Here is a 100,734-nt window from a genome sequence, read left to right as displayed (position 1 = left end):
GTTCAAACTTTCACTCCTGATAAGACGGGTCGATGCGCGTGACACGACGGATCAGCGCGTCGAGCACGTTCTGGCCCGCGCCGTGTTCGGGCGAGAACTGCAAGGCGTCGCGCGTCGAGCGTTCGGTAATGGCGGGCGAGATCGGCAGCGTCTGACCGCGCATCGAATCGGTCACGACCTGCACCTCGCACGCGCGATTGAGCGTCCAGAGCAGCGCAAAAGCGTGCGCGAGGGTCACACCATGCGAAAGCAGCCCGTGGTTGCGCAGAATGAGCAGCCGCTTGTCGCCCATCGACTTCAGGATGCGCGATTTTTCTTCGGCGTGCACGGTGATGCCTTCGAAGTCGTGATACGCGACCATGTCGTGCAGCTGCGCCGAATAGAAGTTCGTATACGCGAGGCCGCCTTCCATGCACGCCACCGCGAGCCCTGCCGTAGTGTGCGTATGCATCACGCAATGCGCGTCTGCCACGTTTGCATGTATCGCGCTATGAACCACGAAGCCGGCCGGGTTGATCGGATACTCGCTCGGACTCAGGATATTGCCTTCGAGATCGATCTTGACGAGATTCGAGGCCTTGATTTCGTCATACGTGAGCCCGAACGGGTTGATGAGGAAATGCTTGTGCGGCCCGGGCACGCGCAGCGTAATGTGATTGAAGATCAGCTCGGTCCAACCCATGAGATGAAACACGCGATACACAGCGGCGAGTTGCACGCGCACCGCCCATTCCGTGGGGTCGCACCATTCGGGGCGCGTGCGCTGGATGTTTTCATTCATGAAAGTCTCCTCGTGGCGGGCTCTGATCTCGCCGATCCTACGCGCAAATAAATGCGTGTGCAAGCATCAAACTTTCCCTGAAATACCTGCAGAACAGCGCTTTCATCGATGCTATCCTGACGGCGTGGCCGCATTTCGCGGCCGGTGAAAACCAGGCGGGAAGATCCATGACGGGGAAGTACAACATCGCGGAGCTGTTCACCTACCGGCTCCATGTGCTCAAGAAGCAGACCGATCGCACGATGAGCGACGCGTTCGAGGCAGCGCTCTCCCTGTCGCTCACGGAGGCGCGGCTGCTGCTCAGCGTGGGCGCGTTCGGATCGTTGTCGGTGTCGGATCTCGGGCGCGTGTCGAATCTCGACCGCAGCCAGGCGAGCCGCGCCACCGACGTGCTCGAACGCAAGGGCCTGCTCGCCAAGACCTCGAACGAGGCGGACGGGCGCGGCGTGCTCGTGGCGCTCACGGCGCAGGGGCGCAGTACCTACCGGCGCGCCACGGCGATCTCGAAGGCGACGAACGACGCGATTCTCGCCACGCTGAGCGAGCGCGAGCGCGAAGTGCTGGCAAGCGTGCTGGCCAAGCTCATACAGAGCGGGGAAGCGGGCGAATGAAGCGCGCTCCGCGCGCGACGGGATGAACGCGGGATGAACGTGCGTTAGCCGCGCGCCGCAGGCTGGCGGAATTTCGCGGCCAGTTCGCTTGCGCTGCGTGCAAGCAACGACACGTCGCTGCCCACGGCGACGAACGTCGCGCCAGCTTCCAGATATTCGTTCGCAATGACCGGATCGGCCGCGAGCACGCCCGCGCCTTTGCCTTGCGCGCGCACAGTGCGAATGCCGTTGCAGATCGCCTCGCGCACCTGCGGCGAGCCTGGCTGGCCCAGCAGGCCCATCGAAGCGCTCAGGTCCGCGGGCCCGAAGAACACGCCGTCCACACCTCCTGCCTGCGCGATGGCTTCGAGCTGCGCGAGCGCGCTCGCCGTTTCCACCTGGACCAGCACGCACAGTTCTTCCGCTGCGTGATGCAGATAGTCCGCAGAGCCGTTCCAGCGCGAGGCACGCGCAAGCGCGCTGCCCACGCCGCGCACGCCGTGCGGCGGATAGCGCGTCGCGGCGACGGCGGCGCGTGCCTCCTCGGCGTTCTCGATCATCGGCACGAGCAGGGTTTGCGTGCCGATGTCGAGCAGTTGCTTGATGATGGCCGCGTCGTTGCGCACGGGCCGCACGATCGCGTGCGTGGGGTAGGGCGCGACGGCCTGCAGTTGCGCGAGCGTGCTGCGCAGATCATTGGGCGCGTGCTCGCCGTCGATCAGCAGCCAGTCGAAGCCCGTATTCGCAAGCAGTTCGGTTACGTACGAGTCGGCGAGTGCGGCCCACAGGCCGATTTGCGGGCGGCCTTGCGCGAGCGCGCGCTTGAACGGGTTGGCGGGTACGGCCATGATGACGGCATCCTGATCAGATGAAATGGAAACCGATGCCGCCCAGCGTGCCGTAATCGGCATGGAACGTATCGCCCGCGCGTGCCGGAATCGGCGCCGTGAACGAGCCGCTCAGGATCACATCGCCGGCTTCCAGGCGCTCGTCGTGGCGCGCGATCTTGTTGGCGAGCCAGGCAACGCCGGTTGCCGGATGGTCGAGCACCGCGGCGGCCAGGCCGCTTTCCTCCACGGCGCCGTTCCTGTAGAGCAGCGCGCCGACCCAGCGCAGGTCCACGTCGAGCGGCTTGACCGGGCGGCCGCCCAGCACGACGCCCGCGTTGGCGGCGAAGTCGGAAATCGTGTCGAACACCTTGCGTGGCGCTTTGGTTTCGCGGTCGAACTGCTCGATGCGCGCGTCGATGATCTCGATGGCCGGCGTCACATAGGCCGTTGCGTCGAGCACATCGAAGAGCTTGACGTCGGGCCCTTGCAGTGGCCGGTTCAGCACGAACGCCAATTCCACTTCCACACGCGGCGCGATGAAGCGGTCCGCGCGAATCTCGCTGCCTGCGGGGATGAACATGCTGTCGAGCAGCGGCGCGTAGTCGGGCTCGTCGATCTGCGACGCGCGCTGCATGGCGCGCGACGTCAGGCCGATTTTGCGGCCCTTGATCGTGTGGCCCGCGGCGAGCTTGAGTTTGACCCACTCGCGCTGGATCGCGTAGCCGTCGTCGATTGTCATCTCCGGATGCAACCGCGAAAAATGCCGCAGCTGCGTGCGCGTGCGTTCCGCTTCGTCGAGCCGTGCGGCCAGCTCGCAGATGGTTTGCTGATCTAGCATCATGAACTCGCGTTTTTGAGCCGGGCGTGCAGGTTGTTGTGCTTCCACGCGCCTTCCTCGCTGAACTCGACGATTTCGAGCGAGAGCGCGAGGCCGTGCGACGCGAAGGCTTGTTCGAAGTGCTGCTTGATCGCCTCGAAGAGCGCATCGCCCGTCGCCCGTCGCACGGCCTGGGAGCGGCCTGCGCCGATCTTCAGGCAGCCGTGCAGAAAGGCGTTCCCGGGGTTGCCGTCGGCAATGAAGTACTGCTCGCAGCGCAGCGCACGGGTGCGAATGCCGCCGCGTGGATACACGCGCGCGCCGTTCTCGTCGCGTTGTGCATCGAGCACGTGCGCGAGCGATTCGCATAGCTGACCCATGCTGCTCGCATCCGCGAGATTCGCGCTGTATTCGAGGGTGAGATGGGGCATGGCGTTCTCCCGTGTTTGAGCCGCTTAAGCCGGTAGCGGCATGACCGGCAGGATGGCGTTGATCTGCCCTGTGCCGGAGCTGCCGAAATACGGCGTGACGACTTCCGCCCGGCCTTCATAGCGGTCCCACCCGAGCGCGCCGAGCAGCATGGCCGTGTCGTGCATACCGCCTTCACCCCAGCACTTTTCGTTGTACATCGGCAGCATGTCGCAGAAGGTTTTCCAGTCGCCACGCTCCCACATCGCCACGACGTTGCGATCGGTCGCTTCGAGAAACGGGTCCCAGACCTTGTGCATGAAGGCTTCGGCCGTGCCGTTGTTGGCGAAGTGGTGGCTCAGCGACCCGCTCGCGAGTATCGCCACCGTGCCGTCGTAGCGCTCTTCGATCGCGCGGCGCACGGCCAGGCCAAAGCGCGCGCTGGTGGCGAGGTCGTGCCACATGCACCAGCCCGCCACCGAAACCGTGCGGAAATGTTCGTCGCCGTTCATGTAGCGCATGGGGACGAGCGTGCCGTATTCGAGGTCGAGCGTCGTTTCGCTATGGGCGCGCGTCTTGACGCCCATTTCGTTCGCGACATCGGCAATCAGATGGCCAAGCTGCGGATTGCCGGGGTACGCATACGGCATGTTCTTGATGAAATGCGGCAGCTCGTTGCTCGTGTAGACGCCTTCGAAGCGCGGCGCACAGTTGATGTGATACTCGCTGTTCACGAGCCAGTGCACATCGAACACGACGATCGTATCGACGCCCAGTTCGCGGCAGCGGCGGCCGATCTCGTGATGGCCGTCGATGGCCGCCTGGCGGCAGCCTTTGTGGGGGCCGTCCAGTTCGGAGAGGTACAGCGAAGGCACGTGCGTGACCTTGGCCGCCAGCGCGAGTTTGCCCATTACACGCCCCAGTGCGGAATGTGATGCGAGCCGAGCGAAACACACACGTTCTTCGGCTCGAGGAACACTTCGTAGCTCCATGTGCCGCCTTCGCGGCCGACGCCAGAAGCCTTCGTGCCGCCGAACGGCTGGCGCAGGTCGCGTACGTTCTGGCTATTCACGAAGCACATGCCCGCTTCGACGGCGGCGGCCACGCGCAGCGCGCGGCCGGTGTTCTCGGTCCACACATAGCTGGACAGACCATAGGCGATGTCGTTGGCAAGGCGGATCGCATGAGCTTCGTCGTCGAAGGGAATCAGGCACGCCACCGGGCCGAAAATTTCTTCCTGCGCAATGCGCATGCGGTTATCGACATCGACGAACACGGTCGGCATAACGAAGTTTCCGTTCTTCACCGCGTCGGGCAGCGCCGGCGCGTCGAGGCCGCCGCAAGCGAGCGTCGCGCCTTCCTTCGGTCCGAGCTCGATATAGCTGCGGACCTTCGCGAGATGGCCCTGGCTGATCATCGGGCCGAGGATGGTTGTCTCGTCGAGCGGATCGCCTACGCTGATGCGCTTCGCACGCTCGACGAAGCGCTCGGCGAACTTCGCGTAGATCGAACGCTGCACGAGAATGCGCGAGCCCGCCGTGCAGCGCTCGCCGTTGTTCGAGAAGATCATGAACACGGCGGCGTCGAGCGCGCGTTCGAAATCGGCGTCGTCGAAGATCACGAACGGGGATTTGCCGCCCAGCTCCATCGAGAACTTCTTGAGGCCCGCGGCCTGCACGATGCGGTTGCCCGTAGCCGTCGAGCCCGTGAACGAAACGGCGCGCACGTCGGGGTGCGCGACGAGCGGCTCGCCCGCTTCCTTGCCATAGCCGTGCACGACATTGAGCACGCCCGCCGAAATGCCTGCATCGAGCGCAAGCTGGCCGAGCATCGAGGCCGTGAGCGGCGATAGCTCGCTCATCTTCAGCACGGCGGTATTGCCGAACGCGAGGCAGGGCGCGACCTTCCACGTGGCGGTCATGAACGGCACGTTCCAGGGCGAGATGAGCGCGCACACGCCCACGGGATGAAACAGCGTGTAGTTCAGATGCGTGGACGTGGGGTAGGTGTGGCCGTCCACGGCGGTGCAGACTTCGGCGAAGTAGCTGAAGTTGTCGGCGGCGCGCGGCACGAGTTGCTTGCCGGTTTGCGAAATGGTCTGGCCGGTGTCCTTCGTTTCGGTCTGCGCGATTTCGGGCACGTTCTTCGCGATCAGCTCGCCGAGCTTGCGGATCGCCTTCGCGCGCTCCGCGGCGGGCGTTGCCGCCCAGGCGGGAAAGGCGTCTTTCGCGGCGCGCACCGCGAGATCGACTTCCTCTGCGCCGCCGCGCGCCACTTCCGCGAGCACGTCCTGGTTCGCGGGATTCACGGTTTCGAAGTAGTCGCGTCCGCTGTGTGCGCGGCCGTTGATCAGATGGTCGATTCGCATGTCTAACGTAGTCCGTGTTCGATTCGTTGGCGGATCAGCGCCCGTAGTCGACGTCGCTCGCGACGGTGTTGACGAGACGGCCCAGACCGTCGATCTCGCAGACGACTTCGTCGCCTGCATTCACGTTGACGACGCCTTCGGGCGTGCCGGTCAGAACGACGTCGCCGGGGGCGAGCGTCATGAAGCCGCTCAAATACTCGATGAGTTCCGCGACGCCGGTGACGAAATCGCGCGTGTTGCCGTTCTGCTTGAGTTCGCCGTTCACGTAAGTGCGCAGGCCGAGCGCGTTGACGTCGGCGACATCGGCGGCGTCGACGAACCAGGGGCCGAGCACGGTGCCGCCGTCGCGGTTTTTCACGCGCAGGTTCGGGCGGTAGTAGTTCTCCAGATAGTCGCGGATCGCGTAGTCGTTCGCGATCGTGTAGCCGGCGACGTACTGCATGGCGTCCTCGCGTTTCACGTGCTGCGCGGTGCGGCCGATCACGACGGCGAGCTCGCACTCGTAGTGCATGAACGTGACGTCGGCGGGGCGGCGCGTGGTGCCGCGATGGCCGATCACGCTGCCCGGCCCCTTGAGGAACACGAGCGGCTCTTCCTGCTTCGAGAACTGCAGTTCTTTGGCGTGCTCGGCGTAATTGAGCCCGAGTGCGAAGATCGTGCCGGGCTCGAACGGCGCGAGCCAGACGACTTCATGTTCCTCGCGCACGCGGCCGTCGGCGAGCCGCACGCGGTCTCCTTCGGGCGTGGCTTCGTGGATGGCGCCTGCATAGGCAACGCGTGCGCGCATCATGCTTGTGCTCCCAGCGCCACGTCTGCCGCGACGAATTCGATTTCGAGTGGCGCCCAGTCTCCAATGGAGATCGCTGCACGCGCACCGGCCTGAACCACGGGTGCGCCATGCGGCACGCCGAGCGTGATGACGTCGCCGGGGGCGAGCGTCATGAAGTCGGTGACGTCGGCGAGCAACTGGGCGACGCCGCGAACGTTCGTGGCCGTCGTTGCACGGAAGGCCGCGCCGCCTTCGACGTTCACCGCAATGGCAAGCTCATCCGGATCGGCCGCATGCCGGCGCGCGACCACGGCGGGGCCGATTACGCAGAAGTTGTCGCGTGCGCGAAACCGCACCGAGGGGCGATAGACGCTCGCATGCGGCACGCTCAGATCGGCCACGAGCGTATACCCCGCGATGTAATCGAACGCTTCATGTGCGGCGACGCGCGCGGCGGTGCGCCCGATCACGACGCCGAGCGATGCGCCCACCTGGACGCCCTCGCCGCCGGGCACGGCCACGCGCGCGCGGTGGCCTGCGAGCGTGTTGCGCGGCTTCAGGTAGAGAATGGGCGCGCGCGGCGGCGCCTTGTAAGGGGGCGCGTTCACGGCGTCGCCCAGCGCTTCGAGCGCGTGGCGGTCGTTGAGCAGCGTGCCGTAGACAGCGCCGCTCACAGGCGCCCGGCAACGCGCACCTGTGGCGAGCAGCCCGCGCACGGCAGCGGCGCTGACGTCGCGCGGCAAGGCCTCGCCTTCGACGTGCAGCAGATGATCGGCAACGGAAAACATGGCTTGGATTGGCTTCACGGAAACACTAATATGTGAGTGATAGTGCGCTTGCTATGATCCCTCGTCAATCGTCGATGAGAACTTTTCGGGTTTCTCCTGGGCCTGTTCGTCGAATTCTTCGTTTAGCTGAAACCGCCATGTCCGATACTTCGCGCCCGACCACTCGCGTTGCGCACCGCAACCTGCCCATGCTGCTGCTGCGCGCGCGCGAAAAGATGATGGAACGCTTTCGCCCGCTCATCACGTCGCACGGCCTCACCGAGCAGCAGTGGCGCGTGATCCGCGCGCTCAATGAAAGCGGACCGCTCGAGCCGCGGCAGATTTCCGACCTGTGCACGATCTCCAGCCCGAGCATGGCGGGCGTGCTCGCACGTATGGAGACGCTCGGCCTCGTGACGAAGGAGCGTTTCGCCGACGACCAGCGGCGCGTGCTCGTCTCGCTCACGAAGAAGAGCCATCAACTCGTGAAAGCGATTTCGAACGAATTGGAGGCGCGCTACAAGGCGCTGGAAGCGGAGGTGGGGCCGGAGGTGGTCGAGCGTGTGTATCGCGCGATCGACGATCTGCTCGCCGGCCTGGAGGCGTGAGCGCGGCGGGCGCTTTCGGGCGCGCCCGCCGGCAAAGGTGAGGCTTTTCGGGAGCGGTCTGCGCCGATCGTTCGGACCGCGTAGGAGGGCGTGGCGCGACTACGCGAGCGAAGCGAACGCCTCGTCGAGTTCGGCGGCGTTTTGTGGACGCACCACGCGCGCGACCTCCACACCGTCGCGCAGGAAAATGAGTGTGGGCCAGAGCTTCACGCGAAACGAGCGGCCGAGCGCGCGGCCCGGTCCGTCTTCCACTTTCAGGCGACGCACCTGCGGATTACGCTCGAACGCCGCGCCGATCAGCGGTTGCGCACCCTGACAATAGCCGCACCAGTCGGTGCCGAATTCGACGACGGCGGCCCCGCTGAGCGAGTCGATTTCCTTGCGGGCGGGCGCGTTCGTGGCGTAGCTCATCGTGTGATTCCTCGTATTGGCATCTGCAGACATCCACATACGATACTGCATCGCGCGGCAACGTTCAGGCTTCGCAATGGACGCCCCAAATGGACAGTCGCGCGAGAGGTGAGGCTTTTCGGGAGTGAGCAGGTTGCCAACCGGTCACGCACCTTGAACGGAGTGGCGCGAGCGCGTGGGACGTGCCGCCATGAGCAGAAGTACCTTGAAAACAAGGGTGAAATGCAAATCCGACGTGAGGTGCGGTGAGCGCGAACCGATCGGCAGACGCACTCGAAGCGGCGAGAATCCACGTTTCGAAGCGCAATGGTGAGCGTTTGCGGGAGAGGTCGTAACACGCCATCGGCGCTCGTGTGAAGCGAGGCGAGGCACCTGCCGATCCATCGTGCGAAATCCACATTAGCCCTGATTTCAAGGCGTTTTTTAGTCGCCGGGCGTGACGAAGCGACAAGCCGTCGCGCTCGCGGCTTCTGCGCGTGGGCGGCAAAGGTGAGAAGATTCGGGAGTGCGCTTTGCGTTGCTCCTCGCGCTGCCGGGCCTCGAATGGACGCCCGCACCCGATGGGTATATAACATTGAAACGTGCGTGATTCTTTTGACTACTGCTCACCAAGGGAGATCGAGTTCATCATGACGAGCGACGACAAGCAAAAGCAGGACGCTCAAAAGCCTGGCGCCGGTTCATCGCAACCGGATCTGGAGAGCCTGAACGCCGCCTTCAGCCACGTCGACGAAGGCGTGAAGTCCGGCAAGATCGCGGCGGGCGCGGCCAAGGGCCTCGTCTTCAGCCTCGTCGAAACGCTGGGCGCGCTGGTGGGCGACCCCGACCTGCCGCAACACGCGCGTTCGGGCTACGAAGGCTTGCTCGAAGCCGCGCGCGAACTGCGCGCCAAGCTGGAGCACTAATCGTTTTCAACGCGTGCGGCGGCTCTGCCGGGTCAGCAGTCGCACGCTCACGCAGCCAGCAGGGCGGCCGCGAGGCCGTCCGGTGCTGCGCCGATGCGTAGCTCCGGCGTGCCGTGCCAGTCCGCGCAACGCTGCAGCGCCCGGCGCAAGTCGGCCACCAGACGGCCGCTCGCGCGTACGCCGGGCTCCAGATGCAGCGATTTCACCTCGAACACCTGCTGCGCCCGATGCGCCTTTGCGTCGATGCGCCCGATCAGCCGTCCGCGATTCAAGATCGGTAGTGCGAAGTAACCGTATTTGCGCTTCGCGGCCGGCACATAGCATTCCATGGCGTAATCGAAATCGAATAGCGCGAGCGCTCGCTTGCGATCCCACACCACCGGATCGAAGGGCGAGAGCAGGGTCGTGACCGTGGAGGCGAGCTTGCCGCTCGCCGCTTCGCCGATGAGGGCCGCGTGCTCGCGATGCACGAACGCATCGTGTTTCCAGCCTTCTACGCGCACGGGCAGCAGCTCGCCCGCGTCGGCGAGTGCGTGGAGGGCATCGGCATACGGGCGGCGCGGCAGGCGGAAGTAGTCGGCGGCCCAGTCCGCGCGGATCACGCCGAGCGCGCGGCAGGAGCGCAGGAGCAGCGCGCGCTCCGCTTCGGCGCGTGGCGGCAGGTCGCGCGCATCGTTCCAGTGCGGCAGTACGCGCTCGGCCACGTCGTACACACGCTGGAAGTTGTGCCGCTGCGCCACCATCAGCGCGCCGGTTGCGAACAGTACTTCCAGATGCCGCTTCTCCGGCTTCCAGTCCCACCAGCCGCTGCCTTTGTCGCCCTCGGCGCGCGCGAAGTCGGCGGAACGCACGGCGCCCTCGGCGCGGATGCGCTCGAGCAGGGCGTCGATCTCGTCACGGTATTGGTCATGCCACTCGGCCGCGTATTTCCAGCCCATGCCGGAAGGGTCGAGCATGCGATGGCGCAGCAGCCCGTAGTCCTCGATCGGCAGGAAGCAGGCCTCGTGCGCCCAGTATTCGAACAGGCGCCCCTGCGCGAGATGCGCGTCGAGCCAGGCCGGCTCGAACGCGCCAATGCGGCTGAACAGCACGAAATAGGGACTGCGCGCGACCACGTGGATCGTGTCGATCTGCAGCTGCGCCATGCGGCGGATCGCATCGAGCACGTCTTCTTGCGTAGCCTTGCGGCGCGGCGGCGTGAGCAGCCCTTGCGCCGCGAGGTGCAGCGTGCGAGCCGCCGCGAGCGGCAGAACTAGCGAGGAACCGGCTTCGGCAACCGTTGGCGCTTCTGCAACCTCCACAGCGCGCTCACGCATGAACGCCCGCGACCACCGTCACCGGCCGCAGCGCAGCGAGCCGTTGATGGATCTGCGCGACCACAGCCGCGCCTTCGCCCACCGCCGCGGCCACGCGCTTGGTCGAGCCCGCTCGCGCGTCGCCGATCGCGTAGACGCCTTCCACCGAAGTCGCGAGGCTGCACGACTCGTTGTCGCCGGTCAGCACGAAGCCGTGCGGGTCGAGCTTCACGCCGCATGCGCGCAGCCAGCCGGTGTTCGGGTCCGCGCCCGTGAAGAGGAACAGATGGCGCGAATCGAAATGGTCGACGCCCTCCGGGCACGGCATCTTCAGGCGCACCGAGGCGAGGCCGCTCGTGTCTTCGTCCAGGCCGCCGATCTCGCTGTGCCCATGCACGTGCACGTTCGAGAGCGAAGCGATACGGTCGATCAGATAGCGCGACATCGTCGATTCGAAACCGGCCTTGCGGATCAGCACGTCGATCTGGCGCGCGTGCGTGGAGAGGTAGACGATCGCCTGGCCCGCGGAATTGCCGCCGCCCACGAGCACGATGTTCTCGTGCTTGCAAAGCTTCGCCTCGACCGGTGAGGCCCAGTAGTAAATGCCGCGCCCCGTATAGCGATCGATGCCCTCGATCGCGGGCTTGCGGTACACGGCGCCGCTCGCGATCACGACCGTATGCGCGCGCACATCGCCGCTGCAGGTTTCGAGCCGCCGCGGTTCTTCATCGCAGATCAGCTTGCGCACCGAGACCGGAATGGCCACGTGTGCGCCGAACTTCTGCGCCTGCACGAACGCGCGGCCGGCGAGCGCCTGGCCGGAGATACCGGTGGGAAAGCCCAGATAGTTTTCGATACGCGAGCTGGCGCCCGCCTGGCCGCCGGGCGCGCGCGAGTCGAGCACGATCACCGAAAGGCCTTCCGAAGCGGCGTAGACCGCCGTGGCGAGACCGGCCGGGCCCGCGCCCACCACGGCGACGTCGTAGACGCGCTCGCCGTCGAGCTCGGGCAGGATGCCGAGGCACGTGGCCAGTTCGGGCGCGCTGGGACGGCGCAGCACCGACCCGTCGGGGCAGATCACGAGCGGCAGGTCCTCGCAGCGCGCGGCGAAACGCTCGATTACGCCGCAAAGCATGCCTTCGTCGCGCTCGTCGAGCACGGAATACGGATGGCCGTTGCGCGAAAGGAAGCCTTGCAGCGAAACGAGCGTGGGATCGTCGTGCTTGCCGACGAGAATCGGGCCGCCCGCGCCCTTTTCGATCAGCGAGACGCGGCGCAGGATCAGCGCACGTACGATGCGCTCCCCGAGTTCGGCTTCCGCGACGATGGCCGCGCGCAGCCGCTCGGGCGGAATCAGGATCGCATCGACGGGTTCGAGCGCCATGCCGTCCACGAGCGCCGGGCCGCCCGAGAGCTGGCCCACTTCGGCGAGGAAATGCCCGCGCCCATGCTCGACGATGAGGCGCTCGCGGCCCAGCCCGTCGCGCTGGAAAACTTTGACCGAACCGGAGAGCAGCACGAACATGCCGGGGCCGGTTTCGCCCGTGCGAAAGAGCAGCTCCCCTGCCGACCAGTGGCGCTCTTCGCCGAAGCGCGCGAGGCGCGCGATTTCGTCGTCGGTGAGCTGGGGGAACATCTGATGGCGCCGCGTGGAGAGCGTCGAGAACGGCGCTTCGGCGGGTTGCGGCTGCGTGTCGGAGTGGCGGCTCGCGGAAGGAAGTTCCTCGGATTCGGGAACCTCGGCTTCGGTGATCGTGCCCATCTGGCGGTTCTCCTCGTGCGGGCGGCTCGGGAGCGGGCCGCCCGGATCAGACAGCTTTAGGCGTGATGTTGACCGGGACTTCGGTGTGGGCGTGCATCTGGAGGGACTCGAGCGTGCGGCCGGCGTCGCGCCACGCATCGAGACCGCCCAGCAGCGGCACCACATCGGTAAAGCCGGCCTCGGCTAGCTTCTTCGCCATCCAGGCCGCGGAAATTTCATTGGGGCACGAGCAGTAGATCACGAGCTTCTGGTCGTTGGGGTACTTGCCGACGATCTCGTCGAGCTTGCGCTCGTCGGCGAACAACGCGCCCGGAATGATGTACGGATCGAGCTTGCGCTTTTCTTCTGAACGAATGTCGAACACGACCGGCGGCGGCTTGGCGCCCATCGCGCGGTAAAGGTCTTCCACCGTGATGCGCGCGTTCGCGAGCTTTTTGATGAGCTGGCGGCGGCGCTGCCAGCGGTAGGTCGCGTAAAGCACCAGCAGCACGGCCACCACAACGAGGGCGAAGCGGCCAAGGCGGCTTGCGCCGCTCATCAGCATGTCGATCTGCGGCGCGAACATCACGCCGACGAGCAGGCCGGTGCCGGACCACAGCGCCGCGCCGATGCCGTCGAAGCCGACGAACTGGCGGTAGGGCACGCCCATCGCGCCGGCCATCGGCACGGACACGAGCGACAGCCCCGGCACGAACTTGGCGACGGCGAGCACGCGCACGCCCCAGCGGCCGAAAAAGCGCTCGGTTTTTTTCACGCAGGTGTCGCGCGAGAGCGAGAGCTTGCAGAGCGTCTTGAGCGTGTTGCCGCCGTAGAGGCGCCCGGCCATGAACCACACGCTGTCGCCAATCAGCATGGCGAAGATGGCGAGCCCGAGCACCGGTGCGACCTGCTGGCCGATCGAACCGGGATGCATGGCCGCCATCGCGCCGAACAACACGAGCGCGGGCATCGCGGGCACGGGCAGCCCAAGCGATCCGGCGAGCACATTGATGAACACCAGCGCAGGCCCGTATTGCGCGACGAGGTCATGTAGCATCGGCTTACTTCCGTTGCGCCGTCAGGCGAGGAACGGGAAAGATAGAAGGGTAACGTAAAGATTATGGACGTATTTCGAACGCGTGCAAGCGACCCCCTGCACGCGCGTGAGAATGCCTGCCGAGTAGGGCAGGCATATGAAAAAAGCGCCGGATTAAAAGAGAGAAACGCGAGGTGTTCGCGAGAGGCGCCCGATGAGTGGAAAGCGACAGTACGCGGCACACGAGACTGCGCGTGCCGCGTTCGTGTCGTCAGTTTCGGTGCGCTTAGCGCGTGTGTGATTCCCCGGGCAGCTCGGCGCCTTGTGCGCGAATGGCCGCGATCAGCTCGGCCGGCGTGATTTCGTAACGCACTTCGCGATGGATGCCCGGCTTGCGCTCGTCGACTTCGACCAGCAAGAGGCTTTTGCCGTCGGCCGCCGATTCGAGGCGCAGTGAACGCAGTTCGCGTCCGGTCGCGTCGTCATGCTCGGTGAGCAGGGTCATGTTTCCGGAAGACCCGGTCGTGCGCATTGATGTTGTCCTCGTGCGTTGGGTGGTCGAGCCATTGTACGGGGTCGGCTGCGCGGCGTGTTCATGCAAGTGAGCGCAGACACACACAGCGAGATCGCTGTGCCGCGACCCTGGCCAGCCAGTGTAACGCGACTCGCCGGCGCAACGCCCGTTTTTGCGCGCCCTGCAACGGGCCATGCGAAATGCGTTGCGCGTTGCACCGCTGTCATGGTTGCGAAGCAAAGCGATGCCAGGCGCCAGGCGTGCGCAACAGAAAAAACGGCCCACCCGGGCAGGCCGGGCGAGCCGTTGAAACGCCGTTGTTACTCGGATCAGCAAACCGGGGTACGGCTTGCTGACGGTTTTCATGGTGCCGCCCGCGCGCCGCACTGTCGAGATGGGACTAACGCCGATCTCTCAGACCAATAGACGGAGCCACCCGACTGCGTTTGCGGCGCGGCGTGCGAGCCGGTAGTTATGCTGCGATCTCCTCGGCTGCTTCGGCAAGATTGACGCTCTGGCGGCGCGCCGGGGTGCGGGCGGGCTTTGCGGGCTTTTCCGCTTCGGCGCCTGCCACGGTGAAGAGGCGCACGGCCTCGTCGAGCACGTCGGCCTGCTCGGCGAGCCGCTGCGCCGTGGCGGCGGCCTGCTCGACGAGCGCGGCGTTCTGCTGCGTGGCGCTGTCCAGATGCGCGACGGCCTGATTGACCTGGCGGATGCCTTCGGCCTGCTCGCCGCTGGCGTTCGCGACCTCGGTGATGATCGACGAGACGCGGCTCACGGCTTCGTCGATCGAGCGCATCTGCGCCGTCGTGTTGCCGACGAGACGCGTGCCCTCGGCGATCTCGTTGACGCTGGCGTCCACGACCTGCTTGATCTCCTTGGCCGATGCCGCGCAGCGCTGCGCGAGCATGCGCACCTCGCCCGCCACCACGGCGAACGAGCGGCCGGCCTCGCCCGCACGCGCGGCTTCGACAGCGGCGTTGAGCGCGAGGATGTTGGTCTGAAACGCGATGCCGTCGATCACGCCGGTGATGTCGCTGATCCGGCGCGATGCGTCGGTGATGCCCGTCATCGTGCGCTCCATCTGCGCGGCGATCGAGCCGCCCTCGGCGGCGGCGGACTGCGCGTCGCGTGCGAGATCGAGCGCGCGGGCGCTGGCTTCGGCGTTGGCCTGCACGGTGGTCGTGAGCTGATCCATCGTGGCCGCGGTTTCTTCGAGCGATGCCGCCTGCATTTCGGTGCGGCGCGAGAGATCGAGATTGCCGCTCGAGATTTCGTGCGCGGCGTCGAGCATGCCGTCGATCTGCGAGCGCACGTCGAACACGATCGCCGTGAGATTGGCCTGCAACTGGTTGAGCGCCTGGAGCACGTCGCCGAGATCGTCGTTCGTGGCGACCGCGAGCGTGGCCGTGAGGTCGCCCGCCGCCATGCGCGTGGAGGCCGTGGTCATCTGCGCGAGCGGTGCGCCGAGGTGGCGCGTGGTCAGACGCCAGGCGCCGAACGCACACAGGCAGGCCGCGCCGAATGCACCCCAGAACGGCAGCGGCGGCAGGCCCTGCCAGGCCGCGAAGCCGGCCGCGGCGAACACGGCGGGCACGGCGCCATAGCCGAAGGCGATACGCGTGGCGATGGGCACGCGCAGGACTGACTGCAATGCGCCCACGAGGCCTGTGCGCACCACCGAGCCGTGGCGCAGCCGCACGCCTTGCAGACGGCCCCCGCGCATTTGCGTGTAGAAGGCTTCTGCCGTGCGGATTTCCTCGCGCGTGGGCTTCACGCGCACGCTCAGATAACCGACCACCGTGCCTTGCTCGGAGACGGGCGTTACGTTCGCGCGCACCCAGTAGTGGTCGCCCGACTTGCGGCGGTTCTTGACGATCGCGGTCCAGGGACGGCCATCGCGCACGGTCTCCCACAAGTCGGCGAACGCTTCGGCCGGCATGTCGGGATGACGAATGATGTTATGTGCCTTGCCGATCAGCTCTTCTTTCGTGAAGCCGGACACCGCGACGAACGCAGGATTGCAGTACTGAATGCGGCCCTTGAGGTCGGTGGCCGAGACGAGCATCTGCGAAGCGGGATAGTCGAATTCCTGCTGCGTGACGGGTTGATTGTTGCGCATGAGATTCCTTCGATGGGGCCGCTTGAGACCCAACAACACAGCGAGGCATAACGGCATTTCCCTTACAAACTTTAGGGGTATGCACGCGTGAGGCAGGTCTGGTCCGATCCGCGCGCAGCGAGAAAATCCGTTGTGCTATCAATGGATTGGCGCGGATGTTGGGGGGTGTATGCACAGACTTTTCCCCGTTAACTGTGGACAAGTCCAGTGCCTCCAAAACGTGCAACTTCTCTGTCGCCTGGCGCATTGACGTTTGCGATCAGGGACTTAGGTTCGCTGTCCAGAAGTTGTGCACAGGGCTGCCAACAAAATCTGTGGAAAAGACGGGTGCGTTTCGAGGCGCTGCGAGACGGTGTTGCCGCGATTGGGACCGCCGTGGGTTAACCGAAGCGCATCAAGGACTTGATGCGGTCTTCCAACGGTTACGCACAGGGCTGCCAACAAAATGTGTGGACAAGTCATGGCGTGCGGAACGGTTCGTGTTGCCAACGAAACCGGCCTCGACGGCGCGCTCCGAACGACGCGCCTCACCGGCGACTTAACCTTGAGTTATGTCGTCGTAACCGATTTCAATTGCCGCCTCGCTGCAAGCATTGAATACTCGGGTGCGGCGCACGAAGCGCCGACGGACCATCCGGAGGAGACTAAATGAAAAAAGTTGCAACGCTCGCAGCAGTCGTCATGGGATGTACGTATCTCGGGCCGGCTCAGGCGCAGGACGCCACGAGCGCTACTCTGAAAAAAATCCGCGATACAGGCGTGATTGCCCTGGGCGTGCGGGAATCGTCAGTGCCGTTCTCCTACTACGACAGCGAGCAACACACGATCGGCTATGCGCAGGACATCGCGCTGAAGATCGTCGACGAGGTGAAAAAGGAGCTGAAGCTCGACAAGCTCACGGTCAAGGAAATTCCCATCACTTCGCAGAACCGCATTACGCTCGTGCAGAACGGCACGATCGATATCGAGTGCGGTTCGACCACGCACACGAAGGATCGCGACAACCAGGTCGCGTTCACGAACAGCTTCTTTCAGTACGGCGTGCGCCTGATTGCGAAAAAGGATTCCGGCATCAAGGATTTCCCCGATCTCGCAGGCAAGACGGTCGTGACCACGGCGGGCACGTCGGAGGACCGGCTGCTGCGCGAGATGAACAACGACAAGAAGATGGGCATGCAACTCATCGCCGCCAAGGACCACGCGGAGTCGTTTCTCAACGTGAAGACGGGGCGCGCGGTCGCGTTCGTGATGGACGAGCCGCTGTTGTACGGGGCGCGGGCCAAGGAGGCGGACCAGCAGGACTACGTGATCACCGGTACGCCGCCGCTCTCGGAGGTTTATGGCTGCATGGTGCGCAAGGACGATCCCGTCTTCAAGAAACTGGCCGATGGCGTGATCGCTCGCATGCAGACTTCGGGTGAAGCGCAGCGGCTGTACACGAAGTGGTTTACGCAGCCCGTGCCGCCCAAGGGGATGAACCTGAACTATCCGTTGTCCAACGAGAATCGGGCGCTGTTTGCGCATCCGAACGATCGCGCGCTCGACTGATCGCAGGTTTTCAATGCGGCGGCCGCAAGCGCGCGGCCGCCACGCATGGCCGCGTAGATGTGAAGGTTCGAAGTCCCGACGACTGCGCCGAGCTTTTCCAGCATGAAGAAAATCGATGTCGCCAGCGGTGTCGCTAAAAGCCAATTCCATTTGAAAGAAAATACAAAATATGGAATGATATCGATTCTCATTACCGTGGAACTCTCCCCAGCCCCAACCAGGTCTATGCGCTGCTCTTGAACCGCTGCGAAGGCGGCATGACGTCCGGCAGTCACGTGGATGGTGCAGTGCGTGTGCTGCCCAACGCCGTGAAAACTGCGCGCCGACGTTTCCTGCACGCTCTTTCTCTCGTCGCCGACGAATGCGACGGCGGCGAACCTGGCTTCACATTGCTGCTGCTGTTGATCGGTCTCGGCATGCAGGAACTGCTGGCGCGCCTGCCGTTTCTCACGCGCGCGCTCGAGTGGGCGGGAGTGGCCTTCCTGCTGTACGTTGCGACTCTGGAGTGAAACATGAGCTTTTCCGATACCGCCGAGATCGACGCGCCGGCAACGCCGCGCGCACGTCTCGACGCCGAACGGCGCGACGAGCGCGCGAAGCGCTCGCGCCGTGCGACCTTCATCAAGTGGTTGCGCAAGGTGCACGGCTGGGTGGGCCTGTGGGGCGCTGCGCTCGGCCTGCTGTTCGGCGCAACGGGATTCGTGCTCAACCATCGCGCCGAGCCGCTGCGCATTTCGCCGGGCGCGCCGCAAGTCTCGACGGTGCAGATTGCCGTGCCCGACCCCGCGCCCGAAACGCCGCGCGAGATGGTGAAATGGTTGCGCTCTCAACCGGATCTGAAACTGCCCGCGCGCATGGGCCGCGTGCAGAAGGAGCCCGAGCACAACGTGGCCTGGGGCGATCGCCAGGTCGTGCAGCCCGAGCACTGGCAGATCATGTTCACATCGCCCGGCGAGAGCGTGATGGTCGAGTACTGGCTGGGCAACGACAAGCTCACGCTCAAGCGCAACGACAACTCGCTCGTCTCGACGATCACGAATCTGCACAAGGGAACGGGGATGAGCGTCGGCTGGGTGCTGTTCATCGACAGCTTCGCCGGGGCGCTCATTCTGCTTTCGCTTACGGGCGTGCTGCTGTGGACGGAGTTCAACAAGCGCAAGACGGTGGGTGCCGTGCTGTTGTTCGGCTCGATTATCGTGGCGGTATGCGTGGGCCTGGCGTAAGCCTCGACGTGTGAACCCGGCAACGGGCGCGAACGTCGATGTTCGCGCCCCGTTCTTCTTTCAGTCTTTCACGCCGCGCTTGCGCAGCAAGTACGTGTCCATGATCCATCCGTTCGCTTCGCGCGCCTGGCCGCGAACACGGACAATCTCGTCTTTCACGTCTTCGAGCCGGCCCGCCATCAGGATCTCGTCCGGGGTGCCGACATAGGCGCCCCAGTAGATATCGAGTGCTTCGCCCGCGATCTGCGCGTACGCGTTCTGCGCGTCGAGCATGACCACCGCGCTGTCCACGTCCCGCGGAAAACCGCCCTCCGCGAGCCGCCTTCCCGTCGTGATGCTCACCGGCTTGCCGATGAAGTTGAGCGGCACGCGATGCTTCGCCGCGAGCGCCTGCACGCTGCTGATGCCGGGAATCACCTCGAAGTCGAACGCGAGCCGGCCATCCGCCAGGATCGAATCGAGAATGCGGATCGTGCTGTCGTAGAGCGACGGGTCGCCCCAGACGAGAAACGCGCCGCATTGGCCGTCGGTCAATTCCTCTTCGATCAGGCGCTCGAATACGCGCTGTTTGTCGCGGTTGAGCTCGTCCACCGCGGCCTTGTAATCGAGACCTTCGTCGCGGCGCCGCTCGGGGCTCGTGGCCTCCACGATGCGATAGTCGTGGTCCTTGATGAAGCGAGCGCAGATTTCCTTGCGCAGCGCGACGAGCTTGTCCTTGGCCGCGCCCTTGTCCATCACGAAGAACACGTCGGCTGCGTTGAGCGCTTCGATTGCCTGCACGGTCAGGTACTTCGGATCGCCCGCGCCGATGCCGATGATGAGGATCTTTTTCACGTTGCAGTTCCGGAATGGGAGTCGTCGGTGCGGCGCAATGATAGCGCGGGTTCGTCGCGGTGCCGCGCTCGCGGGAGGGCAATTTTCTTCAATACGCCGGCGGCGCGCGCGTCTACCCTCGACGCATGTTGATCGCCCATGAGCGTAGCGAGGAAAACCGTGAGCACTGCCTTGTCGATGGCCGCCTTCGCGCTGGCCACTTCCATCACCCCTGGACCCGTCAATATCGTTGCGCTGAGCGCGGGCGCGCGCTACGGGCTGCGCGCGAGCCTGCGCCACGTCACCGGCGCGACCGTGGGCTTCACGTTGCTGCTGCTGCTGATCGGTCTCGGCATGCAGGAGCTGCTGGCGCGCCTGCCGTTTCTCACGCGCGCGCTCGAATGGGCGGGCGTGGCTTTTCTACTGTACGTCGCCTACCGGCTCGCGACCGACGACGGCCGCATCGACTCTCCGAACGCGGCGCGCGGTCCCTCGCTGATGGTGGGCGCCACGATGCAATGGCTCAATCCCAAGGCGTGGCTCGCCTCGGTGGCGGGCATGGGCTTATATGCGGCTTCCGGCGAAAATGCGCTCGTCTGGCAGTTCGCCGCGATCTATTTCGTCGTGTGCTACGTGTCGATTGCGTGCTGGGCGTGGGCGGGTGCGTCTCTGCGCCAGGCTTTGCGCGAACCGTCGCGCGTGCGTTTCGTGAACCGCGCGATGGCGTTGTTGCTGGCGGGCAGTGCGGTTTGGCTCGTGCTTGCCTGAGCGCGCGGCGGCGACGTTAGCCGCGATACTGGCCCGGCGTTGCGGCAACGAACTGGCGGAACGCGCGCTGCAGGTGCGCCTGATCGGCGAAACCCGCTTGCGCCGCAACATCGGCAATGGCGTGCCCTTGACGCAGTTGCGCGCGGCTGAACTCGATACGCCGGTTCACGACATACGCGTGCGGCGTCATGCCGTATTGCTCGCGAAACGCGCGAATGAGGTACGAGGGCGAAAGATCGGCGGCGGCGCAGATTTCTTCGAGCTTGAGCGTGCGCGTGTAGTTGCCGTCGATGAATTCTGCTGCGCGCGCGAGGCGCTCGTTCGGTTCGCGTGCGCTGACCGGCGCCGGATTCAGGGACTGCTGGAGCCTCGAGAAATAGGCTACGACGGCGCATTCCTTGCGCAGTGCCGACTCATTCGTATCGACGAGCAGCTCGTAGAGCGCGTTGAGCCCGTCGAACAAATCGCGCTCCCAGCTCAAGGTCTGTTCGAACGGGCGAAAGGCCTCGTGCGCGCCGAAGCCCAGGTCGTGCTGCAGATTCGCGAGCCACGCCGTGTCGAGATAGAACATGCGGTAGGCCCAGGGCTCGTCGGCGGCCGGGTTACAGGCGTGCACGACTTCCGGGTTGATGACCACCACCGCGCCCGCGCTGATATGCGAGAGCGTGCTCCCGTTCAGGTAGGTGCTGCGCCCGCCCGTGACCGCGCCGATCGAGAACGTGCCGTGTGCGTGACGGCCGTAGCGGACCTTGCGGCCGTCGGCGATCGCGCGCACCTCGATGAACGGCAGGTCAGCGTCGCGCCAGAAGTAAGGTTGTGCGTCGGACGTCGTGGCTTGCGGCATGGGAGACCCCGGAGTGATGCTGCGCGCATCGAGCGACGCAGGTGGTCCATCTTAGCGCAACGCGAGCAGGCAGGCGGGACGTGATAGGCTAGTTCGAATCGCAGGGCTCATTCCCTTTCCATGCCAGGCGCTGCACATGAACGAAACGAAGCCGACGAAGCCAACGCATACAGCGATTCGCCCGCTGACCGAGCAGGACGCCGAGGCGTTTCACGCCATGCGTTTGTACGCGACCAGAAATAATCCCGCCGGCATCGTCCCGACCTATGAAGAGGAATCGAAGCGCACGCCCGAAGAAAGCCGCGCCCGGGTGCGTGCCACGGAGAACCAGGTCGTATTCGGCGCATTCGTGGACGACACGCTAGTCGGCATCACCGGCCTCATGCGCGAGCCGCGCCGCAAGCTGGCACACAAGGGGCTCATTTGGGGCGTCTTTGTCGATCCTGCATGGCGAGGCGCGGGCATTGCGAGGCAATTGATGGAGGGCGTCATCGCTCACGCTCGTGCGCTAGGCTTGCTCCAGGTGCAACTGGTGGTGAGCGTGCTGAACCCCCGCGCCCAGGCGTTCTACCGCTCGTGCGGCTTCGTGCGCTACGGAGTCGAGCCCCGCGGCCTGTACCTCGACGGCGAGTACGCCGACGACGAACTGATGGTGCTCTTTCTCGACGACCCGGCCGTTCCCGACTGAGCGCCGCGGCGCGGCCGGACAATGCGCAACGCAGAGCGAACGTCAAGTGTGGCGTAACGCACAGTGCGCTCGGGCGAATTATGCGTAGTCATCATTTCGTCATACCTGAACGTCGATAATCCACCGCGAATAATTGGCCGACGTGTCCCGAGCTGCGCAACCATAGCGCAGCCGGCGCGACGAAGGCCCGGGGATTTCGACATGACCATTCGTCACCGCATCACGCTACTCATCGTCCTGATGTTCGTCGCGCTGTCCGCCATCGGCGGCTACGCGGCCTTGCAGGCCCGCCGCAGCGCCACCGACGTCCGCCAGGTTACCCAGGGCGTCGTGCCGAGCGCTCTCGCTTCATCTGACCTCGTGTCGCTCGTGAAAGACGTGCAGCTCGCGACCATGACGCTCGTCTACGCACCCGACGCCACGGTCGCGTCGCTCGCGCAAAACGAACTCAAGGACAAGGAAGCCGCGTTGCGCGCCGCGCTCGACGTGCAGCGCAAGGCCGCCGCGAGCCACGCGCAGGAAGGCCTCGTTTCGCAGGCACAGGAAAGCCTCGCGAACTACTTCTCCGCGATCGACGACACCGCGAAGATGAAGGCGAGCGGCAAGAACGACCTCGCGCAGGCCTATCTCTTCGCGAACGTCGCGCAGTACCGCGACGAACTCGAAGGTATCGTGACGACGATGCGCGTGGAAAAGAACCGCCAGAAGGACGACGCAATCCGCACGCTCAACGGCACGCTCGACACCACGACGAGCGCGATCGCAGGCGTGACGGGCGGCGCGGTGCTGCTGCTCACGCTCATCGGCGCGCTGCTCTACCGCCAGATCACGCGGCCGCTTTCGCGCATGCAGGCCATGATGAGCGAGATCGCGTCCAGCCAGGACTTTACGCGCCGCGTGCCCGTGGGCCGCATGGACGAAATCGGTCATTCGATCGTCGCCTTCAACGGCATGATCGAGAAGATCCAGCAAAGCTCCGCGCAGCTCAAGCGCAAGACCGCCGACATTCAGGCGATGCTCCAGAACATGCAGCAGGGCATTCTCACGGTGGTCGAAGGCGCGACGATCCACAACGAATATTCGGCGTATCTAGAAGCAATCTTCGAAACGAACGAGATTGCGGGCCGCTCGCTGATGGACCTCGTGTTCTCGCACACGGATCTCGACGCCGACACCCTCGCGCAAATCGACGCCGCCGTGCACGCGTGCCTTGGCGAAGACGACGTGAACTTCGCCTTCAATCAGCATCTGCTCGTGAACGAAATCACGCGCACGCTGCCCGATGGCCGTGCGAAGGTGCTCGACCTGAGCTGGTCGGCCATCACCGACGAAAACGACGTGGTCGTGCGCCTCATGCTGTGCGTGCGCGACGTGACGGAGTTGCGCGAACTCGCGGCCGAAGCGGGCGAGCAGAAGCGCCGCCTCGAAATGATCGGCGAAATTCTCGCGGTGAGCGAAGAGAAGTTCCATCACTTCGTGGAAAGCTCGACGAGCTTCATTCACGAGAACGAGCACATCATTCGCCAGCACGACTGCGCGGACACGAGCGCGATTGCCGCGCTGTTCCGCAACATGCATACGATCAAGGGCAATGCGCGCACGTACAGCCTGCAGCATCTCACGGGCGTGGTGCACGAGGTCGAGCAGCGCTACGACGCGTTGCGCCGCGAGGACACGAGCCACGCCTGGGACCAGCAGGCGCTGATCGCCGATCTGGAGCGCGTGAAGACGGCGCTCGAGCACTATTCGAGCATCAACGAAGTGAGCCTCGGGCGCGGCCCGCGTGCGGCTGGCGCGCAAAACGGCGCGGCGAGCCTCACGGTCACGCGCGAAGCGATCGAAGAGACGCTGCGCATCGTCGATCGCACTGACGACAACGACCTGCCGGCCCTGCGTGCGATGCGCGCCGAACTGCGCGCTACGCTGCGCGCCATCGGCACCGAGCGCGTGGCCGATGCGCTCGCGGGCGTGACCGGCTCGCTGCCCCGCTCGCCCAGGAACTCGGCAAGGTGGAACCGGTGGTGCGGATCGCGGACAACGGCTATCGCCTGCGCAGCGAGGCCGCCGGCACGGTGAAGAACGTGTTCATGCACCTGCTGCGCAACTCGCTCGACCACGGCATTGAAATGCCGGCGCAGCGCCGCGCCATCGGCAAGGACGAGTCGGGTCACATCGACATCGACGTGAACGTGCACGACGGTGCGCTGCAACTGACGCTCGCCGACGACGGCCGCGGTCTTGCGCTCGCGCGCATTCGCGGCATTGCGGTGGAGCGCGGGTGGCTGCAGGCCTATGAAGCGGTGAGCGACGACGTGATCGCGGCGTTCATTTTCCGCCCCGGCTTTTCGACGGCGACGAGCGTGACCGAAGTCTCCGGCCGCGGCGTGGGCATGGACGCGGTGCGCGATTTCCTCGAACGCGAGGGTGGCGCCATCGAACTGCGTTTCACCGATGATCGCGCGGGCGCCGATTACCGGCATTTCCAGACCGTCGTGCGTTTGCCGCAGCAGTGGGCCGTAAAGATGGCGGATGCAACACAGGCAAAGCAAGAGGAAGCGCTGGCGGGCTAGCGCATGGCGGGGGTGGAAGTGGTCTTACCGTATTTGATCGAAGGTGCAGCGCTTATCGCGCTGGCGGCCGGCGCGGCTGCCCTGTGGGGCAAGCGTGCGCAAACGCACGCACGTGAGGCAGCGCGCGCGCAGGATGCCGCGCACGCAGCCGCGCTTGCACAGGCTCAAGCGCACCACACGGCGCAGCAGGAAGACGCTGCACGCGAACACGAGTCGCTGGCTGCGCAGATCGAGTCGCTGCGCGCGGAACTCGCGCAGCGCAGGTCCGTGGCCGACGCACTCGAAGCGGCGCTCGCCAGCGAGCGCGCACAGCGTGACGACGCCATGCAGCACGCGGCGCGCATCGCGAGCGAGGCTGCGCGCCTGAAGCTCATGTCGTCGACGTTCGAGCGCTGGCACGAGCAGATGATCTCGCTGATGGCGCAGAACAACGACATGCACAAGAAGAACCAGGAGCTGTCGTCGATCGTGAGCCATGTGCTCATCGTCTCGCTCAACGCTTCGATCGAAGCGGCGCGCGCGGGCGCGGCCGGCCGTGGCTTCTCGATCGTGGCGGGTGAAGTGCGCTCGCTCGCCACGCGTTCGCAGGAACTCTCGAAGAGCTACCGCGACAGCCTGAACCGCAACGACCTCATCACGGCCGCGACGTTCCAGGACATTCAGGCGGGCGGCAAGATGATCGCGGCGACGCTCGCGAGCGTGGAAGCGTCGACGCAGCAGCTGCATCACCAGCTCGAAGCGACGCGCGCCGGGGCGCACGCATGATCGGCACGCAAGCGAAAGACAGCATCGAGCGGATTTTTTTCGCGGCGGCGCGCATGCGTCTCGTGACCGACGCGCAGCACAGCTGTGAAATCGAGCCTCGTGCGGGCGACGCGCCCCAGGGCGAGCACCTGGTCGTGCTGACGATTTCGTCGATGCAGTTCCGCTTGCTGTTGCTGCTGCACTTCGAAGATGACGAGCGCACGCGGCGCTACTACGTGGGCGACGCCGCGCGTGCGCTCACCGAGTGCTTCATGGAGTTCGGCAATCTGTGCTGCGGGGCCATGAACCAGCGGCTGGTCGAGCATTTCCCCGACCTCGGCATGTCCACGCCCTATGCGCTCAGCAGTGGATGTCTGCCGTATCTGCGCGAACTGAAGCCGGATTACGTGCAGTCGTACGCGCTCACGATCGATCACGACGTCCGGCTTGGCGCCACGCTGTGCGTCTGCACGCAGGCGCCGCTCGATTTCGTGGCGAGCACCGCCGCAGTCGAAGTGCACGACAGCGCGGGCGAACTCGAGTTGTTTTGAAGGCAGAGAAAGGAAACATGAACACGAACAAGCCAGTCAGCAAGCTGTTGCTGCTGGAAAGCGATACGGCGCGCGCCGAGGCGATCGCGCAAACCGCAGCCGCACACGATTGCGTGTGCGTGTCGGTGCGACGCGATGCGCTCTCAGCGGCGCTGAAGACGCACTACGACCTGGGCGGCGTGCTGCTCGGCGAGGACTTCGGCGGCACGCTCGAAGCCGCGGCGGCGGTGGCCGTTGCGCTGGAAGCGGAACGCCCCGAACTGCCCGTCGTGCTGCGGCGCGCGGCAAACGGGCACGGGGATGCGTTGCCCGAGCCGTTGCGCCGCCTGCCGTGCGCGAGCTGGCACGAAAGCGATCCCGAAACGTTGATCGCGGCGCTCGAAGCGCACGTGTTCTCGCACGATTACCCGGACCCGCTCGTGGACGGCATCACCGACATGACGCTCGGGCGCCTGCGTGGCCTCTTTGCCGGACTCGAGGTGAACTGGGACACGCCGAGCATTGTGCGCGACCGCATCATCTTCGGCGAGGTGTTGACGCTGATTCCGATCGAGACCGCATGGTGCCGCGGCTGGCTTCTCATGCAGACCGAGGAGGCGCCGCTGATCGAACTCCTGCCGCCGCGCGCGGGCCGCGATGAAGCGAGCGACTTCCGCGACGTGAACGGCGTGCTCGCCGAACTCACGAATCTCGTGTGGGGTGCGTTCCGTAACCGTTATCTGGGTAACGCCCACGCAGCCGGCGAGGCGGGTTGGGGCCGCGCGCAGGTGCAGGTGCCGCTGCTCATCAATCATCGGCGACGCTATCTGTCGTTTGGCTCCGACAACCCGCAGCTGTGCATCAAGTACCGGCTCACGTGCCCGGATACGGGCCGCGAAGTGGTGATCGACCAGCGGTTCGTGTTCAGCCTCGGCTGGTCGCGCGAAAGGTTTGACGAGACGGCCGCTCAGGCCGCCGCCGCTGCCGTCGAAGAGCAGGCCAGCGGCGAACTCGAATTATTTTGATCAAATGCGCGCCCAACGCGGCGCAACAGAGAGGGACAGCATGGCAAAGATTCTGGTGGTGGACGATTCGAGCACGGTGCGCGACGAAGTGGCCGGCTTTCTGCGCAAGAACGGTCTGGACGTGGACACGGCCGTGGACGGCAAGGACGGCCTGGCGAAGCTGCGCTCGAACCCCGGCGTGAAGCTCGTGGTGAGCGACGTGAACATGCCGAACATGGACGGCCTCACGATGGTCGAGAAGATTCGCAGCGAACTCGCGAATACGGCCGTGAACGTGGTCATGCTGACCACGGAAAGCAGCCCGGCCATGAAGGAGCGCGGCAAGGCGGCCGGCGTGCGTGGCTGGATCGTGAAGCCTTTCAAGGGCGAAGCGGTGCTGGAAACGTTCCGCAAGCTCGCAAGCTAAGCGCCGCGCATGCAAAAAAGGCCCCGGCGCGATTGCCGGGGCCTTCGGATCAGACATCACGCCGCGATGGCGTGATCGATAGCCTTCGCCGGGGTCAGCAGCACCGGAATCGACTTCGAAGTCGGCGTGCCCGCGCCATCGGCGATGGACGAAAGCGGCACGAGCGGATTGGTCTCGGGATAGTACGCGCCGAGGCAGCCGCGTGGAATGTCGTACTCCACCAGCATGAAGTCCTCGACGTGGCGCTCGACGCCGTCGTCCCACACGCTCGTGATGTCTACGTGCTGGCCCGGCTCGAAGCCGAGCATCGTCATGTCTTCGCGGTTCGCGAACAGCACGCGGCGCAGGCCGTACACGCCGCGATAGCGGTCGTCGAGACCGTAGATCGTCGTGTTGTACTGATCGTGCGAGCGCGTGGTCATGAGCGTCATGAGGCGCGGACCGTGCTCGGCGCGCGCGCGATGAATGGGCGTATCGAGCGCGATGGCGTGCACGACGAACTGTGCCTTGGCGCTCGGCGTTTTCCACACGCGCTCGCGCGAGGCCACACCCAGGTGGAAGCCGCCCGGGTGCTTCAGGCGTTCGTTGTAGTTCTCGAAACCGTCGAACACTTTTTCGATGCCGTCGCGGATCTTCGCGTAGTCGGCGGCGAGGTCGAGCCAGTCCACCTTGTCGCTGCCGAGCGTGGCGTGCGCCATGCGCGCGACGATCGCGATTTCCGAAAGCAGGTTCGTCGAAGCGGGCCGGTTCATGCCGTAGGAGATGTGCACCATGCTCATCGAGTCCTCGACGCTCACGCCTTGCGGCACGCCGTTCTGCAGGTCGATCTCGGTGCGGCCGAGCGTGGGCAGAATGAGCGCGTCGCGGCCGTGAACGAGGTGGCTGCGGTTGAGCTTCGTCGTCACGTGCACCGTGAGCGCGCACGCGCGCATGGCTTCCCACGTGCGCGGCGTGTCGGGCGTGGCGATCGAGAAGTTGCCGCCCAGGCCGATGAACACCTTCACGTGGCCTTCGAGCATCGCGTGAATCGTTTCCACGACGTCGTAGCCGTGCTCGCGCGGCGGCTCGAAGTCGTAGGCCTTGCCGAGACGGTCGAGGAACGCCTGCGTGGGTTTTTCCTCGATGCCCACCGTGCGGTCGCCCTGCACGTTCGAATGGCCTCGCACGGGGCATAGGCCCGCGCCGCGGCGGCCGATATTGCCGCGCATCATCATGAGGTTCGAAAGCAACTGGATCGTCGCCACCGAATTCTTGTGCTGCGTGAGGCCCATGCCCCATGTCGAGATGACGGCTTTGCCCTTCACGTAGATGTCGGCGAGCTTGAGCACCTCGTCGATCGGCACGCCCGCTTCGGCGACGATCGTGTTCCACGATTCGGCGCGCAGATCGGCGGCGAATGCGTCGAAGCCCACGCAGTGTTCGGCGATGAAATCGACGTCGAGCACGCGCTCCGTGCCTTGCGCGAGCGCTTCGTCGTCGAGTTCGATCACGCGCTTGGCCACGCCCTTGATGAGCGCGAAGTCGCCGCCCACGCGCGGACGGATGAACACCGAGCTGATCTGCACGCCCTTGGGCGAGAGCATGTCGAGCGTGTGCTGCGGGCTCGCGAAACGCTCCAGCCCGCGCTCCTTCAGCGGATTGATCGAGACGATGGTCGCGCCGCGCTTCGCGCATTCGCGCAACTCGCCGAGCATGCGCGGATGGTTCGTTGCCGGGTTCTGGCCGAAGATGAGCAGGGTGTCGGCGTGCTCGAAGTCGTCGAGCGTGACCGTGCCCTTGCCGATGCCCACCGTGCCCGGCAGGCCGCGGCTCGTGGCCTCGTGGCACATGTTCGAGCAGTCGGGGAAATTGTTCGTGCCGTACATGCGCACGAAGAGCTGGTAGAGGAACGCGGCCTCGTTGCTCGCGCGGCCCGAGGTGTAGAACGCGGCGCGGTTCGGGTCGTCGAGCGCGTTGAGGTGCTTCGCGATCAGCTTGAACGCGTCCTCCCACTCGATCGGCACGTAGCGGTCCTGGAGCGCGTCGTAGACGAGCGGATCGGTCAGGCGGCCGTGCTGCTCCAGTTCGTAGTCCGACTGCGCCATCAGTTCGCTAACGGTGTGCTCCTGGAAAAACTGCGGCGTCACGCGCTTGCTGGTCGCCTCCGCCGCCACGGCCTTCACGCCGTTCTCACAGAATTCGAACGTGGAAGCGTGCTCGCGGTCGGGCCACGCGCAGCCGGGGCAGTCGAAGCCGTCGGGCTGGTTCTGCTTGAGCAGCGTGCGGTAATTGCCGCCCGTCACCTTCTCCTTGATCAGGTTGATGGCGACCTGCTTGAGCGCGCCCCAGCCGGCGGCGGGATGATGATACGGCTCGATGCGACCTTGCGGCTTCTTCATGATGCGGTTGGCTTTTCGTCTTCCAGGGCGGTCTGCCCGATGACTCAAGGCTACTGTGTTCCTGTGCTCCCGGAGATCACAGAAAAACCAAAAAACAAGGGGTACAGTTGCGGTGTTTTGTCATAGACTTGCCGGGATCGGCCTCGCGCGCGTGGCCTCCCCCTTTCGCTTGATCGAACGCAACCCGAACGTGACCCGCTACGAGCAACTCGCCGACGATATCGAAGCCGCCGTGCGCCGCGGCGTGTTCGGCCCCGGCGAGCGCATTCTCTCCGTGCGGCGCGCGAGCCAGCAGCACGGCGTGAGCATCAAGACGGTGCTGCGCGCCTATGCGCTGCTGGAAAGCCGCAGCGTGATCGAGTCGCGACCGCAATCGGGGTATTTCGTGCGCGCGCGGGTGGGGCCGCCGCAAGGGCGCGGCGCGGCGGCCGTACAGGGCGCGCAGGGCAAGGACGCCGTCTCGCCGGGCAAGCCGCGCCGCGTCAGCGCGCCGAGGCAGCCCGTGCCCGCCAACGTGGATGTGAGCCGGCTCGTGCTTTCCACGCTGCGCAGCATCGGCGCGCAGGACGCCGTACCGCTCGGCTCGCCGTACCCGGACCCGGCGCTGTTCCCCTGGCGGCGCATCAACCAGTACGCCAACGCCATTGCGCGCCGCCATGCGAGCTGGAACCTCATCGACGACCTGCCGCCCGGAAACCCCGAACTGATCCGCCAGATCGCGCGGCGCTATGCCGAAAACGGCGTGAGCGTCGATCCCGAGGAAATCGTCATCACCGTGGGCGCGACCGAGGCGATCAACCTGAGCCTGCAAGCCGTGGCCAGGCCGGGCGACACGGTGGCCGTCGAATCGCCCACCTACTACGCCATGCTGCACGCCATAGAGCGTCTGGGCATGCGCGCGATCGAAGTGAGCACGCAGTCGGATACCGGCATCGACCTCGACGCGCTGGAGCGCGTGCTGGCGCGCCAGAAGGTCGCGGCCTGCATGGTGATGCCGAACTTCCAGAATCCGCTCGGCTTTCGCATGCCCGACGCAAACAAGGCGCGGCTCGTGGCGCTTGCCGAGGCGCACGACTTGCCCGTGATCGAGAACGACGTCTATCAGGAGTTGTACTTCGGGCAGACGCGGCCTTCCACGCTCAAGCAGTTCGACATGCGCGGCCTCGTGCTGCATTGCGCCTCGTTTTCGAAGAGCCTTTCTGCCTCGTACCGCATCGGCTGGGCGCTGCCGGGGCGCTACCGCGCGCAGGTCGAAAAGCTCAAGTTCCTCAACACGCTCACGACACCCTCGGTTCCCCAGGTGGCGCTCGCCGACTACTTGCGCCACGATGGCTACGACCGGCATCTGCGCCGCGTGCGGCGTTTCTACCGGCAACAGGCGCGGCTCATGCGGGCGATGGTCGAGCGCTTCTTTCCGGCGGGCACGCGCACCTCGGAGCCGCAGGGCGGCTACGTGCTGTGGGTGGAACTGCCGCCGCGCGTCGATTCGATGCGGCTCTATCAGGCGGCGCTCGCGCAGGGCATCACCATCGGGCCAGGCTACATGTTCTCGATGCGCAACGAGTATCACCACTACATCCGGCTGAACTACAGCTACCCATGGAACGCGCAGACCGAAGCAGCGCTGAAGACGCTAGGCGAAATGGCCGCGAAGATGGCATGAGGAGGCAGACGATGAACGCAGATAAAGAACGCGAAGACGGCGACGCTGACGAGTTGGGCGTCGACCCGGTGCTGATTGCCGTGCTCGAGCAGTTGTGGCGCGCGGAATGCGAGAAGCACGAGCGGCAGGGGCGCGCATGGTCGCTCGCGAAACTCTCGAAGCAGGCCGGCGTGCCGATGAGCGGATTGCGCAGACAATTGACGGCGCTCGTAGACGGCGGCCTCGTGGTGACGACGCAGGCCGAAGATGGGAGCGGCACGGCGAGTTTGTCGGACGAGGGGCGGGCGTTTTGTGCGGAGGTGTTCGGCGAGGGCGACTGAAACGCATTAAGCTACGCCAACACCATTCCCCTCACGACCATGGATTACATCGACAGCCTGCGGATCTTCCGCTCCGTCGTCGAGGCGCGCAGCTTCACGCGCGCCGCGGACATGCACAGCCTCACCACGCCTGTCGTCTCGCGCGCCATCGCGCGCCTCGAAAAGCGCCTTGGCAGCCGGCTCTTTCATCGCAGCACGCGCGCGGTGTCGCTCACCGAGGCGGCCGAGCGCTTCTACGAAGGCTGCTGCCGCGTGCTCGACGATCTCGACGCGCTGGAGGCCGACGCCACCGTGCAAACGCGCGAAGCGAGCGGCGTGCTGCGCCTGGTCGCGCACACCACGGCCACGGTCAATCGCCTCGTGCCGCTCATCGCCAGCTTCAAGCGCGCGCATCCCAAGGTGACGCTCGACGTGATCCTCACCGAGCGCCCCGTCGATCTCATCGCGGACGGCTACGATCTCGGCCTCGTGCTGCCGTTCATGCTCAACAACGAATCGACCGTCACGCGCCTGCTCGAGCGCATTCCGCTCGCGCTCGTCACGACGCCCGCGTATCTCGCAGCGCGTGGCACGCCGAAGCATCCTGCCGACCTCGTCGGCCACGTGTTCGTGCCGATGCCGCCTTCCATGCGCAAGCCCGCGATCGCGTTTCGCGTGGGCGACGAGGAAGTCGTCGTGCCGTTGCACCACGAAATCGCCTCGAACAATCCCGAGTTCAACCGCGCGATGGTGCTGCAAGGCTTCGGCATCGGCATTCTCCCCACCGCGCTCGTCGGGGAGGAACTGGAGGCGGGCAAGCTCGTGACGGTACTCGACGACTTCCCGCTCGTCGACATGCAGATCGAGATTCGCCTCGCGTATACCACGCGCACGCTGCTGCCGGCGAAGGTGCGCGCGTTCATCGACCACGCCACGGCGTTTTTCGATGACGTGACGCACGACGCGGCCCTGGAGGCGAAGGCTAATTGAAAGCATGGCCGCGATTATTGTCGCCGCGGCCATAATGTGATGCCGTGCGTAAGGCTTGTTCGGGGCCTGATTGCCGCCTACTCTGTGCATATGCACATCTACCAGTCACCCGAGCACGACGATTGTTTTGCCGTACGCCAGGCCGCGCGGCATCTGTCGCAGCTTTACGAGCGGCACTTGAGCGCGGCAGGACTCACGCCCACGCAGTTCAGCATTCTCGGCGCGCTGGGCCGTGCGTCGAGTCTCACGATGGCGGAACTCGGGCGCTCGATGGTGATGGAGCGCACCACGCTCGTGCGCGCCTTGCGGCCGCTCCTGCGAGGCGCGCTCGTGGCCGATGCGCCGGACGGCGGCGAACGACGCCGCCGTCTCGCGCTCACGCAAGCGGGCCGCACGCGCCTCGAAGCGGCGCACGACCACTGGCGCGCGGCGCAGGACGAATTCGAGCGCCGTTTTGGCGCACGACGCGCCGCGTGGCTGCGGCGCGAGCTGTTTCGCATCACACGGGCGGTTTAACGTTTTCCGTTGGATTTGTGGGTTGCGTCGCGCTTGTTCCCATCGCGGCGTTTTTTTCATCTTTAGTAGTGTATATGCACAGGTAAACGTCATGTCGAGTCCTTCCACTTCCGTCGTGGTCGAGCCCACGCAAGCGAGAGCGCGTACGCGCATCTCGCGCATGCGTCTCGCGCTGGGCGCGGTCGCTCTCGTGCTGGCGGCTGCCGCCGGCTATTGGTTCTTTGTGCTGCGCTTCGTCGAGACCACCGACGACGCCTACGTCGGCGGCAATGTCACCGTGATGGCGCCGCGCGTGAGCGGCTTCGTCGCCGAGATTCCCGTGCAGGACAACCAGCGCGTGCACGCAGGCCAGGTGCTGCTGCGTCTCGATTCGCGCGACTATGACGCGAAGCTCGCCCAGGCCAACGCGGAGCTGGCGAGCGCGCGCGCCGCGGTCGACGAGTTGCAGGCGAGGCGCACGTTGCAGGAAGCGGTGATCAACCAGCACCAGGCCGAAGTGCGCGCCTCGAATGCGGAACTCACGCGCAGCGGTCAGGACCAGACGCGCTACCGCGAACTGGTGAAGGACGACGCGGTCTCGAACCAGCTGGTCGAGCGCGCGGATTCCGACTACGCGAAGGCCCAGGCGTCGGTTGCGCAAAGCGGCGCGGCGGTGCTGGCGGCGCAACGCCAGCTCGACGTGCTGGCCGCGCAAATTAACGACGCCCAGGCGCGTGTCGCAACGGCCGAGGCCAACCAGCGCCTCGCGCAACTGAACGTCGAATACACGACCTTGACCGCGCCCGTGGATGGCTACATCGGCAATCGCACGGCGCGGGTGGGCACGCTTGCCAACGTGGGCGCGCCGCTGCTTACGGTGGTGCCCGCCACCGGCCTGTGGGTGGACGCCAACTTCAAGGAAGACCAGTTGAAGAAGATGCACGCGGGCGACCGCGCCGACGTGACGCTCGACGCAGCCAGCGGCACGCTGCACGGCACCGTGGAGAGCCTCGCGCCCGCCACCGGTGCGACCTTCAGCGTGCTGCCGCCCGAGAACGCCACGGGCAACTTCACGAAGATCGTGCAGCGCGTGCCGGTGCGCATCCGCGTCGACGCGAATGCGCCGGCGGACCTGCAAGCCGCGCTGCGGCCCGGTCTTTCGGCGACCGTGAAAGTGCATCTCACGCAAGCGCATTGAAGGGGCCACGACGATGAACGCCACGACCAGCGCCGACCCGACACTCGCTCCGCATCTGCAGCCGATGGCGCAACGCGCCTTCGCGTTCGCGCTGATGTGCATCGGCTTCTTCATGGCCACGCTCGACATCCAGATCGTCGCTTCGTCGTTGCGCGACATCGGCGGCGGTCTTTCCGCGAGCCAGGACGAGCTGTCATGGGTGCAAACGGCTTATCTGATTGCCGAGATCATGGTGATCCCCATGTCGGGCTGGCTCTCGAAGGTGTTCTCCACGCGCTGGCTTTTCGTGGCCTCCGCGGTGGGCTTCACCATCACGAGCATGCTGTGCGGCCTCGCCTGGGACATCAACTCGATGATCGTGTTCCGCGGCCTGCAAGGCGCACTCGGCGCGGCGATGATCCCCACCGTGTTCACCACGGCCTTCGTGCTCTTTCCCGGCAAGCAGCGTCTCGTCGCCTCCACGACCATTGGCGCGCTCGCCTCGCTCGCGCCCACGCTCGGGCCCGTGATCGGCGGCTGGATCACCGATCAATGGTCGTGGCATTGGCTGTTCTATCTGAACCTCGTGCCGGGTATTGCGGTGGCTGCGCTCGTGCCGAAGTACGTGAACATCGACAAGCCCGATCTTTCGCTGCTCAAGCGGGGCGACTATCTCGGCATCGTGCTCATGTGCGGCTTTCTCGGCTGCCTCGAATACGTGCTCGAAGAAGGCCCGCGCAAGAACTGGTTCGGCGACGACGTGATCGTTGCCTGTACGTGGATATCCGCGATCTGCGGCTTTCTCTTCATCGTTCACGCGCTCACGGCGAAGGACCCCATCGTCGATCTGCGCGCGCTGCTCGTACGCAACTTCGGCATTGGCAGTCTGCTTTCGTTTGTCACGGGCATCGGCATTTTCGTGGCCGTTTATCTCACGCCGCTCTTTCTCGCGGAAGTGCGCGGCTACAGTTCACTGCAGATCGGCTTGTCGCTGCTTTCGGTGGGCGTGTTCCAGTTGCTCGCGCTGGGCGTCTACGCCTTCGCCACGCGCTATTTCAGCATGCGCGCGCTGATGCTGTTCGGGCTGATCTGCTTCGGGTTTGGCTGCTACCTGTATGTGCCGCTCACGCACGACTGGGGCTGGCAGCAGTTCCTGGTGCCGCAGGCGCTGCGCGGCATTGGCCAGCAGTTCGCCATTCCGCCTATCGTCACGATGTCGCTCGGTTCGCTGCCGCCTTCGCGGCTCAAGTCGGCCAGCGGTCTCTTCAATCTCATGCGCAACCTGGGCGGCGCGATCGGCATTGCCGTGAGCGCGACGATGCTCAACGACCGGCTCAACTTTCACTATCTGCGCCTGAACGAGAGCGTGACCGGCGGCGCACCGCAGGTGCAGCTGCTGCTGGCGGGCCGTACCGCGTACTGGTCGTCCGTGGCGGGCAATGCACTCGATGCCGCCGAAGCGGGCCTCGCGCAACTGCACGCACTGGTTCTGCGCGAAGCGCTCGTGATGACGTTCTCCGATACGTTCTTCGTGCTCTCGCTTTGCTTCCTGGTCGCCATTGCGAGCGTGGCGTTCTCCAAGCCGATTTCGCTGGGTGGCCCGCCACCCGACGCCCATTGAGGTGCCCCATGAAAACCCCTGAACGCTCATCGACTCCCATGCGTCTCGTACTCTCGCTGCTTTCGGCCGCCGTGCTCGCCGCATGCGCGGTGCAGCCCGCGCAGCATCCCGACTTGCCCGCCACGGTGCACGAAACGGCGCCGGTGGCATGGCGGATCGACGCGCCGCAGGACGCCATCGAAGCGCGCGCCTGGTGGGCGCAATTCGGCGACCCGACGCTCGATACGCTGCTCGCCACGGTGCTCGAAGGCAATCTCGATTTGCAGGCCGCCGCCGAACGCGTGAAGCAGGCGCAATCGATCACGACGCAAAAGCACGCGGCGCTGCTGCCGCAACTGGACTTCACCGCGCATGGCGCTTATACGCGGCAGAACACGCCGCCGCCGCTCGGCTATGTGAAGCAGGCAGGCGCGGGCCTCGCGCTGAGCTGGTCGCCCGACGTGTTCGGCGGCGAGCGGCTCGACCTGCTCGCGGCGCAAGCGAATCTCGTGGGCCAGAAGCATGCGCTCGATGCCGTGCGTCTCGCGCTGGCGGCGAATACGGCCTCGGCGTACGTCGATCTGCGCTATGCGCAGGCGGAACTGAAGATCCTTCAGGATAACCTGGAGATTCGCAAACACACCTTGCTGCTCACGCAAGACCGCCTGAAATACGGCCTTTCCACGCAACTGGACGTGGCACGCGCACAAACGCAGCTAAGCGAACTGCAGGCGCGCATTCCGCGGGCGCAGGCGAGCATCGATCATCAGTTGAACCTGATCGCGGTGTACACGGGACGCACGCCGGAGTCGGTGGCGCAGCTCGCGCTCGCGCAAACGGCGCCCATTCCCGGCGTGCCCGCGAGCGTGCCGCAGATGCTGCCTTCCGAAGCGCTGCTGCGCCGCCCCGACGTGCAGGCCGCCTACGCCACCGTGCAGCAGCGCGCGGCGGAAGTGGGCGTGGCGCGCGCCGAGCGTTATCCGAAGTTCACGCTCAATCTCACGGACGGCATTCTCGCGGCGTCCTACCTCGGCATGCCCACGCTCACGGATAACCTCTTTAGTGCGGCGATCGGCGCGACGAGTCCGATCTTCAACGCGGGGCGCATCACGGCCGACATCGACCAGAGCGAGAGCCGCATGCGCGAGTCGCAACTGAATCTGCAGGAGACCATGCTGCAGGCTCTGCGCGAAGTGGAAGACAGCCGCAGCGATCTCGTGAGCACGGCGGGCCAGACGCAGCAGTTGAACGACGCGCTGGCTTCGTCGGCGCAATCGCTCAAGCTCGCTAACCAGCTCTACAAGGGCGGCGCCACGGACTTTCTCGATGTGCTGAGCGCGCAGCAAACCTTACTCGCCGATCAGGATCTGCTCAACGACGCGCAGCGCGAGCGCGCGCAAGCGGCGGTGGCGCTCTACCGGTCGCTGGGCGGCGGCTGGAGCCAGAGCGGCGACGTGGTGCTCGCGCAGGAAACGCTGGCGCACGGCGGCTAAACGGCACGGCCAGAACCATGACCTTGCGCTCAAGCGCCCGAAGCCGCCTCGCGCGCCAGCGAGCGCCACTGCGCCGGCGTCATGCCCACGTGGCGCTTGAAGCCGCGCTGGAACGCGGCGTCCGACTGGTAGCCGACGAATTCGCCGATCTCCGCCACGCTGTCGTTGCTCTGCGCGAGCATGCGGCCCGCGAGTGTCATGCGGATATCGGTCAGCACGTCGGCGGCCGAGCGGCCGATGGCCTCGTCGAAGTGCCGCGCGAAGGTCGCGCGCGACATGTGGCAAAGCTCGGCAAGCTCGGGCAGCGTCCAGGACTTGCCGGGCGCTTCGAACATGGCGTCGATGGCGGGTTGCAGGCGCGGCCGCTGCGCGAGCGCGAGCAGGCCGCGCGGCGGGGCGTCGCCGGCGCTGGCGTAGCGCAGCGTGAGCCCGAAGAGCGCGCCCGACAGATGGTTCACGAGCGACTCGCTGCCCGGCGCCGCCTCATATGCTTCGTCGCGCAACAGCGCGATCAGGCGCACGAGACGTTCGGGGGCTTCCGTGCCGTCGCGCGCGCTATGCACGACGAGGCGCGCCGGCAGATTCTCTCGCAGCAGGCGCTGCGGCACGGCAGGCAGCAGGAAGCGGCCGCACAGGACGTCGGCGATGGCGCCATCGCCCACATTCGTTTCGATGCTCACGCCGTTTTCCATCCGCCTGGCAACTACGGCGGGCGCCGTGCCGCTGCCGTCGTGCAGCACGTGCGCGCTGCCCGAGGGAAACAGCACGATGTCGCCGGCATGGAGCGCGACGGGCGCGCCGTGCGCGTCCTCGACGATGGCGCGCCCCGCAAGCAGCACGTGATAGCGGATTTCACGCTCCTTCGCAGCGGGATCGTCGATGCGCCAGGGCGCGCCGAAATGGCAGCGCACGTCGAGGCGGCCGGCAACGGGCATCAGCGCGAGAAGGCGGCTCAGCAGATCCATGGTGGGCGAGTGAGACGATCGAGCATGAAGTCGCGCCATTCTGGCATTAAAAGCGCGACGGTGCGCGACTACACTGCATCCATGCCATCGACGATGGCAGCGCGACACAGACACCCGCTCGCGACCCGCAACGTTAAAGGAGCAAAACATGTCCCGTCTTTCCGCCATCAAGCCCGAAGCCGCCACCGGCGCCGCCGCTGAAATCTTTGCAAAGATCCGCAAGGCCGTGGGAAAGGTGCCCAACGCCTACGCCACCATCGGCACGCATAGCCCCGAAGCGCTCGGCGCGCTGCTCAACATGGAGGCCGTGATCTCCGCCGGCACGCTGTCGAAGCCCGACATCGAAGCGATCAAGCTCGCGGTGAGCGAAGTGGCGGGTTGTGATTACTGTCTCGCCGCGCACACGCTGGCGGGCAAGTTCGCCGGGCTCGCGCCGGAAACGATGAAGGCGGTCCGCGCAGGCGAAGCCACCGGCGACGCGAAGCGTGACGCGCTCGTGCACTTCGTCCGCCTGTTGGTGACCACGCACGGCACGGTGCCCGAAGCGGAAGTTAGCGCGATTCGCGAAGCCGGTTATACCGAACGCCAGATCGTGGAAATCGCGCTCGCCGTGACGTCGATCACGTTCACGAACCTCGTGAACCGCGTCAACGATACGACGCTCGATTTCCCGGCCGCGCCGTAACGTAGCGGCAACGGTTTTACCACCCCGCGTGCGCTGGACACGACATCAATCGTGCCAGCGCACGCGAGCGCTTGTTCCACAAAATCGTTTGATAGTGTGCATATGCATACATAGAATGGTAGTGGAACAGCGCATATGAAAGGAGAGTCGACCATGAGTACACGCGAGATCGTTTTGTGCCAGCCGGTGCGTACGGCAATTGGCGGATTCAACGGTGCGTTCAAGGGCGTGCCGGCTACGGAGCTAGGCGCGGCGGCGGTGCGCGAAACGCTCGCGCGCGCGAAGCTCGACCCGGCGCGGCTCGGCTCCGTGGTGCTCGGCAACGTGGTCCAGGCGGGCAACAAGATGAATCCCGCGCGTCAGGCCGAGCTTGGCGGCGGCGTGCCGGTTCAGGTGCCCGCGCTCACGGTGAACCGCGTATGCGGCTCCGGTGCGCAAGCCGTTGCGAGCGCCGCGCAGGAAGTGATGCTGGGTCTTGCCGACGTCGCGCTCGCGGGCGGCATGGAGAACATGGACCGCGCGCCGTACTTGCTGGACGGCGGGCGGTGGGGCTATCGCATGGGCAACGCCGAGATTCACGACAGCATGCTGCGCGACGGCCTCGTCGATGCGTTTTCGGGCCAGCATTCGGGCTGGCATACGGAAGACCTCGTGACGCGGGCCGGGCTCACGCGTGCTGAACAGGACAACTGGGCCGCGCGTTCGCAGCAACGCTTTGCTGCCGCGCAAGCGGCGGGGCGCTTCAAGGAAGAAATCGTCGCGGTGGAGATCAAGGGCAAGAAGGGCATGGAGCGCATCGATACCGACGAAGCGCCGCGCCCCGACACGACGCTCGAAGGGCTCGCGAAACTGCGTCCCGCGTTTCGACCGGACGGCACGATCACGGCGGGCAACGCGCCCGGCCTGAACAGCGCGGCGAGCGCCATGCTTGTGGCCGAGCGCGGCTTTGCCGAAGCCGAGGGGCTCTCGCCGATGGTCAGGCTCGTGGCGTGGGGCGTCGCGGCGGTGGAGCCGGGCCTGTTCGGTCTTGGCCCCGTGCCCGCCGTGCAACTCGCGTTGGGGCGCGCCGGCTGGTCGCTGGCCGACGTGGAGCGCTTCGAGATCAACGAGGCATTCGCGGCGGTACCGCTCGCGGTCATGAAGCAGCTCGGCATTCCCGAGGACATCGTGAACGTGGAAGGCGGCGCGATTGCGCATGGCCATCCCATCGGCGCGACGGGCGCGATTCTCACCACGCGCCTCGCATGGTCGATGCAGCGCGACGGGTTGCGTCGCGGCGTCGTGACGCTTTGCATCGGCGGTGGCCAGGGTATCGCGCTCGCGCTCGAGAAAGTATGATGGCCGGGCCACGTGAGGCGCGTGGGGCTGAGATACGAACTGGGAAACAGGCGGGGAACACGATGACGAAGCGGATCACACGCGAGGAATGCAACTGTTTTGCGCTGCGGCAGGCCGCGCGTTTCGTCACGCAGCTTTACGAGCGGCACCTCTCGCAGGCCGACGTGACGGCCGCGCAGTTCACCATCCTCTCTCGCCTCGCGGGCCGGCCCGACGCCACGGCCGCCGAACTCTCCGACGACCTCGTGATGGACCGCACGACGCTCGTGCGGGCGCTCAAGCCGTTGCAGCGCGACGGCCTCGTGCTCACGGCGGCAGCCGAGCACGACACCCGCACGCTGGTCTACCGGCTTTCGGCTGCGGGCTTGCGTCGCTACGACAAGGCGCATGCGTTATGGCTCGACGCGCAGGCCGAGTTCGAGCAGCACATGAAGCGCGACCGCGCGAAGGCGCTGCGCACCGAGCTGTTTGCCCTGACGAAGGCTGCGTCGGGCTGACACACCAGCTACGCGCGCACGCGTTTCGTAAGCCCTTGAGGGAAGGCGGCCACGCCAGCAATCAGATCTGGCGCGAAAATGGCATCATGAGAATTCCAGGAGTCTGACGCTCTGCCGCCGGGTTCTCATGAGACGATATCGACCGCCGCCCAACTTTCTGCGTGACCACGCGCATCCAGCCTGGCGCGATATCGCGTTGACTACGTTGCCCGTGGCCCTGTTCTGCGCGATGGTCGTCGGCCTCGTCTTCTGGCTCGTCGATCCCGCGCCGCCGCGCACGATCACGATCAGCGCGGGCCCCGCCGACAGCTCCTTCATGCAGATGGCCCAGGCCTACCGCGCGATCCTCGCGCGCAATGGCGTGACGCTCAACATCCTCGAATCGGACGGCTCGGTGCAGAACCTGCAGCGCCTGCTCGATCCGAAGCAGCATGTGGATCTCGCGTTCGTGCAGGGCGGTGTCGCCGACGGTATCGACACACGCTCGCTGATGTCGCTCGGCAGCGTGGCCTATTTGCCTATCGTCGTTTTCTATCGCGGCTCGGGCCTCACACGGCTCTCCGAACTCGACGGCCAGCGCATCGCCATTGGCCGCGTGGGCAGCGGCACGCGCGAGCTGGCGCTCAAGCTGCTCTCCGCGAACGGCATCGATCCCGGCGGCGACTCCACTTTCCTGCCGCTCGACGGCATGGATGCGGCCACGGCGCTCGTCTCCGGCCGCGTGGAGGCCGCGATGCTGAGCGGCGACTCGACCACGCGCGCGCTCATGCTGCGTTTGCTCGATATTCCCGGCATCTCGGTGATGAGCTTCGATGAAGCGGCCGCTTATACGCGGCTCTTTCCGTATCTGGAGAACGTCGACCTGCCGCCCGGCGTGCTCGATCTGCGCAGGCGCCAGCCACGCGAAACGGTGCATCTGATCGGCCCGACCGTCGAACTCGTCGCGCGCGATACGCTGCATCCCGCGCTGTCCGATCTGCTCATCGAAGCGGCAGGCGAGGTGAACGGCGCGCCCGGCATCCTGCAGCGCGAGGGCCAGTTTCCGAGCCCGGCGGTGCACGACTTTCGCGTGAGCGAGGACGCCACGCGCTACTACAAGTCGGGCAAGAGCTTTCTCTATCGCGCGCTGCCGTTCTGGCTCGCGAGCGTGACGGACCGTCTGCTCGTGCTGCTGCTGCCGTTGGCCGTGCTCGTGATTCCCGCGTTGCGCACGATACCGGCGCTGTATCGCTGGCGCGTGCGCTCGCGCATTTATCGCTACTATGGCGCGCTCATCGCCATCGAGCGCGACGCGCGCATGCATACGAACGAAGAACAGCGGCGCGCGCTGATCGAAGAACTCGACGAGATCGAGCGATCCCTCAATACGCTGCGCATGCCGCTCGCGTTCGCCGATGCGTTTTACGTGTTGCGCGAACACGTGGGTTTCGTACGTATGCACTTGAATGCCGGCGAGTCGCAATCGCACTCCAGCGCGGTCTAATTCGTATTCACGATATTGTTACGCCCAACGTAGTTTCCTTCTCGTTGATGCACGTCGCTTAATCGCCGTGTTGCAACAGATCTTCGGTTGACACTGCGAGTCTCGCGCCTTTATTTTTTGTAGCCACGCCGTCGCGGCGTCGAGACAGTAAGGATCGCTTGAGGTTTGCGAATGTTCGATCCCTGCGCGTATCAGAACCATTGCTCGTAACCGGGAGGACCATAACGTGAAAACATCCGGTGCAAGCCAGCGTCTTGCCTGGCTCGTGTGTGCCACACTCGCGGGCGCGCCGCTCTTCGTGGGGCCGCTCGGGCCCACTGCCGCGCTTGCGCAGAACGCGGCGCATCTTTCGAATCAGCAGCTCGATTCCCTCACCGCGCCCATCGCGCTCTATCCCGACGCGTTGCTCGCGCAGGTCCTCATGGCCGCCACGTTCCCGCAAGACGTGTCCGCTGCCGCCGCGTGGACAAAGTCCAACCCGAACCTCAAGGGCGACGACGCAGTGAAGGCCGTCGCCTCGCAGCCGTGGGACCCGAGCGTGCAATCGCTCGTAGCGTTCCCGCAGGTGCTCGAAACCATGGCTTCGAAGCCCGACTGGGTCCAGCAGATCGGCAAGGCGTTTCTCGCGCAGCCCAACGACGTGATGGACTCGGTGCAGCGCCTGCGCGTGCAGGCGCAGAAGGCGGGCAACCTCAAGTCCAATGAGCAGCAAAAGGTCGTGGTCCAGCCGGCCTCGAGCACTTCGACCACGCAGACCATCGTGATCGAGCCTGCGAATCCGCAGGTCGTGTACGTGCCGACCTATAACCCCACGGTGGTTTTTGGCGTATGGCCGTATCCGGCCTATCCGCCCGTGTATATGCCACCGCCTCCGGGCTACGCCATTGCGTCGGGGTTCGTCGGCGGGCTCGCGTTCGGTGCCGGCATCGCGGTCGCGAATTCGTTGTGGGGCGGCTTCAACTGGAACAACCACGACGTGAACATCAACGTCAATCGCTACAACAACGTCAACGTCAACAACCGCATCAACTCGAACAACGGCACGGCGAACTGGAATCGCAACGCCAATGTCGAGCGCCGCCAGAACTACAACAACGCGAACCTGAACGGCCAGCGCAACCAGTACCGGGGCTACGACCAGTCGCGCTCGCAGGCTATGGAGACCCTGCAGAACCGCACCGGCCAGAACATGAGCGGCAATGCCCAGCAAAGACTCCAGGGCATCCAGGAAGGCGGCCGGCCGAATGCCAGCGGCGGCAACGGGCTCAACAACCGCGCCCAGAATGGCGCGCAAAACGCCAACCGCGGCAACGAGCTGAATAACCGCGGGCAGAACAGCGCGCAAAACGCGAACCGCGCGAACGATCTCAACAACCGTGCACAGAGCATGAATCGCGACAACGCGTTACGCGGTGCGGGCGATGGCTCCAATGCGCGCCTCGAACAACAACGCGGCCAGCAAAGCCGTGAAGCGCTCCAGAGCCATGGCGGCTTCAACGGCGGCGGAGGCGGGGGCGGTGGCGGCTTCCATGGTGGTGGCGGGTTCGGCGGTGGCGGCGGAGGTGGCGGGCGTCACTTCGGCCGTCGATAACGTTGAATATCATGAGGAGCCTCGCAATGATCCGCATTTCCGCACGCCGCCTGCCGCACGACTACGCGCTCGCGCTCGGTACGGCACTCGCCCTCTTTGGCGCGCCCGCACTGCTGCCCGCCCAGTTCGGCGGCGCCGCCGTCTACGCACAGGCCGTCTTCTCCACGCCCGAAGCCGCGGCGAACGCGTTCACCGATGCACTCGCGACCAACGACCAGGGCGCCATGAAGCGTGTGCTCGGCAACGATTTCACCGAGTTCATCCCCACGCAAAACATCGGTCAGGACGATATCGACGACTACCTTGGCGCCTGGGCGAAGGGTCATCGCGTCGTACCCGACGCCACGCCGGTTGCCGGCAAGGCGAGCGCTCACGTCGAGGTGGGCGACAGCGGCTGGACGCTGCCCATCCCCATCGTGCAGTCGGGCAAGGGCTGGCACTTCGACCCGCGTGAAGGCGCGAGCGAAATTCTCACGCGCCGCATCGGCCGCAACGAGCGTGCTGCCATGCTCACCTCGCTCGCCTACGTCGACGCGCAGAACGACTATCGCAAGCTCACGCAGCACTATGCGCAGCGCCTCGTGAGCACGCCGGGCACGCACGACGGTTTGTACTGGCCGGTCGAACCGGGCGAGACCGAAAGTCCGCTTGGGCCGCTCGCGGCAGCCATGCCGGGCAACGCGAAGATCACGCCGACCGAGGGGTATCACGGCTATCACTTTCGCATTCTCACCGCGCAGGGACCGCACGCCAGTGGCGGCGCGCGCAGCTATCTCGACAACGGGGATCTGAGCGGCGGTTTTGCGCTCGTGGCTTGGCCGGCGCAATACGGCAAAACCGGTGTGATGAGCTTCATCATCAACCAGGACGGCCAGCTTTATCAGAAGAACCTCGGGCCGAACGGCGCGCATACGGCAGCGGCGATCAAGGCATTCGATCCCGACTCGTCCTGGCAGGCCACTAGACCCTGATTGGCGATCCGCGGTCCGTTGGTGGGCATGATGTCCAGGTTTGTTCTCCAACGGACGCCTCACACGGAATTCGGGCACAATCAAGCCACGGCGACGTGGCTGTCGCCCGATGCGGGCTTTGGCCAACGGAAGCGGAGAGGTCGGGCATGTAGCTTGCTCAATCTTTCCCGCACTCTCATTCGTGTGGAGATAACCAAATGCAACGACGCAACTTCATGCTGACGGCGGCGGTGACCCTTGCCTCGGGCGGTCTCACGCTCGCGGGCTGCACCACCACGACGAATTCGAATTCCACGGCGTCGCAGAACATGTCCAAGCGGCAGTCGATCGACGCGTCTGTGGACGGCACCCTCTCGCGGCTGTATTCGACCGTGAAAGGCTCGCACGAACTCCTCGCGAAGTCGCGCGGCGTGCTGGTGTTCCCCGAGGTGCTGCAGGCCGGCTTCATCGTCGGCGCGCAGTATGGCGAGGGTGCGTTGCGCGTGGGCGGCGCCACGGTCGGCTACTACAGCACCGTGTCGGGCTCGTTCGGCCTGCAGGCCGGCGCTCAGTCGAAGGCGCTCATCTTCGCCTTCATGACGCAGGACGCACTCGACAAATTCCGCGCGACGGACGGTTGGGCGGCGGGGGCCGACGCTTCGGTCGCGCTCGTGACCGTGGGCGCGAACGGTGTCGTCGACACCAACACGGCCACGCACCCGGTCGAAGCCTTCGTGCTGACCAACGCGGGCCTGATGGCCGACGTCTCGCTGGCGGGCACCAAGGTCACGCGTCTGAATATCTGACAAGGCGCGCACCGGTAAAAAGCGCCGGATCATGTAAAAAAGGGCAAGGCGCTCAAGCCTTGCCCTTCGTCATTTCTGCGCGGCTCGAACTGGCGCCGCCGCGTACGTCACCGCGTACGTCACTCAGCAGCCCGTATTCTTCACACGCTCGACTTCGAGGCCGAACCACGGGCGCAGCTTCGTGCCGAGCACATTGCCCGCGAACGCGCACACGAGCCACAGCCAGCCGTGCAGGCTGCCCGAGACGATGCCGCTGAAATACGCGCCGATATTGCAGCCGTAGGCGAGGCGCGCACCATAGCCAAGCAGCAGCCCACCGATCACGGCCGCCACGAGCGAGCGCAGCGGAATGCGCCACACCGGCGCGTAGCGGCCCGCGAGCGAAGCCGCTGCCATTGCACCGAGCACGATGCCGATGTCCATGACCGTGGTGACGTCGTGGCTTGCCGGGGCGGCGAGCGCGGCGGCGTTCGGGCCGGCCATCCAGTACTTCCAGCTCGCCACGTCGATGCCGAGCGTGGCGAAGCCCTTCGCGCCCCACAGCGCGAATGCCGAGGTCACGCCCCAGGGGCGGCCCGAGAGCGCGAGCGTCGCGAAATTCAGGATCGCGAGCGCGACCGCGCCGGCGAGCAGCGGCCACGGGCCATGCAGCCACGGCGAGCTGTGCGGCGCGCGCGGTTCGTTGACGAGGCGGCCGTGGCGGCGCTTTTCTACGAGCACGGTGAGCGCGGCGATGAGCGCAAACACGACGAGGTTGAGCGCGATGGCCGGCGCGGCGCCGAACGCGTTCACGAGCGAGAACGGCTTCAATTGCGGCATCGACGTCCAGAACGGCATGTGCGCCGTGGCGACCACGGAGCCCACGATAAAGGCGATGAGCGTCACGACCATGCGCGTGCTGCCGCCACCCACGGTGTAGAGCGTGCCCGAGGCACAGCCGCCCCCCAGCTGCATGCCGACACCGAACATGAACGCGCCGACGATGACCGATGTGCCCGCGGGCGAAACGAGGCCCGTGACCGGATGGCCGAAGAGCGAACCTGCTGCGAGCGCGGGGAAGAACAGCAGCACGCCGATGGCGAGCATGACCATCTGCGCACGCAGGCCGGCGCCCCGCCCATCGGCGATGAATACGCGCCATGCCGAGGTGAAGCCGAACGCCGCGTGATAGAGCGTCATGCCGAGCAGCGCGCCGACCACGTAGAGCGCCGCCTGACGCCCGCTCACGGTCTGCGCGAGATATACCGCGCCGAGCGCGACGAGCAACAGCGCGATGCCTAGCGGCCTGGGATTGATGGAGTCGAGTCGGCGCGGCGCGCGCGCGAGCGGCGTGGAGAGGTCGGACATGGGAGCGAGGGCAGCCCGGAAAGCCGCCAGGAAAATCAATCGATGAAAGCAAAACGATAGCACGAATCGCAAATCGGTCTGGCCGAGCCCCCGGGCCGGCTTTTCGCGACTCGCGTTGGGCCATGAGACATCGCCACAAACCCCGTCCAGACGGGGCTTTCCCAGACATTGGGACGAACCTGCGCCAAATCCCGCGAAGCCCTGCGCCCATCATGGATTTCCCCTATGCAGCGCCGCGCGCCGTCTGCCGTTAGGCGAGACGAGGTGCGAAGACGCGTGGGCCGCGCAAAGTCGCACTGGCTGGAAGATAAAAAAACGCAACGGAGACCTCATGCTGGGAAACATCACCATTCGCCGTGGGCTAACGCTCGTCATCGGTATCTTCGTCGCGTTTCTGCTGACGGTGATCGGCGTGTCGTATGGCGCGCTCAAGATCACCAACGACAGCCTGCACGACGCCCAGCGCGGCGCGCAGTCGCTCGACGCCCTCAAGAGCAGTTCGGAACGCCTGCTCCAGGTGCGTCTCGCGCTCGGCGGCTACGAGACGCTCTTCAGCGTCGGCAAGGCCACGGACGGCTTGCTCGACAAGGCGCACGAGGTGCTCGTGAATTCGAACAAGGAATTCGCGCGCTACAGCGCCGGCCCGTTCGACGACCCCGAAGAGGCGCGCCTCGCCCAGGCCGTGAGCAGCGCGCGCGAGGCGCTCGTCTCGCAAGCGCTCGAGCCCGAGTACAAGTCGCTCGTCGACAACGATTTCAACACCTTCCGCACGATCCAGGGCGAAACCGCCGACCGCTACTACGGCGCCTACGCGAAGGCGATCGACGCGCTCGAGACCTGGCAGGCCACGCGCCAGCAGCACGACGCCGATACCGCCGCGCAGCGCTTTCGCCTGTCGCTCATCGTGTTCGGCGTGATCGGCGTGGTGGGCGTGGCGATCGGCGTGTTCGCGCGCGTGGGGCTCGCCGCCGCCGTGGTCAAGCCGGTGAACCATGCGATCCGCCATTTCGAGCGCATCGCCGCGGGCGACCTCACGGTGGACGTGCGGGTGCGCTCGAAGAACGAAATGGGCCAGCTGCTGGGCGCGCTGCAGACCATGCGCGACGGCCTCGTGGGCACCGTCTCGCGCGTGCGCGGCAGCACGCACGAAATCACCCAGGGCGCGAAGCAGATCGCGTCGGGCAACGTCGATCTCTCGGATCGCACGGCGCAGCAGGCGGCGGCGCTCGAAGAAACGGCGGCGAGCATCGAGGAGCTTTCGGCGGCGGTGCGCCAGAACACGGACGGCGCGAAGGAAGCGAGCGGGCTCGCCCAGACCGCGCTCGAAACGGTCACGCGCGGCGCCGACGTGGTGGCCCGCGTGAACGCGACGATGAACGACATCACGGCCTCGTCTCAGAAGGTGGAGGAGATCACCGGCATCATCGAGGGCATCGCGTTCCAGACCAACATCCTCGCGCTCAATGCGGCGGTGGAGGCGGCGCGCGCGGGCGAGCAGGGCCGCGGCTTCGCGGTCGTGGCGAGCGAGGTGCGCAGCCTCGCGCAGCGCTCGGGCACGGCGGCCAAGGAGATCAAGGAGCTGATCGCGGCCTCGGCGGCGACCGTCGGCGCGGGCGCGCGCCTCGTGGAAGACGCGCGCCGCACCATGGACGAGGCGCGCAGTGCGGTGGCGCGCGTGAGCGGGATCATGAGCGAGATCGAAACCGCGACGCACGAGCAGAGCGACGGCATCGAACAGGTGAACCGCGCGATTGCGCAGATCGACGAGGTCACGCAGCGTAACGCGGCGCTCGTGGAGGAAGCGGCGGCGGCCGCGCAGTCGCTCGAATCGCAGGCCGATCTGCTGCGCGAGGCCGTAGCGGTGTTCAATCTGGGCGGCGCGGGGCAGGCCGGTACGCGTCCGGCGCAAGCCGCTGCGGCGGACGCGCGCGCGGCCCGCGGGAGTACGCCGGCGCTGGCCTGAGCCAGCCGTGGCGGGTTGTCCTTGCCGTTGCAAGGACAACCTCCGGCCGCTTTAACCTGAGGTTATACCCCGCGCGCAATTCGCAATTGAGTTCCCCATCGTTCCCGGCGAGACTGGCGGCATAGGCAGTCAGGGTTTGGTCGTCAGCGAAAGAGAACAAGGGATCATGCGAGTTTGCGTTTTAGGCGGTGGGGTGATTGGCGTAAGCACGGCATACGCGCTCGCTCGCGATGGGCACGAAGTCACGCTGGTCGAGCGCCATGCCGATGTGGCGCGCGAAACGAGCCACGCCAATGGCGGGCAGCTCAGTTACAGCTACGTCGCGCCGCTCGCGGACCCCTCCGTGCTGCCCAAGCTGCCGCAATGGCTCTTCTCGCGCGACGCCGCACTGCGTTTCGTGCCGCGGCTCGATCCGCACCAATGGCGCTGGTGCGCCGCGTTCCTGCGTGCGTGCACGCGCGCACGCAGTCGCGCGACCACGGCCGAATTGCTCGGCCTCGGCTTTTTGAGCCAGCGACTCATGCACGAGGTGGTCGAGCGCGAAGCGCTGTCATTCGACTACGTGCGCAACGGCAAGCTCGTGGTGTATCGCGACGAGCAAGGGTTTGCGCTTGCGCGCCGCCAGGCGCATTACCAATCGACGCTGGGCTGCGTGCAACACGCGCTCGACGGCGCGGCGTGCGTCGCGCTCGAACCCGCGCTCGCGCATATCGGCGCGGAGATCGTGGGCGGCATTCACACGCCAGGCGAAGAGGCCGCCGACTGCGATCAGTTCACGCGTGGCCTTGCACACGCGGCACAGCGCGACGGCGTCAACCTGCAACTGGCCACCGAGTTTTCCGGACTGCGAACGAAAGGGCTGCGGGTGCTCGCCGCGCAGACCTCGCAGGGCGACATCGAAGCCGACGCTTTCGTGGTGTGCCTGGGTTTCCAGAGCCAGCCGATGCTCGCCTCGCTCGGCGTACACGTGCCCGTGTATCCGCTCAAGGGCTACAGCCTCACGCTCCCCAATGCGAATGCGCAGGGCGCGCCGCGCGTCTCGGTCACGGATGCGCATCACAAGGTCGTCTACGCTCCGCTCGGCGAGCGACTGCGCATTGCAGGCATGGTCGATCTCACAGGCATGAACCCGCACGCCGACGACGCCCGCATCGCGCTGCTCACTCGCCAGGCGCGCGAAACCTTCCCCGACGCGGGCGACTACGACGCCATGCAGACGTGGACCGGCATGCGTCCCGCCACGCCGGACAGCAAGCCGGTGATCGGCGCCACGCACTTTCGCAACCTGTGGCTCAACACGGGGCACGGCGCGCTCGGCTTCACGCTCGCGCTCGGCAGCGCACAGCTGCTCGCCGATCTGCTGGCGGAGCGCGAGTTGCCGATCGACGGCGACGCCTTCGCGCCGGGCCGCTGATCTGGCTCGCTGATTCGCCAACGAGGCGCTACTGCAGCGTCGCGCCTTCCTCGCGCACGACCACGCTCGTGCGTCCGTCGATGCTCACCGGCACTTCGCCGCGCACGGTCGCGCGCCGGACGACGCGGCGCGCGTCGCCGTAGTCGTTGATCGCATAATGTTGCGTGGCGCGGTTGTCCCAGATCGCGACGTCGCCTTCCTGCCAGTTCCAGCGCACCGTGTTTTCGAGCCGCGTGACGTGCTCGTGGAACACCTGCAGCAGATGCGCCGAATCGGACGACGAGAGACCTTTGAGCCGCTGCACGAAGTGGCCGAGCACGAGCGTGCGTTCGCCCGTTTCCGGATGCACGCGCACCACGGGATGTTCGGTTTCGTACACCTTCGACGTGAAGACTTCGCGGTAACGCTTGAGCTGCGCGCTGTCCGCGTTCGTGTGCGTGGACGCGTAGTCGTAGGCGTTGGTGTGGAGCGCCCAGAGCGTATCGGCGAGCGCGCGCAGCGGCTCGGGCAGTTGCGCGTACGCGGTGGCCGTATTGGCCCACACCGTGTCGCCGCCAAATGGCGGAATCACCACGGCGCGCAGGATCGAGACCTTCGGGTAGGCGTCGACGAAGGTGACGTCGGTGTGCCACGAGTTGGCGCGCGCGCCGTGCAGCGAATCGAGTTCCAGCAGGCTGCCGCCTTCCACCGAGGGCACCGTAGGGTGCGCGACCGTTTCGCCGAAGCGCCGCGCGAAGGCTTCCTGCGCGGTATCGTCGAGATGCTGCTGGCCACGGAAGAACAGCACCTTGTGGCGCAGCAGGGCGGCGTTGATCGCGTCGAACGTGGCGCTGTCGAGATCGGCATGAAGACGCACACCGTCGATGCGCGCGCCGATGCGGCCCGCGACCTGATGGAGGTCTAGCGTGGTACTGGCGTGTTGCTGCGTGGAGGAATGCAGATGCGCAGACGGAACGGAAACGGCGGGGCGCTGCGTGTGAACGTCGGACATCGAAAGTCTCCTCGGCTGGACGTGGAACGTCCATTCAAGCAGGCTTGCGCCGTGAGAAGAACTGACGATTTCTGCGAAGCTATGCGAGCGTTAGTGCGCTATGGATAGCTGCGTGTGTGATTAGCGCGCACCAAAAGAAAATGACGCAGACCCGCGAGGGAATGCGTCATTCACAAGATGCTGCAAGGTACAGCTTCTTTACTGCATGTTCGTTGGTAGGCTCGATTGGATTCGAACCAACGACCCCCACCATGTCAAGGTGGTGCTCTAACCAACTGAGCTACGAGCCTGTCGAGGCGCGAATTATAGAGACACTCGCGCGCGCTTGCAAGCGCTTTTCTCGAATCGGGTGAAACGCCGGGTTTTCGGGTGTGCGCCTAAGCGAATTCGCGCGCCAGATTGCGCAGGTTATGCGTGGGATCGGCGAGCGTTTCGCGGGCGACGCGCGCGTGCTTGCCGATCAGCGCTTTGGCGCTGCGCATGTCGCGACCCTGATTCACGGTGATCGCGCCAACCAGCGCGCCTTCGCCGTCGAGGCCGAACAGAACGCAGGGCGGCGCTTGCAGCGAACCACGCGTGAGCCATTCAGGCGCAGTCATGTCGCCCGCGAACTGGATGTTGAGGCCGCATTGATCGGTCCAGAACCAGGCCGCTTCCCAGGCTTCGGGTTCGAGGCCGAGCATCGCGCGCGCGGCGGTTTGCGCCTGACGGTTCGCGTTCTCCCACGTTTCGCGGCGCTGGTGGTGGCCGCTTGCCTCGTCCCACTGGCTGGCGGCGTCGCCGGCTGCGTAGATGTGCGCGTGCGAGGTGCGACACCGCGCGTCGATCACGATGCCGTTGTCGATTTGCAGGCCTGCTTTGTGAGCGAGCATGGTTTCGGGTTCGACGCCGATGCCGTAGATCACCGCGTCGCCGGTAATGCGCGTGCCGCTTTCGAGCGTCAGCACGAGTTCGCCGTTCTCGCGAGTGGCTGACGCGAGCGGCGAGCCCAGATGCAGTGTCACCCCCCGCGCGCGATGCACGTTGCACAGATGCTCGGTGAGCAGCGGCGGAGCGCAACGCGCCATCGCACGCGGCGCCTGTTCGATCACGGTGACTTCCGCGCCGAGATCGACCGCGCTCGAAGCGAGTTCGAGACCGATCACGCCCGCGCCCACCAGCAGCACGCGCTTGCGCGCTTGAAGCACGGGTATAAGGCGTTGCGCGTCCTCCAGCGTGCGCAGCGTGTAGACGTTCTCGCCCAGCGCGTCGAGCATCGGCAAGCGTCGCACGCGCGCGCCCGTGGCGAGCAGCAGTTCGTCGAAGGCGATCGATTCGCCGTTCGCGAGCGTGACGATGCGCGCCTGTGCGTCGAGCGCGGTCACGGCCACGCCGAGCTTCAACTCGATGTTCTGCTCCGCGTAGTAGCCTTCGCTGTGAATCGCACAGCGCGCGGTTTGCGGTTGCAGCAGCACGTCCTTCGAAAGCGGCGGCCGTTCATAAGGCGCGTGCGCTTCCTCGCCGATCAGTACGACGCGGCCCGCATAGCCTTGCTGGCGCAATTCGGCGGCGGCGAGCGCGCCCGCCTGGCCCGCACCGACGATGACGATAGTCGAGACGTTCATGATCTGTTTCCCGTTACAGATGCAGGCCGCCCGCCGCGTGACGGATGCCGCGAATGCCGAGGCCGGCGTCCGCATTGATCATCACGCCGCTCAGCACGCGATTGTTCGCGCGCGAAGCGAGCATCACGTAGGGCCCGGTGAAATCCGCAGGCTGCGGGAAGAACTGCAGCGGCAGGATCCCCGCAATCGCTTCGGGCGAACGCGAATCCATGATGCGCAAGTCCTGCTGGCCGAGCGAAGCGGGGCCGCGCAAATCGCTCGCCATGCCGCAAGGGCCGACGCCGTTCACACGCACCTTGGGCGCGAGTTCGTAGGCCAGCTGGCGGATGATGCCCACGGCCGCATGCTTGCTCGCCGTGTACAGGGGACCGCCGCCGCCCGGATAGAACGAAGAGTTCGAGAGCGTGAAGATCATGCTGCCTTCGCTCGCGATGAGCGCGCGCGCTGCCGCTTTCGCGCCGAGCAGATAGCCCTTCACATTGATCGAGAAAAGCTCTTCGTAACCGCTGTCGAGCTGCGCCGGCGAGAGATCGACGAGGCTCGAAGCATGATCCCAGATCGCTGCGTTGCCGATGAAGATGTCGAGCTTGCCGAACGCTTCGACGGCGGCGCTCACGGCGCGCTCGTTGTCGGCGTACGAGGTCACGTCGCCCTGCACGGCGACGACGTTTTGCGCACTGAAGCGCGCTTGCAGCGCCGCGACTTTCTCTGCCGAACGTTCGAGCACCGCCACGCGCGCGCCTTCGTCGAGAAAGCGTTCGACGAGTGCAAGGCCGAGTCCCGAGCCGCCGCCCGTGATCAGTGCGACTTCGTTATCGAGCCAGCCCATTACGCGGCCTCCGGAACGTCGACGAAAACCGCGCCGTCAACGCACGTGACAGGGAACATCTTGAGCGCTTCGGTCGCAGGCTGGCACAGGGCCGTGCCGGTCTTCAGACAAAAGCGTGCGGCATGCAGCGGACATTCGACGGTGCCGTCGTCTTCGATATAGCCTTCGGACATCGAAGCATTGCCGTGCGAGCAGCGGTCGTTCAGCGCGAAAAGCTCGCCGTTCACCTTGAATACGGCGATCGCGGCGGACGGGCCGTGCACCTTGATCGCTTCGCCATCGGACAACGCGTCGTCCTGGCAGACAAAAATACGGGCCATGATCAGAAAAGCACACTCAGGTTATGGGAAGTGAGCACCGCCTGGTCCAGCGTGATTTCACGGTTGGACACCTGCCAGCCTGGCGCGCCCTCCACGCGGCGCACGCGGTCGATGCGGCGGCCCACGTAGAACGTCTCGTCGCGTTCCTTCTGCGAGCGGTAGAGCGCGTAGTTCACGTGTGCCTCGTATTCGCCGGGCGTTTCGGTGGTGAACGCTCGCAGGTTCGTCACGAGATGGCGGGTGCGCGAAGGCGGTTCTTCCGCCCACGCCATGCCGGTTTCGAGACGCGCCACGCGGCGCTCGAGCTGGAAATGCGTGTCGTTGAAGATCCACGTGGTGGGCGGCTGCACGCCGCGCCGGCGGTCGCGCGTTTGCGCGTTGACGGTCGTGCGCATGGTGTAGCGAATGTCCTTCGCCATGAGATCGAGCCATGCGCGAAAGCGCCAGCCGTCGAGCAGCGCCGCTTCGTCAAAGAGGAATTGCTCGATTTCGTGATGCAGTTCGAGCCCCACGCGCGTGGGCGTGAAAACCGGTTCGGCGACTTCGCTCATTTGAGCACCTCCGCTTCGTAGCGCGCGGTGCGCTCGTTCACTTCGTCCCACGTTTCGGAGATCAGCAGGTCCGCCCAGCGCCGATACATGCCGCGCGCCGCCGTCTCCGAGAAAATGTAGTTCGTCATGCCAGGTATGCCGTCTTCGCGTACGCGCTCGTTGCCGAGGCCCATTTCGAGGCATAGCTTCGTTTTGCGCGCGCGGCTGCCGCGCAGCACCTTCTGCACTTCGGCCCAGTTTTCCGAGTCGTCCTGTTCGAGAAAGCCTGCGGGCCCGAACGCGCGCGTCGCGCTGCGCTCGAAGGCGGCCTTGACTTCATCGGACGCTGCCTTGTCGGCAATACAGAACGCCCACACTTCCACCTGGTTCGGCCCGCGCGGGTGCCAGACGCGCAGCGTGGCCGTGCCGTTGAGCCACGAAAGCGTCGGGAACATGTTGTTGTGGCCCGCCAGACGCATCGCGCGCACCTTGCCCAGGCGCGCTTCGGCTTCGGCATAGGTGTCGCGGAAGTACTCCGAGACTTCGCCGTCCACCCACACGTTCGCGTCGGGCTGCTCGGTGAAGAAGAAGCCGCTACCATGGCCCGCCTGGCCATACTGCAGCGCGTCTTTCGCGGTCTCCCACACGGGGCGCGCCGTTTGACCCGCGCCCAGCGCCTTGTCGGCCGCGCCTTCCTTCGCGCCGAGCACTTCAATGGCGGACGCGTGTGTGAAGAGCGCGTGATACTGATCGCTCGCAAACTGCTCGGCCGGGAATTTCCAGTTGCAGTCGATCACCCACTTGTGCACGCCGCCCACGATTTCGGTCCCGCCTTCGCGTCGGTCGAGCACGCCGTCGAGATACCAGGCGATGTCGCCCATATAGGTTTCGAGGTCGGGCGCGTTCGCGTCCCAGTTGCCGAACACGAGGCCCTTGTACACGGCCACGCGCGTGACTTCCTGCAAGCCCCATTGCTCCTTGCACAGGCCCTGCGGATAGGCGCGCGTTTCGAGCGGCACGTCGATGAGCGCGCCGTCCACGCCGTACGACCAGCCGTGATACGGACACGTGAACGCGCGCGTGTTGCCGCAATCGGCGTGGCTCACGCGCATCGAGCGATGGCGGCACTGATTGAGGAAGGCCTTGATCGAGCCGTCCTTCTGGCGCACCACGACGATGGGGTCTTCGCCCATGTAGGTATTGAAAAAGTCGCCGGCTTTCGGTATTTGACTGACGTGGGCGAGAAAGAGCCAACAGCGGCCGAAAATACGCTCGAGTTCGAGCGCATAAATGTCGGGGTCGGTATAGATCGACGACGTGACGCGGCCATTTTGCGCGTCGACGAGTGCATCGATGTCGATGATTGCGGACATGCGAGTCTCCTCCGTGGCAGCATTCTCCTTTTGGCGGAGAACGCAGACGGATGATCGTTGCTCGCTTTGCCGATGTGAAATATTTTGTTTGTTGCCACTAAGACTTCAAAACGATAAATCGAGCATGGAACTGAGACACCTGCGCTACTTCATTGCCGTTGCCGACGAGCTGAGCTTCACGCGCGCGGCGCAGCGCCTGCATACGGCGCAGCCATCGCTGAGCCAGCAGATCCGCAATCTGGAAGACGAAGTGGGCACGCCGCTCTTCGAGCGCACGCGCCGCAAGGTGGAATTGACGGACGCGGGCAAGGTGTTTCTCGCCGAGGCGCGTCTCGTGGTGGCGCAGGCCGACCGGGCAGTGGCGCGTGCACGCCAGGTGGGGCAGGGGCGCGACGGTGACGATCGGTTTCGTGCCCGCCGCGGAGATCCGGGTTTTCCCGGTGATTTTGCCGCGTTTGCGATTGCGCTTTCCCGAGGTCAATGTCGAGTTGCGCAGCCTGCCGACGGCCGAGCAGGAAGACGCGCTGCTGCGCGGCGATATCGACGTGGCGTTCATGCGGCGGCCCGTTTTGTCGCCTGAATTGCGCAGCGAAGTCGTGCTCACCGAGCCGCTCGTGGTGGTGCTGCCGAGCGGCCATCCGCTCGCGAAGCAAGCGCGCATCGCACCGGCGCAGCTGAGCGGCGAGCCGTTCATCAGCACGCATCCGCAGTTCTCGGGGCAGGTGCACAGCGTGGTCGAGGCGTATTGCGAGGCGCACGGAATCGAGCGCAAGGTGGCTCAGGTCGCGACCAATATTCTGCTCAATCTGAATCTCGTGGGGATGGGGCTAGGCTATGCGCTCCTGCCCGCGTATGTCTCGTCGCTCACGAGCAGCGCGATCTGCACGCGCCCGCTGGAAGGCGAGCCGCCCACCATTGACTTGCTGATGGTGTCGCGCAAGGAACCGCATGCCGCGGAGCTCGAAGCGTTGTTCGAACTCGTGCGCGAGAACGAAGCTTAACGCTTCGTGTGGTCCTCCTGCGCCTCCAGTGCCGTCACCATTTCCTGCGCGGCGCGCTGCAACTCGGGCACGAAGCGGCGCACGGCCTCTGCCGGATTGATGGCCTGCTCCAGGTAGATCACGTTCAGGCTCGCGAGCACGCGCCCATGCGCCTCGATGGCCGTTGCGAGCGCACCGATCTTGCGCTGGTCGGCCCAGTCGCCGTGGTTCGAGCCGAAGCCGTCGGCGCGCGTCTGGCGCACGAGATTGCGGATATAGGCCGCGTCGCCGGCGAGTTTTTGCTGCTGCTCGCCGCCCGCCCCCGCGCGCAATAGTTCGAGAATGTCCTCGCGCTCGGCCTCGGGACACATCGCAAAGTACACGCGGCCAGCCGCCGTGAGCAGGATCGGCAGACGGCGGCCCACCATCGCGCGGTGAAACGAAAGCGGGCTGAAGCGGTGCGTGGTCTCGCGGATCACCATGGAGTCGCCGTCGGGCGTCGTGAGATCCGATGGCCACACGGTGCGCTGGAGCATTTGCGCCATGATCGGCGGCGCGATGGTCGCGATCAGCTCGTCGTCGGTGAAGCCTTCGCTCAGGCCGCGCACGTTCATCGTCAGACGAAAGCTGTCGTCGGAAGCGCTGCGGCGCACGAACTTTTCCTCTACCAGGGTTTCCAGCAGGCGCCTCACCGTCGTGCGATGCAGGCCCGTTGCCTCGCTCAACTGCTGGCTCGTGGCGCGCCCGTTCTCCATGGCGTTGAGCGCCTGGAGGACCTGCAGGCCGCGCGCCAGTCCCCGCACGTTTGCATACTTCGTCATCAAAAACGCCTTAAAAATCAAGTGCGTGCATTCTATGCACATTTCTCTAAAAATGTTGAGCGCGCATCGGGCGGAACCTAGACTCGCTTCCATTCACCACACTGTGACAAAACGTCCACCCGGGTGATCCGTTTTCAGGCACCACCTGTCAGCATCCGCAGCGGCTCCATAAGCCGCGCGAGAAGGAGACACATGAACACCCCCCTCGCCCAGGAGGCGGATACCGTCCGCCCTCGCCAGATTGCCACCGACGTCGCCATCATCGGCGCGGGTCCGGTCGGCCTCATGATCGCCAATATTCTCGGCCTGCAAGGCGTGCGTGTCACGCTCGTCGAGAAGCTCGACCAGATCATCGACTACCCGCGCGCCATTGGTCTGGATGACGAAGCATTGCGCGTGTTCCAGTCCATCGGTCTTGCCGATGCGCTGCTGCCGCATACCACGCCCGACCACTGGATGCGCTTCGTCACGAAAGACGGCCATTGCTTCGCCTCGATCGAGCCGCGCACCGACGAATTCGGCTGGCCGCGCCGCAACGCGTTCATTCAGCCGCTCGCCGATCGCGTGCTGTATGAAGGGCTCGCGCGCTTCGAGCACGTGGATGTGTTGTTCGGCCACACGGTCAACGCATTCGAGCAGGACACGCAGGGCGTGACGATCGACGTGAGCGACGCGAACGGCGAGCGCCGCACGATCCGCGCAGCGTACCTGGTGGGCGCGGACGGCGGCAACAGCTTCGTGCGTCGCGCGCTGAACGTGCCTTTCGAAGGCCGGACGAAGCCGAATCAATGGATCGTGGTGGACGTGCGCAACGACCCCATCGGCTCGCCGCATATCTATATGCATTGCGATCATCAGCGCCCGTATGTGTCGGCTGCGCTGCCGCACGGCATTCGCCGCTTCGAATTCATGGTGATGCCGGGCGAGACGGAAGAAGAACTCTCGAAGCCCGAGAACATGGCCGCGCTGATCCGCAAGGTGGTGGCGGACCCCGACAAGGTCGACTACATCCGCAAGCGTGTGTACACGCACAACGCGCGTCTCGCCGAAACGTTCCGCGTGGACCGCGTGCTGCTCGCGGGCGACGCGGCGCACATCATGCCGGTGTGGCAGGGCCAAGGTTACAACAGCGGCATTCGCGACGCGAACAACCTGGGCTGGAAGCTCGCGATGGTCGCGAAGGGCCAGGCTGATGGGCGCCTGCTCGACAGCTATACGGTGGAGCGTCGCGCCCACGCGCGCTCGATGATCCACCTCTCCGAAGTGGCGGGCGATATCTTCGCCCCCACCACGCGCTTTGGCGCGCGCTTTCGCGACACGTTCGTGCGCTACATGAATGTGTTCCCTTCGGTGAAGCGTTACTTCGTGGAAATGCGCTTCAAGCCGATGCCGCGCTACGAAGCGGGCATCGTGCTGCTGCCGCCGCCGCAAAAGACGGGCGGCTGGTTCGCCAGCCTGCTGGAGCGCTCGGGCAACTCGGCGCCGGGCCGCCTGCTCGGCCTGATGAGTCAGAAGCGCGACTCGCTGATCGGCCGCCTCGCGTATGGCCGCGATCCGCTCGCGGCGTCGCCCGTGGGCCGCATGTTCATCCAGCCGCGCGTGCGTCTTGCCGATGGCCGCGTGGTGCGCCTCGACGACGCGATCGGCAACGGCTTCGCCGTGCTGGCCTGGGGCGCGGACCCGACCTTCGGCCTCACGCCGCAAGCCCGCGCATTGTGGGAGCGCCTGGGCGCCCGCTTCATCTTCGCGAAGCCCGACGTGCAGCTCGAATACGCCGACGACGTGCCCGAGGGCGTGCTCGCGCTCGGCGACGTGCAGGGCCGCCTGAAAGAGTGGTTCAGCCGTCTGCCCGAATCCGTCGTGCTGCTGCGCCCGGACCGCTTCGTCGCGGGTGTGTGCACACCGCAGCAGGTCTCGGACGCGATCGTCGAACTCGCGGGCAAGCTCGGCATGGCCGAAGCCGCCTTGCATGGGGCGAGCGCCGCTGCCCCGCAAAACCGTCCCGTGCGCGGCGTGGCCGTTGCGCGCACAGCAGGAGCATGAGCATGCCGATTCACCTCGAATGTCTGTCGCATACGCCGTTGCATGGCTATTTCGATCCGCTGCCTGACGTGGTGGCGGAAGTCGAACGGGTCGGCCGCGCCGCGCGCGAACGCGTGGAAGCCTTCAACCCGGACGTGATCGTTGCGTTCGCACCGGATCACTTCAACGGTTTCTTCTACGACGTGATGCCGCCGTTCTGCATCGGCGCGCGTGCCGAGGCCATCGGCGACTTCAAGAGCATGGCCGGTACGCTGCCGGTGCCCGAAGCGCTTGCGCACAAGCTCGCCGAAAGCGTGCTCGCCGCCGATATCGACGTGGCGCTCTCGTACCGCATGCAGGTCGATCACGGCTGCGCGCAGGCGCTGGAAGTGCTCACGGGCGCTCTCGACCGTTATCCGGTGATTCCGGTGTTCATCAACTCCGTGGCGCCGCCCATGGCGACGCTGCGCCGCGCACGACTGCTCGGCGACGCGATTGGCCGCTTCTTCTCGCGAAGCGACACGCGCGTGCTCGTCGTGGGCTCGGGCGGCATTTCGCACGAGCCGCCGGTGCCGGAGCTGTTCGGCGCGACACCGGAAGTGGCCGAACGTTTGATCGCGGGCCGCAATCCCTCGGCGGATTCGCGCGCGGCACGTCAGGCGCGCACCGTGGCCGCGGCGAAATCGTTCACGGCGGGCGACAGCCATCTGCATCCGCTCAATCCCGAATGGGACCGCGCGTTCCTCGCGCGCCTTGCATCGGGCGAGTTGACTTCCGTGGACGGCATGACGAACGCGGCTATCACGCGTGACGGCGGCAAGTCGGCGCACGAGATTCGCACGTGGGTCGCGGCATTCGGCGTGCTGGCCGCTTACGGCCCGTATCGCGCTTCGCTCGACTACTACCGCGAAATTCCCGAGTGGATTGCGGGTTTCGCCACCATGCATGCCACGCCCGACGCGGCTTGATAGGACAGTACGGACTCCGGAGAATCAACATGTCAGAACCGAAACTCGTCGCGGCCCTGGCCGCGCGCCTCTACGAAGCCGAAGCCTCGCGCAAGGTGATCGAGCCGGTGCGCGGCGAGATCGCCCTGGACGATATCGCCACCGCCTACGCTGTCCAGCAAGCCAACGTCGATCTGCGCGTGGCGACCGGCGAGCGCATCGTGGGCCGCAAGATCGGTCTCACGTCGCTTGCGGTGCAGAAGCAACTGGGTGTCGATCAGCCTGACTTCGGCGCGCTGTTCGCGTCGATGGCTTACGGCGACGCGCAAGCGATTCCACTCTCGCAACTGATCCAGCCGAAGGTGGAAGCGGAAATCGCGCTCGTGCTGGAGCACGACCTCACGTTCGAAAAGCACACCTTCGTCGATATCCTGCGCGCCAGCGCCTATGCGCTCGCAGCCATCGAGGTGGTGGACAGCCGCATCCAGAACTGGGACATCCGCTTCGTCGATACGGTGGCCGACAACGCCTCGAGCGCGCGCTTCGTGGTGGGCAGCCGCCCGGTGCCGCTCTCGCAGATCGACTTGACAGGGTGCGCGATGGAACTCTCGCGCGACGGCGAAGTGCTCTCGCGCGGCAACGGCGCCGCCTGTCTCGGCAACCCGCTCAACGCCGCCGTGTGGCTCGCCGACCGCATGGTGCAGCTCGGCACGCCGCTGCGTGCGGGCGACGTGGTGCTTACGGGTGCACTCGGACCCATGGTCGCCGTGAAGGAACCCGGCACGTACACCGCGCAGATCGAAGGCCTCGGCAGCGTTCGCGCGACTTTTTCCGCCTGATACAGGAATTCATATGGCTTCCGAAAAACTCAAGGTTGCGATCATCGGCTCCGGCAACATAGGCACGGATCTGATGATCAAGATCATGCGCAACAGCAAGCATCTGGAGATGGCGGCGATGGTCGGCATCGACCCGAACTCCGATGGTCTCGCGCGCGCCGCGCGGCTTGGCGTCGCGACCACGCATGAAGGTGTCGAAGGCCTTACGCGCCTGCCGGTGTTCAACGACATCGACTTCGTGTTCGATGCGACTTCCGCCGGCGCGCATGTGAAGAACGACGCGCTGCTGCGCACGCTCAAGCCGTCGATCCGCATCATCGACCTGACGCCCGCAGCCATTGGCCCGTACTGCGTGCCGGTCGTGAACCTCGACGCACACATCGAAGCGACGAACGTCAACATGGTGACGTGCGGCGGCCAGGCCACGATTCCGATGGTTGCGGCCGTGTCGCGCGTCGCGAAGGTCCACTACGCGGAAATCGTCGCCTCGATCAGCAGCAAGTCGGCGGGCCCCGGCACGCGGGCCAACATCGACGAATTCACCGAGACGACGTCGAAGGCGATCGAAGTGGTGGGCGGTGCGGCGAAGGGCAAGGCCATCATCGTGCTGAATCCGGCCGAGCCGCCCGTCATGATGCGCGACACCGTTTATACGCTCTCCGAGATGGCCGACCGCGAGAAGGTCGAGCAGTCCATCGAGGAGATGGTCGCGAAGGTGCACGCGTACGTGCCGGGCTATCGCCTGAAGCAGAAGGTGCAGTTCGACGAGATTCCCGCGAACGCGCCCCTGAATAATCCGGGCCTCGGCAAGTTCAGCGGTCTGAAGACCTCGGTGTTCCTCGAAGTGGAAGGCGCCGCGCACTATCTGCCCGCTTACGCAGGCAATCTCGACATCATGACTTCCGCCGCGCTCGCCACCGCCGAACGCATGGCGCAGACGCTTCTGAGCGTGGAGGGATAAGACCGTGAGCAAGAAACTCTATATCTCCGACGTGACGCTGCGCGACGGTAGCCACGCCATCCGCCATCAGTACTCGATCCAGAACGTGCAGGACATCGCCCGCGCGCTGGACAAGGCGAAAGTGGACAGCATCGAAGTCGCGCACGGCGACGGCCTGCAAGGCTCCAGCTTCAACTACGGCTTCGGCGCGCACAGCGACCTGGAATGGATCGAGGCGGTGGCCGACGTCGTCACGCACGCGCAGATCGCCACGCTGCTCCTGCCCGGCATCGGCACGATTCACGACCTGAAGGCCGCGTACAACGCTGGCGCGCGCATCGTGCGCGTGGCCACGCACTGCACGGAAGCCGACATTTCGAAGCAGCACATCGAATACGCGCGCGAACTGGGCATGGACACGGTTGGCTTCCTGATGATGAGCCATATGACCACGCCGGAAAACCTCGCCGTCGAAGCGAAGAAGATGGAAAGCTACGGCGCGACCTGCATCTACGTGGTGGATTCGGGCGGCGCACTCACGATGAACGACGTGCGAGACCGTTTCCGCGCAGTGAAGGCCGTGCTCAAAGCCGAAACGCAGACGGGCATGCACGCGCACCACAATCTCTCGCTGGGCGTGGCGAACTCGATCGTGGCGGTGGAGGAAGGCTGCGACCGCGTCGATGCGTCGCTCGCGGGCATGGGCGCAGGTGCAGGCAACGCGCCGCTCGAAGTGTTCATTGGCGCTGCGGAACGCATGGGCTGGAACCACGGCACCGACCTCTACACGCTGATGGATGCCGCCGACGACATCGTGCGCCCGCTGCAGGACCGCCCGGTTCGCGTGGACCGCGAAACGCTCGCGCTCGGCTATGCAGGCGTGTATTCGAGCTTCCTGCGCCACTCGGAAGTGGCCGCGAAGAAGTACGACCTGAAGACGGTGGATATTCTCGTCGAACTGGGCAAGCGCCGGATGGTGGGCGGCCAGGAAGACATGATCGTCGACGTGGCGCTCGATCTGAAGAAGCGCCAGCAAGCATTGCAGCCCTGATCAAGCACGCCGCGCATCGCCTTCGGGTGGTGCGCGGCGTTGCCACTTATAGCCGCCGGAAAGAGTGGCTCGCATATACCTATGGAGACTTTTTATGACGTCGCGAAACAGTAGTGCTGGAGGAAGTGGAACGAGCAGCAAGGCAACCATCGCCCTGTGTCTGGCGATTGCGCTGCTCGAAGGGTTGGACCTGCAATCGGCGGGCGTAGCCGGGCCGCGCATGGCGAAAGAGTTTCATCTCGCCGTCGCGCAAATGGGCTGGGCGTTCAGCGCGGGCGCGATCGGCCTGCTGCCGGGCGCGGCGCTGGGCGGGCGGCTTGCCGACCGCTTTGGCCGCAAGCGCGTGCTCATGTGGTCGGTGGCGCTGTTCGGGCTTTTCTCGCTCGCCACGACCATGGTGTGGAATTTCGAGAGCCTGCTCGTCGTGCGTCTGCTCACGGGTCTCGGTCTCGGTGCGGCCATGCCGAACCTGATCGCGCTGTGCTCGGAGGCAGCGGGCGAGCGGCAGCGCAGCACGGCAGTGGGCGCGATGTACTGCGGCATGCCGTTCGGCGCGGCGATTGCCGCCGTCATCGGCATGCTCGGCACGGGCGACGCAAGCTGGCGCCACGTGTTCTATGTTGGCGGTCTCGGCCCGATCGTGATGGTGCCGCTGCTTGGCCTGTTCCTGCGCGAGTCGCAGCAGTTCGTCGCCGCGCAGGCTTCGAAGGTCGTGCAGGAAGGCGCGCCGAGCGTGTCCCAAGCGCTCTGGCAAGAAGGCCGCGCGCGTACCACCATCGCGCTGTGGATCAGCTACCTCGGCACCTTGATCGTGCTGTACTTCCTGATGAACTGGCTGCCCTCGATGGTGCTCGCACGCGGCCTCACGCGCGTGCAGTCGAATCTCGTGCTGATGCTGTTCAACATCGGCGGTGGCATCGGCGCCGTTGCGATCGCAACGATCATGGATCGCTTCGGCCGCCGCGGCACGGTGATCGGCATGTACATCGGCATCGTGGTGGCGCTCACGGTGCTCGCAAGCGCGGGCGGCGCAAGCTCGACGGCCGTAGGCGGCCTGCTGTGCGGCTTCTTTATCGTGGGCGGCCAGTCGGTGCTGTACGCACTCGCGGGCCATGCGTACCCCACGGAAGTGCGCGGCACGGGTGTGGGCGCGGCAGTGGCCGTGGGGCGTCTGGGGTCGATTCTCGGGCCGCTCGTGGCGGGTCAGCTGTTTGCACTCGGCCAGAGCCCGTCGATGCTGGTGGGCTCGAGCATTCCGCTCGTCGTGATCGCGGCGCTTGGCGCGCTCAGCGTGGTGGGTGCTTTCAGGCAGCGCAGCGCGTTGGGCGCACAGGGCGCATGAATGTGAAGGGGAGAAGGCATGCGCCTTCTTCCGCATGGGTTAATACGTTTTAAAGGATGGTCATCGTGACGGATACGGCACAAGCAATCACCGAAGCCTCGACGAGCAGGTTCGCGCGCGTGAAGGACGGCGAGGTCGAGTTCCAGATTCACTACAACGACGCAGGCGCTGGCGCCGAAACCGTCGTGATGCTGCACGGCTCGGGTCCGGGCGCGAGCGGCTGGGCCAACTTCAACCGCAACGTCGAACCGCTCGTCGCGGCCGGCTACCGCGTGATCCTGATGGACTGCCCGGGCTGGAGCAAGAGCGACCCGATCGTCTGCACGAGCTCGCGCTCGGACCTGAACGGCCGCGTGCTCAAGGGCCTGCTCGACGTGCTCGACATCGAGCGCGTGCATATTCTCGGCAATTCGATGGGCGGCCATAGCGCCGTTGCGTTCGCACTGGCGAACCCGCAACGCGTGGGCAAGCTCGTGCTGATGGGCGGCGGCACCGGCGGCCCGAGCAGCTTCATGCCGATGCCCACCGAAGGCATCAAGCTGCTGCAAGGTCTCTATCGCGATCCGACGATCGAGAACCTCAAGCGCATGATGAACGTGTTCGTGTACGACGCGAGCGCGCTCACCGACGAGCTGATGCAAACGCGCCTCGACAACATGCTCGCGCGCCGCGACCACCTGGAAAACTTCGTGAAGAGCCTCGCGGCCTTCCCGAAGCAGTTCAGCGACTACGGCCCGCGCCTTGGCGAAATCGCCGCGCCCACGCTCGTGATCTGGGGCCGCGACGACCGTTTCGTGCCGATGGACATCGGCTTGCGTTTGCTCGCGGGCATGCAGAACGCGCAACTGCACGTGTTCAACCGGTGCGGCCACTGGGCGCAATGGGAGCACGCGGAAGCCTTTAACCGCATGGTGATCGATTTCCTGAAGCACTAAGACACGAAAGCCCTCGCGGTAACGAAGCGGCACACCTCGCGGTGTGCCGCTTTTTTATTGGCGCGCGCACATTGCGTTTCGAACCGGCTTTTGTGTGACGAAAGCGTGAGCCGATGCGCCATCAACGGTGTGATGTAAAGACAAACCCGTATTAGCGTAAAACGAACCGATTCGCCATTGACAAATTAAACATGCCCCACCTATGATCGGCGTCACTGCCTGGAAATTCGCGAACCACGTGTCCGGGCGAGCCGCGCAAGGCGCGCAAGACGCCGCGCATCGACGGTCTGCCCGGGCCCGCCCAGGTGAACCGGAGTCAAGTTTGGAGACAGGCAGATGCCCCAATCGATTGCCCCGGACCGGCGGTCCGAAGCCGCGCGCGCGTACGCTACGTCCGCGCAGCATTCCTCGCAGCAAGAAGACGCGCTCTATCGCAAGGTCTCCGCGCGCGTCATTCCGTTCCTGTTCGTTTGCTACGTCGTCTCGTTCCTCGACCGCATCAACATCGGCTTCGCGCAGTTGCAGATGAAGCATGACCTGGGGTTCAGCGACGCGATGTACGGCCTCGGCGCCGCCGTGTTCTACGTGGGCTACGTGCTGTGCGAAGTGCCGAGCAACATGCTGCTTGCGCGCTTCGGCGCGCGTCGCACGTTCATGCGCATCATGCTGCTGTGGGGCATTGCCTCCACCAGCATGATGTTCGTGTCGAGCCCCACGCAGTTCTATGCGCTGCGCTTCTTGCTGGGCGTATTCGAGGCGGGCTTCTTTCCCGGCATCGTGCTCTATCTCACGTACTGGTATCCGGCGCGGCGCCGCGCGGCCGTGTTCTCGATCTTCTTCGCGGGCGTGGCGGTGGCGGGCGTGCTGGGCGGCCTCATCTCGGGCTGGATCATGCGCGACATGGCCGGCGTGGCGGGATTCGCCGGCTGGCGCTGGATGTTCCTGATCGAAGGGCTGCCGGCCGTGCTGCTCGGCCTCATGGCTGCGTTCTGGCTCGTGGACGGGCCTGAGAAGGCGCGCTGGCTGACCGATGCGGAAAAGGCCCACCTCCTCGCGCAACGCGACGGCGAAGGCGATCACGCGCATTCCACGCGTTCGTTCGGGGCGGCGCTGCGCAACCCGCGCGTGTATCTGTTCGCGTTCATCTACTTCTCGCTGACCTGTGCGTCGCTCACGCTGAACTTCTGGATGCCGCTCATGATTCGCGACTTCGGGGTGCATGACGTGCTGGCGATCAGCCTCTACACCGTCATTCCGAATGCGGTGGGCGCGGTGGGCCTCATGGGGATCGCGCGCCGCTCGGACCGGCGTGGCGAACGGCGCTGGCACTTCGCGGCTTGCACGATAGGCGGCGGCATTGCCTTGGCGCTGCTCACGCTGCACCTCGCGAGCTTCGCCGCGATGATGGCGATTCTTTCGATCGCTGCGGTGCTGATCTTTGCCGCGTTGCCGATTTTCTGGGCGGTACCTTCGGCGTATCTCACGGGCAAGGCCGCCGCTGCGGGCATCGCGCTTATCAGCAGTATCGGCATTACGAGCGGCATCGTGAGCCCGTGGGCAATCGGGCTCATCAAGACGCATACGGGCAGCATGGATAACGCGCTGTATCTGCTCGCGGCGTTGCTGGTAGCGAGCGGCGCGGCGCTGGTCGCGGGCGTGCCGGCGGTGAAGGCCGGCCGCTGAACTCATTCACTTGCGCGTCGAAAACGTCGGCGGTGCGCCCGGCCGAGCGTCCGCCAGCAGCAACGGCACGCGTATGCAGCGGCCCCGATGCAACCTTGACGTCACGGCTGCCCGGAAAGCTCCTCCAGCAGCCAGTCGCGAAACGCCACCAGCACGGGGTGGCGCTGAGCACGCTCTGGGTAGACGAGGTAATACGAGCGTGAGCTCGGCACCGCTTCGAACGGGCTGAAAAGCCGGCTTTCCTTCAATTCGTCTTCCACCAGCATGCGCGGTACGAGGCCTACGCCGATACCGGCCACGACTGCCTGGATCAAATGCGAGGTCAGTTCGAAACTCGGGCCCGGCCGCAGCGCGTCGTGAGGCAAACCGAAATGCGCGCACCATTCGCGCCATGCGTCGGGAAAGCTGCGCACGCGCAGCAGCGTGAGTCCTTCGAGGGATTCGATGGTTGGCGCGGCGGCCCTGCGCCTCGGTTTTCGCGCGAGGGGCAACGCGGCAGGGTTGCCGACCAGCACGAGCTCTTCCGCATAGAGCCGGTGTGCCGTCACCCCAGGCCAGCGGCCGTCGCCCACCACGATGGCGGCGTCGAGGTCCTGGGTCGAAAAATCGGCGGCCTCGATGCGCGAGTCGAGGTCGATCTGCAGATCCGGGTGCGCCTGATAGAAGCGGTGCAGGCGCGGCAGCAGCCACTTGGCGCCGAATGTCGGCAGGGTCGCCACGCGCAACTGCGTTTTTGGCGCGTTCGAGGTGAGCGCCTGCAGCGTCGCGCTGCGGATCAGCGTGAGCGCGTGCGAGATCTCGGCCATATAGGCGCGGCCGATGTCCGTCGGGATGATGCGCTTGCCCTCGCGCGTGAAGAGCGCGAGATCGAGCATCGCTTCGAGCGCCTGAACCTGGCGGCTCACGGCGCTCTGCGTGAGCGACAGCTCCTCGGCGGCACGCGTGAAGCTCTCATGTCGCGCGGATGCCTCGAACGCGAGCAGCAGCGACATGGACGGCGTGAGCTTGCGGAAATTCATTCATAAACCTCATGATCAACCCAACGAATATACGTTTGCCCGGTGCCGGGCGGGGCGCGACAATCCCTGCCAGAAAGGGAATAGTGCGCCCCAGGCGAGACTTCGAGAACGATATGACAATTGCCCCGCTTCCCATCAGCGAATTCAACCATCCGCTGATCCGTCAATTTTTGCATGAATTGGAGAGGTCGGGTTTCGAAGGCGAGGTGGATGCGACTCACGCGACGCGCACGGTGCTGGCCACGGACAATTCGATCTATCAGCGCTATCCGCAAGCGGCGGTGTTTCCGCGCCACGCGGATGACGTCGCACGCCTCGCGAGCCTGCTCGGACGCGAGGCGTTTCGCGGCGTGGCGGTCGCGGCGCGCGGCGGCGGCACGGGTACGAACGGGCAGTCGCTGACCGAAGGCATCGTGGTCGATATGTCGCGCCATATGAACCGGATCCTCGACATCGATCCGGTTGCGCGCACGGCCAGAGTGGAAGCGGGTGTCGTCAAGGATCAGCTCAATGCCGAACTGAAACGGCACGGACTCTTTTTCGCGCCGGAACTGTCGACGTCGAACCGCGCGACCATTGGCGGCATGATCAGCACGGACGCGAGCGGGCAGGGCAGCTGCACCTATGGGAAAACGCGCGACCACGTGCTCGCGCTGGAAACGGTCCTGGTCGGCGGTGAGCGCCTGTCGAGCGCGCCGGTCGATGAGGCCACGCTCGTGGCGCTCTGTGCGCGCAAAGACAAGGTCGGCGAAGTGTTCCGCACCGCGCGAGACATCAGCGAGCGCGAAGCTGACCTGATACGCGAGCGCTTTCCCAAGCTGAACCGCTGCCTGACGGGTTACGACCTCGCCCATTTGCGTGACGGCGAAGAGCGCTTCGACATCAATAGCGTGCTGTGCGGCTCGGAAGGCACGCTCGGTTTTATCGTCGAGGCGACGCTGAACGTGCTGCCGGTTCCGACGCACGCCGCGCTCGTCAATATCCGCTACGAGAGTTTCATGGACGCCCTGCGCGACGCACGCGCGTTGATGGCCCATCGTCCTCTCTCGATCGAAACCGTGGACTCCACGGTGCTGCGGCTGGCGCGCGAAGATAGCGTCTGGCAAAGCGTGGCCGAATTCTTCCCCGACGACGAAGGCGTCGAAGGCGGGGCGAGCGGTATCAACATGGTCGAATTCAGCGGCGACGATGCGGACGAATTGCGCGCGCGCGTGGCCGCGTTCGCCAAGCACCTGGGCGCCGACGCGAGCGTCAAGCGCCTGGGACATACGATCGCCGAGGGCGAAGCGGCGATCCAGCGCGTCTATACGATGCGCAAGCGTGCGGTGGGCCTGCTGGGCAACGCCCGCGGCGCGAGCCGCCCGCAGCCCTTCGTGGAAGACACGGCCGTGCCGCCCGAAAATCTCGCCGACTACATTGCGGAGTTTCGGGCACTGCTAGACGGTTTTGGTTTGCGTTACGGCATGTTCGGCCACGTCGATGCCGGCGTGCTCCATGTGCGCCCTGCACTCGACATGCGCAATCCCGACGAGGTCGCACTCGTGCGCCCCATTTCGGATGCGGTGACCGCCTTGACGATGAAGTATGGCGGCCTGCTGTGGGGCGAGCATGGCAAGGGCGTGCGCTCGGAGTACGTGCCGGAGTATTTCGGGCCTTTGTATCCTGCTCTGCAGCGTCTCAAGGCGGCATTCGATACGCACAATCAGCTCAATCCCGGCAAGATCGCCACGCCGGCGGGGGCGAGTGCGGCGCTGTTGAAGATCGACGCGACGACGCTGCGCGGCGAACTGGACCGGCGCATAGACGAGCGCGTCTGGCAAGCCAATGCCGACGCCGTTCACTGCAACGGCAACGGCGCCTGCTACAACTTCGACCCGAACGACGCCATGTGTCCGTCGTGGAAAGCCACACGCGAGCGCGTGCATTCGCCGAAGGGCCGGGCTTCGCTGATGCGTGAATGGCTGCGTCGGCAACAGGATGCCGGAGCGGATCTCACGGCTGTGCCAACCGCGGCGGCGTTGCCGGTGCGCATGATCAATAGCCTGCGCAAACGCCAGGGCGAACAAGACTTCTCGCATGAGGTGTATGACGCCATGGCGGGTTGCCTCTCGTGCAAGTCATGCGCGGGGCAGTGCCCTGTGAAAGTGAGCGTGCCCGAGTTCCGCGCTCGCTTTCTGGAGCTGTATCACACGCGCTATTGGCGGCCGCTGCGCGACTATTTGATCGGCGCACTTGAATTCACGGTGCCGCGCGTAGCGGCGGTGCCTGGAGCCAGAAGCGTGTACAACGCGGTGATGGGCGCGGGTCCCGTCAAGTCGCTGCTTGCGCGTCGCCTGGGACTTGTTGATAGCCCGTTGTTGAGCCCGGTGTCATGGCGTGGCGCGCTGCGCCGCTCGGGAGCGGAGGTCGCGACGCCCGAACGCCTCTCGATGCTCGGCGTTGCCGAGCGCCAGCAAAGCGTGATCGTGGTGCAGGACGCGTTCACGCGCTACTTTGAAACGCCGGTCGCCGCCGCGTTTCTGGAACTCGCCGCGCGGCTCGGGTTCAAGGTCTTCGTCGCGCCTTATCTGCCGAACGGCAAGCCGCTGCACGTGCAGGGGTTTCTGCCGCAGTTTCGCCGGGCAGCGCAGCGCAATGCGGCGCAACTGACCGCGCTTGCCAGATCGGGTGTGCCGCTGGTGGGCATCGATCCTGCGATGACGCTCGTGTACCGCCAGGAGTACCGCAAGGTGGAAGGCATCGAAACTGTGCCCGACGTTCAGTTGCCGCAGGAATGGCTGATCGGCGCATTGCGCTCGTGCGCCACAACGCCGCGAGTGTCCGGCTCGTTCAGCCTGCTGCCGCATTGCACCGAGCGCACCAACGCGAGCGCCGCGACGCTCCTATGGAAAGACGTCTTCGCGGCGGCAGGCCTCGCGCTCGCGACGCCGGCCAGCGGCTGCTGCGGCATGTCGGGCACCTACGGCCACGAGGCGCGCAATCGCGCGACCTCGGAAACGATCTTCGAGCAATCGTGGGCGCGGCATGTCGATGCGGCATCGACGGCGACGCAGGGCGCGCAAGAACTGCTCGCGACGGGTTATTCGTGCCGCTGCCAGGTGAAGCGCTTGCGCGGGCGCCAGCTGCGCCATCCCATTCAGGCGCTGCTGGACGCCCTGCGCTGACCGGCGTCAGTAGTTCCAACGGTCGCGGTCGTGCCATTCGCGTTCGCGCCATTCGTGCTCACGACGTTCATGCTCGCGCCATTCGTGTTCCCGCCAACGCCGCGCGCGCCAGTCGTCGTCGCCCCGCCAGTCGGTCTGGACGGGAGCTGCCGCATAGGCCGCGCCTGGCACGCCAACGCCCACGGCCACATCCACGTGGGCCACTGCGGCGGTAGAAGCCGCCAACGCCGTTGCGCCCAGGACCAGGCCGAGAATCGTCCTCTTCATATCGCCACTCCTTCGCACGCTGCGTGCGTTTTTTGATGAGCACGGCTCCGAGTCTAGGCGCCCCCCTCTGACACAGGTGCAACGGCGCTGCGAGATTGGTAACAACGAGTTAAGCACTTGCCGCGTTGTCGCTGGGCAAAGCACATTGCTCAGTACAACGAGGAAATTCGCGTGATGGAGCATGCGGGACTCCGACCCTGGCGTGAGATGGCGCGGGCGCTTGTCATAGGCGGAATCCGGGTACACTCGAAGGCGAATCGCGGTGCGGGTTCTGCCTGTGTCGCGCTCACTCTCCTGCCATTTTTTTGTGCCCGATGCCAAAACGAATCTTGCTGGTCGATGACAACCGCGACGTCGCAGATGCGCTCGCGGCGCTCGTCGAGTTCGAAGGTCATCAAGCCCGATGCGCCGCCGATGGACAAGAGGCCCTGCTCGTTGCCGGGTCGTTCCTTCCCGAGCTCGCTCTCGTGGACTGGAAGCTTCCCGACATGAGCGGCGGCGAACTGGTGGGGCAGCTTCGGCTCAACCCCGCTCTGTCACATACCCGGTACGTTCTGCTATCGGGACACGTCGACCCGGATATCACGGCCAGGGCGGCGGCAGCCGGTTTCGAAAAATGTCTGACGAAACCGGTGCGGCTCGAAGACTTGCTGGCCTGCCTGTGACGCCGCTCTGAGCGACTGCCGCTTTGGCGCCGGCTACCCTTTGTGGCGGTCCAGGCTCCCGTCGGGAGCCGGAACAATAATTGCGCGCAGCGTCTGACTCGTGCGCAGCCTCGAATTTCCACGAGCCTCGCAGTTCCGATCTCCACCAGCGTCTCCTGGGAGCCGAGTCGCGTCATGAACAAGGAAGTTCCACCGCCGATCGCGCGCCCTTTGAACCGCTGGCCGGGCGAAATGACCGAGCGCATCGCCGCATTCGACTGGAGCGACACGGCGCTCGGCCCTCGCGAAACGTGGTCGGCGAGCCTCGTCGCCGCGATCAATATGCTCCTCGCCTCGCCTTCTCCGCTCGTCATGCTTTGGGGACACGAAGGCACGATGGTCTATAACGACGCCTACGCGGTTTTCGCGGGCAGCCGGCATCCGTTCCTGCTCGGCAAACCGGTCGAAACCGGCTGGCCAGAGGTGGCGGCGTTCAACCGCAATGTCGTCGATACGTGCCTCGCCGGCGGAACGCTGGCCTTCCAGGACAAGCAGCTCGTGCTGTATCGCGAGGGGCACGCCGAAGACGTCTGGATGGACCTGAGCTACAGCCCGGTTTTCGAAGATGACGAACGGCCGGCCGGCGTCATTGCGATCGTGTTCGAAACGACCGCGAAAATCCTGGCGGAGAGGCAGCGCAAGGTGGCCGAAGACGCGCTGCTGCAACTGACCCAGACACTCGAGCAGCGCGTCGCCGAGGAAGTGGGGGCGCGCGTGGCAATGGAGGAACGGCTGCGTCAGGCGCAAAAGCTGGAAGCGATCGGCAGTCTCACGGGCGGCGTGGCGCACGATTTCAACAACGTCCTGCAGGTCATCTCCGCCAATCTGCAGCTCATCGAGCTTTCGACGCGCGGCAACGCCGCGCTCGAGCGGCGCGTGGCGGCGGTCAGCAACGCAGTGTCGCGCGGCGCGAAACTCGCCGCGCAACTGCTGGCCTTTGCACGCAGACAACCGCTCGCGCCGGCCGTTCTGAATCCCGTCCGGCTGGTCGAAGGCATCGCCGAGATGCTTCACCGTACGTTGCCGGAGACGATCGAACTCGCCATCGTGCCTGCGCAGGAAAGCTGGAATATCTGCGCCGACCGAAGCCAGCTGGAAAGTGCGCTGTTGAATCTGGTCATCAACTCGCGCGATGCGATCGACGGACCCGGACGCATCTGCGTTTGTCTCGCGAACATCGATGCGGGCAACGACGAACTGGCGCTGCGCGATGGCGTCCCAGCGGGCGAATATGTACGCCTGCAAGTCTCCGACTCGGGAAGCGGTATGCCCGACCACGTGAAAGCGCGCGTGTTCGAGCCGTTCTTCACCACGAAGGCCGAGGGCCAGGGAACGGGACTGGGCTTGAGCATGGTGCACGGATTCGTGGCGCAGAGTTCCGGCCACGTCTTCATCGAAAGCGAAGAAGGCCAGGGCACGACCGTCAACCTCTATTTCCCGCGAAGCCTGGAAGCGGAATACGACGCTTACAAGCCGACCGTTGCGAGACAGGAGCGAGGCGGCGAGACGATTCTCGTCGTCGAAGACGATGCCGACGTTCGCATTGCCGCGATCGAAATGCTGGCCCAGCTCGGCTACAAGGTGGTCTCCGCGCAAGACGGCGAAAGCGCGCTCAAGCTGATCCAGAGCGGCCAGCGCTTCGACCTGCTGTTCACGGATGTCGTGACGCCGGGCACGGTGCGAAGCAGCGAATTAGCTCGTATCGCGAGCGGGCCGCCGTATTACGCCGAAGTCCTGTTTGCCTCCGGCTATACGCGCGACGTGATTTTCCACGACGGCAAGCTCGACGAAGGTGTCGCGCTCATCAGCAAGCCCTATCGATACGACGAGCTTGCCGTTGCGGTACGCAATGCGCTGAACAAGACCGATTGACGCATGGTCAGGGCTTCAGCCCGATCTGCGCGCGTCCGAGCGGCGTCAGGTCTGCCACCGTTGCACGCCCGACGAAATCGACTTCGAAGTGATCCGTCGGGAAATCCGGCGGGCTCTTGCCTTCGAGGAAGTTCGGTAGCTGCCGCGCGAGATACGCGTCGTTCTTGGTGCAGGACGGCGCCGAAGCGATGTACATCACGTTGCTGTAGCCCTTGCCGCGGTGCGCGTCCTCCACGGCATGAATCACGTCGCTATGCCAGAACACGGTGTCGCCCGGTTGCATCAAGGGAATCGAAGAAAGCGCGTGGAAAAGCGGCGCATGATACTCCGGCTTGATCGAGAGCGCACGGCCCGGCATCGCGCCGCACAGGTCGTCGTCGGGGATGTCGTCCTGCAGGGCGCGCAGCAGGATGTAGACCATCGCGTTCGCGATGGGCACGAGTTGCAGCGTGCCGTCGCCGGGGCCTTGCTGCGTGAGCGCCGTCCAGCCCTGAAACGTACGGAACATCGAGCAAACAGCGGGTGACGGAATCTCCTCGACCGCGGTGCGCCACGCCGCATCGAACGCGTCATAGTCGCGCCAGTTTCCGGTGAACACGTGGCGGTAGACCTTGCGGAAGTTCGCTTCGATCCAGCGCTCGACTGAGCCGCCGTCGCAGTGCGCGGAAAGTCCCAGCGACCCGGAGCCGGGCGGCCGGCGGCGCAGCCGGTCTGCATAAACCGGCACGTGATCCGGGTCGAAATGCACGCGGCCTTCGCTCTCGGTACGCCACAGCCGGTTCAGGAGCACGCGCGCCTGCGTGAGTTCCGGCGACTGGCGCGCCAGCACTTGCGGCTTCGACCAGTAGACGCCGTAGATCTGCGGCTTGCTCGAGGCCAACTGGCCGAAGTATTTGTCTTCGGCGCGATGCAGCAGCTTGCGGTCGAGATCGTTGCGCTCGACGTAGTCGGCAATGTCGTTGTCCCACCGCTCCACGAGCGAGCGGTCGAAGACCTTGCGAATGACGCACGCGCCGCGCGCTTTCACGTGCGCGATCTGCTCCGCGCTCACGCGGTTGCCGGCGATGTCCGCGAACGCGATTTCGGGGATGACCGGCTCACCCCGGTCGCGAAGCTGGGCGATGCGATGCGCCTCTTCGTGCATGGCCGATTCGACCTCGGCGAACACGGCCTGATAGTTGGGCAGCATTTCCCGCAATTCCTGCTTGGCCTTGCGGATAGCCGCGGGCAGGTCGTCGATATGCAAAGCCATGTCGTTGTCTCCATCCTGGTGATTTCGAATGATGCGAGCGTACGCCGGCGCAGCTTTGGCCGGTGATATTATCAAGTCAATGTTTTTGTAGATTCGGCCATGAAAGCAGCGTACGAGCACGTCGACTTTGGTAGCCGCTGTTCGGTGCGGGTTTACCACCGGCGCTTGCCGCGCATTCCGTTCGAGTGGCATCACCACCCGGAATACGAACTCACGCTGACGATGAACAGCCAGGGCAAGCGCTATATCGGCGACTCGGTCACCGTTTATGGCGCCGACGATCTCGTCCTGGTCCCGCCGGACATGCCGCACACCTGGTCGTCCAATCGCTCGATCGACCCGGCGGACTCGCAGGTTGCCATCGTCATCTGGTTCGAAGGCGGCTGGGTGCAGCGCCTCGCCGACGTTTGCCCGGAATACGCGAACCTGCGCAACCTGCTGCGCCGCGCGGCCTGCGGACTGGTCTTCGAAGAAGGCGCCGGCGCGCAGATGCGCGGCTATCTGGACCGTCTTTTGTCTGCGGACCCGCGCGGGCGTCTGGCTGCCGTGCTGGAGATCCTCGTCTGGCTGACCGACTTGCCTGCCACCCAGCTGGCGACGCCCAGCGCGTTCGAAGGCCGCGTTGGCGCGTCGTCGGGCTACGAGCCCGAGCAGCTGAACCGGGTGCTTGCGCTGATCGAAACGCAGTTCGCGCAACCCTTGCGGCTGTCGACGCTCGCCAAAGCCGCGGGTCTCTCTGAACGCACGCTGACGAGGCATTTCGTGCAGCACACGGGCGAAAGCGTGGGGCAGTACATCGCGCGGGTGCGAATCGGCCATGCCTGCCGGCTGTTGACCGACACGCAGATGCCCATCTCGGTGATCGCCACCCGCTCGGGGTTTCCCAACGCCGCGAATTTCAACCGGCAGTTCAAGGCCACGAAAGCGTTGACGCCCGTGGCCTATCGACAGCAATTCAAGGGCGCAAAGCTCGACGACGATCATGCTGCGCCGGCCCTGACCGAACGCTCGCCTTCTCTCGAGCCTGCGCGGCGGATGGCGGGCGGCAAGCCCCGGTTGCGACGGGCCTGAGGTCCCGAACGCGCGGTTGGGCGATCGCCAACGGACCCAGGCTAACCGTAAGCCAGTCGCAATGACTCGCTATGCCGGCTCGCGTCAGCGATTTCCCTGGAGTGCTGTCATTAGCGTCTGGAATGTGGTGATATAGCGAAAAATCGCACGGTCGGACAGAAAATTCACGCTCGATAAGCAATGCCCAAACAAAGGAGACAGTCCATGAGGATGTTGCGCTCGTTGCTGGTTGGTGCGGTGGTATCGTCGGCGTTGTTAGCGGGGGCCGTGCAAGCGCAAACGGTCAAGATTGCCTTCATCGATCCGCTGTCAGGCTTGATGGCGTCGCTCGGAACGAATCAGCTGCATAGCTGGCAATACACGGCCGAATACGCCAACGAGCACAACTGGGCAAACGGCACGAAGTTCGAGGTGGTCGGATTCGACAACAAGCTCTCGCCGCAGGAGAGCCTGACCCTGCTCAACCAGGCCGCCGACCAGGGCATCCGCTATATCGTGCAGGGCAACGGCTCGTCGGTGGGCCTCGCGCTGGAGGATGCGGTCGCCAAGTACAACTCGCGCAATCCGGGCAAGGAGATCGTCTACCTGAACTACGCGGCGGTGGACCCGGCCATGACCAACGCGAAGTGCGACTATTGGCACTTCCGCTTCGACGCCAATGCCGACATGAAGATGGATGCGCTCACCACGTTCCTCGCGCGCGACAAGGACATCAAGAAGGTCTACCTCATCGATCAGGACTACTCGTTTGGCCACGACGTCTCGCGCGTGGCGCGCGAGGACCTGAAGAGCAAGCGCCCGGATATCGTGATCGTCGGCGACGATTTTCATCCGCTCGCGCGCGTGAAGGACTTCTCGCCTTACGCTACCAAGATCAAGGCGTCCGGCGCCGACACGGTGATCACGGGCAACTGGGGCAGCGACCTCGCATTGCTCGTGAAGGCGAGCAAGGACGCGGGCGTGACGGCCAACTTCTATACCTACTACGCGGGCACGACCGGCGTGCCGACCGCCATGGGCGCGTCCGGCGCCGACCACGTGAAGTACGTGGGCGTGTTCGGCCCGAACACGGCGAACAATCCGCCGGTGGTTGGGCAGATCATCGAGGGCTACAAGAAGAAGTACAACGACGACTACTACCTGGCCACGGCCTATGCCGGCATCGAAATGCTGAGCAAGGCGATCAACGCGACGAAGTCGACCGATCCCGTCAAGGTGGCCAAGGCCATGGAGGGCATGACGGTCGACGGCATGAACGGTCCGGTCGCGATGCGCGCCGCCGATCACCAGGCGCAGCAATCGCTCGTGATCGCGACATGGACCAAGGCGGACGGCAAAACGGTAAAGTACGACCAGGAGAACACCGGCTATGGCTGGCGCACCGACGTCCAGCTTGGGCCGACCGCGGCAACGCAGCCGACCACTTGCCAGATGAAGCGCCCGGGCTGAACGTGCTCTCGCTACGACACTTCACAAGGATCATCGGGCAGTGGAATTCCTGACCATCTCTCTGTTGAACGGCATCGGCTACGGGCTGCTGCTGTTCATGCTTTCCTCGGGCCTCACCTTGATCTTCAGCATGATGGGCGTGCTCAATTTCGCGCACGCCAGCTTTTACATGCTCGGGGCCTACTTCGCCTACAGCATTGCCAGCAAGATCGGTTTCTGGCCCGCGCTCGTGGCGGCGCCGGTGCTCGTGGCGTGTGTCGGCGCGCTCGTCGAGCGTTTCGGCTTGCGCACCGTGCACAAGTACGGGCATGTGGCGGAATTGCTGTTCACCTTCGGCCTGTCGTATCTGATCGTGGAGGGCGTCAAGCTGGTCTGGGGGCTGGCCGCGGTGCCGTACGCCATTCCACCTGAACTGAACGGGGCGCTGTTAAAGGTGTACACGTCGGAGTTTCCGAAGTATCGCGCCTTCATGATGCTCATCTCGATCGCCATGCTCGTGGCGCTGTATCTGGTACTGACGCGCACGCGCATCGGCCTCGTCATTCAGGCGTCGCTCACGCACCCGGAAATGGTCGAGGCGCTCGGGCACAACGTGCAGCGCGTGTTCATGCTCGTGTTCGGCGGCGGCGCCGCGCTGGCGGGCCTCGCCGGCGTGATCGGCGGCAACGCGTTCGTCACGTCGCCTTCGATGGCCGAGTCGGTCGGCACCATCGTATTCGTGATCGCCGTGGTGGGTGGCATGGGCTCGCTGCCGGGCGCGTTCATCGCCTCGCTGCTGATCGGCATCATGCAGACCTTCGCCGTCACGATCGATGCCTCGCTCTCCGATCTGTTCTCACTCGTCGGCGTGACGGTCACGGACAGCACGACGCTCTCGTCGCTGTTGCGCATGCCGGTCTCGCAGGTCGCGCCGATTCTGCCTTATCTGCTCATGGTGCTCATGATGATCCTGCGACCGCGCGGGTTGCTCGGCAAGCGGGAGGGCTGACCGATGAAACCGCTCATTCAGGCCAGCGCCGGTTCGGCCATGCAACGCCACGGATGGCTGCAGTCCGCGCATTCGCTGCGCTGGATCATCTGGGGCGCCACGGTGCTCATCATGCTGGTGCTGCCGCTCGTGTTTTCCAGCGGCTTTGCGATCGCATTGCTCTCGCAGATGGGCATCATGATCATCTTCGCGCTCTCGTACAACATGTTGCTCGGGCAGACCGGCATGCTCTCGTTCGGGCACGCGGTGTACTCCGGGCTCGGCGCATTCGTGGCGGCGCATGTGCTCAACCAGATCGGCGCGAACCATTTCCCGTTGCCCGTTTCGTTGTTGCCGCTGGTCGGCGGACTCGGCGGCATGCTGTTCGGCGTGCTGTTCGGCTACGTGACCACGCGCAAGTCGGGCACCACCTTCGCGATGATCACGCTCGGCATCGGCGAAATGGTGGCGGCGAGTTCGCTCATGTTTCCCGGCTTCTTCGGCGGCGAAGGCGGGGTGCCGACCAATCGCACGGTTGGCCATGCGGTGCTCGGCATCACATACGGCCCGGCGATCCAGGTGTACTACCTGATCGCGGTGTGGTGTCTCGTGTCGATGATCGCCATGTACGCATGGACGCAGACCCCGCTCGGCCGCATCGCCAACGCCGTGCGCGACAATCCCGAGCGTGCGGAATTCGTCGGCTACAACACGCAGCGCGTACGTTTTTTCGTGATGGTCCTCTCGGCGTTCTTCGCCGGCATTGCGGGCGGCCTCTCGGTGATCGACTTCGAAATCGTGACGGCGGAGAATGTCGGCGCCGCACAGTCCGGCGGCGTGCTGCTCGCGACGTTCATCGGCGGCGGGGCGTTCTTCTTCGGGCCGATCATCGGTTCGATCTTGTTCGTGCTGTTCGCGGTCGCGTTATCCAATCTCACGCCGGCATGGTTGCTGTACCTCGGCCTTTTCTTCGTGCTGGTGGTCATGTACGTGCCGGGCGGCGTGTCGAGCCTGCTGATGAAGCAGGTCCCTCTCATTGCGGCTCGCAAGCTGCATCGCATGCTGCCGTCCTATGCGGCGGCGCTGGGCGCCGGGATGATTCTGCTTGCGGCGCTCGTGCTGACGGTCGAACTCGTCTACAAGGTGCAGATCGATAGCGATAACGGCACGGCCATGGCGTTCTTCGGCCTGAACTTCGATGCGGCGTCGTGGAAGCCCTGGGCCGTCGCCGCGGTGCTGTGGGCCGTGGGCGCACAGGCGGGACGCCTCGCGGGCGCGCGGGTGCGCGACGCGTGGGATGGCGTGCAACGAGAAATCGCGGGGAGCAACGCATGACGGCCGCACTGGAATTGCGTGACGTGCGCAAGAATTTCGGGCGCACGGAGATCATTCGCGGCGTCGACCTGAGTATCGCGCAGGGCGAACGTCATGCGCTGATCGGTCCCAACGGCGCGGGCAAGTCGACCACGTTCAACCTGATTTCGGGGCGCATGGCGCCGAGTTCCGGCACGGTCAAACTCAACGGCGCCGAGATCGGCGGGCTGCCGCCGTACAAGATCAACCGCATGGGGCTCTCGCGCAGCTTTCAGGTGACGAACATTTTTCATCGCCTTTCGGTGTTCGAGAATGTGCGCTGCTCCGTGTTGTGGTCGCTCCGCTACCGGTATTCGTTCTGGCATCGGCTCGAGCAATTGCGCGACGCGCGCGAGCGCGCCGAAGAAGTGCTCGAGCTGATCGGCCTGCAGGGCCGCCACGACACGCTTGCCGGACTGCTGACCTACGCCGAGCAGCGCGCGCTCGAAATCGGCATCACGATCGCGGGCGGCGCCAAAGTCATCCTGCTCGACGAACCCACGGCGGGCATGAGCCGCTCGGAGTCGGATCATGCGGTGGAGCTGATTCGCCGGGTCACCGTCGGCAAGACGCTGGTGATGGTCGAGCACGACATGAGCGTCGTCTTCGGCCTCGCCGACCGCATCTCGGTGCTCGTGTACGGCGAGGTGATCGCCACGGACACGCCACAAGCCATCCGTAACAACCGCCGCGTGAAGGAAGCCTATCTGGGCACCACGCTGGACGAACCCGCAGGTGCACATTGATGGCGACCGCGAATTCCATGCTTCAGGTGCGCGACCTGCATGCGTACTACGGCAAGAGCCATATCCTGCACGGCGTCGAGATGCAGGTGGGCGAGGGCGAGATCGTCGCCTTGCTCGGACGCAACGGCGTGGGCCGCTCGACGCTCGCCAAAGCCATCATGGGGCTCGTGCGGTGCGAGGGGCAGATTCTGCTGCGCGGCGAGGAAGTGCGCGGACTGCGCACCTTCGAGGTTGCGCACCGGGGCATCGGCTACGTGCCGGAGAACCGCGATATCTTCCCGACGCTCACCGTGCGGCAGAACCTGATGCTCGGCGAAAAGCGCATCCGTTCGCGCCAGAAGCCGCGCTGGCAGTTCGACGACATGTACCGGATGTTCCCGCGCCTGAAGGAGCGCGAGGACACGCCAGCGGGCCTGCTGTCCGGCGGCGAGCAGCAGATGCTGACGCTGTGCCGCACGCTCATGGGCGACCCCGACCTCATCATCATCGACGAGCCGACCGAAGGGCTCGCGCCCCTCGTCGTCGCGCAGGTGGGCGAGTACCTGAAGACGCTGAAGGCGCGCGGTATTTCGGTGCTGCTCGTCGAGCAGAAGCAGGCCATCGCGCTCGATATCTCGCAGCGCGTGTACGTCATGGGGCACGGCCAGATCGTGTTCGAGGGGACGCCGCAGCAGTTGAAGGCCGATGTGCGCGTTCGCCAGGAATGGCTCGAAGTGTAGGGCGCGCTGCGAGCGTTCGGTCTGCGGAAGACATTGCGCTTAGCGTGCGGGCAAGTTACCCGGTGAGTAGTTCGGCTGCTGGCCGTTGGCTCCAAAAAGATCTTCGGGTTGACCGTTCATCCGCTGCCGTATGTTGTCGTTGACGACCATGCCTGCCGGGAACGCCCGCGGTCCCACTCCGGCGGCCAGCCAGGCACGGTCCTCTACCCATTCGCGGTGTCGCGGCCCCAAGGGGTTGGACTGGACGGCAACGGGCGGATGAAGGGCGAACTTCAATCCCACGTCAGTGTGCTGCAACCTGTCGACGATCCAGACCAGCGGGCCGTCGGAGAGGCCGTGATCGGGGTAGCCGCCGCCGACATCGCAATGACCGCCGGGAAAGAGCGCTTGCGTCACGTTCGGGTTGGGATTCCACAAGGTCGGTTCGAACGGTCTGCGTTGCTCGTCGAGCGAAACCGCGTGCACGCCGAGGCCAATGTCCGGGTTCAGCGTCAGATCGCAGAACCGGAACAGATCGATGGCGGAACCCTCGTAGTAGATGGGAATGCCGAGTGAACCGACCGTATCCCAAACCGCCACGGCGGTGACTTTTGCGTTCACGAACGAGTTGGCATCCAAAGGCTTCGGGTTGGAGAAGGCGCGATGGATCGTCAAGAACTCCGTCAGGCCGTCTGCGATCTTCTGGAACGTCGTTTCGTGGCCGTGTCTCCATCGATACCACGCTGCCACTGCGGTGTCGTAACGTTTCTGATCGTCTATCGCGGCGAGATCCGGCCGAAGCAGACCCTGTCCCGCAATCAGTCCCGCAAGGGCTCGCGCGGTGTACGCGCCGCGGCTGAATCCGACGATCACGATGCCGTCGCCGGGCTCGAAATTGCGCGAAATATACGTATAGCCGCGCGCGATTCGAGCGACGACGCCGACCCCGAATGCGCCGCCAGCGACTTTATCGAGCAGTTGCTGGGAATTTCCGACGCCGTGAATGTATTTCGCGATCTGTACGGGTGTGCCGTTGGCGTCTGCAAGCGCCTTTTCCATCTCGAGGCCACCCCAGTTGCTTCCTTCGGGCAGCAGGTTTCCATCGAGCCACGCGAAAAGCTTGCATACGTTGGTCAGTCCCGGCTGGCACCCTGCCGCGGCGTCAGGCGCGGCACCGTCGCCTTTTCCTGCCGGATCTTCGGGGCCGTTCCACGTGCCGTCTGCGCAAAAGACTATCGTTTTGGACATCGCCGGCTCCTCACAGGCAATTCAGTCGCTATCCACGGAACATTTGTTCGCTATCCTGATTATTGTCCGGTGCGTTAACTCAGCCGATGCGGCATGGCGTGCGATGCGCGTGCCGAACATCAGGTCTACAAATATAGCTTCTGCGTTCCGGATTGCGAGGTCAGGAATGTACGAAGGCGCACGTACGACAGGGGCGGCAGTGCTGAAGTGGGCCGCAGGGGCCCCGGCGGGTCAGCTGAACTGCTCTGAGGGGGGCTTTCGCATGGGGGAAGCAAGCTTCCGCGCTTCGGGGGAGAATGCATGTCGACGCGCCCTCGCAGACGTGCGAAAGGCGGGAGCGCGGTTTTGGCGGCGAGCTTCGAAGGGCTGAGCAGCAGGCCTGTTCGAAGTCACTAGTCGGAAACGAATGCAGACGTTAGCAGATGTTCTGAACTGACCGACAGTCGCCGTACTCGGCGGCGGCACGAGTCCCCACAGAGTGCCTGGCGGCCGCCAGCGTAGCCGGCATTATCGCAATGCCATTCGCGGTAACCGGTAATCCGTGAGGCGCCGTTGACTGATCTCTCCCACTACGTCAGGACCTCGCCATCATGCAAGACGAATCGGAAGATGTTGTCGCTCGTCGCGACTTCATGAAGAAGGCCGTTGCGCTGGTCGGCGCAACATCCGCATTGGTCTCGCAAAGCGAGGCCGCAAATGCCCAAGGCGCCAATGCGCCGACCGCCGGGGGCCCGCAAGGGACCGGGACGGTTTATACCGGCGATGTGATCCAGGGAAAGAAGGTCATCAGCGCGCTCGACGTCGGCGACCTCGAGCGCGGCAAGACACACAAGTTCTACTTTCAGGGCGTGCAAATGCCGACGGGGCAGAACTGGTATGTGTCGGTGATCGTTGTCCACGGTGCGAAGCCGGGCAAGCGCGTCGCGCTGATCAGCGGGGTGCATGGCGATGAAATGAGCCCCGTGCATACCATCCACAGCGTGATAAGCCAGCTCGACCCCGCGCAGATGTCAGGCACCGTGCTGGCAGTGCTCGACGTATCGCGCCCCGCGCTCGAGGCCATGGAGCGCAGATGGCCCAATTCCGCACTTGGAATCGGCCTCATCGACATCAACCGCGAATGGCCGGGCAACGAGAATGGCGGCAGCGCGCCGAGCCGGCATGCGGGACTGCTGTTCAACCGGCTGTTGAGGCCGAACACCGACTACGCACTCGATTTTCATACGGCCACGACCGGCATGGATTTGACGTCCTTCAATCTGGCCAGAATGGAATTGCCGGAGGCGCGAGCCATGGCGGAGCTTTTTCCGATCAAGCAGATCTTCGACAACCCCGCCTATCCCACGCTGCTTGCCAATGCATTCATCAACGTGGGGATTCCCGCAATCACGCCCGAGATCGGCTCCGCGCGCGTTTTCGATTTCGACATGATTCCGTCGTTCGTCGAAGGCACGATGAACGTGCTCAAGCGCTACAACATCGTATCGGGTCCGATGGGGCGCACTGGGCGAGACGTCGGGACCTTCGTCGGCAACAGCGGCCACTCAGTCATGTCGACGCACGGTGGATTCGTCGAACTGCTGGTCAAAGTCAATGACAAGGTCAACGCGGGCCAGAAAGTGGCAATCCAGCGCAATACCTTTGGCGAAGTGGTCGCGGAGTATACGACCGAAGTCACGGGCGAGGTGACGGGACGACGAACCGACGCCACGGCAGAGCCCAGAATTCCGCTCGTGATGATTCTTTATCAGAGCGCGGCAAAGGAAATTCCGGAGGACTTTTCTGAATGAAATCGGGTCGGGCAGGGCAGGGCGACACGAGTTTGCCGCCCTTGTTTCAGAAGATATGGACACGCTGCAACTTGAGTTTCCGGAGAAAGAAATTCAAACAATCCCCGTCGCATAGTACACGGCGATGACGAAGAAGACGGCCAGCGTCTTGATCACCGTCACCGCAAAAATGTCCCGATACGACTCGCGGTGCGTGAGCCCCGTAACCGCGAGCAGCGTGATGACCGCGCCATTGTGCGGCAGCGTGTCCATGCCGCCGCTGGCCATGGCCACCACGCGGTGCAGCACTTCCATCGGAATATGCGCTGCCTGTGCGTTTTTGACGAAGAGATCCGACATGGCCGCGAGCGCGATGCTCATGCCGCCCGATGCCGACCCCGTGATACCCGCGAGCGCGCTCACCGAAACGGCGGCGTTCACGAGCGGATTCGGAATGCTCTTGAGCGCATCGCTCACGACGATGAACCCGGGCAGCGCCGCAATCACACCGCCGAAGCCGTATTCCGAGGCGGTATTCATCGAAGCCAGCAGCGCCCCGGCCACGGCCGCCTTCGTGCCGTTCGCGAAGCGGTCTTTCACGCGGCCGAACGCCGTGACGATCACGAGCACGATACCCGCGAGCAACGCGCCCTGAACCGCCCAGATCGCCACGACCTGCTTGACGGTGGCCGTGACCGGCGTATGAATGCCGGGCAGCACTTCGGGCGGCACGGTCACGGTGTCGCCGTACCAGACGGGAATCCAGTGCGTGAGCAGGAAGTTCGCCACGCCCACCAGCACGAGCGGCGCGACGGCGAGCAGCGGGTTGGGCAGGTGTTCGGTCTTGACGTGTTCCGGTTCGTTCAGGAGCGAGGTGCCGTAGCCTTCGCCTTTCGACATCGCGCTGCGGCGGCGCCATTCGAGGTACGAGAGGCCCACCACGACGATGAAGAGCGAACCGGTCACGCCGAGCGCAGGCGCGGCCCACGCGGTGGTCTTGAAGAACGTGGTGGGAATGATGTTCTGGATCTGCGGCGTGCCGGGCAGCGAATCCATCGTGAACGAAAAGGCGCCGAGCGCGATGGCGCCCGGCATGAGGCGCTTCGGAATATCGCTCTGGCGATAGAGTTCGGCTGCGAACGGGTAGACGGCGAACACCACTACGAAGAGCGAAACGCCGCCGTAAGTGAGCAGCGCGCAGACGGCGACGATCACGGCGTTGGCGCGCGAGCGGCCGATATAGCGGATGGCGGCGTGCACGATCGCTTCGGAAAATCCCGATAGTTCGATCACCTTGCCAAATACCGCGCCGAGCAGGAACACAGGAAAGTAGAGCTTCACGAAGCCCACCATCTTTTCCATGAAGATGCCCGAGAAGACGGGTGCAACAGCGGCGGGTTCGGTGAGGAGGACCGCGGCGAGCGCGGCGATGGGCGCGAAGAGAATCACGCTGTAGCCGCGGTACGCGGCAAGCATGAGGAACGCGAGGGCGGCGAGAACGATAACAAACGACATGGAGTCTCCTGCGGATCGATCGCGTTGCGCGATTCAGCTTGCTGCGTGTGTGATGGCTTTCGCTGCGTCCTTTCGTGCGGCGAGGCCGTGGTGCGTCGCAGCGATTGTAACGAAAGGATTTATCTCGTTATTGCGAGCGTGGCCGCTCGGTCCTATCGTTGCGCAGAAGAGCGAGCCGCAGAGGTGCCAGTCGATGAGTGCAATCGGTAACGGCGGGCCAGGTGCGTGGCGCGTGCGGGCGGTGCAGACAGCGCGGCTTGCGGCGGCGCTTGTTTGCGTGGGCGTTTTCGCGGGCATCTGGGCGGGCATCTGGGCGGGCGCAGCGTTCGCACAAGCGCAAGCCGGCGCTTCCGCGCCCGCCTCAAAGGCCGAGAACACGACGAGCGCGCCGGATCCCCAGCGCAAGAACTGGTACAACGACCCGTTCTTCGCGTTGTCGAACGCGATCAGCGCCTGTCCGCAGCCGCTCGGCCCGCGGATTACGAAAGCCGAAGCCGACGACGACGCCCACTATCGCGTGGAGCGCGGCACGACCTGCTGGCTCGCGCACAAGTGCTCGAAGCCGAACTCGTATCTCTACGATGCGGACATTGCAGCGGCGATTCGCCAGCAACTGCAAGGCGATGCCCTGTTTGCGGGCACGAGCATCTGGATCACGGTGCAGCGCCGTTTCGTCTACGCGGAGGGCTGCGCGGGCCCCGGCTTCGACAGTGCGGCGCTCGAGCGCCGGCTCGCCGCGATTCCCGACGTCGAGCAGGTCTTCGTACGCGTGAGTTCGGACCCGCAGGGCGCGCTGCCGTACAAGACGCTCTCGACCGCGCCCTGAGCGCGTGCACGCGGCGCTCGCGGCGATGCATCGCACATGGCTCGCGGCGTGGCACAATCGCAACGTCGAAAAACTAGAAGCCCGTTGGGGTGCTCCAAATGACTCGTCCTGGTTCGTCGTTGTTCCGTTTGCACAGATTGCCGTTCGCGGCGTGTGCGTTGACCTTGATCGCAGGGCTGGCTGCGTGCAGCAGCGGCCCGCCGCTGTTCCTGTCGGACGGCCGTCCGACGATCCAGGTGCAATGCCCGGCGTCGGGCGATCGCGATTCCTGCGCGCAGCAGGCGCGTGCCCGTTGCGCCGGCGCAGGCTACGACACCGTCGCGACCTCGACCGACAACGGCAACTACACGCTCGTGTTCGCCTGCCGCAAGGCCCAATAAGCCTCTCGCGCCCCGCTCAGCCCTCGGCGGCGGCGCTCGGTCCGCGCGCCGGCAGGTTCAGCAAAAGGCGCAGCAGGTCGGGCTGGCGGCGCGTCGCCGTCTTCTGAAAGATCGATTGCAATTGTTTGCGCACGGTGTCGTGCTTCACGCCGACGTGCGCGGCGATTTCCTTTTGCGTGAGACCTTCCGCAAGCAGCAGCGCAATACGGCATTCGGCCGGCGAAAGATCGAAGGCCGTCGCGAGTACCCGCTCGTCGACCAGCGGCGCGGAGCGCGGGTGATAGAAGGTCAGCGCCGCGAAAGCGCGCAATTCCGCGGCCGAGGCGTCGTCGGCCGTCACCACGTTGTAGAACGCGTAGAGCACCTCCTGCTGGCTCGCCGAGGCCTGCGCGCGGCCCCGCCCATCATGGGTTTGGCCGTGCGGGTCCGTTGCGGCCGCAGCATCGGGCGCATCCGGCGCGAGCGTGCCGTCGGCGGCCCCTACGATACGCAACGCGCGAAAGCGCGCCGCCGCAGCCCGCGCGCCGCTCATACGGTTGCGCAGGCGCGCCTCGCTCACGGCGATGTCCTCGAGCAGGCGCGCGTGATAGGGCGCCGCGAGCGTGATGCGCCGACCGCGCACCCGCACGAGCGAGGTCGCCTTCAGGAGCCGCTGTGCGGCCTCGTTGCTATGGAGCACCTCGCCCAGCGCGCTCACGAGCATGGCTGGCGGACGTGAGCGGTTTGCAAGCGTGTCGGCGTTCAAGGCAAAGCGGCGCAGGTACAGGCGCACCGCGCGCACGAGGTGCGGCGTGAGCCGCTCGAGCAGTTCGCGGTGCTCGCCCGGGAGCGGCCCGGCCTGGGCGTCCACGCGGCACGCGAGCATAACGGCGAGCCCGTTCTGTTCGATCAGCTTGCAAAGCGCCGCGTAGCGATGGCCTGCCTCGAGCGGGCAGAGCTCGAACCCGGCTGCGCAGTCGCCGTCCGCGCAGTCGAGCTCGATGCCGCAATGCAGCCACTTGCCCGGCGGGTAAGCGCGCAGCCATGCCAGGCGCACATCGTCGCGGTACAGCGGCCGGATGCGCTCCAGCGGTTCCGCGCCGGTGAGTGCGAAACCGTCGCTCCAGGAAAATAGATCGCGCTGCCGGTCAAAGGCATACAGATGAACTGACGCCACTCCAGTCGCTTCGCGCAATTGCGCGCAAAAATCCTTCCAGGCGCAAGGATTATCGAGTGTGTCGTAAATAAGGTGCAGCAGGCGATCGTATTGTGATTCGTTTGTTTTCACGCCATTCTCGTTGTTCGTATTGTGAAAGACTGATGGCAGCAAAATGCGCTCCGCATAGCGTTCCACAATTGAGGAATATACAGGCGCAATAGTCCCCGTTAATCTGCCTTTCGATATGGATGCGGATACAACCGCGAGCGTGGACGAGCGGCCTCTGGAATTCCGTGCGGTATCCAACGGATAGCCGGTCGCGCTGGCTTTATTCTGGTCTGACAGTACGAACAAAAGCAGTCAATCCGCTGCGGCATGCATTTAGCACGGTCAGCCGGCGCGATTACCAAACCGACCGATTATCCGCGGCGTGCGGAAAAGCGGCGATGCGACGAAAGTGAGTGCGCGCTATTTGTGCGCGCTCGATAAAACTTGTCATTACCGGGGGCAGCGATGAATCATCACCAACTCGAAAAGGACATTGAGCATCTCGAACATATCATCGGGCGGCTCTCGGGGCGCGACCGTATTCCGCTCTCTTATTGGCGCGGCCGGCTCGAGTCGGTTTCCGGCGAGAACCTCGTGCCTTCGCAGGTGCAGCGCGTGAAGCGGCTCAACGAAGCGCTGCGCGCGCTCGAAAGCCGTCTGTCGCACGAATCGCTTGGGCAACGCGAACGGTAACGCCAACGTTTGCGATAGCGTTGTAAAAATGCGCGCCTGCATCGTCGCACGGGCTCCAAACCGGTCACAATGGCACTCTCTTGACCGAACTGGAGATGCGTTTTCATGCCGAGCTACAAGCAACTGACCGCCCAGCTGGAGAAGCTTCACAAGGAAGTGGCTGCGGCGCGTGAAAAGGAAATTGACCAGGCGATCGCCGAGATCAAGGAAAAAATCGCGGAGTACGACATCACCGCGGAAGAACTGGGCTTCACGAGCCGACGTGCAGGCCCCGCGCGCAAGAAGGCGCTGCCGGCCCGCTACATGAACCCGAAAACCGGCGAGACCTGGAGCGGCCGTGGCCGCGCGCCGGGCTGGCTGGCGGGCAAGAACCGCGAACGCTTCCTCATCAAGGAATAACGGGCCAATTCCTGCCAGGCCGTTGCACCAGGGGGGCGCAGCACCCGCCGTGACGGCCGCACCGTATCGAGTCCCGAAAAAGCTCACCTCAGGTCCCGCGCGGCGCGCAGCGGCATGCCGCAACGAGCGGGACCAGGACGCTCACGCAGCGCTTGCATGTCTGTGGCGAAAGGAAATTCTCGTGAAAACGGGGGCGTCTCGCGAGCGAGGCGGGTGCACGAAGCTGTCGACGGTGCGCTCGCATCGAGGTCCTGTAAAAGCTCACCTTTGCCAACGCGGCGCGAACCAGCGCGTCCAACGCGTTCGAACCCCATCAAACCTTTAGTCGGCGGGGCGAATGCCGTGTATCATTCGGTCCCGGCGCCTTTTCGCTTTTTTGCGCGGGCATCCGCGGGACATTCCCGATCGCTCGTGCTATTTGCCGTGCGTCGCAGGCAGCGCACTGCTCGCCGCACGCGCCGTAAGCGTTGCTTGAAAACGCGCCCGCAAGCGCCGCCGCGCTCGCCGCAACCCCCGCCGCGCGGCCCGGTTGCCCGAATTCATCTGTGATACCCGCCCTATCCATGTCAGTAGCCGAACTCAGACGCCGCCGCACGTTCGCGGTCATTTCTCACCCGGACGCGGGCAAGACCACGCTCACCGAAAAGCTGCTGCTGTTTTCGGGCGCGATCCAGATCGCGGGCACCGTGAAGGGCAAGAAGAGCGGCCGCTTCGCGACCTCCGACTGGATGGAGATCGAAAAGCAGCGTGGCATCTCGGTCGCCAGTTCGGTCATGCAGTTCGAGTACGGCGACGCGGTCATCAATCTGCTCGACACGCCGGGCCACGAGGACTTCTCGGAAGACACGTACCGCGTGCTCACGGCGGTCGACGCCGCCGTGATGGTGATCGACGGCGCGAACGGCGTGGAAGCGCAAACGCTCAAGCTGCTCGAAGTCTGCCGCAGCCGCAAGACGCCCATTCTCACGTTCATCAACAAGCTCGACCGCGAAGTGCGCGAGCCGCTCGACCTGCTCGACGAAATCGAGCAGCACCTGGGCGTGGCCGCCGTGCCGTTCACCTGGCCTATCGGGATGGGCAAGGAGTTCCAGGGCGTGTACGACATCCAGCGCGACCAGGTACGCGTGTTCCGCGCGGGTCAGGAGTCGCTGGGCGGCGCGGTGGAAACGCTGCAGCACATCAGCGACGCCGATGGCGAAGCGCGCTTCGGCTATCACTGGAAGCGCACCAAGGAAGAAGTCGAGCTGATCACGGGCGCGACGCCCACCTTCGATCGCGACGCCTTTCTCGCGGGCGAGCAGTCGCCGGTGCTGTTCGGCTCGGCGATCAACAACTTCGGCGTGAAGGAAATTCTCGACGCGCTGGTCGATCTCGCGCCGCCGCCGTCGCCGCGGATGGCCGTGCAGCGACCGGTCTCGCCAGAAGAGCCGAAGTTCACGGGCGTCGTGTTCAAGGTGCAGGCCAACATGGACCTCGCGCACCGCGACCGCGTGGCGTTCATCCGCGTGTGTTCGGGCCATTTCGAGCGCGGCATGCAGCTGAAGGTCACGCGCAACAACAAGACCTTCCGCGCGAATAACGTGGTGAGCTTCCTGTCACAGCGCCGCGAGACCGTGGCCGAGGCGTACCCTGGCGACATCATCGGTATTCCTAACCACGGCACGCTGAGCCTCGGCGACACGCTCACCGAAGGCGAAGACCTGCAATTCACGGGTCTGCCGTTCTTCGCGCCGGAAATCTTCCAGACCATCGAAGTGGTCGATCCGATGCGCGCGAAGCAACTGGGCGAAGCGCTCAAGCAGCTTGGCGAAGAGGGCGCGATCCAGGTGTTCCGCCCGATCCACGGCGGCGCGACGATCCTGGGCGCGGTCGGTCAGCTGCAGTTCGAAGTGGTGTCGCACCGCCTCGCGGCCGAGTACAAGGTTGCCGTGCGCCTGATGCCGGCGCGCTATCGCCTCTCGCGCTGGGTGACCTGCGACGATCCCGCCGAGCTGCGCCGCTTCACCGATTCGTACGAGGCCCGCATGGCCTACGACGCGTCGAACGCGCCGACCTATCTCGCCTCGCACGTCTCCGAAATCGAGGTCGCGCAAAAGGCCTGGCCGAAGATCGTGTTCAACGAGCTGCGCGAGCATTCGGGCGCGCCGTTCCGCAAGTCGATGTAACACACACGGCGCGCTCGCGCCGCGTTCACAAACCAGGCAAAGTCCTTCTCGCGCATCGTGGTGCCACACGCCCAGGGCGGCGTGCGGCGCCATGCCGCCGCGTCTGCGCTCATAGGCGCCGGGCGAAATACGCGCAGCGCCTGCGCGCTTGCCCTATCCTCTTCTCGTAACGGTAAAAGACGACAAACCGGCGTTCGCCTCTATGGCAAGCGCCTGTCCGACCGACGAGGAGTGCCTGTGACCGTACGCAATCTCGATGCAGTGTTCCAGCCGAAATCCGTGGCCGTGATCGGCGCTTCGCAGCGCCCCGGCAGTATCGGCAGGATGGTATGGCGGCGGCTGATCGAAGGCGGCTTCACGAGCCCGCTGTGGGCCGTCAATCCGCGCCATGCGGGCGACTTCGAAGCCTTCGACGGCCGGCCCGTGCTCGCCGACGCAAGCGACCTGCCCGAGGCGCCCGGCGTCGCGATCATCTGCACGCGGCCCGCCACGTGGCCCGCGCTCGTGCATCGCTTGGGCGGCATGGGCACGCGCGCGGCGATCATCGTCGGCGAGGCGAGCGACGAGGCCGACCAGGCCGACCTGCGCCACGCACTGGCGGCGGCGCGCCCGCATCTGCTGCGCATCGTCGGCCCCGGCAGTCTCGGCGCGCTCACGCCCGCGCTCAACGCGCAGCTGGGCGCGGCAGCGTCGATTGCGCGCAAGGGCGGCGTGGCCTGGGTGTCGCAGTCCAACGCGCTCACCAACGCGGTGCTGCGCTGGGCCGCGCCGCGCGGCCTGGGCTTTTCGCACGTGATCGCGCTCGGCGACGAAGCCGACGTCGACGTGGGCGACGTGCTCGACTACCTCGCGAGCGACCCGAGCACGCGCGCGATCCTGCTCGAAGTGGACACGATCCGCGCGGCGCGCAAGTTCATGTCGGCGGCGCGCGCGGCGGCGCGCAACAAGCCTGTGCTCGCGCTGAGAAGTGGCCGCGACGACAAGGGCGATGCGCTCTACACGGCGGCGTTCCGGCGCGCGGGTCTCGTGCGCGTCGACACGCTCGACGACCTGCTCGACGAAATCGAAACGCTCGGCGTGGGCCGCGTGGCCGCGAGCGACACGGCCACGCTCATCACGAGCGACCGCGGCGTGGCGACACTTGCGCGCGACGCCTTCATGAAAGCCGGCGACACGCTCGCCCGCTGGAACGACGAAGCGCTCGCGGCCGTCCAGGCCGCGCTGCCGCACGCGCAGGCCGGCAATCCGCTCGTGCTCGGCGACACCGCGAAGCCCGAGCACTTCGGCCTCGCGCTGCAAACGCTCGCCACGCACCGCTCGAGCGGCACGGCGTTCGTCGTGCACGCGCCCACCCACAGCGCGCCGGTGGACGCCGTGGCGCGCACGCTGATCGAGCAACAGCGTTTCGCGTATCGCGGCATGCTCGCGTGCTTCTTCGGCGGGGTGGACGAAACCACGCGCGACGAACTGCACGCGCACGGCATTCCGGTACACACCACGCCGCGGCGCCTGGCGCGCGCGTTTGCCCGTCTCGTCGATTACCGGCTGGGCCGCGAGCTCTTGATGCAGACGCCGGAGACGATGCCCGCGCAGGGCCCGGCCGCGATCGAGGCCGCGCAGGGCGAAGCGCGCGCGGCGCTGGCGGCCGGGCGCACGGAACTGAAAGGGGAGGAGGCGGGCAGATTGCTGGCCTTGTTCGGGCTCGCCACGCAGGCGCAGGACGAACCGGGCGTGAAGCCCGTGGTGGATGTGTCGGTCGAGTTTCGCGACGACGACAACTTCGGCCCGGTGTTCCGTTTCGCCGCGCCTTCGCCGGACGACTTTTCGCCGCCGCTGCGCGTGTACAGCCTGCCGCCGCTGAACCCCGTGCTCTCGCGCGACATCGTCGCGCACTCGCCCTATGCGCGCTACACGGCGCCCGAGCCGACGCTGGCCGCGCTCACCGAGCTATCGCAGTTCGTGTGCGAGGTGCGGGAAATCGTGGGCTTGCGTCTGACGCTGCGTGTGCTGCCCGAGGCGGTCGTGGTCGTCGCGCCCTGCCTGCAGCTCGCGGAAAAGCGCAGCCGCTTCGCGATCATGCCGTATCCGCGGCGGCTCGAAGAAACCATCGACTGGCACGGCGAGCGCCTCACGATCCGCCCGATCCGTCCCGAAGACGAGGAGATGCACCGCACGTTCGTCGAGTCGATGACACCCGACGACTTGCGCCTGCGCTTCTTCTCGGCGGTGCGCAGCTTCGATCACACGCAACTCGCACGCATGACGCAAATCGACTACGACCGCGAGATGGCGCTGATTGCGGTGGTGCGTGGCGAGGACGGCCAGCCGCGCACGCTGGGCGTGGTGCGCGCCGTGGCCGATCCGGACAACGAGACCGCCGAGTTCGCGGTCGCGATTCTGTCGAATCTCAAGCGCGGGGGCCTTGGCCGCTTGCTGATGTCGCGCATCATCGAGTACGTGCGCTCGCGCGGCACGCACTGGCTGCTCGGCGAGGCGCTGCGCGAGAACGCGCCGATGATCGGCCTCGCGCGCGCCTGCGGCTTCACCGTCACGCCCACGGAAGACCCGGGCGTGGTCGGCTTTCGCATGCCGCTCGACTGAGCCGGCGCGCCTCGCTGCTTAGGCGGCCAGCTTCGCGAGCGCGTCGTCGATCTGGCCGCGCGTGAGTGCGAGCTCTTCGAGCCAGGCCTCGCCGTACTGCGCGCCGGTTTCCTTCTCCAGCCGCGCGATGGTCGCAGCGCAGCGCGCGGCGTCCTTGGGCGTGGCGATGAACGCCTTCACCGACTGGCCGCCCTGGAACGCCTCGAACAGCGGCATGCGGATTTCCTCGGGCAGCGCGCGCGTGGTCCACTGATGCGTCTTGCCGTTGAAGGTGAGCGACGGCGGCAGCACGCGCTCCTTGCGCGTGGCCGGAATCAGGCCGAAATTGCGCGCGGCTTCGGCGATCTGCTCGGCCGTGAACAGCTCCTCGGGAGCGATCTCGAATTGCGCGATGGCGGTTTCGACGGTCTTCATCGCGTCGGCGCGGTCGTCGCGCTTTTTCTGCGCGCGCGCGACGATATCGCGCAACTCGTCGGCTTCGTCAGCCGAGATCGTGAAGCTCGCCTGTTTCTGCTGAAGCTCGGAAAAGCGCTGGAATTCTTGATCGGTCAGGAGTTTCGCCATGGGTTTCGAATGCGCGTGAGCCGCTTGCCCGCCGGTTTGCGGCAGCGCGCGCGGCGCACAGGTTTTTTTGAGAGGGCCGCCATTCTAACCGTTTTGCGTGGCCGGCTTGAGTCCACCGGGCGTCAGGCTGCGCCGTCCTCGCGGAACATCGACAAGGTCTGCACGGTCGCGCTCAGCATTTGCGTCGCCTCGTCGAGCGAGGGCGCGACATAGTCGTCGATGCGCTTGAGGAACGGGCAGGTGAGCGCCGCGATCGCCTGACCCGAAGGCCCGAGCACCGGAAACGTCACGTCGGTCACGCCGAAAATCTGCTGACTGTCCTTGCGCGAGAAGCCCGCCTCGCGCACCTGCTCGCACGCGGCTTCGAGCGCCGCGTGATCGATCGCCACCTCGCCCTTCACCTTCGTATGCTCCGCGAGCATGTGCGCGCGCTGCTCCGGCGTTTGCCAGGCGAGCAGCGTGCGGCCCGAACTCGTGTCGACGAGACCCACGCGCGAACCCAGCCGCACCGCGATGCCCCATGTGCCCGGCCCGTCCACCTGGGCGATCACGAGCAGGTTGCCGCGGTCGTAGACGGTGAGATGGCACGACTGTTCGGCTTCGTCGGCGAAGCGCTGCATGAGCGGCAGCGCTTCCGAGATCAGGCGCTCCATGGGCGGGTGACGATGGGCGAGCGCGAAGAGTTTCAGGCTCAGCGCATAGCGGTCGCCGCCTTCCGAACGGATAACGTATTGCCGCGCCACGAGCCGCTCAAGCATGCGGTAGATCTCGCTCGCGTTGCGTCCCAGCGCCTTCGTGATCTCGGCGCGCGTGAGGCCGGCGCGCTGTTCCGCAAGCAGTTCGAGGATGTCGAGCCCCTTGTCCAGCGCGGGCGCGCGATAGCGATCGGCGTCGTCTTTCTCGTCGGCTTCCTCGGGCACGTTGTCCATCTGACTCTTCTTCGTGTTCTTTTCCATTCGATCGTCCCCAGGGAAATCACGGACCCATGCTGCACTGCACATCGCTTGACCTTGGGATGTGCGTATATGAATAATGCATTCACTGGTGAATAAACGCCAGCGTCGTCAGGTTGGGAAAAGGCAGTTGCAACAGGTCGCGGGCGCGGCGGCATTTCGCTCGATGGCGACAAGGGCGCAGGATTAAATGCGGAGACGATCTGTGAACGGCAACGCACCCCATACCGACGCACGCCTGATTCTGCTCGCGCCCGAGGACAACTGCCTGATCGCGGCAGCGCGTCTGGCAGCGGGCGAAACGGTAGAGATAGAAGGCGAGCGTGTGACGCTCGCCAGGACGATCGAACTCGGTCACAAGGTGGCGCGCCGCGCGCTCGCACAAGACGAGAAGGTGCTGCGCTATGGCGCGCGCATCGGCCACGTAAGCGAGCCGGTGGCGCGCGGCGAGCATCTGCACACGCACAACCTGGAAAGCGATTACTTGCCGACCTACACGCACGACGCGGGGCACGAATTCGTGCCGCACAAGTAACGCCACCATGATGCGGCACGCGCCGCGAGCAGGATTCATGTTATGAGCGATAGCAACGTCACCCCTTCACGAGCCGCCGCGCCCATGCTCGAAGGCTGGCTGCGCAACGACGGACGCAAGGGCATACGCAACGTGGTTGCGGTGGCCTATCTCGTGGAATGCGCGCACCACGTGGCGCAGGAAATCGTCGCGCAGTTCCGCGAACCCCTTGGCGCGTTCGACGATCCGCCCGCGCTGCAGCAGCCAGAAGCGCCGCCGGTGCATCTGATCGGTTTTCCGGGCTGTTTTCCCAACAGCTACGCCGAGAAGATGATGAAGCAGCTCACCACGCATCCGAACGTGGGCGCGGTGCTGTTCGTTTCGCTCGGCTGCGAGAGCATGAACAAGCACTATCTCGTGGAGCAGGTGCGCGCGAGCGGCCGTCCGGTAGAAGTCCTGACGATCCAGGAAAAGGGCGGCACGCGCAGCACGATTCAGTACGGTCTCGACTGGGTGCGCGAAGCGCGTGCGCAACTCGCCGCGCAACAGAAAGTGCCGATGCGCCTCGATGAACTCGTGGTCGGCACGATTTGCGGCGGCTCGGACGGCACGAGCGGCATCACCGCCAACCCGGCTGTGGGCCGCGCCTTCGATCAGCTGATCGCAGCGGGTTCGGCCTGCATTTTTGAGGAAACCGGCGAGCTGGTGGGCTGCGAATTCCACATGAAAAGCCGCGCCGCAAGACCCGAACTGGGCGAGGCGATCGTCGCGTGCGTGGCCAAGGCGGCGCGCTATTACTCGATTCTGGGCCACGGTTCGTTCGCCGTCGGCAACGCGGACGGCGGCCTCACCACGCAGGAAGAGAAGTCGCTCGGCGCGTATGCAAAAAGCGGCGCCTCGCCGATCGTCGGCATCGTGAAGCCGGGCGACGTGCCGCCCACGGGCGGTCTCTATCTGCTCGACGTGGTGCCCGATGGCGAGCCGCGCTTCGGCTTTCCGAATATCAGCGACAATGCGGAAATCGCGGAGCTGATCGCGTGCGGCGCGCACCTGATCCTGTTTACGACAGGGCGCGGGTCGGTGGTCGGCTCTGCGCTTGCGCCGGTCATCAAGGTGTGCGCAAACCCGCTGACCTACCGCAACCTCGCCGGCGACATGGACGTGGACGCGGGCCGCATTCTCGAAGGGTGCGCGACGCTCGACGAAGTGGGGCGCGAAGTGTTCGACCGCACGCTGGCCGTAGCGGGCGGCGAGCGTTCGAAGTCGGAAACGCTCGGGCACCAGGAGTTTATCCTCACGTACAAGCGCTTCGAGCCCGTCGGTCCCGCATGCCTGCCCGCCAGTGCGCGCGTGCCGATCGTCGAAGCCGCGAACTGAACCGCGCAGTCGGATGATTTCGTTGTGGAAACAACCATCTCCAGGAGGAGACGAGCCATGGCGCAAGAACAGCATCCCAGGGTGGCGCACAGGCGCCGTATCGGCCGCACGGCGCTCGAAGTCAGCGCATTGGGTCTAGGCACCGCGCCGCTCGGCGGCCTGTATCGCGACCTGTCCGAAGAAGAGGCGCAAGCCACCGTCGACGCCGCGTGGGAAGCCGGCATCCGCTTTTTCGATACCGCGCCGCACTATGGCCACACCAAGGCCGAGCACCGGCTGGGCGCGGCGCTGCGGCGCTATCCGCGCAACGAGTACGTGATTTCCACGAAAGTGGGCCGCCATTTCGTGCCGCGCACGCATGAGTACGACGGCAGCGAGGGCTGGCAAAACCCGCTGCCCTTCGAAGCGATCTTCGATTACGCGCGCGACGGCATTCTGCGTTCGTTCGAGGACAGCCAGCAGCGGCTCGGCTTAGTCGATATCGATATCCTGCTCGTGCACGATATCGGCCGCTACACGCACGGCGAGCGCAACGAGCACTACTGGCGGCAACTGCGCGACAGCGGTTTCAAGGCGCTCGACGAATTGCGCAAGGCGGGCGCGATCAAGGCGATCGGCTTCGGCGTGAACGAGCGCGAAGTGATACGCGAGGCGATGCAGGAGTTCGACATCGATTGCGCATTGCTGGCGGGCCGCTATACGCTGCTCGAACAGACGCCGCTCGACGACCTGCTGCCCGAGTGCGAGAAGAAGGGCGTGAGCATTCTGCTGGGCGGCGCGTTCAACTCGGGCATTCTCGCGCACGGACTGCTCGGCGAACTCAAATTCAACTACGCCGACGCGCCGCAGGACGTGGTCGAACGCGTGGCGCGGCTCGATACGATCTGCCGGACCTACGACGCCCCGCTCGCGGCGGCGGCGCTGCAGTTTCCCTATGCGCACCCGGCCGTGGCGACGGTGCTCAACGGCGCACGCAGCCCGCAGGAGGTGCGCGAGAACGTCGCCTCGTTCGAGACGAACTTGCCCCGCGAGTTGTGGCTCGCGCTGCGCGACAAAGGTCTCCTCGATCCGCGCGCGCCGCTTCCGCAGGCTTGAGCCATGACTACCATCTCTACGATCGAACGGATCGACGCCCATCAGCACTATTGGGACCCGGCACGCGGCGACTACGGCTGGCTCACGCCTTCGATGACCGCGCTGTATCGCGCGTTCGGACCCGCCGATCTCGCGCCGCTGCGCGCGTCGTGCGGCGTGGCGCGCACGGTGGTCGTGCAGGCCGCGCCGACTGTCGAAGAAACACGCTGGCTGCTCGATCTTGCACGCAACGAGCCGTCGATTGCGGGCATGGTGGGCTGGGTGCCGCTGGACGATCCGCACGTCGCTACGCTGATCGCCGAACTCGCGCGCGAGCCCAAGCTGCGCGGCGTGCGCCCGATGCTGCAGGACCTGCCCGACGACGACTGGATCGCGAAAGCCGATACCGCGCGCGGCGTGCAAGCGCTCATCGCGCACGATCTCGCTTTCGACGCGCTCGTGTTCACGCGCCACGCGGATGCGCTCGCGACGTTCCTCGCGCGGCATCCCGCGCTGCGCGTGGTGATCGATCACGGCGCGAAGCCGCCGATCGCGGCGGGCGGCGAGAGCGGCTTTGCGGCGTGGGCGCACGCCATCACGCGCTTCGCGCAGTTTGCGCACGTGCACTGCAAGCTGTCGGGGCTCGCGACCGAAGCCGCGCCCGGCTGGGACGACGCTACGCTGGCGCCGTGGGTCGCGCATCTGCTTGCCGAGTTCGGGCCGCAACGCCTCATGTGGGGCAGCGACTGGCCGGTGCTGAACCTCAATGGCGATTACGCACGCTGGTACGCGAGTGCGCAGCAGCTTACACAAGCACTTTCCGCAGACGAGCGCGCCGCCGTTTTCGGCGGCAACGCTGCGGCTTTCTATCGGCTTGAATCCGGGCTCGGGGACCATCCAGCCGGTTAGAAAAGGTCCGCCGAACGCCACGAGGCGCGCCTGCGTCGCCATAATGGCCGTTTGCGTCATCCCAACTTCTTCCCGCGATTTCTTCGCTCGATCGCGGCATGGGGGCCTGCTGCAATACGGGGTATCGCCGTGCCGCGCTTCCAACTGGAGTGGCAGATGGTACAAAGACTGGCCGGCAAAACGGCCCTGATCACCGCGGCGGGCCAGGGCATCGGCTACGCGGCCGCCGAACTGTTCGCGCGCGAAGGCGCACGCGTGATCGCTACCGATCTGCGCATCGACGCGCTGGCGGCGCTGCCGGTCGAGGCGCGCAAGCTCGACGTGCTCGACGGCGCGGCCATCACGGCGCTCGCGCAGGAACTGGGCGCGATCGACGTGCTGTTCAACTGCGCGGGCTTCGTGCACGCGGGCTCGATCCTGGAAGCGAGCGAAGAAGATTGGGACTTCGCGTTCGATCTGAACGCGAAGGCGATGTACCGGACCATCCGCGCCTTCCTGCCGGGCATGCTGGCGAAGGGCGGCGGGTCGATCATCAAC

91 protein-coding genes, 1 tRNA gene and 3 pseudogenes are annotated in these 100,734 nt (G+C 65.4%); 60 read left to right on the top strand and 35 right to left on the bottom strand.

The window, feature by feature from the left end; translation table 11 throughout:
* Nucleotides 1-10: 10 nt before the first annotated feature.
* Entirely contained in the window at nucleotides 11-781 is a 771-nt protein-coding gene (locus AB4Y43_RS22925) for a class II aldolase/adducin family protein (RefSeq protein ID WP_069261516.1), read from the bottom strand.
* 167 nt (nucleotides 782-948) lie between these two features.
* On the opposite strand from AB4Y43_RS22925, the gene AB4Y43_RS22920 reads away from it, so the two are divergent.
* Entirely contained in the window at nucleotides 949-1,392 is a 444-nt protein-coding gene (locus AB4Y43_RS22920) for a MarR family winged helix-turn-helix transcriptional regulator (protein ID WP_368728862.1), read from the top strand.
* 44 nt (nucleotides 1,393-1,436) lie between these two features.
* Here the strand turns inward: AB4Y43_RS22920 and hpaI are convergent, their stop codons facing one another.
* Genes hpaI through AB4Y43_RS22885 form a run of 7 tightly spaced genes read right to left on the bottom strand, consistent with a single transcriptional unit; the run spans nucleotide 1,437 to nucleotide 7,351 of the window.
* Nucleotides 1,437-2,219 (bottom strand): 4-hydroxy-2-oxoheptanedioate aldolase, encoded by a 783-nt coding sequence (hpaI, locus tag AB4Y43_RS22915; RefSeq protein ID WP_342946870.1) that lies wholly within the window; start codon nucleotides 2,217-2,219, stop codon nucleotides 1,437-1,439.
* A 16-nt stretch (nucleotides 2,220-2,235) separates the two neighbouring features.
* Complete coding sequence (hpaH, locus tag AB4Y43_RS22910; RefSeq protein ID WP_368728865.1) at nucleotides 2,236-3,039, bottom strand: 2-oxo-hept-4-ene-1,7-dioate hydratase; 804 nt, start codon at nucleotides 3,037-3,039, stop codon at nucleotides 2,236-2,238.
* Entirely contained in the window at nucleotides 3,039-3,449 is a 411-nt protein-coding gene (locus tag AB4Y43_RS22905) for a 5-carboxymethyl-2-hydroxymuconate Delta-isomerase (protein ID WP_368682427.1), read from the bottom strand. Before AB4Y43_RS22905 ends, hpaH begins: the two co-directional genes overlap by 1 nt.
* Before the next feature lie 24 nt (nucleotides 3,450-3,473).
* Complete coding sequence (hpaD, locus tag AB4Y43_RS22900) at nucleotides 3,474-4,337, bottom strand: 3,4-dihydroxyphenylacetate 2,3-dioxygenase (RefSeq protein ID WP_069261513.1); 864 nt, start codon at nucleotides 4,335-4,337, stop codon at nucleotides 3,474-3,476.
* Nucleotides 4,337-5,794 (bottom strand): 5-carboxymethyl-2-hydroxymuconate semialdehyde dehydrogenase, encoded by a 1,458-nt coding sequence (gene hpaE, locus AB4Y43_RS22895; RefSeq protein WP_368728861.1) that lies wholly within the window; start codon nucleotides 5,792-5,794, stop codon nucleotides 4,337-4,339. Before hpaE ends, hpaD begins: the two co-directional genes overlap by 1 nt.
* Nucleotides 5,795-5,828: 34 nt before the next feature.
* On the bottom strand, nucleotides 5,829-6,584 hold the full coding sequence (locus tag AB4Y43_RS22890) for a fumarylacetoacetate hydrolase family protein (protein ID WP_368728860.1): 756 nt from the start codon (nucleotides 6,582-6,584) through the stop codon (nucleotides 5,829-5,831).
* Nucleotides 6,581-7,351 carry a fumarylacetoacetate hydrolase family protein gene (locus tag AB4Y43_RS22885; protein WP_368728859.1) on the bottom strand — a complete coding sequence of 257 codons (771 nt, stop codon included), beginning with the start codon at nucleotides 7,349-7,351 and terminating at the stop codon, nucleotides 6,581-6,583. Before AB4Y43_RS22885 ends, AB4Y43_RS22890 begins: the two co-directional genes overlap by 4 nt.
* A 188-nt stretch (nucleotides 7,352-7,539) precedes the next feature.
* Here AB4Y43_RS22885 and hpaR point away from each other — a divergent pair, with 188 nt between their 5' ends.
* Nucleotides 7,540-7,938: a homoprotocatechuate degradation operon regulator HpaR gene (hpaR, locus tag AB4Y43_RS22880; protein ID WP_069261859.1), complete on the top strand. Its 399-nt coding sequence runs from the start codon at nucleotides 7,540-7,542 to the stop codon at nucleotides 7,936-7,938.
* A 99-nt stretch (nucleotides 7,939-8,037) separates the two neighbouring features.
* On the opposite strand, the gene AB4Y43_RS22875 is transcribed toward hpaR, so the two are convergent.
* Complete coding sequence (locus AB4Y43_RS22875) at nucleotides 8,038-8,349, bottom strand: thioredoxin family protein (RefSeq protein ID WP_324154874.1); 312 nt, start codon at nucleotides 8,347-8,349, stop codon at nucleotides 8,038-8,040.
* A 629-nt stretch (nucleotides 8,350-8,978) separates the two neighbouring features.
* On the opposite strand from AB4Y43_RS22875, the gene AB4Y43_RS22870 reads away from it, so the two are divergent.
* Nucleotides 8,979-9,254: a hypothetical protein gene (locus AB4Y43_RS22870; protein ID WP_028207911.1), complete on the top strand. Its 276-nt coding sequence runs from the start codon at nucleotides 8,979-8,981 to the stop codon at nucleotides 9,252-9,254.
* Between the two features lie 47 nt (nucleotides 9,255-9,301).
* On the opposite strand, the gene AB4Y43_RS22865 is transcribed toward AB4Y43_RS22870, so the two are convergent.
* The 5 genes from AB4Y43_RS22865 to AB4Y43_RS22845 form a co-directional block, all read right to left on the bottom strand.
* Complete coding sequence (locus AB4Y43_RS22865) at nucleotides 9,302-10,570, bottom strand: winged helix-turn-helix domain-containing protein (protein ID WP_368605000.1); 1,269 nt, start codon at nucleotides 10,568-10,570, stop codon at nucleotides 9,302-9,304.
* Nucleotides 10,563-12,311, bottom strand: a complete 1,749-nt coding sequence (locus AB4Y43_RS22860; protein ID WP_083244990.1) for an FAD-dependent oxidoreductase — start codon at nucleotides 12,309-12,311, stop codon at nucleotides 10,563-10,565. Before AB4Y43_RS22860 ends, AB4Y43_RS22865 begins: the two co-directional genes overlap by 8 nt.
* Nucleotides 12,312-12,357: 46 nt before the next feature.
* Nucleotides 12,358-13,347: a DedA family protein/thiosulfate sulfurtransferase GlpE gene (locus AB4Y43_RS22855; RefSeq protein WP_069261507.1), complete on the bottom strand. Its 990-nt coding sequence runs from the start codon at nucleotides 13,345-13,347 to the stop codon at nucleotides 12,358-12,360.
* A 265-nt stretch (nucleotides 13,348-13,612) separates the two neighbouring features.
* Nucleotides 13,613-13,858: a hypothetical protein gene (locus tag AB4Y43_RS22850; protein ID WP_028207914.1), complete on the bottom strand. Its 246-nt coding sequence runs from the start codon at nucleotides 13,856-13,858 to the stop codon at nucleotides 13,613-13,615.
* A 454-nt stretch (nucleotides 13,859-14,312) separates the two neighbouring features.
* Entirely contained in the window at nucleotides 14,313-15,962 is a 1,650-nt protein-coding gene (locus AB4Y43_RS22845; protein ID WP_368728858.1) for a methyl-accepting chemotaxis protein, read from the bottom strand.
* A 648-nt stretch (nucleotides 15,963-16,610) separates the two neighbouring features.
* Here AB4Y43_RS22845 and AB4Y43_RS22840 point away from each other — a divergent pair.
* From AB4Y43_RS22840 to AB4Y43_RS22830, 3 genes and pseudogenes are all read left to right on the top strand, one after another.
* Nucleotides 16,611-17,510, top strand: coding sequence for a glutamate/aspartate ABC transporter substrate-binding protein (locus AB4Y43_RS22840; protein ID WP_342946878.1), 900 nt, complete (start codon nucleotides 16,611-16,613; stop codon nucleotides 17,508-17,510).
* A 257-nt stretch (nucleotides 17,511-17,767) separates the two neighbouring features.
* Nucleotides 17,768-17,953: pseudogene (locus AB4Y43_RS22835) on the top strand (hypothetical protein); the annotation flags it as partial.
* Nucleotides 17,954-18,022: 69 nt separating this feature from the next.
* Nucleotides 18,023-18,733 carry a PepSY-associated TM helix domain-containing protein gene (locus AB4Y43_RS22830; RefSeq protein WP_368728857.1) on the top strand — a complete coding sequence of 237 codons (711 nt, stop codon included), beginning with the start codon at nucleotides 18,023-18,025 and terminating at the stop codon, nucleotides 18,731-18,733.
* Between the two features lie 60 nt (nucleotides 18,734-18,793).
* Here AB4Y43_RS22830 and cobF read toward each other — a convergent pair whose 3' ends face one another.
* Nucleotides 18,794-19,567: a precorrin-6A synthase (deacetylating) gene (gene cobF / locus AB4Y43_RS22825; protein WP_368728856.1), complete on the bottom strand. Its 774-nt coding sequence runs from the start codon at nucleotides 19,565-19,567 to the stop codon at nucleotides 18,794-18,796.
* 159 nt (nucleotides 19,568-19,726) lie between these two features.
* Between cobF and AB4Y43_RS22820 the strand changes: the two genes are divergently transcribed.
* The gene (locus AB4Y43_RS22820) at nucleotides 19,727-20,314 is read left to right on the top strand and encodes a LysE family translocator (RefSeq protein ID WP_141710539.1); all 588 of its coding nucleotides are present in this window, start codon (nucleotides 19,727-19,729) and stop codon (nucleotides 20,312-20,314) included.
* 16 nt (nucleotides 20,315-20,330) lie between these two features.
* Here the strand turns inward: AB4Y43_RS22820 and AB4Y43_RS22815 are convergent, their stop codons facing one another.
* Nucleotides 20,331-21,158: an AraC family transcriptional regulator gene (locus AB4Y43_RS22815; RefSeq protein ID WP_069261501.1), complete on the bottom strand. Its 828-nt coding sequence runs from the start codon at nucleotides 21,156-21,158 to the stop codon at nucleotides 20,331-20,333.
* A gap of 136 nt (nucleotides 21,159-21,294) precedes the next feature.
* Between AB4Y43_RS22815 and AB4Y43_RS22810 the strand changes: the two genes are divergently transcribed.
* From AB4Y43_RS22810 to AB4Y43_RS22785, 6 genes and pseudogenes are all read left to right on the top strand, one after another.
* On the top strand, nucleotides 21,295-21,846 hold the full coding sequence (locus tag AB4Y43_RS22810) for a GNAT family N-acetyltransferase (RefSeq protein ID WP_342946880.1): 552 nt from the start codon (nucleotides 21,295-21,297) through the stop codon (nucleotides 21,844-21,846).
* Nucleotides 21,847-22,047: 201 nt separating this feature from the next.
* Nucleotides 22,048-24,416: pseudogene (locus AB4Y43_RS22805) on the top strand (HAMP domain-containing protein).
* A gap of 3 nt (nucleotides 24,417-24,419) precedes the next feature.
* Entirely contained in the window at nucleotides 24,420-25,181 is a 762-nt protein-coding gene (locus AB4Y43_RS22800; RefSeq protein WP_368616543.1) for a methyl-accepting chemotaxis protein, read from the top strand.
* A complete protein-coding gene (locus AB4Y43_RS22795) occupies nucleotides 25,178-25,711 on the top strand; it encodes a hypothetical protein (RefSeq protein WP_069261498.1) in 534 nt (177 codons plus the stop codon). The genes AB4Y43_RS22800 and AB4Y43_RS22795 overlap by 4 nt, the downstream gene beginning before the upstream one ends.
* Before the next feature lie 17 nt (nucleotides 25,712-25,728).
* Nucleotides 25,729-26,715: a chemotaxis protein CheX gene (locus AB4Y43_RS22790; protein ID WP_368728855.1), complete on the top strand. Its 987-nt coding sequence runs from the start codon at nucleotides 25,729-25,731 to the stop codon at nucleotides 26,713-26,715.
* Between the two features lie 40 nt (nucleotides 26,716-26,755).
* Nucleotides 26,756-27,121 (top strand): response regulator, encoded by a 366-nt coding sequence (locus tag AB4Y43_RS22785; RefSeq protein WP_028229743.1) that lies wholly within the window; start codon nucleotides 26,756-26,758, stop codon nucleotides 27,119-27,121.
* 56 nt (nucleotides 27,122-27,177) lie between these two features.
* Here the strand turns inward: AB4Y43_RS22785 and AB4Y43_RS22780 are convergent, their stop codons facing one another.
* The gene (locus AB4Y43_RS22780) at nucleotides 27,178-29,499 is read right to left on the bottom strand and encodes an FdhF/YdeP family oxidoreductase (protein WP_342946885.1); all 2,322 of its coding nucleotides are present in this window, start codon (nucleotides 29,497-29,499) and stop codon (nucleotides 27,178-27,180) included.
* Nucleotides 29,500-29,689: 190 nt separating this feature from the next.
* On the opposite strand from AB4Y43_RS22780, the gene AB4Y43_RS22775 reads away from it, so the two are divergent.
* The 7 genes from AB4Y43_RS22775 (at nucleotide 29,690) to AB4Y43_RS22745 (ending at nucleotide 37,216) form a co-directional block, all read left to right on the top strand.
* On the top strand, nucleotides 29,690-31,162 hold the full coding sequence (locus tag AB4Y43_RS22775; protein ID WP_368728864.1) for a PLP-dependent aminotransferase family protein: 1,473 nt from the start codon (nucleotides 29,690-29,692) through the stop codon (nucleotides 31,160-31,162).
* Between the two features lie 11 nt (nucleotides 31,163-31,173).
* Nucleotides 31,174-31,482 (top strand): helix-turn-helix domain-containing protein, encoded by a 309-nt coding sequence (locus AB4Y43_RS22770; RefSeq protein ID WP_069261495.1) that lies wholly within the window; start codon nucleotides 31,174-31,176, stop codon nucleotides 31,480-31,482.
* A gap of 39 nt (nucleotides 31,483-31,521) precedes the next feature.
* Nucleotides 31,522-32,451, top strand: coding sequence for a LysR family transcriptional regulator (locus tag AB4Y43_RS22765; protein WP_368728854.1), 930 nt, complete (start codon nucleotides 31,522-31,524; stop codon nucleotides 32,449-32,451).
* A 90-nt stretch (nucleotides 32,452-32,541) separates the two neighbouring features.
* Complete coding sequence (locus tag AB4Y43_RS22760) at nucleotides 32,542-32,967, top strand: MarR family winged helix-turn-helix transcriptional regulator (protein ID WP_069261493.1); 426 nt, start codon at nucleotides 32,542-32,544, stop codon at nucleotides 32,965-32,967.
* 91 nt (nucleotides 32,968-33,058) lie between these two features.
* Nucleotides 33,059-34,144, top strand: coding sequence for an HlyD family secretion protein (locus AB4Y43_RS22755; protein WP_368728853.1), 1,086 nt, complete (start codon nucleotides 33,059-33,061; stop codon nucleotides 34,142-34,144).
* 64 nt (nucleotides 34,145-34,208) lie between these two features.
* Nucleotides 34,209-35,744 (top strand): DHA2 family efflux MFS transporter permease subunit, encoded by a 1,536-nt coding sequence (locus AB4Y43_RS22750; RefSeq protein ID WP_141710551.1) that lies wholly within the window; start codon nucleotides 34,209-34,211, stop codon nucleotides 35,742-35,744.
* 8 nt (nucleotides 35,745-35,752) lie between these two features.
* Nucleotides 35,753-37,216, top strand: a complete 1,464-nt coding sequence (locus AB4Y43_RS22745; RefSeq protein ID WP_368728852.1) for an efflux transporter outer membrane subunit — start codon at nucleotides 35,753-35,755, stop codon at nucleotides 37,214-37,216.
* A 29-nt stretch (nucleotides 37,217-37,245) separates the two neighbouring features.
* Here the strand turns inward: AB4Y43_RS22745 and AB4Y43_RS22740 are convergent, their stop codons facing one another.
* A complete protein-coding gene (locus AB4Y43_RS22740) occupies nucleotides 37,246-38,181 on the bottom strand; it encodes an AraC family transcriptional regulator (protein ID WP_342946888.1) in 936 nt (311 codons plus the stop codon).
* 148 nt (nucleotides 38,182-38,329) lie between these two features.
* Here AB4Y43_RS22740 and AB4Y43_RS22735 point away from each other — a divergent pair, with 148 nt between their 5' ends.
* The 7 genes from AB4Y43_RS22735 to AB4Y43_RS22705 all read left to right on the top strand — a co-directional run bounded on the left by AB4Y43_RS22735 (nucleotide 38,330) and on the right by AB4Y43_RS22705 (nucleotide 45,531).
* On the top strand, nucleotides 38,330-38,866 hold the full coding sequence (locus AB4Y43_RS22735) for a carboxymuconolactone decarboxylase family protein (RefSeq protein ID WP_368728851.1): 537 nt from the start codon (nucleotides 38,330-38,332) through the stop codon (nucleotides 38,864-38,866).
* A gap of 153 nt (nucleotides 38,867-39,019) precedes the next feature.
* Nucleotides 39,020-40,204, top strand: a complete 1,185-nt coding sequence (locus AB4Y43_RS22730) for an acetyl-CoA C-acyltransferase (RefSeq protein WP_368604988.1) — start codon at nucleotides 39,020-39,022, stop codon at nucleotides 40,202-40,204.
* A 62-nt stretch (nucleotides 40,205-40,266) separates the two neighbouring features.
* On the top strand, nucleotides 40,267-40,701 hold the full coding sequence (locus tag AB4Y43_RS22725) for a MarR family winged helix-turn-helix transcriptional regulator (protein ID WP_069261486.1): 435 nt from the start codon (nucleotides 40,267-40,269) through the stop codon (nucleotides 40,699-40,701).
* A 127-nt stretch (nucleotides 40,702-40,828) separates the two neighbouring features.
* Nucleotides 40,829-42,184: a TAXI family TRAP transporter solute-binding subunit gene (locus AB4Y43_RS22720; RefSeq protein WP_368728850.1), complete on the top strand. Its 1,356-nt coding sequence runs from the start codon at nucleotides 40,829-40,831 to the stop codon at nucleotides 42,182-42,184.
* Nucleotides 42,185-42,410: 226 nt separating this feature from the next.
* Nucleotides 42,411-43,775, top strand: a complete 1,365-nt coding sequence (locus tag AB4Y43_RS22715; protein WP_368728849.1) for a DUF3300 domain-containing protein — start codon at nucleotides 42,411-42,413, stop codon at nucleotides 43,773-43,775.
* A gap of 26 nt (nucleotides 43,776-43,801) precedes the next feature.
* Nucleotides 43,802-44,746, top strand: a complete 945-nt coding sequence (locus AB4Y43_RS22710; protein WP_368728848.1) for a DUF2950 domain-containing protein — start codon at nucleotides 43,802-43,804, stop codon at nucleotides 44,744-44,746.
* A 197-nt stretch (nucleotides 44,747-44,943) separates the two neighbouring features.
* Nucleotides 44,944-45,531 carry a YSC84-related protein gene (locus AB4Y43_RS22705; RefSeq protein ID WP_069261483.1) on the top strand — a complete coding sequence of 196 codons (588 nt, stop codon included), beginning with the start codon at nucleotides 44,944-44,946 and terminating at the stop codon, nucleotides 45,529-45,531.
* Nucleotides 45,532-45,654: 123 nt separating this feature from the next.
* On the opposite strand, the gene AB4Y43_RS22700 is transcribed toward AB4Y43_RS22705, so the two are convergent.
* Nucleotides 45,655-46,878, bottom strand: coding sequence for a YeeE/YedE family protein (locus AB4Y43_RS22700; RefSeq protein WP_368728847.1), 1,224 nt, complete (start codon nucleotides 46,876-46,878; stop codon nucleotides 45,655-45,657).
* A 331-nt stretch (nucleotides 46,879-47,209) separates the two neighbouring features.
* On the opposite strand from AB4Y43_RS22700, the gene AB4Y43_RS22695 reads away from it, so the two are divergent.
* Complete coding sequence (locus AB4Y43_RS22695; RefSeq protein ID WP_368682409.1) at nucleotides 47,210-48,841, top strand: methyl-accepting chemotaxis protein; 1,632 nt, start codon at nucleotides 47,210-47,212, stop codon at nucleotides 48,839-48,841.
* A 166-nt stretch (nucleotides 48,842-49,007) separates the two neighbouring features.
* Nucleotides 49,008-50,255, top strand: a complete 1,248-nt coding sequence (locus tag AB4Y43_RS22690; RefSeq protein ID WP_368728846.1) for a D-amino acid dehydrogenase — start codon at nucleotides 49,008-49,010, stop codon at nucleotides 50,253-50,255.
* A gap of 28 nt (nucleotides 50,256-50,283) precedes the next feature.
* Here the strand turns inward: AB4Y43_RS22690 and AB4Y43_RS22685 are convergent, their stop codons facing one another.
* From AB4Y43_RS22685 to hcaE, 7 genes are all read right to left on the bottom strand, one after another.
* On the bottom strand, nucleotides 50,284-51,246 hold the full coding sequence (locus AB4Y43_RS22685) for a TauD/TfdA dioxygenase family protein (protein ID WP_368604981.1): 963 nt from the start codon (nucleotides 51,244-51,246) through the stop codon (nucleotides 50,284-50,286).
* A gap of 213 nt (nucleotides 51,247-51,459) precedes the next feature.
* Nucleotides 51,460-51,536, bottom strand: a tRNA-Val gene (locus AB4Y43_RS22680).
* Between the two features lie 87 nt (nucleotides 51,537-51,623).
* A complete protein-coding gene (hcaD, locus tag AB4Y43_RS22675) occupies nucleotides 51,624-52,850 on the bottom strand; it encodes a 3-phenylpropionate/cinnamic acid dioxygenase ferredoxin--NAD(+) reductase subunit (RefSeq protein WP_368728845.1) in 1,227 nt (408 codons plus the stop codon).
* 13 nt (nucleotides 52,851-52,863) lie between these two features.
* Nucleotides 52,864-53,679, bottom strand: a complete 816-nt coding sequence (gene hcaB / locus AB4Y43_RS22670) for a 3-phenylpropionate-dihydrodiol/cinnamic acid-dihydrodiol dehydrogenase (RefSeq protein ID WP_368728844.1) — start codon at nucleotides 53,677-53,679, stop codon at nucleotides 52,864-52,866.
* Nucleotides 53,679-53,999 carry a 3-phenylpropionate/cinnamic acid dioxygenase ferredoxin subunit gene (gene hcaC / locus AB4Y43_RS22665; RefSeq protein ID WP_368728843.1) on the bottom strand — a complete coding sequence of 107 codons (321 nt, stop codon included), beginning with the start codon at nucleotides 53,997-53,999 and terminating at the stop codon, nucleotides 53,679-53,681. Before hcaC ends, hcaB begins: the two co-directional genes overlap by 1 nt.
* 2 nt (nucleotides 54,000-54,001) lie before the next feature.
* A complete protein-coding gene (hcaF, locus tag AB4Y43_RS22660; RefSeq protein ID WP_342946900.1) occupies nucleotides 54,002-54,550 on the bottom strand; it encodes a 3-phenylpropionate/cinnamic acid dioxygenase subunit beta in 549 nt (182 codons plus the stop codon).
* The gene (hcaE, locus tag AB4Y43_RS22655; protein WP_368728842.1) at nucleotides 54,547-55,902 is read right to left on the bottom strand and encodes a 3-phenylpropionate/cinnamic acid dioxygenase subunit alpha; all 1,356 of its coding nucleotides are present in this window, start codon (nucleotides 55,900-55,902) and stop codon (nucleotides 54,547-54,549) included. Before hcaE ends, hcaF begins: the two co-directional genes overlap by 4 nt.
* Between hcaE and AB4Y43_RS22650 the strand changes: the two are divergent.
* Nucleotides 55,883-56,152: pseudogene (locus tag AB4Y43_RS22650) on the top strand (LysR family transcriptional regulator); the annotation flags it as partial. The gene hcaE and the pseudogene AB4Y43_RS22650 overlap by 20 nt on opposite strands.
* A 115-nt stretch (nucleotides 56,153-56,267) precedes the next feature.
* Entirely contained in the window at nucleotides 56,268-56,903 is a 636-nt protein-coding gene (locus AB4Y43_RS22645; RefSeq protein WP_368728841.1) for a LysR substrate-binding domain-containing protein, read from the top strand.
* Here AB4Y43_RS22645 and AB4Y43_RS22640 read toward each other — a convergent pair.
* Nucleotides 56,900-57,703, bottom strand: a complete 804-nt coding sequence (locus AB4Y43_RS22640) for a DNA-binding transcriptional regulator (protein WP_069261472.1) — start codon at nucleotides 57,701-57,703, stop codon at nucleotides 56,900-56,902. The two genes, AB4Y43_RS22645 and AB4Y43_RS22640, sit on opposite strands and share 4 nt — an antisense overlap.
* 192 nt (nucleotides 57,704-57,895) lie before the next feature.
* Here AB4Y43_RS22640 and AB4Y43_RS22635 point away from each other — a divergent pair, with 192 nt between their 5' ends.
* From AB4Y43_RS22635 to AB4Y43_RS22600, 8 genes are all read left to right on the top strand, one after another.
* Nucleotides 57,896-59,746 (top strand): bifunctional 3-(3-hydroxy-phenyl)propionate/3-hydroxycinnamic acid hydroxylase, encoded by a 1,851-nt coding sequence (locus AB4Y43_RS22635; protein WP_368682402.1) that lies wholly within the window; start codon nucleotides 57,896-57,898, stop codon nucleotides 59,744-59,746.
* 2 nt (nucleotides 59,747-59,748) lie between these two features.
* A complete protein-coding gene (locus tag AB4Y43_RS22630) occupies nucleotides 59,749-60,693 on the top strand; it encodes a 3-carboxyethylcatechol 2,3-dioxygenase (RefSeq protein ID WP_368728840.1) in 945 nt (314 codons plus the stop codon).
* Between the two features lie 29 nt (nucleotides 60,694-60,722).
* Nucleotides 60,723-61,511 carry a 2-keto-4-pentenoate hydratase gene (gene mhpD / locus AB4Y43_RS22625; RefSeq protein ID WP_069261469.1) on the top strand — a complete coding sequence of 263 codons (789 nt, stop codon included), beginning with the start codon at nucleotides 60,723-60,725 and terminating at the stop codon, nucleotides 61,509-61,511.
* Nucleotides 61,512-61,524: 13 nt separating this feature from the next.
* The gene (locus AB4Y43_RS22620) at nucleotides 61,525-62,472 is read left to right on the top strand and encodes an acetaldehyde dehydrogenase (acetylating) (RefSeq protein WP_368728839.1); all 948 of its coding nucleotides are present in this window, start codon (nucleotides 61,525-61,527) and stop codon (nucleotides 62,470-62,472) included.
* A 4-nt stretch (nucleotides 62,473-62,476) separates the two neighbouring features.
* Entirely contained in the window at nucleotides 62,477-63,502 is a 1,026-nt protein-coding gene (dmpG, locus tag AB4Y43_RS22615) for a 4-hydroxy-2-oxovalerate aldolase (protein ID WP_368728838.1), read from the top strand.
* A gap of 94 nt (nucleotides 63,503-63,596) precedes the next feature.
* Nucleotides 63,597-64,844, top strand: coding sequence for a 3-(3-hydroxy-phenyl)propionate transporter MhpT (gene mhpT, locus AB4Y43_RS22610; RefSeq protein ID WP_368728837.1), 1,248 nt, complete (start codon nucleotides 63,597-63,599; stop codon nucleotides 64,842-64,844).
* Between the two features lie 56 nt (nucleotides 64,845-64,900).
* On the top strand, nucleotides 64,901-65,779 hold the full coding sequence (locus AB4Y43_RS22605; protein ID WP_368616523.1) for an alpha/beta fold hydrolase: 879 nt from the start codon (nucleotides 64,901-64,903) through the stop codon (nucleotides 65,777-65,779).
* A 336-nt stretch (nucleotides 65,780-66,115) separates the two neighbouring features.
* A complete protein-coding gene (locus AB4Y43_RS22600) occupies nucleotides 66,116-67,462 on the top strand; it encodes an MFS transporter (protein ID WP_368728836.1) in 1,347 nt (448 codons plus the stop codon).
* A gap of 101 nt (nucleotides 67,463-67,563) precedes the next feature.
* Here AB4Y43_RS22600 and AB4Y43_RS22595 read toward each other — a convergent pair whose 3' ends face one another.
* On the bottom strand, nucleotides 67,564-68,481 hold the full coding sequence (locus AB4Y43_RS22595; protein WP_368728835.1) for a LysR substrate-binding domain-containing protein: 918 nt from the start codon (nucleotides 68,479-68,481) through the stop codon (nucleotides 67,564-67,566).
* Nucleotides 68,482-68,594: 113 nt separating this feature from the next.
* Between AB4Y43_RS22595 and AB4Y43_RS22590 the strand changes: the two genes are divergently transcribed.
* Nucleotides 68,595-71,645, top strand: a complete 3,051-nt coding sequence (locus AB4Y43_RS22590) for an FAD-binding and (Fe-S)-binding domain-containing protein (RefSeq protein ID WP_368728834.1) — start codon at nucleotides 68,595-68,597, stop codon at nucleotides 71,643-71,645.
* 6 nt (nucleotides 71,646-71,651) lie between these two features.
* On the opposite strand, the gene AB4Y43_RS22585 is transcribed toward AB4Y43_RS22590, so the two are convergent.
* Nucleotides 71,652-71,912 (bottom strand): hypothetical protein, encoded by a 261-nt coding sequence (locus AB4Y43_RS22585; protein ID WP_368728833.1) that lies wholly within the window; start codon nucleotides 71,910-71,912, stop codon nucleotides 71,652-71,654.
* A gap of 329 nt (nucleotides 71,913-72,241) precedes the next feature.
* On the opposite strand from AB4Y43_RS22585, the gene AB4Y43_RS22580 reads away from it, so the two are divergent.
* Together AB4Y43_RS22580 and AB4Y43_RS22575 are read left to right on the top strand one after the other, a co-directional pair.
* On the top strand, nucleotides 72,242-72,577 hold the full coding sequence (locus AB4Y43_RS22580; RefSeq protein ID WP_069261462.1) for a response regulator: 336 nt from the start codon (nucleotides 72,242-72,244) through the stop codon (nucleotides 72,575-72,577).
* A 174-nt stretch (nucleotides 72,578-72,751) separates the two neighbouring features.
* Complete coding sequence (locus AB4Y43_RS22575; protein WP_368728832.1) at nucleotides 72,752-74,488, top strand: ATP-binding protein; 1,737 nt, start codon at nucleotides 72,752-72,754, stop codon at nucleotides 74,486-74,488.
* A 7-nt stretch (nucleotides 74,489-74,495) separates the two neighbouring features.
* Here the strand turns inward: AB4Y43_RS22575 and AB4Y43_RS22570 are convergent, their stop codons facing one another.
* Nucleotides 74,496-75,740 (bottom strand): DUF1479 domain-containing protein, encoded by a 1,245-nt coding sequence (locus AB4Y43_RS22570; protein ID WP_368728831.1) that lies wholly within the window; start codon nucleotides 75,738-75,740, stop codon nucleotides 74,496-74,498.
* Between the two features lie 99 nt (nucleotides 75,741-75,839).
* On the opposite strand from AB4Y43_RS22570, the gene AB4Y43_RS22565 reads away from it, so the two are divergent.
* The 6 genes from AB4Y43_RS22565 to AB4Y43_RS22540 all read left to right on the top strand — a co-directional run bounded on the left by AB4Y43_RS22565 (nucleotide 75,840) and on the right by AB4Y43_RS22540 (nucleotide 82,045).
* Nucleotides 75,840-76,811: a helix-turn-helix domain-containing protein gene (locus tag AB4Y43_RS22565; protein WP_368728830.1), complete on the top strand. Its 972-nt coding sequence runs from the start codon at nucleotides 75,840-75,842 to the stop codon at nucleotides 76,809-76,811.
* Between the two features lie 204 nt (nucleotides 76,812-77,015).
* Complete coding sequence (locus AB4Y43_RS22560; RefSeq protein ID WP_368728829.1) at nucleotides 77,016-78,260, top strand: branched-chain amino acid ABC transporter substrate-binding protein; 1,245 nt, start codon at nucleotides 77,016-77,018, stop codon at nucleotides 78,258-78,260.
* A gap of 40 nt (nucleotides 78,261-78,300) precedes the next feature.
* Nucleotides 78,301-79,248, top strand: a complete 948-nt coding sequence (locus AB4Y43_RS22555) for a branched-chain amino acid ABC transporter permease (protein WP_368728828.1) — start codon at nucleotides 78,301-78,303, stop codon at nucleotides 79,246-79,248.
* A gap of 39 nt (nucleotides 79,249-79,287) precedes the next feature.
* Entirely contained in the window at nucleotides 79,288-80,562 is a 1,275-nt protein-coding gene (locus AB4Y43_RS22550) for a branched-chain amino acid ABC transporter permease (RefSeq protein WP_368728863.1), read from the top strand.
* Nucleotides 80,559-81,326 carry an ABC transporter ATP-binding protein gene (locus AB4Y43_RS22545; protein WP_368728827.1) on the top strand — a complete coding sequence of 256 codons (768 nt, stop codon included), beginning with the start codon at nucleotides 80,559-80,561 and terminating at the stop codon, nucleotides 81,324-81,326. Before AB4Y43_RS22550 ends, AB4Y43_RS22545 begins: the two co-directional genes overlap by 4 nt.
* Nucleotides 81,326-82,045 (top strand): ABC transporter ATP-binding protein, encoded by a 720-nt coding sequence (locus tag AB4Y43_RS22540; protein WP_069261455.1) that lies wholly within the window; start codon nucleotides 81,326-81,328, stop codon nucleotides 82,043-82,045. The genes AB4Y43_RS22545 and AB4Y43_RS22540 overlap by 1 nt, the downstream gene beginning before the upstream one ends.
* Before the next feature lie 39 nt (nucleotides 82,046-82,084).
* Here AB4Y43_RS22540 and AB4Y43_RS22535 read toward each other — a convergent pair whose 3' ends face one another.
* On the bottom strand, nucleotides 82,085-83,272 hold the full coding sequence (locus AB4Y43_RS22535) for a DUF2235 domain-containing protein (RefSeq protein WP_368728826.1): 1,188 nt from the start codon (nucleotides 83,270-83,272) through the stop codon (nucleotides 82,085-82,087).
* A gap of 590 nt (nucleotides 83,273-83,862) precedes the next feature.
* On the opposite strand from AB4Y43_RS22535, the gene AB4Y43_RS22530 reads away from it, so the two are divergent.
* Nucleotides 83,863-85,062: a succinylglutamate desuccinylase/aspartoacylase family protein gene (locus AB4Y43_RS22530; protein ID WP_368728825.1), complete on the top strand. Its 1,200-nt coding sequence runs from the start codon at nucleotides 83,863-83,865 to the stop codon at nucleotides 85,060-85,062.
* A gap of 93 nt (nucleotides 85,063-85,155) precedes the next feature.
* Here AB4Y43_RS22530 and AB4Y43_RS22525 read toward each other — a convergent pair whose 3' ends face one another.
* The gene (locus AB4Y43_RS22525) at nucleotides 85,156-86,556 is read right to left on the bottom strand and encodes a GntP family permease (RefSeq protein WP_368728824.1); all 1,401 of its coding nucleotides are present in this window, start codon (nucleotides 86,554-86,556) and stop codon (nucleotides 85,156-85,158) included.
* Nucleotides 86,557-86,749: 193 nt separating this feature from the next.
* On the opposite strand from AB4Y43_RS22525, the gene AB4Y43_RS22520 reads away from it, so the two are divergent.
* Both AB4Y43_RS22520 and AB4Y43_RS22515 read left to right on the top strand, forming a co-directional pair.
* Nucleotides 86,750-87,382 carry a BON domain-containing protein gene (locus AB4Y43_RS22520; RefSeq protein ID WP_368728823.1) on the top strand — a complete coding sequence of 211 codons (633 nt, stop codon included), beginning with the start codon at nucleotides 86,750-86,752 and terminating at the stop codon, nucleotides 87,380-87,382.
* Between the two features lie 158 nt (nucleotides 87,383-87,540).
* Complete coding sequence (locus AB4Y43_RS22515) at nucleotides 87,541-87,762, top strand: hypothetical protein (protein ID WP_368604959.1); 222 nt, start codon at nucleotides 87,541-87,543, stop codon at nucleotides 87,760-87,762.
* Between the two features lie 16 nt (nucleotides 87,763-87,778).
* On the opposite strand, the gene AB4Y43_RS22510 is transcribed toward AB4Y43_RS22515, so the two are convergent.
* A complete protein-coding gene (locus AB4Y43_RS22510; protein ID WP_368728822.1) occupies nucleotides 87,779-89,254 on the bottom strand; it encodes a helix-turn-helix transcriptional regulator in 1,476 nt (491 codons plus the stop codon).
* Nucleotides 89,255-89,413: 159 nt separating this feature from the next.
* Between AB4Y43_RS22510 and AB4Y43_RS22505 the strand changes: the two genes are divergently transcribed.
* The 4 genes from AB4Y43_RS22505 (at nucleotide 89,414) to AB4Y43_RS22490 (ending at nucleotide 94,806) form a co-directional block, all read left to right on the top strand.
* Nucleotides 89,414-89,641: a hypothetical protein gene (locus AB4Y43_RS22505; RefSeq protein WP_069261448.1), complete on the top strand. Its 228-nt coding sequence runs from the start codon at nucleotides 89,414-89,416 to the stop codon at nucleotides 89,639-89,641.
* Between the two features lie 105 nt (nucleotides 89,642-89,746).
* Entirely contained in the window at nucleotides 89,747-90,040 is a 294-nt protein-coding gene (locus tag AB4Y43_RS22500; protein ID WP_069261447.1) for an H-NS family nucleoid-associated regulatory protein, read from the top strand.
* Nucleotides 90,041-90,603: 563 nt separating this feature from the next.
* A complete protein-coding gene (locus AB4Y43_RS22495; RefSeq protein ID WP_069261446.1) occupies nucleotides 90,604-92,205 on the top strand; it encodes a peptide chain release factor 3 in 1,602 nt (533 codons plus the stop codon).
* A 237-nt stretch (nucleotides 92,206-92,442) separates the two neighbouring features.
* Entirely contained in the window at nucleotides 92,443-94,806 is a 2,364-nt protein-coding gene (locus tag AB4Y43_RS22490) for a GNAT family N-acetyltransferase (RefSeq protein WP_368728821.1), read from the top strand.
* A gap of 18 nt (nucleotides 94,807-94,824) precedes the next feature.
* Here the strand turns inward: AB4Y43_RS22490 and AB4Y43_RS22485 are convergent, their stop codons facing one another.
* Both AB4Y43_RS22485 and AB4Y43_RS22480 read right to left on the bottom strand, forming a co-directional pair.
* Nucleotides 94,825-95,370, bottom strand: a complete 546-nt coding sequence (locus tag AB4Y43_RS22485; protein ID WP_368689236.1) for a hypothetical protein — start codon at nucleotides 95,368-95,370, stop codon at nucleotides 94,825-94,827.
* Between the two features lie 122 nt (nucleotides 95,371-95,492).
* Nucleotides 95,493-96,326 (bottom strand): IclR family transcriptional regulator, encoded by an 834-nt coding sequence (locus AB4Y43_RS22480; protein ID WP_256094445.1) that lies wholly within the window; start codon nucleotides 96,324-96,326, stop codon nucleotides 95,493-95,495.
* Between the two features lie 202 nt (nucleotides 96,327-96,528).
* Here AB4Y43_RS22480 and AB4Y43_RS22475 point away from each other — a divergent pair, with 202 nt between their 5' ends.
* From AB4Y43_RS22475 to AB4Y43_RS22455, 5 genes are all read left to right on the top strand, one after another.
* A complete protein-coding gene (locus AB4Y43_RS22475) occupies nucleotides 96,529-96,858 on the top strand; it encodes a UxaA family hydrolase (protein WP_069261443.1) in 330 nt (109 codons plus the stop codon).
* A 42-nt stretch (nucleotides 96,859-96,900) separates the two neighbouring features.
* Nucleotides 96,901-98,214 (top strand): UxaA family hydrolase, encoded by a 1,314-nt coding sequence (locus AB4Y43_RS22470; RefSeq protein WP_368728820.1) that lies wholly within the window; start codon nucleotides 96,901-96,903, stop codon nucleotides 98,212-98,214.
* A gap of 57 nt (nucleotides 98,215-98,271) precedes the next feature.
* The gene (locus tag AB4Y43_RS22465) at nucleotides 98,272-99,309 is read left to right on the top strand and encodes an aldo/keto reductase (protein ID WP_368728819.1); all 1,038 of its coding nucleotides are present in this window, start codon (nucleotides 98,272-98,274) and stop codon (nucleotides 99,307-99,309) included.
* A gap of 3 nt (nucleotides 99,310-99,312) precedes the next feature.
* Nucleotides 99,313-100,197, top strand: a complete 885-nt coding sequence (locus AB4Y43_RS22460; RefSeq protein ID WP_368728818.1) for an amidohydrolase — start codon at nucleotides 99,313-99,315, stop codon at nucleotides 100,195-100,197.
* Nucleotides 100,198-100,353: 156 nt separating this feature from the next.
* A partial coding sequence (locus AB4Y43_RS22455) for an SDR family NAD(P)-dependent oxidoreductase (protein WP_368728817.1) occupies nucleotides 100,354-100,734 on the top strand: 381 nt, incomplete at its 3' end.

Origin of the sequence: Paraburkholderia sp. BR10872, from assembly GCF_040965835.1 — a bacterium.
Lineage (GTDB): Bacteria > Pseudomonadota > Gammaproteobacteria > Burkholderiales > Burkholderiaceae > Paraburkholderia > Paraburkholderia nodosa_A.
The sequence above is the reverse complement of the archived record's forward strand: the minus strand, read 5'-3'. Positions and strand labels throughout refer to the sequence as shown.

What these genes read in the sequence shown, in the direction of transcription:
- AB4Y43_RS22730 (WP_368604988.1), top strand. Translation starts at nt 39,020, where the DNA reads ATGAGTACACGCGAGATCGTTTTGTGCCAGCCGGTGCGTACGGCAATT.
- AB4Y43_RS22725 (WP_069261486.1), top strand. Translation starts at nt 40,267, where the DNA reads ATGACGAAGCGGATCACACGCGAGGAATGCAACTGTTTTGCGCTGCGG.
- AB4Y43_RS22690 (WP_368728846.1), top strand. Translation starts at nt 49,008, where the DNA reads ATGCGAGTTTGCGTTTTAGGCGGTGGGGTGATTGGCGTAAGCACGGCA.
- AB4Y43_RS22545 (WP_368728827.1), top strand. Translation starts at nt 80,559, where the DNA reads ATGACGGCCGCACTGGAATTGCGTGACGTGCGCAAGAATTTCGGGCGC.
- AB4Y43_RS22860 (WP_083244990.1), bottom strand. Translation starts at nt 12,311, where the DNA reads ATGGGCACGATCACCGAAGCCGAGGTTCCCGAATCCGAGGAACTTCCT.
- AB4Y43_RS22845 (WP_368728858.1), bottom strand. Translation starts at nt 15,962, where the DNA reads ATGCGCAACAATCAACCCGTCACGCAGCAGGAATTCGACTATCCCGCT.
- mhpD (WP_069261469.1), top strand. Translation starts at nt 60,723, where the DNA reads ATGTCAGAACCGAAACTCGTCGCGGCCCTGGCCGCGCGCCTCTACGAA.
- AB4Y43_RS22505 (WP_069261448.1), top strand. Translation starts at nt 89,414, where the DNA reads ATGAATCATCACCAACTCGAAAAGGACATTGAGCATCTCGAACATATC.
- hpaD (WP_069261513.1), bottom strand. Translation starts at nt 4,337, where the DNA reads ATGGGCAAACTCGCGCTGGCGGCCAAGGTCACGCACGTGCCTTCGCTG.
- AB4Y43_RS22710 (WP_368728848.1), top strand. Translation starts at nt 43,802, where the DNA reads ATGATCCGCATTTCCGCACGCCGCCTGCCGCACGACTACGCGCTCGCG.
- AB4Y43_RS22850 (WP_028207914.1), bottom strand. Translation starts at nt 13,858, where the DNA reads ATGCGCACGACCGGGTCTTCCGGAAACATGACCCTGCTCACCGAGCAT.
- AB4Y43_RS22830 (WP_368728857.1), top strand. Translation starts at nt 18,023, where the DNA reads ATGAGCTTTTCCGATACCGCCGAGATCGACGCGCCGGCAACGCCGCGC.
- AB4Y43_RS22480 (WP_256094445.1), bottom strand. Translation starts at nt 96,326, where the DNA reads ATGGAAAAGAACACGAAGAAGAGTCAGATGGACAACGTGCCCGAGGAA.
- AB4Y43_RS22560 (WP_368728829.1), top strand. Translation starts at nt 77,016, where the DNA reads ATGAGGATGTTGCGCTCGTTGCTGGTTGGTGCGGTGGTATCGTCGGCG.
- AB4Y43_RS22765 (WP_368728854.1), top strand. Translation starts at nt 31,522, where the DNA reads ATGGATTACATCGACAGCCTGCGGATCTTCCGCTCCGTCGTCGAGGCG.
- AB4Y43_RS22465 (WP_368728819.1), top strand. Translation starts at nt 98,272, where the DNA reads ATGGCGCAAGAACAGCATCCCAGGGTGGCGCACAGGCGCCGTATCGGC.
- AB4Y43_RS22750 (WP_141710551.1), top strand. Translation starts at nt 34,209, where the DNA reads ATGGCGCAACGCGCCTTCGCGTTCGCGCTGATGTGCATCGGCTTCTTC.
- hcaB (WP_368728844.1), bottom strand. Translation starts at nt 53,679, where the DNA reads ATGGGCTGGCTCGATAACGAAGTCGCACTGATCACGGGCGGCGGCTCG.
- hcaC (WP_368728843.1), bottom strand. Translation starts at nt 53,999, where the DNA reads ATGGCCCGTATTTTTGTCTGCCAGGACGACGCGTTGTCCGATGGCGAA.
- AB4Y43_RS22840 (WP_342946878.1), top strand. Translation starts at nt 16,611, where the DNA reads ATGAAAAAAGTTGCAACGCTCGCAGCAGTCGTCATGGGATGTACGTAT.
- AB4Y43_RS22755 (WP_368728853.1), top strand. Translation starts at nt 33,059, where the DNA reads ATGTCGAGTCCTTCCACTTCCGTCGTGGTCGAGCCCACGCAAGCGAGA.
- AB4Y43_RS22565 (WP_368728830.1), top strand. Translation starts at nt 75,840, where the DNA reads ATGAAAGCAGCGTACGAGCACGTCGACTTTGGTAGCCGCTGTTCGGTG.
- hpaH (WP_368728865.1), bottom strand. Translation starts at nt 3,039, where the DNA reads ATGCTAGATCAGCAAACCATCTGCGAGCTGGCCGCACGGCTCGACGAA.
- AB4Y43_RS22495 (WP_069261446.1), top strand. Translation starts at nt 90,604, where the DNA reads ATGTCAGTAGCCGAACTCAGACGCCGCCGCACGTTCGCGGTCATTTCT.
- AB4Y43_RS22540 (WP_069261455.1), top strand. Translation starts at nt 81,326, where the DNA reads ATGGCGACCGCGAATTCCATGCTTCAGGTGCGCGACCTGCATGCGTAC.
- hpaI (WP_342946870.1), bottom strand. Translation starts at nt 2,219, where the DNA reads ATGGCCGTACCCGCCAACCCGTTCAAGCGCGCGCTCGCGCAAGGCCGC.
- AB4Y43_RS22720 (WP_368728850.1), top strand. Translation starts at nt 40,829, where the DNA reads ATGAGACGATATCGACCGCCGCCCAACTTTCTGCGTGACCACGCGCAT.
- AB4Y43_RS22815 (WP_069261501.1), bottom strand. Translation starts at nt 21,158, where the DNA reads ATGCCGCAAGCCACGACGTCCGACGCACAACCTTACTTCTGGCGCGAC.
- AB4Y43_RS22740 (WP_342946888.1), bottom strand. Translation starts at nt 38,181, where the DNA reads ATGGATCTGCTGAGCCGCCTTCTCGCGCTGATGCCCGTTGCCGGCCGC.
- AB4Y43_RS22520 (WP_368728823.1), top strand. Translation starts at nt 86,750, where the DNA reads ATGAGTGCAATCGGTAACGGCGGGCCAGGTGCGTGGCGCGTGCGGGCG.
- AB4Y43_RS22865 (WP_368605000.1), bottom strand. Translation starts at nt 10,570, where the DNA reads ATGCGTGAGCGCGCTGTGGAGGTTGCAGAAGCGCCAACGGTTGCCGAA.
- AB4Y43_RS22735 (WP_368728851.1), top strand. Translation starts at nt 38,330, where the DNA reads ATGTCCCGTCTTTCCGCCATCAAGCCCGAAGCCGCCACCGGCGCCGCC.
- AB4Y43_RS22500 (WP_069261447.1), top strand. Translation starts at nt 89,747, where the DNA reads ATGCCGAGCTACAAGCAACTGACCGCCCAGCTGGAGAAGCTTCACAAG.
- hpaR (WP_069261859.1), top strand. Translation starts at nt 7,540, where the DNA reads ATGCTGCTGCTGCGCGCGCGCGAAAAGATGATGGAACGCTTTCGCCCG.
- AB4Y43_RS22640 (WP_069261472.1), bottom strand. Translation starts at nt 57,703, where the DNA reads ATGACGAAGTATGCAAACGTGCGGGGACTGGCGCGCGGCCTGCAGGTC.
- hcaD (WP_368728845.1), bottom strand. Translation starts at nt 52,850, where the DNA reads ATGAACGTCTCGACTATCGTCATCGTCGGTGCGGGCCAGGCGGGCGCG.
- AB4Y43_RS22530 (WP_368728825.1), top strand. Translation starts at nt 83,863, where the DNA reads ATGCAAGACGAATCGGAAGATGTTGTCGCTCGTCGCGACTTCATGAAG.
- AB4Y43_RS22630 (WP_368728840.1), top strand. Translation starts at nt 59,749, where the DNA reads ATGCCGATTCACCTCGAATGTCTGTCGCATACGCCGTTGCATGGCTAT.
- AB4Y43_RS22525 (WP_368728824.1), bottom strand. Translation starts at nt 86,556, where the DNA reads ATGTCGTTTGTTATCGTTCTCGCCGCCCTCGCGTTCCTCATGCTTGCC.
- AB4Y43_RS22855 (WP_069261507.1), bottom strand. Translation starts at nt 13,347, where the DNA reads ATGCTACATGACCTCGTCGCGCAATACGGGCCTGCGCTGGTGTTCATC.
- AB4Y43_RS22535 (WP_368728826.1), bottom strand. Translation starts at nt 83,272, where the DNA reads ATGTCCAAAACGATAGTCTTTTGCGCAGACGGCACGTGGAACGGCCCC.
- AB4Y43_RS22700 (WP_368728847.1), bottom strand. Translation starts at nt 46,878, where the DNA reads ATGTCCGACCTCTCCACGCCGCTCGCGCGCGCGCCGCGCCGACTCGAC.
- AB4Y43_RS22870 (WP_028207911.1), top strand. Translation starts at nt 8,979, where the DNA reads ATGACGAGCGACGACAAGCAAAAGCAGGACGCTCAAAAGCCTGGCGCC.
- AB4Y43_RS22595 (WP_368728835.1), bottom strand. Translation starts at nt 68,481, where the DNA reads ATGAATTTCCGCAAGCTCACGCCGTCCATGTCGCTGCTGCTCGCGTTC.
- AB4Y43_RS22790 (WP_368728855.1), top strand. Translation starts at nt 25,729, where the DNA reads ATGAACACGAACAAGCCAGTCAGCAAGCTGTTGCTGCTGGAAAGCGAT.
- AB4Y43_RS22875 (WP_324154874.1), bottom strand. Translation starts at nt 8,349, where the DNA reads ATGAGCTACGCCACGAACGCGCCCGCCCGCAAGGAAATCGACTCGCTC.
- AB4Y43_RS22590 (WP_368728834.1), top strand. Translation starts at nt 68,595, where the DNA reads ATGACAATTGCCCCGCTTCCCATCAGCGAATTCAACCATCCGCTGATC.
- AB4Y43_RS22575 (WP_368728832.1), top strand. Translation starts at nt 72,752, where the DNA reads ATGAACAAGGAAGTTCCACCGCCGATCGCGCGCCCTTTGAACCGCTGG.
- AB4Y43_RS22600 (WP_368728836.1), top strand. Translation starts at nt 66,116, where the DNA reads ATGCCCCAATCGATTGCCCCGGACCGGCGGTCCGAAGCCGCGCGCGCG.
- hpaE (WP_368728861.1), bottom strand. Translation starts at nt 5,794, where the DNA reads ATGCGAATCGACCATCTGATCAACGGCCGCGCACACAGCGGACGCGAC.
- AB4Y43_RS22570 (WP_368728831.1), bottom strand. Translation starts at nt 75,740, where the DNA reads ATGGCTTTGCATATCGACGACCTGCCCGCGGCTATCCGCAAGGCCAAG.
- AB4Y43_RS22635 (WP_368682402.1), top strand. Translation starts at nt 57,896, where the DNA reads ATGAACACCCCCCTCGCCCAGGAGGCGGATACCGTCCGCCCTCGCCAG.
- AB4Y43_RS22470 (WP_368728820.1), top strand. Translation starts at nt 96,901, where the DNA reads ATGAGCGATAGCAACGTCACCCCTTCACGAGCCGCCGCGCCCATGCTC.
- AB4Y43_RS22685 (WP_368604981.1), bottom strand. Translation starts at nt 51,246, where the DNA reads ATGTCCGACGTTCACACGCAGCGCCCCGCCGTTTCCGTTCCGTCTGCG.
- AB4Y43_RS22550 (WP_368728863.1), top strand. Translation starts at nt 79,288, where the DNA reads ATGCAACGCCACGGATGGCTGCAGTCCGCGCATTCGCTGCGCTGGATC.
- AB4Y43_RS22800 (WP_368616543.1), top strand. Translation starts at nt 24,420, where the DNA reads ATGGCGGGGGTGGAAGTGGTCTTACCGTATTTGATCGAAGGTGCAGCG.
- AB4Y43_RS22695 (WP_368682409.1), top strand. Translation starts at nt 47,210, where the DNA reads ATGCTGGGAAACATCACCATTCGCCGTGGGCTAACGCTCGTCATCGGT.
- hcaF (WP_342946900.1), bottom strand. Translation starts at nt 54,550, where the DNA reads ATGAGCGAAGTCGCCGAACCGGTTTTCACGCCCACGCGCGTGGGGCTC.
- AB4Y43_RS22795 (WP_069261498.1), top strand. Translation starts at nt 25,178, where the DNA reads ATGATCGGCACGCAAGCGAAAGACAGCATCGAGCGGATTTTTTTCGCG.
- AB4Y43_RS22890 (WP_368728860.1), bottom strand. Translation starts at nt 6,584, where the DNA reads ATGATGCGCGCACGCGTTGCCTATGCAGGCGCCATCCACGAAGCCACG.
- hcaE (WP_368728842.1), bottom strand. Translation starts at nt 55,902, where the DNA reads ATGTCCGCAATCATCGACATCGATGCACTCGTCGACGCGCAAAATGGC.
- AB4Y43_RS22760 (WP_069261493.1), top strand. Translation starts at nt 32,542, where the DNA reads ATGCACATCTACCAGTCACCCGAGCACGACGATTGTTTTGCCGTACGC.
- AB4Y43_RS22745 (WP_368728852.1), top strand. Translation starts at nt 35,753, where the DNA reads ATGAAAACCCCTGAACGCTCATCGACTCCCATGCGTCTCGTACTCTCG.
- AB4Y43_RS22885 (WP_368728859.1), bottom strand. Translation starts at nt 7,351, where the DNA reads ATGTTTTCCGTTGCCGATCATCTGCTGCACGTCGAAGGCGAGGCCTTG.
- AB4Y43_RS22620 (WP_368728839.1), top strand. Translation starts at nt 61,525, where the DNA reads ATGGCTTCCGAAAAACTCAAGGTTGCGATCATCGGCTCCGGCAACATA.
- AB4Y43_RS22920 (WP_368728862.1), top strand. Translation starts at nt 949, where the DNA reads ATGACGGGGAAGTACAACATCGCGGAGCTGTTCACCTACCGGCTCCAT.
- AB4Y43_RS22460 (WP_368728818.1), top strand. Translation starts at nt 99,313, where the DNA reads ATGACTACCATCTCTACGATCGAACGGATCGACGCCCATCAGCACTAT.
- AB4Y43_RS22810 (WP_342946880.1), top strand. Translation starts at nt 21,295, where the DNA reads ATGAACGAAACGAAGCCGACGAAGCCAACGCATACAGCGATTCGCCCG.
- AB4Y43_RS22905 (WP_368682427.1), bottom strand. Translation starts at nt 3,449, where the DNA reads ATGCCCCATCTCACCCTCGAATACAGCGCGAATCTCGCGGATGCGAGC.
- AB4Y43_RS22780 (WP_342946885.1), bottom strand. Translation starts at nt 29,499, where the DNA reads ATGAAGAAGCCGCAAGGTCGCATCGAGCCGTATCATCATCCCGCCGCC.
- AB4Y43_RS22925 (WP_069261516.1), bottom strand. Translation starts at nt 781, where the DNA reads ATGAATGAAAACATCCAGCGCACGCGCCCCGAATGGTGCGACCCCACG.
- AB4Y43_RS22585 (WP_368728833.1), bottom strand. Translation starts at nt 71,912, where the DNA reads ATGAAGAGGACGATTCTCGGCCTGGTCCTGGGCGCAACGGCGTTGGCG.
- mhpT (WP_368728837.1), top strand. Translation starts at nt 63,597, where the DNA reads ATGACGTCGCGAAACAGTAGTGCTGGAGGAAGTGGAACGAGCAGCAAG.
- AB4Y43_RS22485 (WP_368689236.1), bottom strand. Translation starts at nt 95,370, where the DNA reads ATGGCGAAACTCCTGACCGATCAAGAATTCCAGCGCTTTTCCGAGCTT.
- AB4Y43_RS22785 (WP_028229743.1), top strand. Translation starts at nt 26,756, where the DNA reads ATGGCAAAGATTCTGGTGGTGGACGATTCGAGCACGGTGCGCGACGAA.
- AB4Y43_RS22770 (WP_069261495.1), top strand. Translation starts at nt 31,174, where the DNA reads ATGAACGCAGATAAAGAACGCGAAGACGGCGACGCTGACGAGTTGGGC.
- AB4Y43_RS22605 (WP_368616523.1), top strand. Translation starts at nt 64,901, where the DNA reads ATGGTCATCGTGACGGATACGGCACAAGCAATCACCGAAGCCTCGACG.
- AB4Y43_RS22705 (WP_069261483.1), top strand. Translation starts at nt 44,944, where the DNA reads ATGCAACGACGCAACTTCATGCTGACGGCGGCGGTGACCCTTGCCTCG.